The sequence below is a fragment of the Psychrobacillus sp. FSL K6-1464 genome (assembly GCF_038003145.1).
Lineage (GTDB): Bacteria > Bacillota > Bacilli > Bacillales_A > Planococcaceae > Psychrobacillus > Psychrobacillus psychrotolerans.
In genome coordinates this window covers 1-106,297 of the sequence record NZ_JBBOOP010000002.1, presented here as the reverse complement: position 1 = coordinate 106,297, position 106,297 = coordinate 1, and the positions used below count along the sequence as shown (strand labels likewise).

General features: G+C 36.6%; 164 protein-coding genes, 29 tRNA genes and 1 pseudogene (1 of these 194 cut by a window edge). 69 read left to right on the top strand and 125 right to left on the bottom strand.

The genetic code is table 11. The annotated features are described in order from the left end of the window. The 3 genes from MKX39_RS20475 to MKX39_RS20465 all read right to left on the bottom strand — a co-directional run. Positions 1-754, bottom strand: the 5' portion of a protein-coding gene (locus MKX39_RS20475; RefSeq protein ID WP_340771704.1) for an ATP-dependent DNA ligase. 68 nt of this gene lie to the left of the window's left edge; only the first 754 of its 822 coding nucleotides appear in the window; the start codon lies at positions 752-754; its stop codon lies beyond the left edge, outside the window. Positions 755-887: 133 nt separating this feature from the next. Then, a complete protein-coding gene (locus MKX39_RS20470) occupies positions 888-1,631 on the bottom strand; it encodes a hypothetical protein (protein WP_340771702.1) in 744 nt (247 codons plus the stop codon). Positions 1,632-1,650: 19 nt separating this feature from the next. After that, positions 1,651-2,319, bottom strand: coding sequence for a hypothetical protein (locus MKX39_RS20465; protein ID WP_340771700.1), 669 nt, complete (start codon positions 2,317-2,319; stop codon positions 1,651-1,653). A gap of 383 nt (positions 2,320-2,702) precedes the next feature. Here MKX39_RS20465 and MKX39_RS20460 point away from each other — a divergent pair, with 383 nt between their 5' ends. The 9 genes from MKX39_RS20460 (at position 2,703) to MKX39_RS20420 (ending at position 8,888) form a co-directional block, all read left to right on the top strand. Then, a complete protein-coding gene (locus tag MKX39_RS20460; RefSeq protein ID WP_340771697.1) occupies positions 2,703-3,509 on the top strand; it encodes a metallophosphoesterase in 807 nt (268 codons plus the stop codon). Between the two features lie 59 nt (positions 3,510-3,568). After that, the gene (locus MKX39_RS20455; protein WP_340764962.1) at positions 3,569-4,213 is read left to right on the top strand and encodes a Bax inhibitor-1/YccA family protein; all 645 of its coding nucleotides are present in this window, start codon (positions 3,569-3,571) and stop codon (positions 4,211-4,213) included. A gap of 76 nt (positions 4,214-4,289) precedes the next feature. After that, positions 4,290-4,451 (top strand): hypothetical protein, encoded by a 162-nt coding sequence (locus tag MKX39_RS20450; RefSeq protein WP_340764960.1) that lies wholly within the window; start codon positions 4,290-4,292, stop codon positions 4,449-4,451. Positions 4,452-4,582: 131 nt separating this feature from the next. After that, entirely contained in the window at positions 4,583-4,777 is a 195-nt protein-coding gene (locus MKX39_RS20445; protein WP_340764958.1) for a hypothetical protein, read from the top strand. A gap of 49 nt (positions 4,778-4,826) precedes the next feature. Further along, positions 4,827-5,204 (top strand): hypothetical protein, encoded by a 378-nt coding sequence (locus MKX39_RS20440; protein ID WP_340764957.1) that lies wholly within the window; start codon positions 4,827-4,829, stop codon positions 5,202-5,204. A gap of 13 nt (positions 5,205-5,217) precedes the next feature. Further along, positions 5,218-5,637, top strand: coding sequence for a hypothetical protein (locus MKX39_RS20435; protein ID WP_340764956.1), 420 nt, complete (start codon positions 5,218-5,220; stop codon positions 5,635-5,637). Positions 5,638-5,860: 223 nt separating this feature from the next. Further along, complete coding sequence (locus MKX39_RS20430) at positions 5,861-6,064, top strand: hypothetical protein (protein WP_340764954.1); 204 nt, start codon at positions 5,861-5,863, stop codon at positions 6,062-6,064. Between the two features lie 312 nt (positions 6,065-6,376). Beyond that, entirely contained in the window at positions 6,377-7,573 is a 1,197-nt protein-coding gene (locus tag MKX39_RS20425) for an RtcB family protein (RefSeq protein ID WP_340764952.1), read from the top strand. A gap of 244 nt (positions 7,574-7,817) precedes the next feature. Continuing rightward, positions 7,818-8,888 (top strand): hypothetical protein, encoded by a 1,071-nt coding sequence (locus tag MKX39_RS20420; RefSeq protein ID WP_340771695.1) that lies wholly within the window; start codon positions 7,818-7,820, stop codon positions 8,886-8,888. A 268-nt stretch (positions 8,889-9,156) separates the two neighbouring features. Here the strand turns inward: MKX39_RS20420 and MKX39_RS20415 are convergent, their stop codons facing one another. After that, a complete protein-coding gene (locus MKX39_RS20415; RefSeq protein ID WP_340771693.1) occupies positions 9,157-9,543 on the bottom strand; it encodes a hypothetical protein in 387 nt (128 codons plus the stop codon). Positions 9,544-9,726: 183 nt separating this feature from the next. On the opposite strand from MKX39_RS20415, the gene MKX39_RS20410 reads away from it, so the two are divergent. The 38 genes from MKX39_RS20410 (at position 9,727) to MKX39_RS20225 (ending at position 18,640) form a co-directional block, all read left to right on the top strand. Continuing rightward, complete coding sequence (locus MKX39_RS20410) at positions 9,727-10,329, top strand: metallophosphoesterase family protein (protein ID WP_340771691.1); 603 nt, start codon at positions 9,727-9,729, stop codon at positions 10,327-10,329. A gap of 642 nt (positions 10,330-10,971) precedes the next feature. Further along, a complete protein-coding gene (locus MKX39_RS20405; protein WP_340764943.1) occupies positions 10,972-11,268 on the top strand; it encodes a hypothetical protein in 297 nt (98 codons plus the stop codon). Between the two features lie 68 nt (positions 11,269-11,336). After that, positions 11,337-11,413, top strand: a tRNA-Cys gene (locus MKX39_RS20400). A gap of 5 nt (positions 11,414-11,418) precedes the next feature. Further along, a tRNA-Gln gene (locus tag MKX39_RS20395) sits at positions 11,419-11,493 on the top strand. A 7-nt stretch (positions 11,494-11,500) separates the two neighbouring features. Continuing rightward, positions 11,501-11,575: transfer RNA gene (locus tag MKX39_RS20390), tRNA-Asp, on the top strand. A gap of 6 nt (positions 11,576-11,581) precedes the next feature. Next, positions 11,582-11,659, top strand: a tRNA-Pro gene (locus MKX39_RS20385). Positions 11,660-11,664: 5 nt separating this feature from the next. After that, a tRNA-Tyr gene (locus tag MKX39_RS20380) sits at positions 11,665-11,749 on the top strand. 17 nt (positions 11,750-11,766) lie between these two features. Further along, a tRNA-Leu gene (locus MKX39_RS20375) sits at positions 11,767-11,851 on the top strand. Positions 11,852-11,931: 80 nt separating this feature from the next. Then, positions 11,932-12,006 (top strand) — tRNA-Glu (locus MKX39_RS20370). A gap of 6 nt (positions 12,007-12,012) precedes the next feature. Then, positions 12,013-12,097: transfer RNA gene (locus MKX39_RS20365), tRNA-Leu, on the top strand. A gap of 5 nt (positions 12,098-12,102) precedes the next feature. Further along, a tRNA-Thr gene (locus MKX39_RS20360) sits at positions 12,103-12,174 on the top strand. Between the two features lie 85 nt (positions 12,175-12,259). Continuing rightward, positions 12,260-12,331: transfer RNA gene (locus MKX39_RS20355), tRNA-Lys, on the top strand. An 8-nt stretch (positions 12,332-12,339) separates the two neighbouring features. Further along, positions 12,340-12,414 (top strand) — tRNA-Gly (locus MKX39_RS20350). After that, complete coding sequence (locus MKX39_RS20345) at positions 12,385-12,678, top strand: hypothetical protein (protein ID WP_340771689.1); 294 nt, start codon at positions 12,385-12,387, stop codon at positions 12,676-12,678. The genes MKX39_RS20350 and MKX39_RS20345 overlap by 30 nt, the downstream gene beginning before the upstream one ends. 8 nt (positions 12,679-12,686) lie before the next feature. Continuing rightward, positions 12,687-12,760, top strand: a tRNA-Arg gene (locus MKX39_RS20340). Between the two features lie 84 nt (positions 12,761-12,844). Beyond that, a tRNA-Ile gene (locus MKX39_RS20335) sits at positions 12,845-12,919 on the top strand. Between the two features lie 6 nt (positions 12,920-12,925). Further along, positions 12,926-13,003 (top strand) — tRNA-Pro (locus MKX39_RS20330). A 3-nt stretch (positions 13,004-13,006) separates the two neighbouring features. Then, positions 13,007-13,081: transfer RNA gene (locus MKX39_RS20325), tRNA-Ala, on the top strand. A gap of 21 nt (positions 13,082-13,102) precedes the next feature. After that, positions 13,103-13,194 (top strand) — tRNA-Ser (locus tag MKX39_RS20320). 4 nt (positions 13,195-13,198) lie between these two features. After that, positions 13,199-13,290 (top strand) — tRNA-Ser (locus MKX39_RS20315). A gap of 5 nt (positions 13,291-13,295) precedes the next feature. Beyond that, a tRNA-Ser gene (locus MKX39_RS20310) sits at positions 13,296-13,385 on the top strand. 5 nt (positions 13,386-13,390) lie between these two features. Continuing rightward, positions 13,391-13,465: transfer RNA gene (locus MKX39_RS20305), tRNA-Asp, on the top strand. A gap of 17 nt (positions 13,466-13,482) precedes the next feature. After that, positions 13,483-13,568, top strand: a tRNA-Leu gene (locus MKX39_RS20300). 4 nt (positions 13,569-13,572) lie between these two features. Continuing rightward, positions 13,573-13,649: transfer RNA gene (locus MKX39_RS20295), tRNA-Arg, on the top strand. 78 nt (positions 13,650-13,727) lie between these two features. Further along, positions 13,728-13,803: transfer RNA gene (locus MKX39_RS20290), tRNA-Val, on the top strand. 35 nt (positions 13,804-13,838) lie between these two features. Then, positions 13,839-14,654, top strand: a complete 816-nt coding sequence (locus tag MKX39_RS20285; RefSeq protein ID WP_445678055.1) for an ATP-grasp domain-containing protein — start codon at positions 13,839-13,841, stop codon at positions 14,652-14,654. A 36-nt stretch (positions 14,655-14,690) separates the two neighbouring features. Next, positions 14,691-15,122: a GatB/YqeY domain-containing protein gene (locus MKX39_RS20280; protein ID WP_340764937.1), complete on the top strand. Its 432-nt coding sequence runs from the start codon at positions 14,691-14,693 to the stop codon at positions 15,120-15,122. A gap of 30 nt (positions 15,123-15,152) precedes the next feature. Next, positions 15,153-15,228: transfer RNA gene (locus MKX39_RS20275), tRNA-Asn, on the top strand. A gap of 5 nt (positions 15,229-15,233) precedes the next feature. Beyond that, positions 15,234-15,309: transfer RNA gene (locus MKX39_RS20270), tRNA-Asn, on the top strand. Positions 15,310-15,340: 31 nt separating this feature from the next. Beyond that, a tRNA-Gly gene (locus MKX39_RS20265) sits at positions 15,341-15,414 on the top strand. Between the two features lie 3 nt (positions 15,415-15,417). After that, positions 15,418-15,492: transfer RNA gene (locus tag MKX39_RS20260), tRNA-Ile, on the top strand. A gap of 4 nt (positions 15,493-15,496) precedes the next feature. Further along, positions 15,497-15,571 (top strand) — tRNA-Phe (locus tag MKX39_RS20255). 5 nt (positions 15,572-15,576) lie between these two features. Next, positions 15,577-15,653: transfer RNA gene (locus MKX39_RS20250), tRNA-Thr, on the top strand. Positions 15,654-15,665: 12 nt separating this feature from the next. Next, a tRNA-His gene (locus MKX39_RS20245) sits at positions 15,666-15,738 on the top strand. 354 nt (positions 15,739-16,092) lie between these two features. Continuing rightward, positions 16,093-16,692, top strand: a complete 600-nt coding sequence (locus MKX39_RS20240) for a TerD family protein (RefSeq protein WP_340764934.1) — start codon at positions 16,093-16,095, stop codon at positions 16,690-16,692. A gap of 57 nt (positions 16,693-16,749) precedes the next feature. Beyond that, a complete protein-coding gene (locus MKX39_RS20235) occupies positions 16,750-17,337 on the top strand; it encodes a TerD family protein (RefSeq protein ID WP_340764932.1) in 588 nt (195 codons plus the stop codon). Positions 17,338-17,631: 294 nt separating this feature from the next. Continuing rightward, entirely contained in the window at positions 17,632-18,045 is a 414-nt protein-coding gene (locus tag MKX39_RS20230) for a hypothetical protein (protein WP_340764931.1), read from the top strand. A gap of 22 nt (positions 18,046-18,067) precedes the next feature. After that, on the top strand, positions 18,068-18,640 hold the full coding sequence (locus MKX39_RS20225) for a hypothetical protein (RefSeq protein ID WP_340764929.1): 573 nt from the start codon (positions 18,068-18,070) through the stop codon (positions 18,638-18,640). 147 nt (positions 18,641-18,787) lie between these two features. Here MKX39_RS20225 and MKX39_RS20220 read toward each other — a convergent pair whose 3' ends face one another. Beyond that, positions 18,788-19,879, bottom strand: coding sequence for a hypothetical protein (locus tag MKX39_RS20220; protein WP_340764927.1), 1,092 nt, complete (start codon positions 19,877-19,879; stop codon positions 18,788-18,790). A gap of 434 nt (positions 19,880-20,313) precedes the next feature. Between MKX39_RS20220 and MKX39_RS20215 the strand changes: the two genes are divergently transcribed. From MKX39_RS20215 to MKX39_RS20185, 7 genes are all read left to right on the top strand, one after another. Beyond that, positions 20,314-21,186 carry a YitT family protein gene (locus tag MKX39_RS20215; protein WP_340764925.1) on the top strand — a complete coding sequence of 291 codons (873 nt, stop codon included), beginning with the start codon at positions 20,314-20,316 and terminating at the stop codon, positions 21,184-21,186. A gap of 196 nt (positions 21,187-21,382) precedes the next feature. Continuing rightward, entirely contained in the window at positions 21,383-21,838 is a 456-nt protein-coding gene (locus MKX39_RS20210) for a hypothetical protein (RefSeq protein WP_340771688.1), read from the top strand. 140 nt (positions 21,839-21,978) lie between these two features. Then, positions 21,979-22,269 carry a hypothetical protein gene (locus MKX39_RS20205; RefSeq protein ID WP_340764921.1) on the top strand — a complete coding sequence of 97 codons (291 nt, stop codon included), beginning with the start codon at positions 21,979-21,981 and terminating at the stop codon, positions 22,267-22,269. 12 nt (positions 22,270-22,281) lie between these two features. Further along, complete coding sequence (locus MKX39_RS20200) at positions 22,282-22,614, top strand: hypothetical protein (RefSeq protein WP_340764919.1); 333 nt, start codon at positions 22,282-22,284, stop codon at positions 22,612-22,614. A 34-nt stretch (positions 22,615-22,648) separates the two neighbouring features. Continuing rightward, positions 22,649-23,155, top strand: coding sequence for an ADP-ribosyltransferase-containing protein (locus tag MKX39_RS20195; RefSeq protein ID WP_340764918.1), 507 nt, complete (start codon positions 22,649-22,651; stop codon positions 23,153-23,155). A gap of 160 nt (positions 23,156-23,315) precedes the next feature. Then, entirely contained in the window at positions 23,316-23,780 is a 465-nt protein-coding gene (locus MKX39_RS20190) for a hypothetical protein (protein WP_340771686.1), read from the top strand. Between the two features lie 15 nt (positions 23,781-23,795). Next, complete coding sequence (locus tag MKX39_RS20185; RefSeq protein ID WP_340764914.1) at positions 23,796-24,392, top strand: hypothetical protein; 597 nt, start codon at positions 23,796-23,798, stop codon at positions 24,390-24,392. A gap of 120 nt (positions 24,393-24,512) precedes the next feature. Here the strand turns inward: MKX39_RS20185 and MKX39_RS20180 are convergent, their stop codons facing one another. Further along, positions 24,513-24,845, bottom strand: coding sequence for a hypothetical protein (locus MKX39_RS20180; protein ID WP_340764912.1), 333 nt, complete (start codon positions 24,843-24,845; stop codon positions 24,513-24,515). A gap of 191 nt (positions 24,846-25,036) precedes the next feature. Here MKX39_RS20180 and MKX39_RS20175 point away from each other — a divergent pair, with 191 nt between their 5' ends. The 6 genes from MKX39_RS20175 to MKX39_RS20150 all read left to right on the top strand — a co-directional run bounded on the left by MKX39_RS20175 (position 25,037) and on the right by MKX39_RS20150 (position 29,879). Then, a complete protein-coding gene (locus MKX39_RS20175; RefSeq protein ID WP_340771684.1) occupies positions 25,037-26,566 on the top strand; it encodes a hypothetical protein in 1,530 nt (509 codons plus the stop codon). Positions 26,567-26,733: 167 nt separating this feature from the next. Beyond that, positions 26,734-26,922 carry a hypothetical protein gene (locus MKX39_RS20170; RefSeq protein ID WP_340764910.1) on the top strand — a complete coding sequence of 63 codons (189 nt, stop codon included), beginning with the start codon at positions 26,734-26,736 and terminating at the stop codon, positions 26,920-26,922. Positions 26,923-27,194: 272 nt separating this feature from the next. Next, positions 27,195-27,602, top strand: a complete 408-nt coding sequence (locus tag MKX39_RS20165; protein ID WP_340764908.1) for a hypothetical protein — start codon at positions 27,195-27,197, stop codon at positions 27,600-27,602. A gap of 44 nt (positions 27,603-27,646) precedes the next feature. After that, positions 27,647-28,573, top strand: coding sequence for a DNA adenine methylase (locus tag MKX39_RS20160; RefSeq protein ID WP_340771681.1), 927 nt, complete (start codon positions 27,647-27,649; stop codon positions 28,571-28,573). A 413-nt stretch (positions 28,574-28,986) separates the two neighbouring features. After that, on the top strand, positions 28,987-29,262 hold the full coding sequence (locus tag MKX39_RS20155; RefSeq protein ID WP_340771678.1) for a hypothetical protein: 276 nt from the start codon (positions 28,987-28,989) through the stop codon (positions 29,260-29,262). Between the two features lie 47 nt (positions 29,263-29,309). After that, positions 29,310-29,879 (top strand): DUF3267 domain-containing protein, encoded by a 570-nt coding sequence (locus MKX39_RS20150; RefSeq protein WP_340771676.1) that lies wholly within the window; start codon positions 29,310-29,312, stop codon positions 29,877-29,879. Between the two features lie 56 nt (positions 29,880-29,935). On the opposite strand, the gene MKX39_RS20145 is transcribed toward MKX39_RS20150, so the two are convergent. Beyond that, on the bottom strand, positions 29,936-30,199 hold the full coding sequence (locus MKX39_RS20145; protein ID WP_445678054.1) for a hypothetical protein: 264 nt from the start codon (positions 30,197-30,199) through the stop codon (positions 29,936-29,938). A 256-nt stretch (positions 30,200-30,455) separates the two neighbouring features. On the opposite strand from MKX39_RS20145, the gene MKX39_RS20140 reads away from it, so the two are divergent. Together MKX39_RS20140 and MKX39_RS20135 are read left to right on the top strand one after the other, a co-directional pair. Continuing rightward, positions 30,456-31,220 carry a type II toxin-antitoxin system SpoIISA family toxin gene (locus MKX39_RS20140; protein ID WP_340764899.1) on the top strand — a complete coding sequence of 255 codons (765 nt, stop codon included), beginning with the start codon at positions 30,456-30,458 and terminating at the stop codon, positions 31,218-31,220. Positions 31,221-31,266: 46 nt separating this feature from the next. Beyond that, positions 31,267-31,458 carry a hypothetical protein gene (locus tag MKX39_RS20135; protein ID WP_340764897.1) on the top strand — a complete coding sequence of 64 codons (192 nt, stop codon included), beginning with the start codon at positions 31,267-31,269 and terminating at the stop codon, positions 31,456-31,458. A 431-nt stretch (positions 31,459-31,889) separates the two neighbouring features. On the opposite strand, the gene MKX39_RS20130 is transcribed toward MKX39_RS20135, so the two are convergent. The 5 genes from MKX39_RS20130 to MKX39_RS20110 all read right to left on the bottom strand — a co-directional run bounded on the left by MKX39_RS20130 (position 31,890) and on the right by MKX39_RS20110 (position 35,861). Then, positions 31,890-32,450: a hypothetical protein gene (locus tag MKX39_RS20130; protein WP_340764893.1), complete on the bottom strand. Its 561-nt coding sequence runs from the start codon at positions 32,448-32,450 to the stop codon at positions 31,890-31,892. A gap of 790 nt (positions 32,451-33,240) precedes the next feature. Further along, positions 33,241-33,741, bottom strand: coding sequence for a hypothetical protein (locus tag MKX39_RS20125; RefSeq protein ID WP_340764891.1), 501 nt, complete (start codon positions 33,739-33,741; stop codon positions 33,241-33,243). A gap of 571 nt (positions 33,742-34,312) precedes the next feature. Next, positions 34,313-34,720, bottom strand: a complete 408-nt coding sequence (locus MKX39_RS20120; RefSeq protein WP_340764889.1) for a hypothetical protein — start codon at positions 34,718-34,720, stop codon at positions 34,313-34,315. Between the two features lie 130 nt (positions 34,721-34,850). Continuing rightward, positions 34,851-35,240: a hypothetical protein gene (locus tag MKX39_RS20115; protein ID WP_340771674.1), complete on the bottom strand. Its 390-nt coding sequence runs from the start codon at positions 35,238-35,240 to the stop codon at positions 34,851-34,853. 114 nt (positions 35,241-35,354) lie between these two features. Next, positions 35,355-35,861, bottom strand: a complete 507-nt coding sequence (locus tag MKX39_RS20110; protein WP_340771671.1) for a hypothetical protein — start codon at positions 35,859-35,861, stop codon at positions 35,355-35,357. Between the two features lie 159 nt (positions 35,862-36,020). Between MKX39_RS20110 and MKX39_RS20105 the strand changes: the two genes are divergently transcribed. Further along, positions 36,021-37,085, top strand: a complete 1,065-nt coding sequence (locus tag MKX39_RS20105) for a tyrosine-type recombinase/integrase (protein WP_340764885.1) — start codon at positions 36,021-36,023, stop codon at positions 37,083-37,085. A gap of 186 nt (positions 37,086-37,271) precedes the next feature. On the opposite strand, the gene MKX39_RS20100 is transcribed toward MKX39_RS20105, so the two are convergent. The 27 genes and pseudogenes from MKX39_RS20100 to MKX39_RS19975 all read right to left on the bottom strand — a co-directional run bounded on the left by MKX39_RS20100 (position 37,272) and on the right by MKX39_RS19975 (position 54,888). Then, a complete protein-coding gene (locus MKX39_RS20100; RefSeq protein ID WP_340771668.1) occupies positions 37,272-38,165 on the bottom strand; it encodes a hypothetical protein in 894 nt (297 codons plus the stop codon). Between the two features lie 48 nt (positions 38,166-38,213). After that, positions 38,214-38,633: a hypothetical protein gene (locus MKX39_RS20095; RefSeq protein WP_340771665.1), complete on the bottom strand. Its 420-nt coding sequence runs from the start codon at positions 38,631-38,633 to the stop codon at positions 38,214-38,216. Positions 38,634-38,710: 77 nt separating this feature from the next. Further along, complete coding sequence (locus MKX39_RS20090; RefSeq protein WP_340771663.1) at positions 38,711-39,298, bottom strand: hypothetical protein; 588 nt, start codon at positions 39,296-39,298, stop codon at positions 38,711-38,713. A 300-nt stretch (positions 39,299-39,598) separates the two neighbouring features. Beyond that, positions 39,599-39,901 (bottom strand): hypothetical protein, encoded by a 303-nt coding sequence (locus MKX39_RS20085; protein ID WP_340771661.1) that lies wholly within the window; start codon positions 39,899-39,901, stop codon positions 39,599-39,601. 377 nt (positions 39,902-40,278) lie between these two features. Then, positions 40,279-41,355: a zinc-ribbon domain-containing protein gene (locus MKX39_RS20080; protein WP_340771659.1), complete on the bottom strand. Its 1,077-nt coding sequence runs from the start codon at positions 41,353-41,355 to the stop codon at positions 40,279-40,281. Between the two features lie 222 nt (positions 41,356-41,577). Beyond that, positions 41,578-41,976, bottom strand: a pseudogene (locus MKX39_RS22370) (zinc-ribbon domain-containing protein); the annotation flags it as partial. A gap of 212 nt (positions 41,977-42,188) precedes the next feature. Further along, the gene (locus MKX39_RS20075; RefSeq protein ID WP_340764870.1) at positions 42,189-42,419 is read right to left on the bottom strand and encodes a hypothetical protein; all 231 of its coding nucleotides are present in this window, start codon (positions 42,417-42,419) and stop codon (positions 42,189-42,191) included. A gap of 73 nt (positions 42,420-42,492) precedes the next feature. After that, positions 42,493-42,702, bottom strand: a complete 210-nt coding sequence (locus tag MKX39_RS20070) for a hypothetical protein (RefSeq protein WP_340764868.1) — start codon at positions 42,700-42,702, stop codon at positions 42,493-42,495. 63 nt (positions 42,703-42,765) lie between these two features. Continuing rightward, entirely contained in the window at positions 42,766-42,990 is a 225-nt protein-coding gene (locus MKX39_RS20065) for a hypothetical protein (RefSeq protein WP_340764867.1), read from the bottom strand. Positions 42,991-43,048: 58 nt separating this feature from the next. Beyond that, entirely contained in the window at positions 43,049-43,249 is a 201-nt protein-coding gene (locus tag MKX39_RS20060) for a hypothetical protein (protein WP_340764865.1), read from the bottom strand. Between the two features lie 166 nt (positions 43,250-43,415). Beyond that, positions 43,416-43,634, bottom strand: a complete 219-nt coding sequence (locus tag MKX39_RS20055; RefSeq protein ID WP_340764864.1) for a hypothetical protein — start codon at positions 43,632-43,634, stop codon at positions 43,416-43,418. Between the two features lie 163 nt (positions 43,635-43,797). Continuing rightward, positions 43,798-44,502 (bottom strand): RNase H family protein, encoded by a 705-nt coding sequence (locus MKX39_RS20050; RefSeq protein ID WP_340764863.1) that lies wholly within the window; start codon positions 44,500-44,502, stop codon positions 43,798-43,800. A 36-nt stretch (positions 44,503-44,538) separates the two neighbouring features. Then, complete coding sequence (locus tag MKX39_RS20045; RefSeq protein ID WP_340764861.1) at positions 44,539-44,901, bottom strand: hypothetical protein; 363 nt, start codon at positions 44,899-44,901, stop codon at positions 44,539-44,541. Positions 44,902-45,085: 184 nt separating this feature from the next. Then, complete coding sequence (locus tag MKX39_RS20040; protein ID WP_340764858.1) at positions 45,086-45,268, bottom strand: hypothetical protein; 183 nt, start codon at positions 45,266-45,268, stop codon at positions 45,086-45,088. 95 nt (positions 45,269-45,363) lie between these two features. Then, positions 45,364-46,239: a helix-turn-helix domain-containing protein gene (locus MKX39_RS20035; protein ID WP_340772033.1), complete on the bottom strand. Its 876-nt coding sequence runs from the start codon at positions 46,237-46,239 to the stop codon at positions 45,364-45,366. Between the two features lie 302 nt (positions 46,240-46,541). Beyond that, positions 46,542-47,522: a DHHA1 domain-containing protein gene (locus tag MKX39_RS20030; RefSeq protein WP_340771657.1), complete on the bottom strand. Its 981-nt coding sequence runs from the start codon at positions 47,520-47,522 to the stop codon at positions 46,542-46,544. Positions 47,523-47,689: 167 nt separating this feature from the next. Next, entirely contained in the window at positions 47,690-48,274 is a 585-nt protein-coding gene (locus MKX39_RS20025; protein ID WP_340771654.1) for a hypothetical protein, read from the bottom strand. An 83-nt stretch (positions 48,275-48,357) separates the two neighbouring features. After that, positions 48,358-48,807, bottom strand: a complete 450-nt coding sequence (locus MKX39_RS20020; protein ID WP_340764852.1) for a hypothetical protein — start codon at positions 48,805-48,807, stop codon at positions 48,358-48,360. 158 nt (positions 48,808-48,965) lie between these two features. Continuing rightward, positions 48,966-50,267: a sigma-70 family RNA polymerase sigma factor gene (locus tag MKX39_RS20015; RefSeq protein WP_340771652.1), complete on the bottom strand. Its 1,302-nt coding sequence runs from the start codon at positions 50,265-50,267 to the stop codon at positions 48,966-48,968. Positions 50,268-50,554: 287 nt separating this feature from the next. Next, positions 50,555-50,791, bottom strand: a complete 237-nt coding sequence (locus MKX39_RS20010) for a helix-turn-helix domain-containing protein (RefSeq protein WP_340764848.1) — start codon at positions 50,789-50,791, stop codon at positions 50,555-50,557. A 191-nt stretch (positions 50,792-50,982) separates the two neighbouring features. Continuing rightward, entirely contained in the window at positions 50,983-51,198 is a 216-nt protein-coding gene (locus MKX39_RS20005) for a hypothetical protein (RefSeq protein ID WP_340764846.1), read from the bottom strand. Between the two features lie 25 nt (positions 51,199-51,223). After that, positions 51,224-51,964 carry a hypothetical protein gene (locus tag MKX39_RS20000; RefSeq protein WP_340771649.1) on the bottom strand — a complete coding sequence of 247 codons (741 nt, stop codon included), beginning with the start codon at positions 51,962-51,964 and terminating at the stop codon, positions 51,224-51,226. A 32-nt stretch (positions 51,965-51,996) separates the two neighbouring features. Next, entirely contained in the window at positions 51,997-52,578 is a 582-nt protein-coding gene (locus MKX39_RS19995) for an HD-GYP domain-containing protein (RefSeq protein WP_340764843.1), read from the bottom strand. Between the two features lie 264 nt (positions 52,579-52,842). Next, the gene (locus tag MKX39_RS19990; RefSeq protein WP_340764841.1) at positions 52,843-53,319 is read right to left on the bottom strand and encodes a hypothetical protein; all 477 of its coding nucleotides are present in this window, start codon (positions 53,317-53,319) and stop codon (positions 52,843-52,845) included. Between the two features lie 291 nt (positions 53,320-53,610). After that, the gene (locus tag MKX39_RS19985; RefSeq protein ID WP_340764839.1) at positions 53,611-54,144 is read right to left on the bottom strand and encodes a hypothetical protein; all 534 of its coding nucleotides are present in this window, start codon (positions 54,142-54,144) and stop codon (positions 53,611-53,613) included. A 27-nt stretch (positions 54,145-54,171) separates the two neighbouring features. Then, positions 54,172-54,552: a hypothetical protein gene (locus tag MKX39_RS19980; protein ID WP_340764837.1), complete on the bottom strand. Its 381-nt coding sequence runs from the start codon at positions 54,550-54,552 to the stop codon at positions 54,172-54,174. A 120-nt stretch (positions 54,553-54,672) separates the two neighbouring features. Continuing rightward, the gene (locus MKX39_RS19975; RefSeq protein WP_340764836.1) at positions 54,673-54,888 is read right to left on the bottom strand and encodes a hypothetical protein; all 216 of its coding nucleotides are present in this window, start codon (positions 54,886-54,888) and stop codon (positions 54,673-54,675) included. A gap of 215 nt (positions 54,889-55,103) precedes the next feature. Between MKX39_RS19975 and MKX39_RS19970 the strand changes: the two genes are divergently transcribed. From MKX39_RS19970 to MKX39_RS19955, 4 genes are all read left to right on the top strand, one after another. Next, positions 55,104-55,499, top strand: a complete 396-nt coding sequence (locus MKX39_RS19970) for a hypothetical protein (RefSeq protein ID WP_340764834.1) — start codon at positions 55,104-55,106, stop codon at positions 55,497-55,499. 262 nt (positions 55,500-55,761) lie between these two features. Beyond that, complete coding sequence (locus MKX39_RS19965; RefSeq protein WP_340764832.1) at positions 55,762-56,544, top strand: ABC transporter permease; 783 nt, start codon at positions 55,762-55,764, stop codon at positions 56,542-56,544. Between the two features lie 275 nt (positions 56,545-56,819). Beyond that, positions 56,820-58,001 (top strand): hypothetical protein, encoded by a 1,182-nt coding sequence (locus MKX39_RS19960; RefSeq protein ID WP_340771647.1) that lies wholly within the window; start codon positions 56,820-56,822, stop codon positions 57,999-58,001. A gap of 6 nt (positions 58,002-58,007) precedes the next feature. Next, positions 58,008-58,646, top strand: coding sequence for an ABC transporter ATP-binding protein (locus MKX39_RS19955; protein WP_340764828.1), 639 nt, complete (start codon positions 58,008-58,010; stop codon positions 58,644-58,646). Between the two features lie 163 nt (positions 58,647-58,809). Here MKX39_RS19955 and MKX39_RS19950 read toward each other — a convergent pair whose 3' ends face one another. The 18 genes from MKX39_RS19950 to MKX39_RS19870 form a co-directional block, all read right to left on the bottom strand. Beyond that, positions 58,810-59,139, bottom strand: coding sequence for a YolD-like family protein (locus tag MKX39_RS19950; RefSeq protein WP_340771645.1), 330 nt, complete (start codon positions 59,137-59,139; stop codon positions 58,810-58,812). A gap of 12 nt (positions 59,140-59,151) precedes the next feature. Further along, positions 59,152-60,411: a Y-family DNA polymerase gene (locus tag MKX39_RS19945; RefSeq protein ID WP_340771643.1), complete on the bottom strand. Its 1,260-nt coding sequence runs from the start codon at positions 60,409-60,411 to the stop codon at positions 59,152-59,154. Then, positions 60,408-60,611 carry a LexA family protein gene (locus MKX39_RS19940; RefSeq protein ID WP_340764822.1) on the bottom strand — a complete coding sequence of 68 codons (204 nt, stop codon included), beginning with the start codon at positions 60,609-60,611 and terminating at the stop codon, positions 60,408-60,410. Before MKX39_RS19940 ends, MKX39_RS19945 begins: the two co-directional genes overlap by 4 nt. 351 nt (positions 60,612-60,962) lie before the next feature. Beyond that, on the bottom strand, positions 60,963-61,148 hold the full coding sequence (locus tag MKX39_RS19935; RefSeq protein WP_340764820.1) for a sporulation protein Cse60: 186 nt from the start codon (positions 61,146-61,148) through the stop codon (positions 60,963-60,965). 27 nt (positions 61,149-61,175) lie between these two features. After that, the gene (locus tag MKX39_RS19930) at positions 61,176-61,424 is read right to left on the bottom strand and encodes a hypothetical protein (protein WP_340764818.1); all 249 of its coding nucleotides are present in this window, start codon (positions 61,422-61,424) and stop codon (positions 61,176-61,178) included. Between the two features lie 66 nt (positions 61,425-61,490). Further along, positions 61,491-61,679, bottom strand: a complete 189-nt coding sequence (locus tag MKX39_RS19925; RefSeq protein ID WP_340771641.1) for a hypothetical protein — start codon at positions 61,677-61,679, stop codon at positions 61,491-61,493. After that, positions 61,676-62,020 (bottom strand): YopX family protein, encoded by a 345-nt coding sequence (locus MKX39_RS19920; RefSeq protein ID WP_340771639.1) that lies wholly within the window; start codon positions 62,018-62,020, stop codon positions 61,676-61,678. The genes MKX39_RS19925 and MKX39_RS19920 overlap by 4 nt, the downstream gene beginning before the upstream one ends. 11 nt (positions 62,021-62,031) lie before the next feature. Continuing rightward, entirely contained in the window at positions 62,032-62,205 is a 174-nt protein-coding gene (locus tag MKX39_RS19915) for a hypothetical protein (RefSeq protein ID WP_340764811.1), read from the bottom strand. Then, positions 62,198-62,431 (bottom strand): hypothetical protein, encoded by a 234-nt coding sequence (locus tag MKX39_RS19910; RefSeq protein WP_340771637.1) that lies wholly within the window; start codon positions 62,429-62,431, stop codon positions 62,198-62,200. The genes MKX39_RS19915 and MKX39_RS19910 overlap by 8 nt, the downstream gene beginning before the upstream one ends. A gap of 437 nt (positions 62,432-62,868) precedes the next feature. Continuing rightward, positions 62,869-63,261 (bottom strand): hypothetical protein, encoded by a 393-nt coding sequence (locus tag MKX39_RS19905; protein WP_340764805.1) that lies wholly within the window; start codon positions 63,259-63,261, stop codon positions 62,869-62,871. A 190-nt stretch (positions 63,262-63,451) separates the two neighbouring features. Continuing rightward, positions 63,452-63,799, bottom strand: a complete 348-nt coding sequence (locus MKX39_RS22365; protein WP_445678053.1) for a toprim domain-containing protein — start codon at positions 63,797-63,799, stop codon at positions 63,452-63,454. Between the two features lie 23 nt (positions 63,800-63,822). Next, positions 63,823-64,380: a hypothetical protein gene (locus tag MKX39_RS19900; RefSeq protein ID WP_340764804.1), complete on the bottom strand. Its 558-nt coding sequence runs from the start codon at positions 64,378-64,380 to the stop codon at positions 63,823-63,825. Positions 64,381-64,421: 41 nt separating this feature from the next. Beyond that, on the bottom strand, positions 64,422-64,901 hold the full coding sequence (locus MKX39_RS19895) for a macro domain-containing protein (protein ID WP_340771635.1): 480 nt from the start codon (positions 64,899-64,901) through the stop codon (positions 64,422-64,424). Beyond that, positions 64,898-65,209: a hypothetical protein gene (locus MKX39_RS19890; protein ID WP_340764800.1), complete on the bottom strand. Its 312-nt coding sequence runs from the start codon at positions 65,207-65,209 to the stop codon at positions 64,898-64,900. The genes MKX39_RS19895 and MKX39_RS19890 overlap by 4 nt, the downstream gene beginning before the upstream one ends. Beyond that, positions 65,206-65,400, bottom strand: a complete 195-nt coding sequence (locus MKX39_RS19885) for a hypothetical protein (RefSeq protein ID WP_340764798.1) — start codon at positions 65,398-65,400, stop codon at positions 65,206-65,208. The genes MKX39_RS19890 and MKX39_RS19885 overlap by 4 nt, the downstream gene beginning before the upstream one ends. 168 nt (positions 65,401-65,568) lie before the next feature. Continuing rightward, positions 65,569-66,312 carry a hypothetical protein gene (locus tag MKX39_RS19880; RefSeq protein WP_340771632.1) on the bottom strand — a complete coding sequence of 248 codons (744 nt, stop codon included), beginning with the start codon at positions 66,310-66,312 and terminating at the stop codon, positions 65,569-65,571. 130 nt (positions 66,313-66,442) lie between these two features. After that, on the bottom strand, positions 66,443-66,775 hold the full coding sequence (locus MKX39_RS19875) for a hypothetical protein (protein ID WP_340764794.1): 333 nt from the start codon (positions 66,773-66,775) through the stop codon (positions 66,443-66,445). 51 nt (positions 66,776-66,826) lie between these two features. Continuing rightward, positions 66,827-67,000 (bottom strand): hypothetical protein, encoded by a 174-nt coding sequence (locus tag MKX39_RS19870; protein WP_340771630.1) that lies wholly within the window; start codon positions 66,998-67,000, stop codon positions 66,827-66,829. 233 nt (positions 67,001-67,233) lie between these two features. On the opposite strand from MKX39_RS19870, the gene MKX39_RS19865 reads away from it, so the two are divergent. Further along, the gene (locus tag MKX39_RS19865) at positions 67,234-68,082 is read left to right on the top strand and encodes a hypothetical protein (RefSeq protein WP_340771628.1); all 849 of its coding nucleotides are present in this window, start codon (positions 67,234-67,236) and stop codon (positions 68,080-68,082) included. A gap of 66 nt (positions 68,083-68,148) precedes the next feature. Here the strand turns inward: MKX39_RS19865 and MKX39_RS19860 are convergent, their stop codons facing one another. The 50 genes from MKX39_RS19860 to MKX39_RS19615 all read right to left on the bottom strand — a co-directional run bounded on the left by MKX39_RS19860 (position 68,149) and on the right by MKX39_RS19615 (position 89,124). Continuing rightward, complete coding sequence (locus MKX39_RS19860) at positions 68,149-68,439, bottom strand: hypothetical protein (protein WP_340764789.1); 291 nt, start codon at positions 68,437-68,439, stop codon at positions 68,149-68,151. After that, the gene (locus MKX39_RS19855; protein WP_340771626.1) at positions 68,436-68,711 is read right to left on the bottom strand and encodes a hypothetical protein; all 276 of its coding nucleotides are present in this window, start codon (positions 68,709-68,711) and stop codon (positions 68,436-68,438) included. Before MKX39_RS19855 ends, MKX39_RS19860 begins: the two co-directional genes overlap by 4 nt. Before the next feature lie 110 nt (positions 68,712-68,821). Next, the gene (locus MKX39_RS19850; protein ID WP_340771624.1) at positions 68,822-69,037 is read right to left on the bottom strand and encodes a hypothetical protein; all 216 of its coding nucleotides are present in this window, start codon (positions 69,035-69,037) and stop codon (positions 68,822-68,824) included. A 42-nt stretch (positions 69,038-69,079) separates the two neighbouring features. Continuing rightward, a complete protein-coding gene (locus MKX39_RS19845) occupies positions 69,080-69,496 on the bottom strand; it encodes a hypothetical protein (RefSeq protein WP_340764785.1) in 417 nt (138 codons plus the stop codon). A 28-nt stretch (positions 69,497-69,524) separates the two neighbouring features. Continuing rightward, positions 69,525-69,773 carry a hypothetical protein gene (locus MKX39_RS19840; protein WP_340771623.1) on the bottom strand — a complete coding sequence of 83 codons (249 nt, stop codon included), beginning with the start codon at positions 69,771-69,773 and terminating at the stop codon, positions 69,525-69,527. 56 nt (positions 69,774-69,829) lie between these two features. Further along, entirely contained in the window at positions 69,830-70,000 is a 171-nt protein-coding gene (locus MKX39_RS19835; protein WP_340764782.1) for a hypothetical protein, read from the bottom strand. 78 nt (positions 70,001-70,078) lie between these two features. Further along, positions 70,079-70,417, bottom strand: a complete 339-nt coding sequence (locus MKX39_RS19830) for a hypothetical protein (protein WP_340764780.1) — start codon at positions 70,415-70,417, stop codon at positions 70,079-70,081. A 289-nt stretch (positions 70,418-70,706) separates the two neighbouring features. Next, positions 70,707-70,943 (bottom strand): hypothetical protein, encoded by a 237-nt coding sequence (locus MKX39_RS19825; RefSeq protein ID WP_340764778.1) that lies wholly within the window; start codon positions 70,941-70,943, stop codon positions 70,707-70,709. A gap of 93 nt (positions 70,944-71,036) precedes the next feature. After that, positions 71,037-71,462, bottom strand: coding sequence for a hypothetical protein (locus tag MKX39_RS19820; RefSeq protein WP_340764776.1), 426 nt, complete (start codon positions 71,460-71,462; stop codon positions 71,037-71,039). Further along, the gene (locus MKX39_RS19815; protein WP_340771622.1) at positions 71,431-71,790 is read right to left on the bottom strand and encodes a hypothetical protein; all 360 of its coding nucleotides are present in this window, start codon (positions 71,788-71,790) and stop codon (positions 71,431-71,433) included. The genes MKX39_RS19820 and MKX39_RS19815 overlap by 32 nt, the downstream gene beginning before the upstream one ends. Before the next feature lie 47 nt (positions 71,791-71,837). Then, positions 71,838-72,164 (bottom strand): hypothetical protein, encoded by a 327-nt coding sequence (locus MKX39_RS19810; protein WP_340771621.1) that lies wholly within the window; start codon positions 72,162-72,164, stop codon positions 71,838-71,840. 117 nt (positions 72,165-72,281) lie between these two features. Then, positions 72,282-72,545, bottom strand: a complete 264-nt coding sequence (locus MKX39_RS19805; protein ID WP_340764769.1) for a hypothetical protein — start codon at positions 72,543-72,545, stop codon at positions 72,282-72,284. A gap of 130 nt (positions 72,546-72,675) precedes the next feature. Further along, positions 72,676-72,891 carry a hypothetical protein gene (locus MKX39_RS19800; protein WP_340764767.1) on the bottom strand — a complete coding sequence of 72 codons (216 nt, stop codon included), beginning with the start codon at positions 72,889-72,891 and terminating at the stop codon, positions 72,676-72,678. Between the two features lie 467 nt (positions 72,892-73,358). Further along, positions 73,359-73,727: a hypothetical protein gene (locus MKX39_RS19795; RefSeq protein WP_340764764.1), complete on the bottom strand. Its 369-nt coding sequence runs from the start codon at positions 73,725-73,727 to the stop codon at positions 73,359-73,361. Between the two features lie 302 nt (positions 73,728-74,029). After that, the gene (locus tag MKX39_RS19790) at positions 74,030-74,179 is read right to left on the bottom strand and encodes a hypothetical protein (protein WP_340771618.1); all 150 of its coding nucleotides are present in this window, start codon (positions 74,177-74,179) and stop codon (positions 74,030-74,032) included. A gap of 60 nt (positions 74,180-74,239) precedes the next feature. After that, positions 74,240-74,542: a hypothetical protein gene (locus MKX39_RS19785; protein ID WP_340764759.1), complete on the bottom strand. Its 303-nt coding sequence runs from the start codon at positions 74,540-74,542 to the stop codon at positions 74,240-74,242. A gap of 89 nt (positions 74,543-74,631) precedes the next feature. Next, complete coding sequence (locus MKX39_RS19780) at positions 74,632-74,787, bottom strand: hypothetical protein (protein WP_340764757.1); 156 nt, start codon at positions 74,785-74,787, stop codon at positions 74,632-74,634. Between the two features lie 198 nt (positions 74,788-74,985). Next, a complete protein-coding gene (locus MKX39_RS19775) occupies positions 74,986-75,303 on the bottom strand; it encodes a hypothetical protein (RefSeq protein ID WP_340771616.1) in 318 nt (105 codons plus the stop codon). A 69-nt stretch (positions 75,304-75,372) separates the two neighbouring features. Continuing rightward, a complete protein-coding gene (locus tag MKX39_RS19770) occupies positions 75,373-75,729 on the bottom strand; it encodes a hypothetical protein (RefSeq protein WP_340771615.1) in 357 nt (118 codons plus the stop codon). Between the two features lie 113 nt (positions 75,730-75,842). Continuing rightward, positions 75,843-76,118: a hypothetical protein gene (locus MKX39_RS19765; RefSeq protein ID WP_340771613.1), complete on the bottom strand. Its 276-nt coding sequence runs from the start codon at positions 76,116-76,118 to the stop codon at positions 75,843-75,845. A gap of 62 nt (positions 76,119-76,180) precedes the next feature. Continuing rightward, positions 76,181-76,387: a hypothetical protein gene (locus tag MKX39_RS19760; protein ID WP_340764750.1), complete on the bottom strand. Its 207-nt coding sequence runs from the start codon at positions 76,385-76,387 to the stop codon at positions 76,181-76,183. A gap of 19 nt (positions 76,388-76,406) precedes the next feature. Next, positions 76,407-76,640 carry an acetyltransferase gene (locus tag MKX39_RS19755; RefSeq protein WP_340764748.1) on the bottom strand — a complete coding sequence of 78 codons (234 nt, stop codon included), beginning with the start codon at positions 76,638-76,640 and terminating at the stop codon, positions 76,407-76,409. Between the two features lie 149 nt (positions 76,641-76,789). After that, positions 76,790-77,035, bottom strand: coding sequence for a hypothetical protein (locus MKX39_RS19750; RefSeq protein WP_340764746.1), 246 nt, complete (start codon positions 77,033-77,035; stop codon positions 76,790-76,792). 89 nt (positions 77,036-77,124) lie between these two features. Continuing rightward, positions 77,125-77,517: a hypothetical protein gene (locus MKX39_RS19745; RefSeq protein WP_340771611.1), complete on the bottom strand. Its 393-nt coding sequence runs from the start codon at positions 77,515-77,517 to the stop codon at positions 77,125-77,127. A 217-nt stretch (positions 77,518-77,734) separates the two neighbouring features. After that, entirely contained in the window at positions 77,735-77,953 is a 219-nt protein-coding gene (locus MKX39_RS19740; protein ID WP_340764742.1) for a hypothetical protein, read from the bottom strand. 28 nt (positions 77,954-77,981) lie between these two features. Then, positions 77,982-78,218, bottom strand: a complete 237-nt coding sequence (locus MKX39_RS19735; RefSeq protein WP_340764740.1) for a hypothetical protein — start codon at positions 78,216-78,218, stop codon at positions 77,982-77,984. 63 nt (positions 78,219-78,281) lie between these two features. Next, positions 78,282-78,524 carry a hypothetical protein gene (locus tag MKX39_RS19730; RefSeq protein WP_340764739.1) on the bottom strand — a complete coding sequence of 81 codons (243 nt, stop codon included), beginning with the start codon at positions 78,522-78,524 and terminating at the stop codon, positions 78,282-78,284. Positions 78,525-78,640: 116 nt separating this feature from the next. After that, on the bottom strand, positions 78,641-79,153 hold the full coding sequence (locus MKX39_RS19725) for a hypothetical protein (RefSeq protein WP_340764737.1): 513 nt from the start codon (positions 79,151-79,153) through the stop codon (positions 78,641-78,643). A 79-nt stretch (positions 79,154-79,232) separates the two neighbouring features. Next, on the bottom strand, positions 79,233-79,415 hold the full coding sequence (locus tag MKX39_RS19720; RefSeq protein WP_340764735.1) for a hypothetical protein: 183 nt from the start codon (positions 79,413-79,415) through the stop codon (positions 79,233-79,235). 264 nt (positions 79,416-79,679) lie between these two features. Beyond that, positions 79,680-79,853 carry a hypothetical protein gene (locus MKX39_RS19715; RefSeq protein WP_340764732.1) on the bottom strand — a complete coding sequence of 58 codons (174 nt, stop codon included), beginning with the start codon at positions 79,851-79,853 and terminating at the stop codon, positions 79,680-79,682. 125 nt (positions 79,854-79,978) lie between these two features. Next, positions 79,979-80,161, bottom strand: coding sequence for a hypothetical protein (locus tag MKX39_RS19710; protein ID WP_340764730.1), 183 nt, complete (start codon positions 80,159-80,161; stop codon positions 79,979-79,981). A 50-nt stretch (positions 80,162-80,211) separates the two neighbouring features. Continuing rightward, entirely contained in the window at positions 80,212-80,379 is a 168-nt protein-coding gene (locus MKX39_RS19705) for a hypothetical protein (protein ID WP_340764727.1), read from the bottom strand. Positions 80,380-80,408: 29 nt separating this feature from the next. After that, positions 80,409-80,576 (bottom strand): hypothetical protein, encoded by a 168-nt coding sequence (locus MKX39_RS19700; RefSeq protein ID WP_340764726.1) that lies wholly within the window; start codon positions 80,574-80,576, stop codon positions 80,409-80,411. A gap of 54 nt (positions 80,577-80,630) precedes the next feature. Continuing rightward, entirely contained in the window at positions 80,631-80,993 is a 363-nt protein-coding gene (locus MKX39_RS19695) for a hypothetical protein (RefSeq protein ID WP_340764724.1), read from the bottom strand. Between the two features lie 111 nt (positions 80,994-81,104). Next, on the bottom strand, positions 81,105-81,713 hold the full coding sequence (locus MKX39_RS19690) for a hypothetical protein (RefSeq protein WP_340764722.1): 609 nt from the start codon (positions 81,711-81,713) through the stop codon (positions 81,105-81,107). A gap of 131 nt (positions 81,714-81,844) precedes the next feature. Next, positions 81,845-82,255 carry a hypothetical protein gene (locus MKX39_RS19685; RefSeq protein ID WP_340764720.1) on the bottom strand — a complete coding sequence of 137 codons (411 nt, stop codon included), beginning with the start codon at positions 82,253-82,255 and terminating at the stop codon, positions 81,845-81,847. 184 nt (positions 82,256-82,439) lie between these two features. Then, positions 82,440-83,147 (bottom strand): M50 family metallopeptidase, encoded by a 708-nt coding sequence (locus tag MKX39_RS19680; protein ID WP_340771608.1) that lies wholly within the window; start codon positions 83,145-83,147, stop codon positions 82,440-82,442. Then, complete coding sequence (locus MKX39_RS19675) at positions 83,137-83,406, bottom strand: hypothetical protein (RefSeq protein ID WP_340764716.1); 270 nt, start codon at positions 83,404-83,406, stop codon at positions 83,137-83,139. The genes MKX39_RS19680 and MKX39_RS19675 overlap by 11 nt, the downstream gene beginning before the upstream one ends. A gap of 14 nt (positions 83,407-83,420) precedes the next feature. After that, a complete protein-coding gene (locus MKX39_RS19670) occupies positions 83,421-83,912 on the bottom strand; it encodes a hypothetical protein (protein ID WP_340764715.1) in 492 nt (163 codons plus the stop codon). 200 nt (positions 83,913-84,112) lie between these two features. Beyond that, on the bottom strand, positions 84,113-84,358 hold the full coding sequence (locus MKX39_RS19665) for a hypothetical protein (protein WP_340764713.1): 246 nt from the start codon (positions 84,356-84,358) through the stop codon (positions 84,113-84,115). Between the two features lie 19 nt (positions 84,359-84,377). Beyond that, entirely contained in the window at positions 84,378-84,779 is a 402-nt protein-coding gene (locus MKX39_RS19660; RefSeq protein WP_340771607.1) for a hypothetical protein, read from the bottom strand. Positions 84,780-84,784: 5 nt separating this feature from the next. After that, a complete protein-coding gene (locus tag MKX39_RS19655) occupies positions 84,785-85,150 on the bottom strand; it encodes a hypothetical protein (RefSeq protein ID WP_340764709.1) in 366 nt (121 codons plus the stop codon). Continuing rightward, positions 85,147-85,761, bottom strand: coding sequence for a YopX family protein (locus MKX39_RS19650; RefSeq protein ID WP_340771605.1), 615 nt, complete (start codon positions 85,759-85,761; stop codon positions 85,147-85,149). The genes MKX39_RS19655 and MKX39_RS19650 overlap by 4 nt, the downstream gene beginning before the upstream one ends. A gap of 178 nt (positions 85,762-85,939) precedes the next feature. Beyond that, positions 85,940-86,158, bottom strand: coding sequence for a hypothetical protein (locus tag MKX39_RS19645; protein WP_340764705.1), 219 nt, complete (start codon positions 86,156-86,158; stop codon positions 85,940-85,942). Between the two features lie 177 nt (positions 86,159-86,335). Then, entirely contained in the window at positions 86,336-86,647 is a 312-nt protein-coding gene (locus MKX39_RS19640; RefSeq protein ID WP_340771602.1) for a hypothetical protein, read from the bottom strand. A gap of 60 nt (positions 86,648-86,707) precedes the next feature. Further along, complete coding sequence (locus MKX39_RS19635; RefSeq protein WP_340764701.1) at positions 86,708-87,067, bottom strand: beta barrel domain-containing protein; 360 nt, start codon at positions 87,065-87,067, stop codon at positions 86,708-86,710. Between the two features lie 76 nt (positions 87,068-87,143). Then, positions 87,144-87,317: a hypothetical protein gene (locus MKX39_RS19630; RefSeq protein WP_340764699.1), complete on the bottom strand. Its 174-nt coding sequence runs from the start codon at positions 87,315-87,317 to the stop codon at positions 87,144-87,146. 260 nt (positions 87,318-87,577) lie between these two features. Then, complete coding sequence (locus MKX39_RS19625) at positions 87,578-88,090, bottom strand: Panacea domain-containing protein (protein ID WP_340771600.1); 513 nt, start codon at positions 88,088-88,090, stop codon at positions 87,578-87,580. Positions 88,091-88,752: 662 nt separating this feature from the next. Continuing rightward, positions 88,753-88,932 carry a hypothetical protein gene (locus tag MKX39_RS19620; RefSeq protein WP_340764695.1) on the bottom strand — a complete coding sequence of 60 codons (180 nt, stop codon included), beginning with the start codon at positions 88,930-88,932 and terminating at the stop codon, positions 88,753-88,755. A gap of 39 nt (positions 88,933-88,971) precedes the next feature. Further along, positions 88,972-89,124 carry a hypothetical protein gene (locus MKX39_RS19615; protein WP_340764694.1) on the bottom strand — a complete coding sequence of 51 codons (153 nt, stop codon included), beginning with the start codon at positions 89,122-89,124 and terminating at the stop codon, positions 88,972-88,974. Positions 89,125-89,409: 285 nt separating this feature from the next. Here MKX39_RS19615 and MKX39_RS19610 point away from each other — a divergent pair, with 285 nt between their 5' ends. Beyond that, positions 89,410-90,042 (top strand): hypothetical protein, encoded by a 633-nt coding sequence (locus tag MKX39_RS19610; protein WP_340771598.1) that lies wholly within the window; start codon positions 89,410-89,412, stop codon positions 90,040-90,042. A 117-nt stretch (positions 90,043-90,159) separates the two neighbouring features. Here MKX39_RS19610 and MKX39_RS19605 read toward each other — a convergent pair whose 3' ends face one another. The 18 genes from MKX39_RS19605 to MKX39_RS19520 form a co-directional block, all read right to left on the bottom strand. Further along, positions 90,160-90,594 carry a hypothetical protein gene (locus MKX39_RS19605; RefSeq protein WP_340771597.1) on the bottom strand — a complete coding sequence of 145 codons (435 nt, stop codon included), beginning with the start codon at positions 90,592-90,594 and terminating at the stop codon, positions 90,160-90,162. 9 nt (positions 90,595-90,603) lie between these two features. Next, the gene (locus MKX39_RS19600; RefSeq protein WP_340771594.1) at positions 90,604-90,864 is read right to left on the bottom strand and encodes a hypothetical protein; all 261 of its coding nucleotides are present in this window, start codon (positions 90,862-90,864) and stop codon (positions 90,604-90,606) included. A gap of 255 nt (positions 90,865-91,119) precedes the next feature. Next, a complete protein-coding gene (locus MKX39_RS19595) occupies positions 91,120-91,365 on the bottom strand; it encodes a hypothetical protein (RefSeq protein ID WP_340764680.1) in 246 nt (81 codons plus the stop codon). A gap of 80 nt (positions 91,366-91,445) precedes the next feature. Then, entirely contained in the window at positions 91,446-91,865 is a 420-nt protein-coding gene (locus MKX39_RS19590; RefSeq protein WP_340771592.1) for a hypothetical protein, read from the bottom strand. Positions 91,866-92,221: 356 nt separating this feature from the next. After that, positions 92,222-93,199 carry a sigma-70 family RNA polymerase sigma factor gene (locus MKX39_RS19585; protein WP_340764675.1) on the bottom strand — a complete coding sequence of 326 codons (978 nt, stop codon included), beginning with the start codon at positions 93,197-93,199 and terminating at the stop codon, positions 92,222-92,224. 167 nt (positions 93,200-93,366) lie between these two features. Further along, complete coding sequence (locus MKX39_RS19580) at positions 93,367-93,645, bottom strand: hypothetical protein (RefSeq protein ID WP_340764673.1); 279 nt, start codon at positions 93,643-93,645, stop codon at positions 93,367-93,369. Positions 93,646-93,701: 56 nt separating this feature from the next. Beyond that, a complete protein-coding gene (locus MKX39_RS19575) occupies positions 93,702-93,938 on the bottom strand; it encodes a hypothetical protein (RefSeq protein WP_340771590.1) in 237 nt (78 codons plus the stop codon). 140 nt (positions 93,939-94,078) lie between these two features. After that, positions 94,079-94,408, bottom strand: a complete 330-nt coding sequence (locus MKX39_RS19570) for a hypothetical protein (protein ID WP_340771588.1) — start codon at positions 94,406-94,408, stop codon at positions 94,079-94,081. Between the two features lie 45 nt (positions 94,409-94,453). Then, positions 94,454-94,843 (bottom strand): hypothetical protein, encoded by a 390-nt coding sequence (locus MKX39_RS19565; RefSeq protein ID WP_340771587.1) that lies wholly within the window; start codon positions 94,841-94,843, stop codon positions 94,454-94,456. Between the two features lie 340 nt (positions 94,844-95,183). Next, positions 95,184-95,696: a hypothetical protein gene (locus MKX39_RS19560; protein WP_340771585.1), complete on the bottom strand. Its 513-nt coding sequence runs from the start codon at positions 95,694-95,696 to the stop codon at positions 95,184-95,186. A gap of 142 nt (positions 95,697-95,838) precedes the next feature. After that, positions 95,839-98,028, bottom strand: coding sequence for an ATP-dependent helicase (locus tag MKX39_RS19555; protein WP_340771584.1), 2,190 nt, complete (start codon positions 98,026-98,028; stop codon positions 95,839-95,841). A 119-nt stretch (positions 98,029-98,147) separates the two neighbouring features. Beyond that, complete coding sequence (locus MKX39_RS19550; protein WP_340771583.1) at positions 98,148-99,830, bottom strand: hypothetical protein; 1,683 nt, start codon at positions 99,828-99,830, stop codon at positions 98,148-98,150. 250 nt (positions 99,831-100,080) lie between these two features. After that, positions 100,081-100,506 (bottom strand): hypothetical protein, encoded by a 426-nt coding sequence (locus MKX39_RS19545; RefSeq protein WP_340771582.1) that lies wholly within the window; start codon positions 100,504-100,506, stop codon positions 100,081-100,083. 31 nt (positions 100,507-100,537) lie between these two features. Continuing rightward, positions 100,538-100,843, bottom strand: a complete 306-nt coding sequence (locus tag MKX39_RS19540; protein WP_340771580.1) for a hypothetical protein — start codon at positions 100,841-100,843, stop codon at positions 100,538-100,540. A gap of 136 nt (positions 100,844-100,979) precedes the next feature. Further along, positions 100,980-102,608, bottom strand: coding sequence for a PcfJ domain-containing protein (locus MKX39_RS19535; protein ID WP_340771578.1), 1,629 nt, complete (start codon positions 102,606-102,608; stop codon positions 100,980-100,982). A 249-nt stretch (positions 102,609-102,857) separates the two neighbouring features. After that, on the bottom strand, positions 102,858-103,166 hold the full coding sequence (locus MKX39_RS19530) for a hypothetical protein (protein ID WP_340764653.1): 309 nt from the start codon (positions 103,164-103,166) through the stop codon (positions 102,858-102,860). A 61-nt stretch (positions 103,167-103,227) separates the two neighbouring features. Continuing rightward, entirely contained in the window at positions 103,228-103,485 is a 258-nt protein-coding gene (locus MKX39_RS19525; RefSeq protein ID WP_340764651.1) for a BRCT domain-containing protein, read from the bottom strand. A 123-nt stretch (positions 103,486-103,608) separates the two neighbouring features. Then, positions 103,609-106,297: GA-like domain-containing protein (locus MKX39_RS19520; protein ID WP_445678052.1), on the bottom strand; the 2,689-nt coding region annotated here is incomplete at its 5' end.

The following is a 106,297-nucleotide window of genomic DNA, read 5'->3' as shown; positions in this document are numbered from 1 at the left end:
TTGCTCTCATTTTCGGATCTAAATATATATACTTTTCATTTTCTTCTAAAATAAAGTCTTTATAATGTCTGTAGAATTCATGTCTATTCTTGGTTGTCATAAATTCTAATACGCCAGCATATTTGCCGTTTTCAAAATTAAGAAGCAATCCAAATTTATCTTTTCTTAGTCCGGCTATATAAACAGTGTCATACTGATAACTAATAAGTTTTAACCAGTCATCTGAACGTTTGTTGATCTGGTATCGCGAATTAGATTTTTTTTGTACGATCCCTTCAAGTTTGTGCTGCTTGATCAATTCAAAATAAGCAGTCCCGTTTCCTTCCACCCACTGCACTTTGTTTAGAAGGGGACTATCTTCGGTGACGACAGTAGCTAGCGTTTCTTTTCTTTCTAACAGCGGATAACTTGTTATTCGTTTGCCATTGAAATAGAGAATATCAAAGACACTAAAAGATATCGCATGTTCTGAGCTCTTTGACATAAAACGTTCCATCAAGGCTTCAAAATCTGGTTTTCCGAGTTCGTTCGTGACGATGATCTCGCCATCGAGCACAGTTCCATTCGGAAGTGACAAATTTGCTAATTCCGGAAACTTGGAAGTGATTTCGTTGTTGTGCCTTGTATATATTCGTACTCTATTATCAAATTTTGTCCATATTGTTCGAATTCCATCTAGCTTTAGTTCTGTGATATGCGTTATTTCATCAATTGGCTCAGTTGATTTTTGTAGTAACATTGGGGAAACAAACATGATTATCACCTCGTTCCCATTATATCACGACAGCAAACTGATTTTTCGTGGCAAATAGAGTAAGTAAACCATAAATTATGGAGGTTGTTATTATTGAAGGTCCTATAAGAAAAATAAGAAAAAGACCGCATAATTAAGCGGTCAACAGGGGATTCGTATACCATTTGTAATAATTATCTTGCAAGTCCTCTAATGCAACATGCAGGGCGGTTCTATCATCCCTTAGATAACGTTCCGAGAATTCTGAGAACTGATCTAGTAGCATATAGCGATTGTAGTCTATGAATCGAACTTTGAGGTCTTCTCCTACCAAAACATTCGAGCCATTCAAATCAAGAGGTATAACATGATGTTCTAAACACATGTGAATGTAATCCTCAATCTGTTTAAATATGCCTTGCTGAAGAGATGGATATCCACTAGTTTTTAAAAAAGTATCTAAATTAATGCCGGATACCTTTGATACAATTATTGCGAAATCATTTGAAGCCAGTCGTTTCATCAATCGTTCATCATCTGGTAGTCGCGAAAAAATTTCTTCTTCATCAATAGTAGGGAATTCTCCCTCATTAATATCTGAAAAATGTTCATCGTTATATAACTTAAGAATAGAATTAGGAAGTTCTTTGTGGGTAAATGCAGCAGAATAGGAACCGCCATTTATTGGAGTCCACCCAACCTTGTGACAAGCCTCTATCATTAGGTTGAAGTAAAAATCTTCATCTTCCCACTCGTCATCGAATTCATTCCCTTTCGAATTTAATTCTCGCTTTTCATCAAATGTTTTTTGTGCAGTTTCTAAATCCGGTAGATGTTCTTTGGCCCCTTCGAAATCTTCATATACTTTCCATTTACCTATCCAAGAAAATGTCTTCATAGTAACGCTCCTTTTTATTTCATCCTGCGAAAGCTCTGCGTTTTAAGAATACATACTGCCAATCATTCGATACAAAATCTATCCATGTATCTCTGGAGACTCCGTTACGGTTCGCCAAATGGAACCTAGCAACAGGAGTGAATCGGTTGTAATCAATACAATAAGGAATATCTTCCCTTAAAATGATGTTCTCGCCGTGCATGTCGTTTGGAACTAAACCTCGTTCTATACAACTATTGGAAAACTCGAACAAATTTTCCTCGATACTCTTTTGATTTTCTTTCAAGTAGGCAGAACAAGCATGTTCTAGTAAATCGCCTTTGATAAATTCCACGACGCAACCATAGTTAAAGCTGGCAAATAATTTAGGAACGCCAGGAACATCTTTTAATACATCGAGTACTTCATGTTCCTGTACCGTAGCATTTTCTAAGTTGTACAATTCGCTCATGTGCTCTACACCATAAATTTTCAATAAGAGACCTGGTAATGATTCATGTTGAAAAACGCGATTATAATAGCCCTTATCAACCCAAACCCAACCTAATTCGGTAGCTTCTTCTTGCAATTTCATACTTTCGGCAAAGCCGTATTGTTCAAATTTGTGCATCGGTAACAATTCTAATAATTCTGCGGGAGCATCCTCGTACATTGTCCAATTGCAGTTCCTTTTTACTTGTGTATTCAATCTGTCACACCCCTTTTTCTTCATTTGTTACATAATATGCAGGATTCAACAGTCTTATCATTCTTACAGGCTATTAAAATGAAGCGTTTTTCATATAATAGAGGGATAAAATAAAAAAGGAGACATAGAATTGTCTTGTCAGGAAGAGAACGGAGTAATCAAAGAGGTTAAATCTAATACCGGACAGAGAATTTCGTCTAAAAGCAGAAAACAACTTGAATGTTTGGGAGCTAGCTCGCTTTGGAAAAAAGGCGAAACGAAAATCTAAACGACAAATGAATAGATATCAACGTCGTTTGGAGAAAAGAGAAGTCTTAAATGAACGACTCAATGATTAAGAGGGAGGGAAAGTAGTCGTTTCTATAGAGCGATTGCGTATTTGTATGAAAATAGGACACTTATCGGATTTACATTTAGATATTAATCAGGAACACGTAGAAGAAGATATCGTTAAAGTACTGTGTAATACAATCAAGGAGAAAGACTGGGACATCTTGTTGATTTCAGGGGATATTTCCAATCATATGGATGATACCTTGTCCATTTTGCATGAAATAGAAAAACAGACTGGTAGACCAGTTCATTTCGTTCCGGGGAATCACGATTTGGCTAGGACGATTTCAATGGGGAGTGACGACGTGTTAGCTTCCTATCTTGCTGACAAATCAGTACCTATAGGCAAGCCCGCCATTTACGGGGATATAGCTATTGTGGGGGCACTTGGTTGGTATGATTATAGCTATGGCCCTCATACGCATACAGCAGACCTACTAGCACGTTTGAAGGGAAGTCTTTGGTACGATGGTGGTCATATTAATTTCAAGGATGGAGATATTGACATCTCGGAAAGATTCTTGAGACAACTTGCAGACGATCTTGCAAAGGTAAAAGACAAACAGGTATGGGTGATGACACATTTCGTTCCATATGAATCGAACATTCGGTATATAGATACTACTTGGAACATTTGCAACGCCTATATGGGTTCGGAATCTGTTGGAGAATTATTAGACATCCATGAAAACGTTCGATATGTATCTTTTGGACATACGCATACGCGTGCTGGAGTAAAAGAATCAGACCAGAAGACAATTGTGTTGAATCCACTTGGTTATTTTGACGAATGGAAGACAGATTCCTTTGAAAAAGAACTCGAGAATGTATTCGTCATAGTGGAATGGAAGAAGTAGAAATAAGAAGGAACCGTCATGCATAAGATAAAAGGACATAACAATAAAGGGGACAAAAAATGGAAACAAAAGTGAATAAAAATGAAAATGCAATTAGAATTTTACAGAAAGTCATGTTCTTCTTTGGTTTGATGTGGCTAGTTTCGGGAGTGGGACTAATATTTGGTCAATACGTGCCTTCATCTTTACTCATTCCGTTAATCATTGTCGAATTGGGTTTAGTTATAGCCGTTGTGTTTGCACGTAAATCCAAGGCTGTAGGAAAGTTCTTAGCATTGCTTTTTGCCCTCGTCAGTGGGATTGTGTTATATTCATCCATCTCTTATTATGTGGGAGAATTAGGAGGGCAATTAGTGCTCACTGTATTCCTTACAACTGCTATAGTCTTTGCGATATACGGGATAATTGGATTTAATCTGAAGAAAGATTTGGCAGGTTGGGGAAGTTATTTATTCATCGCTCTAATCGTACTTGTCGTCTTAATGGTCGTGAATATGATATTTCCTATGAGAGAGACATGGATGCTTGTAGCTTCAGGGTTTGGCGTCTTATTATTCTCCTTTTACACGATCTACGACTTCAATTCGTTGAGACACCGACAACTTTCAGTTGATGATGTTCCATCACTTGCTCTTAATCTATATCTAGATTTTCTTAATCTATTCCTGGACTTGTTGCGAATCGTTAACTATTTCAAGAACTAATGGGCAGCCTCGGCTGCCTTTTTATATTGTTACATGTCGTATTGCATATAGTAAAAGACAGAGAAAGGAAGATGATATGAGTAACTATGAGAAGAGAATAGAAGATGAAAGAAGAAAACAATTTATAGAGATGTACGAGAAAACATTTGGAGTAGAATGTCAAATAGAAGAAATAGACAGACATAACAAAACAGTACTAGTAATCAATATCTGGGGTATCAAAAGTAATTGGATTTAGAAAACGTAGCCTCTGTAAAAGCAGAAGGCTTTTTTATGTTATTGTAGTCGCTATTTCTATTTTGCATATAATAGACGGATTCTAATAAAAAGGACAGGCAAAGCCTGAATATACAAAGGGAGAGGATTCTTATGAAAGCTAGATGTCCAAGGAACACTAGCCATCAGCAATTTATTGCCATTGCAAATGTAACGCAAAAGTGGGTTGTAGATGAAGACGGCAAGTTTCAGAAAGAAATAAAGATTTTAGAGGTTGTTCATGGGCCAGATACGCATAATGTATGGAATTGTGCCATATGTGATACAAAAGCTATCGTATCTGTATGAAGCATTTAAAGTGAATTTAGAAAAATGATTATATCAGGAGGGAAATGTTATGAAGACAACTTATATTCATCAGTTACCAGAAATATTAAAGGGAAAAATCTATGTTGCTTTGAAGGAAATCATCCAGGATAAAGATTTACTGGATGAAGCGATGAATAGTAGGTTGTCCGATCTGGAAGATACGATCGACATTAGACCTTTTATTGCTGAGATGGAATTCTGGAAAAACCTCGGAAGAGAAGTTGCTCAATTTGAGCTTGGAGATACGCTGTGGGATAAGACAGGGAAATTGTATCTAGTGGTCAAAAACCCCTCGCTTCCAAATCGAATCACAGCAGAGACGGCTATGTCGTTATATGAAGATGATTTGTTAGAAGGTATATCTACACAGGAAGAAGTTGTTAATTTCAATTGGACGAAATCATAAGGAGGAAAAATTTATGCCAACAGCAAAGACTATTCAAGAGATAAAAGATAACATGGTAGTGCCCGAATCCTATGCTATAGTACGGATAAAAGGGGAAGATAGAGAGTATCATGTTTGTGATATTTTCGAGGATGATCACTATCTCTTACCAGAAACATGCATGATGGTGGTAGTGGAACATTTTCAGTTGTTCATGGAATTCATGAAAAACTTGCCAGACATGCAACAATTTGCAGATGGCGATACATTACCGTATTGGAGAGATGATACTGTAGTGGGTCCAGGGGAAACGACAAGAATCTTCTATAAAGATGTGAATACAGAGCGTAAGGTATTGGTTGGCTACGATGACTATCCCGTGATTTGTTTGGAACTAAACAGTAAGCATTACGTGAATGAAAGTGAGAAATGGACTGCGGAAGACAAAAGGTAATCAAGGTATTAATATTGTTTCGTATTTGTAAGCAGTAGATTACTGTAAAGCTTAAAATTAAACTTACAGACCATCAGTTATTTAACTGGTGGTTTTTTATGTAAAGGAGCAGAAGAGATTAATATGGTGGTTCGTTGTTGATTATAGAGTATCTGCATATAGTAGAAGGATTTAACTAATCTGTTCAAGCACTGCTTGCAATTTGAAAAGGAGGAAAAAGAATATGGAACAAAAACAAGTCACTGTAGGTTGTAGGCACTTAGATGCCGTTATTGCTATAAGAGACCATGGATGGAGATTCGAGGGTTCCCCACAAAGACCATTGCTTGTGCCTCCTTTAGAAGACGAAAGAAGGCAATGGACAGCTATGTGGGATGAACATGGATACCCACACTGGCTACCGAGGTGCTCAGAAGGAAAAGTATAGCAGAAAGGTGGAAGATAGAACAGAAAATAGGCACTTGCGAACTTTGCGATGTAGAAGATGTACTTGGTTTGTGCGGCTAAAAGTCGCATGCAGTATGCATAAAATTGAAATACGAAAGAAGCGGGATTTATCCGTTTCTTTTTTTATTTCATACAACTTGGTTGTGAGACCCGTCTTAAGAAAATGTGAACAAAATTATGATAGATGTGTAGTATATTACATTTTAGTTGTGTCTCTACTTATATCTGCATATCATAGGAGGATTAATAAAAAAAGGACAGGTTAGCCTGTATTCAAAAGGAGAGATATTTTATGGCAGAAATTATTCTAAGTGGAAAATATGATAGTGCAAAGGTGTTCACTGAAAACATTGATGATGTAACGATTGGACAGATTATCAATTTCTTAAATCAACCGTTTGTTGAGGGTGCAAATACCAGAATCATGCCTGATACACACGCTGGAAAAGGTGCTGTTATTGGAACAACAATGATAATTACTGACAAAATCGTTCCTAATTTAGTAGGGGTCGATATTGGTTGTGGGATGCTTTGTGTAGAAGTCGAAAAACAATTAGTTGATTTTGCACTTCTGGATACTTTAATCAATAAATTAGTACCTTCAGGACAGACGAACAGAAAAACTGCTCATCAATATGTTAACAAAATACCACTTGATGAAGTTATTGCACCATTCTCGAAAGAAAGAGCTATTCTCTCAGTGGGAAGCCTTGGAGGAGGGAATCACTTTATAGAAATGAACGTTTCAGAGGATGGTAGATTATTTCTTATCATTCATTCTGGTTCTCGTCATTTAGGAGTGAAAGTAGCAAGTTATCATCAAAAGAAAGGTATTGAGGCATTAGCTAAAGACCTGGACGGACTAGAGATGGTTATTGAACAGTTGAAAGCAGAAGGAAGACAAAAAGAAATACAGCAAACAATTCAATCGTACAAGTCTACCAAACCGAAAATTCCAAATGAACTTGCTTATGTGGAAGGAAAGTTAATGGATGATTACCTGCATGATTTGAAAATTGCTCAAGATCTAGCTAAGTGGAATCGTGCTGCTATGATGCAAGTAATTATCCAAGCTATGGGGTTCAAAGAGGTAGGACGAATTGACACTATTCACAACTATGTAGACTTGGAGCAGATGATTCTGCGAAAAGGAGCTATTTCTGCTAAGTCAGGAGAAGAAGTACTGATCCCGATTAATATGAGAGATGGCTCTATTCTTGCGAAAGGAAAAGGCAATACTGATTGGAACCAATCTGCACCTCATGGAGCAGGAAGAATTTACTCTCGCTCAAAAGCGAAAGAAGTTTTGAAAATAGAAGACTTCACCGAAACGATGAGGGGCGTTTACTCTACGAGTGTGCGTCAAGAAACACTGGATGAATCACCGTTTGCCTACAAACCAATGGAAGAAATCATCGAGAACACGAAGGATACAATTGATATTCAGGCTATTTTAAAGCCAATTTATAACTTTAAAGCGACAGAATAAAATTAATACAGAAGTGATATGCAGACGCCTCGGCGTCTTTTTATATATATAAAAACAGATTATCCGACACTTTAATAATAGTAAATAACAAAAGAGGTCATCAAGATGAAAAAAGAACCATAAGAGTAACTGTTTAAGAACAGAATTTTATCTTCGTTGTTACCTTCCTAACAACTGCATATCATAGAACGATTCAAACAAAATAGGACAGGTTCGCCTGTACATAAAAAAGGAGACGGTATGCATGGTAAACGTCAAAGAACATAAAAAGGAAGAAACGACAGAGGAACGTCTGGATTATAGACTAACTAAAAAGTATTTGAATGGGTATTTGAAGTCGAAAGAAGAAATATTGGAAATTGCCAAGAGTGAAGGAAAGGATAAAATTTACCGAGTATTGTCGTTTGGAGGAGGTACACAATCTAGTCATCTATTAGAAGCTCATTTCCAAAATCTTGTAAAATATGATTATATTGTCTTTTCTGACACAGGTGCAGAACCTCAATTTATTCATGAACAAGTGGCTTTCTGGCAAAAAAGACAAATTGAAATGAGTAATAAGACTCCGTTTATTATCACGACCCACAATAGTATGAAAAACGGTCTCGAAGAAATGCTTATGAGGTATATATTTACGGATTATCAACGTTTTCAAATGCCTCTATATTTTAACAAGGTGACTGAGAACGGAGAAATTGTTCCAGGTGGACTGATGCCAAGGCAATGTACCGGAGATTTCAAAATCGTACCCGTGCAACAAGCGGTGCGAAATAGAATTAAAGAGGAGTTGGGATTAAGAAGAAGCCAACCAATGCCTAAAAACATCGGGATAATCATGGATATAGGGTTCTCTTTTGACGAGGTGAACCGAGTAGGTGGTTATGTATCGCATCAATCCAAGTATATATATCTAGCATATCCTTTAATAGAAGAAGGGCTGACAACAAGAGATAGTATCCACTTCTTAGAAGAAAATAACTTTCCGAGCAAGCGATCTAGATGTTATTTCTGTCCATTTAACTGCTCTGGTGACAAAGGGAAGGCAATTGGAATGGAATGGGAAGAAATTATAAGAGAAGAACCTATCAGTTTCTTGAAAGCCTGTTTCTTCGATGATCAACTCCGTAGTGTACAAGCGACAGGTAAGAAGAACATGCGTAGCATCCCTTATTTCCATTCGAGTCGAACTCCACTTAGAGAGTTCTATCAAGCTGAATTCGACAAATTAGAGAAAATGCATGTAGAAGAAATGGAGAGCTGGATATTGCACTGGTATGCTTTTCTTAATCAAAAATATTTGAAAGCCGCTGCATAATATTTTAATAAGACAATAATTATATTATGTTAACTAATTGGGTGAAATGAAATAGACTTCTAGGTAGGAGAGAATAAAATGGAAAACGAATGCAATTGCGAAAAAATGTATGATTGCTGTGATTGTGGTGGAAATGATTGTGGATGTGGCTATTGTTGGTCCTGTAACGCTTGTGAAGAATGTTTAAGCGAATAAGATTATAAGATAGTTGAAGACATGCTACAAATCTACAAGACCAATATCTATTAACAGGAGAAGGCTGCTTGGTTTATTCAAGCAGCTCTTTTTGTTTGTCAAAAATCGTTGGGCTTGATACCGCTTGATATTCAAGGCGAATTAAATGTTTTATGTTCGAAATGTCTCCGGAAAGAAGCGGGCTTGGAAGAAGGTATTTAGATAAAACAGGATGTCCATTAAACTGTATCTTTTTGAAAAAGACCTGTCGAGTTTTATTTAATCCTATTTCATCCTTTCTCCTACATATACAAATATCAGAGGAGTCTATTTCCACAAATTCTAAATCTTCTATAGGTATATCCAATAATTCTCTCAACTGTAGATCAAACATGACTTTCATTTCTACCAAGGTTTTGTTCCACCGTAATGGATAGATACCGTAATTTTGCATTTGATCTATGAGTAACAAGTGAATCATATTATCACCCTTTATTCGTTATTTTTAGTCATCTCCCAGTCAGTTTAGGTAATACATCTGCGGTTGAGACATGGGAATATTAGCCATTAAAACGGAGTGCTTAATATTCTTTAGACCAATTATAGATATACATAATACACTTGAGCATATAATAAAAAAAGAAGTAATCAGGAGGGATATAAGATGAACTGGCTTTTTCTGTCTGATTTACAAGGGGTATATCATGATGAGTGGCAAACCTTTATAAATATGGACAATACAGAATGGGATGGAGTAGTGGTCCTTGGAGACATCGACACTCTCTATTTGAAGAGCATCTCTGAGCGATTCAAGGGGAGACCAATTATTGGCGTTTTAGGAAATCATGACTATCCAGGAGATCTAGAGTATTACAATATCGTCAATATTCACCGAGAACAATCAAAGTTAGGAACTGAACGAGTAACAGGCATCGAAGGCTGCGTGAGATACAAGCAAGGAAAGAGTTTCCCGATGTATACACAAGCAGAAATGATTCGCATTTGTGATGACTTGCCTGCAGCAGATATCATCATTAGTCATAATTCACCATTTGGAATTCACGATAAAACTAATCGTGCCCATCTTGGGTATCTCGGGCTAAAAAACTACATCGAAAAACATCAACCGACTCATGTGTTTCATGGACATCAACACAAACATCAAATTAGCATGGTTGGGAAGACAAAAGTTGTTTGTGTATTTGGAGGATGGGTCTGGAATCAAGAGAAAGACACGCTAAAACAGGTGCTAAAAGTGGCAGAATGAATAATCCCTATTAAATTTAAGCATAGAGAAATCGACGGACAAAAACGTTCGTCATTTTTTATTGTAAATTTTATTTGACAAACTGGATATTGGGTGGTATACTTAGAATATAAAGTTAAAGAAACGAAATAATCATTTTTGTTCGACACGCTAGAAATGTATATACACCAAGGTTTTGAATGGGATAGAACCATTTTTGGTAAAGATTATGGAATAATTGCCGAACTATAGAATATGATGTTACAACAAAACAAAAAAAACGAAAGCAGAGGTGATGGACATGTTGAGAAAAATGACGATAGAAAACTTTTTAAACGTAGCGTCAAAACAGGGGAACAATCCCTTTATTTCAACACGCCTATCATCAGACGCATCACATACAAATTTAGATAGTCGCGAACTAACAGCAGAGGGATGGTATCCTTCTCGCTCATTAGGAAAGCTCCGAAAGAACATGCAGACATACTTGTATTCTTTTTACACACCACTGGTGTCGAATCGAATGTAGATTAGTTGTATATTCTTTTCCCACTCCGAGAGGATTGAGGAAGCTGCTCCTGATGAGATTATCTCACCGGGAGTTTTTTATTGCCTAAAAGGAACAAAAACAAAAAAACTAACACACGAAAGGAGAGGAAAGACATGATGAAAACAATTGCAGATTTAATGAGCAAGCATTGGCAAACACTATCAAGCGAATCAAGAATAGGCGGATTTGATCGCCCTAGTTTCACATGTCCGGAATCTGGACGTGTTGTTGAGTATACGCAAAATACGGCAAATTTACTGGATTTAGCGGGAGAGGTTTCATTACCGAAAGAATGTTTCAAGGAAAAACGTAAGATGGACGACCGACAGCAAAAGGGCAACCCTTATTTTTCAGGGCACCAATATTTGCACAGGCGAACACATCGCATGTTTTGTCATACCTTCGCATAGGAGGATATAGACACCCTTGAAGCACTCGTCGGGAAACCGAACGGGTGCTTTTTTGTAACATTTTTTTCGGACAGGTAGCCAAGAGGCTCAAGGCGAGAGACTGCAAATCTCTTATTCGCCGGTTCAAATCCGGTCCTGTTCTCCAATTATTCCCCTTTAGCCAAATGGTAAGGCATTCGACTTTGAATCGGAAAAGTCCACGTTCGAATCGTGGAAGGGGAACCAATCACACGGTGCTGTAGATCAATGGTAGATCGCTTCCCTGTCACGGAAGAGGTTGCGGGTTCAAATCCCGTCAGCACCGCCAACATTTCAAGATGTAGCTCAGTTTGGTTAGAGTACTTGGTTTGGAACCAAGGGGTCGCAGGTTCGAGTCCTGCCATCTTGACCATATATGAGGTGTTCGCATAGTGGCAATTGCAAGGGACTGTAAATCCCTCCTCGAAAGAGTACGTTGGTTCGAGTCCAACACACCTCACCATACTTTAGAACAACAATGCGGATATGGTGGAACTGGTATACACGTGCGATTCAGAATCGTATGCCTATGGGCGTGGGAGTTCGACTCTCCCTATCTGCACCAAATTTATAAAAAGAAGGAGTGAGCGACATGCTCGAGACAATAGAAGTAGATGAGATAAGGTTCGGAAGGCAACACAATAAGGCCCAGTGGTGAAATGGTTAACACACTAGACTTTCACTCTAGGATTGCGGGTTCAATCCCCGTCTGGGTCACCAAATAATGCGGATATGGTGGAACTGGTATACACGTGCGATTTAGAATCGTATGCCTTCGGGCGTGGGAGTTCGACTCTCCCTATCTGCACCAAACATGCTCGTTTAGTTCAGCGGAAGAATGCCTGTTTTGTAATCAGGATGTCGGGGGTTCAAATCCCTCAACGAGCTTAGCTTCATCAATACAAAAAGAATAGGAAGTGAGAACGATGAAGAGTGATAAGAGTGACAAGAAAATCAGCAAGCAATCAAATCCGCCTTCGTAGCTCAACGGTAGAGCAAGGTACTTTTAATACCGAGGTTGTAGGTTCAAATCCTATCGAGGGCATTTCATTTGTGGTCATGGTCTAATGGCAAAGACGACTGCCTTCCAAGCAGTAGATGTGGGTTCGATTCCCACTGGTTGCACCAATTAAACACAAGAAGGGATCTGATGTAGATGGGAGCAAGACAGAAGTACTACTAATTGACTACAAACAACTAATCGATTTTACAGACTCGATGCAGAAGAACAACTTTAAATTCGTTCACCAGTACATTCAAAAACGAGTGAAGAAACAAAAAGAAGGATGGGAAGAGGAATGTGAAAGCTTCCTGAAGGATGCAATAGAGTTGCAAGAGAGATTGAACCAGTATAGAAAAGATTACCTTAAACGGTTCGGTAGTGAACAATAACCATATTTGCCCTTGTAGCTCAGTAGGATAGAGCAACCGATTTCTAATCGATGAGTCAAGAGTTCGAGTCTCTTCTTGGGCGTTTTATTAATGCGGTAACAGGTGTACATTTGCTCTCATAAGGCAGATTGTGTAGGTTCGATTCCTACTACTGCAACCAATCTATACATCCTTAGCTCAGTGGTAGAGCGTTCGGCTGATAACCGAGAAGTCAGGAGTTCAAATCTCTTAGGATGTACCAATATTTCAAGATGTAGCTCAGTTTGGCCAGAGTACTTGGTTTGGATCCAAGGGGTCGCAGGTTCGAGTCCTGCCATCTTGACCAAATGGGATTATAGCTCAATTGGAAGAGCAACTGCCTTGCACGCAGTAGGAAGGGGTTCGAGTCCCCTTAGTTCCACCATTTTCAAAAAAATAAAGTTACGGGTAGTTGGCTGAGTGGCTGAAGGCACCGCACTGCTAATGCGGAAGAGGGGTAAAATACTCTCACAGGTTCGACTCCTGTACTACCCGCCATAACGGAGATGTGGCAGAGCTTGGTTTATTGCGTCGGTCTCGAAAACCGAAGGGCATGGAAGTGTCCCGTGAGTTCGAATCTCACCATCTCCTCCATATTTGGAAACGTGGCCGAGAGGCTGAAGGCGTCGGTCTTGAAAACCGAAGGGCGTGTAAGCGTTCCAGGGGTTCGAATCCCCTCGTTTCCTCCAATAATGACTCCGTGGTGTAACGGTTGCACGCCCGCCTGTCTAGCGGAAAGTTGCGGGTTCAAATCCCGTCGGGGTCGCCATATTAAGTATTTATTTTGCGGGTGTGATGGAACTGGTAGACATAGCGGACTTAAAATCCGCTGCTCTTGTAGCGTGTGGGTTCGACTCCCGCCATCCGTACCAAAATAACCACGTAGCTCAATGGATGGAGCATCTGACTACGAATCAGAAGGATTGCAGGTTCAAGTCCTGCCGTGGTTGCCATAGGGGTATAGTTTAATGGCAAAATGACGGCCTCCAAAACCGACGATGTAGGTTCGATTCCTGCTATCCCTGCCAAACGTTTGCTTAGCTCAACTGGGAGAGTACCTGTTTTACAAGCAGGTGGTTGGGGGTTCAAGTCCCTCAGCAGACACCATTAAAGTAAATGAAATTTCGAAAAAAAGATAAGGAGTGAGCAAGTTGAAATGGTTAGTACAAGAATTTCTAAACAATAGTTCGAATGTGGAAAGAGTCATAACTGCTTTAGAAATGAGTTCTACTGCTTATTTAATAGTACGACTGAACAAAGATTATAGTTTAACTGTCCTCCATAAAGGTACGAGAATACCTGAAGATAATTCAGCAGATATATTGAAAAAATTTACAAAAAATGAAAACATAATGGTCTACGGTTCAAAACAATTTGCAAACGTTGCACAATCAGAGAATTTTAAGCCAGGTTCTTTCTGGAGCGAAGACTTTGAGTATGAAGTGTTTAAACAAAAAATCGGCAAGGAACTGTTAAACAACGAATTCGTGGTTGGGGAGCTGTCGGGGCTAAAACCTATTTGGGATTCCTTTTTCATCCGACCGACGGGAAACACAAAGTTGTTTACTGGTTTCACCATCACATTAGAAGATTTTCTTTCATGGCAAGAAAGAGAATCTGATGTCAATAGTGCGTATGTGGGACAGACTTTAATGATCTCACCTGTCAAAGAGATAAAAGCCGAATATCGCTTTTTCGTTGTTGAGCAACAAATCGTGACAGCCTCAAGCTATGTAGTCGAGAAGTCTACAAATATTAATCACAAACCATCTGAAGAATTGATGGCTTATACCAAAGAAATGATTGATTTGTTTCCTCTCTCAAAGGCCTTTGTTATTGATGTTGCGGAAACAGATGATGGATTTAAAGTGATTGAATACAATAATATAAACTCTTCAGGACTGTACGGTTGCGATGAGTTAAATATTGTCCAAAAGATAAACGCAATGCAATTATAGATTAAGAAAAAAATACAGAAAGTCGGTGGAAGAACAATGAAAATGAAAGACTTAATCATGAAAGATCTAATCCAAGCAATGAAAGCGAAAGACGCACGGAAAAAAGGCGTGCTACAACTCGTGAAGGCAGGCTTGGAGAATGCTGAGAAAGTAAAACGTTCGCCTTTGGATGAAAAAGAAGAAATCCAGATCGTGCAACGCGAGATCAAGCAGACCAAAGACTATCTGGCAGAAGCCGAAAAGCTTGGTCGGACAGACAGCGTGGAGGATGCGAATGCAAAAATCGACATTTTATACGGTTACCTTCCGAACCAGATGTCAGAAGATGAAGTGCGAGCAGCTCTCATACAGAGTGGTGTCGTAGCTGGAATGAGTATGGGAGATGCAATGAAGATTGCCATGCCTGTACTATCTGGTAAAGCAGAAAACGCAACAATTTCGAAGATGGTGAAACATCTAATATCCTAAAATTCGGGCAGCAACGACTGCCTTTCTTATTCCGATATAACTCAGTTGGTAGAGTATCTGGCTGTTAACCAGGAAGTCACAGGTTCGAGCCCTGTTGTCGGAGCCAATTATTTACCCGTAGCTCAATCGGTAGAGCAACTCCCTGTTAAGGAGAAGGTTACAAGTTCAAGTCTTGTCGGGTAAGCCAACTATTGCAGAGCGATGTAGTTCTGTAACCAGTGGGAGTAGTTTAATGGTATAATGCCAGCTTGCCAAGCTGGAGGTGAGGGTTCGATTCCCTCCTCTCGCACCATATGGATCTTTAGTTCAGCGGTAGAGCGGTCCGCTCATAACGGACATGTCGCAGGTTCGAATCCTGCAAGATCCACCATAACGGATAAATAGCTGAGATGGATTAGCGATGGACTGAAAATCCATAGAGGGTGGATCGTTACCACTTTTGTCCACCATACATGCCGAAGTAGCACAATTGGCTAGTGCACCTGACTTGTAATCAGGGGGCTGCAGGTTCAAGTCCTGTCTTCGGCACCAAATAAAACTGTGGTGATGTTGGTGAAGCGGTTAACACGGGCCACTGTGAATGGTCTATTCGAGGGTTCGACCCCCTCACGTCACATACTAGAAAGAGTTAGAGATAAGCGTCGTCCATAATGGATGGCGTTTTTGTCTCGTTTAGAAGTAAACTAGATGCATTTTAGGTCGAATGGTTTTCAACAGAATCTACATCGAATTTAGATGACGTTACTATTGTGTACTATAGTAACAAATGTGTAATGATTGAAATGCAGTTATAAATGGTTTAATATGTCGATTCTAGTCGATTTTTTCTATGACTTCGATTCAATTAACCAATATTATTTATTGACATTGTTTACTACAGTGTATATAATAAATGGTAGAGATGAGATAACCTCTTATTCCTTCTGTAACCGATTCATCTAAAAAAAAATAAGGGGAGTGGGCTAAGAATATGACAGTGAGCTTACAAAAAGGTCAGCGTATTGACTTAACAAAAGGAAATGCACAACTCGATCGCATTCAAGTCGGTTTGGGATGGGATTCTGCTTCTGCTTCGTCAACAAAAAAGAAAGGTTTTTTAGCAGCTCTTACTCCACAGATTGACTGCGACGCATCTGTCATCATGCTTCAAGATGGAAAGTTCCAATCGAAGAAAGATTTGATTTATTTCATGAATAAAAAAAGTAATTGCAAGTCTGTTATACATTCTGGTGATAATTTAACAGGCAAAGGCAGCGGCGATGATGAAGTAATAACGGTTGATTTGAAGTCTGTTCCTGCTTCTTACGATAAAATCGTCTTCGTAGTAAATATTTACAGCTGCGTTTCTCGAAAACAAGACTTTGGCATGATTTCCAATGCATTCATTCGAATCGTTGATCCAACAACAGGTAACGAGTTGGTTAAATACAATCTCTCGGATGATTATCAAGGCCTTACTTCTCTTATTGTCGGCGAAATCTATCGTCATGGGCAAGAGTGGAAGTTTTCAGCAACTGGTGATGGAACAACAGACAAAACCGTCAACGAAATTTGCCAGAGATTCGCATAAATACACAATACTCGCAATAAAAACGTAAGAATAAACAAAAAAATGGAGGTTTTGTAAATGGGAGTTTCCTTAGCAAAAGGACAAAAGGTAGACTTAACAAAAAATAATCCGGGATTATCACATGCAACGGTTGGTCTTGGATGGGATGTTAATAAATATGATGGAGGACATTCTTTCGATTTAGATGCATCCGTATTTTTATTGGACGCGAACGGTAAAGTGTCAGCAGCAAGTGACTTCGTGTTCTACAATAATCCAACAGGCGGAAATGGTTCTGTGGTTCATATTGGCGATAACCTTACTGGAGAGGGAAACGGCGATGATGAGACGATCAACATTGATATTCAAGCAGTTCCATCTTCGATTGAAAAGATTACCTTTGCCGTGACTATTAATGACGCTGAAACTCGTCACCAAAACTTCGGTATGGTAAGCAACTCGTATATCCGTATCATGGACAAATCATCGGGAGAAGAATTGATTCGTTATGATCTAGGAGAGGATTTCAGTATTGAAACAGCAGTAGTCGTAGGCGAGCTTTACCGTAACAACGGGGAATGGAAATTCAACGCAATCGGAGCTGGTTATCAAGGTGGCCTTGGTTCACTATGTAACGACTTTGGAGTAGAAGTATCTATAAATTAACCATATACGAAGGGGAGGCATTTATGCTTCCTCTTTTTTGGTTGTTAAATACTTTTTTCTAGAGAAAGGCTGTTTTTACTTCCATTCTTATAATAATTAAAGATTAGCAAATTTCAGAAAATTGAATTGACTAAATGTTAAATTTTAGATAAAATTGAATCAGGAGCCCTAATAGATTAGGAGAGGAGAAATTGACTAGAAAAAGAGCGGAGTGATTTTATCAAAAAATACATTTACCTTGGAATTTCAATAACTTTAGTCATTTTCTTAGGTATTATAGCTTCATATTATTTCATGAAAAGTGAAACGACGGAAATAGCAGAAGTTGTCATTGAAAATGACGATTATTTAAACAGCTTGAACAAAATTGACATAAATTTATTAGAGAGTTCTCCTAGTGTATATTCTTTAAAAAATGAGTCTTTGGCTAATGGAGATATTTTTTTGCTGAGAGAGAAAAATGAAGGATTGTCTTTAAAAAAAGGTGATCATGTTTTTATTAATCTCACCTTTGAGCCAGATGGTTCAAGTCAAACAAATGCTGGTTTCATTTTAAATGGAAATTATACAGAACTATTTGCAGAAAAAATTACTGATAAGCTCGTAACTGATTTTACTGTAGAAGAGGATGGAGAATATATATTTTGCGTAATTGGTTTTAATGCAAATTTCATCAATCTTACATACGGTGGTATTCATATCAATTGATAGATAAAACAGGGGGAAATATATGAAGAATTTAAACAAGTTCGCAAAGTCTATCGCTTTCTTAGGAATGATTAGTTTTGCCATTTTCTCGGTTGAAACCGTTGCAAGTGCAGATTCCGTATCTGTATCTATACCAAAACAGGAACAATTGGATTTTGATAAGTTGAACAAAATAGATACCCTTGGTGTCAATGCAGAAGTTTATGTCAATCCAGAACACCAAGACGATGTCTATTTTCTAATAGATAATGAGAAATACATCATAAAAGATAATACTTTTGTAAAAGACATTAACATTCCTAAATATGGTACATATGCTACTGATTCGTGGTATGTTCAATTAGAAAATGGTCATAATACGGGAAAACATTATACCATTTCAAAGGGTACGAGCACGCAGTTTTCTACTTATGGATTACCGGAAACTAGAAGAATGGTGGTCTATGGACCTAATTGGGATGTAATAGCAACAGTGACAGGTAGCAACGAAGGTGTAGCTATGGTACAAAAAGCAAAAGTAACAGGAGATCACGGTTTTTATGTTCAAAACTTCAGTGCAACAAGTCAGTTGTTTAGATGTGAAGTGAAGTTTTAATAAATTAAGAGTACGTTTGTAACTGCTCGCATATTGTACACAAAAAGACATTCAGGGCTAGACTATTCTATTCTGAATGTCTTTCGTCATGCCATATTCTATTGAGTTCTTATTTTTCTTTACTTGAAATGAACATAGATTTTCCGTTTAAGATACCTGAGTAAATATCTCTTCCGCGATACGAATGACACCAGAATAGCCAAGACCCCATTTTGTTTCAAAAGGAATATCATTCTCTCTACACATCTGTTTGATGTGCTCTCCTCCAACATGACCTGAAACAGACAATAAGAAAATGACAAGATCCGCTTTCTTCACGAGTGGTTCGATACGAATTAATTTATCTTTCGCATCTGCCGTCAATAAAGTACCTCCACGCTGATAAATTGGGTCTTCGTAATGATTTCGGTTGGATTCATCACCAATCAATAAGATGGTACGTCCAGTAAGGGTTTGTTCTAAAGGTTCTATCTCTATCTCTTTCATGCTTTTCTTCTTACTTCCTGTATTCTTGTCGTTTGCTTCTGGAATGACTTCTGTTTTATGCACCCACAACACTTTTGCTTTTTGAGGGTTAGTTTTGTAAAAAGCAATATCAATAAGGGATCCTTCTTGAATATGATGCTCATGAATATCTTGTTCATCTAACAAAACGGTATAGAAATCTTCTCCGGAACGAATTGGTTTGCCTGTTTCCTCACTTTTATCTACCGCCAGTCTTCCAGCTACCTTTTTCACCACACAATAATTAAATTGTTGGCGTATTGGATTCTCTTCAGCAACTCCTTTTTCAACTAGCTCATATTGATAGAACTTATGATTGTCATCGAACTCTTTTAGCAACTTGGCACTTACGCTATCACCGTGTTCAAGTCCGAGTTTTCGAACGATGCCTTCTGGAACAAATCCATTAATTTCAGGAATATATCCACCTCTTAATTTTCTCTCAAAAATATAAGTCGGGGTTTCAATTTCCTCAGTATCTATCAATTCTTTCTCAACTAATACTTCCTCTTTCGGTTCAATTATTTGCTCCTCTTCTTTCTTCCAATTTTCCAATACAGAGAGTTCGTTATCTAAATTATGTTTAGTTTTGAACGAAACTACTTCTTCTAATTGTTCGCATAGCTGCCAATAGTGTTTAAAGAGTTTTTTCTGTAACTCGATATTCTCAAAACTGATGGAATCGATACTTTCTTTCATTTGCTCTTTTATCATTTCTAGTAATTGTCTATTCATAATTTTCCTCCTTCTACTTTGGATAATTCTACAAAAATCGTGGCATTCCTGCTAATTATATCCTAAAAAAACTAAATTAGTAAATTTTATTATACAATAATCTTATAATTTCATGAAAAAAAGTCCTCTGAGTCACTCGCGGTCTTATTATCGACATCTCTTCGAGAATGGTTCGACTTCTCATCGAGTTCTGTTTGAAAAAAAACATAAGAAACCAACACATTGAATACCAATATACGTCCTTGCTATAAATATATGATTTCCAGACCTTGTCACGTTTCTAAGCGGACCACGGTAAGTCTTTTTTTTGTTCCTTTTCTTACTTCATCTTTTTTTTATCAACTCGCCTTTTTTTGCATAGAATAGGTGAAAACTTCCAAAAGGAGCAACTTGTTTGCAGATAAAAAGGGAAGCAGTAGAAGGGCGGAAAAGAAATGAAAAAAGAACCAAAAGAAACAGCTAGCTATCTTGAAAAGTTTGTGAGGAATTTGTTTATTATTATCGGAGCAATTATCACAGCAGTCGGTTTAGAAGCTGTACTCATTCCAAATGACGTAATTGATGGGGGTATTACAGGAATATCTATCATGATTGCACATTTATCCGGTTTATCGCTCAGTTTGTTCATCTTTATCCTCAATATTCCATTTGTTTATGTCGGGTATAAGCAATTAGGGAAGACTTTTGCCTTTAGAACGGTGGTTGGAATTGCTAGCCTTGCAATTGCAACTAGTTTACTTCATCATATTCCAACGTTGATAAGAGGAGATTCACTTCTTGTTACAGTTTTAGGAGGAATTATGATTGGTGTGGGTATTGGAATCGTTCTTCGGAACGGTGGGGCTTTAGATGGCACAGAAGTTCTAGCTGTCTTGATTGCTAAAAAGATACCATTTTCTGTTGGGGAAATCATCATGGTATTAAATATCGTTATCTTCTCCGTGGCCAGTTCTATATACGGGTTAGACGGAGCTTTGTATTCAGCTTTAGCCTATTTTATCGCCATCAAGGTGATTGATGTAGTACAGGTTGGATTTGATGAATCCAAATCAGTGACTATAATCAGTAATAACTCAAGAGATGTCGGCGAGGCTATTCAAGCTAGGTTAGGAAGAAGCGTTACCTACATCGCCGGTGAAGGTGGCCATAAAAATGAAAAGGTAGAGATGATTTATTGCGTGATCAATAGGTTGGAAGAATCGAAAATGAAGACTATTATCAAATCGCTAGATACAGAAGCTTTCATCACGATTTCGGATGTAGCAGAAGTAAAAGGTGGAAACTTCAAGAAGCGAAACATTCACTAATACATTTCTAACTAGAATCATATGAGTAAGCACCTCTTATCGAGGTGTTATTTTTGTGATTTTCCTACTTGCATATATCCAACAATGGAATTTTTCTTAAGTAATACAACTATAATGGTAAGTAAATCGAAATCAAGGAGAGCTTTTGGGCTTAGGTAAGGGAAACAATAAGAATGAGAAAAGGGAGATGTTTTAATTGGGCGAGAATGTAAATATGTTAATAGGGTGTATTTATAAATTGGAACAAGTAATCCAAACGCGTTACTTTTATTTGAATCAGGAGACTGGAGCTGTGAAGGATGTTACTCTAGAACTATGCGAGTCAATCGATTCTTTTAATGAGGCAGCTCGGGAAAAGCGAGATAATAATGAGTATGCTTTAATAATTCCATACGAATATAACCTTGGGATGGCTCAGTACAGTTTTGGTTGTGGATTATCTCATTATCTACAAGCAGATCAATTTATCTTAATCGAGAGAAGACATAATGCAGCTGGAAAGACTCTTTCTTTCCCTCTATTTAAATGTCGCATCTCGATGTATGTTCCGTCAGATATAAAAGACATCTTGGAGTGTACAGGAGTTTTTGATCCATCGATTCAAGAAGCACTAAGAGCTAGATATGTAAAACAACTGACAGGTAATAAATAAATACCATACAGTCCGACACCTCATTTCGAGGTGTTTTTTTGAATCTTATTCCTTCTATCAAAAAGACTGCGGCTGCATATCATATAACGGCAAAACAAATACAGGAGCGAGGAATCGCAATTAAAAAGGAGAGAAATAAAATGAGTCAAGAAGTAACTGGTAAAACAATTAACGGAAGTGGAAGGGCGATTTTAATGCAAACAAGAGATGTGTATTTGGCAGAATATAAAGAGGATTTAGGGGAAAGAGAGTTCAAGAGTATGTTTTCTATCATTGATAATGAATACTATGCACTTATAGAAAAAGATATTAAAGAGGGAAGAATTATCACACAAGAGGTATATGCTAGTTTAGCAGAAGGCCAAAGATTTCATTTTAACAAGCATTACAATCATCGAGGAGACAAGGTGAAAACAAACAGTGAATTTTAAAGGAGCTGTAATATGTCAAATTTAATTAGAGTAGCAGACATCTCTGCCAAAAAAGTGTATAGTCTTGGAAAAGCTCGCAATGCAGCGAACATTTTACCTTTGTTATTGAGTCAATTATCGCTAAAATCAACTCAAATAGTCTTATACGGGGATGAGAGCCATGCATTCTTAGAGGATAAGTACGAAGACGAACAAAACTTCGAGCAAAACATGTTGGATTCTTATACAGACGATTGGGTAGATTGGGCAAAATCGAATAAGTGGAGTTTGGAAGAATTTAATGAACTTTTTGAAGTATATGGAGGAAACATTGTAACACCATTAGAATTAATCAAAAGAGCATAAATTCCATTATAATAACTTTTAAAGGATGAGTGATATGAATATACTAACAACTGATTTCACAGATTGGTTCAAGCATTCGAAAGTTGTAGGAACCGATAAGCTCCCGTTAATCGTTTATCATGGTACAAACAATGAATTCTCAGCTTTTGAAACGGAACCATTAAAGGCGAAAAGTTATTATGGAATGGGTGCTTCAGCTATTGGTAGTTGTTTTTCCGAAAGTCTAGAGGTTGCGGCTTCTTATCCAAAGCAATTAAATTTGGAAAACCGCCATGTAAAAGAAGTATATCTGTCCATACAGAACCCGAAAAAGTATAGAACACTCACAGCTTTAACTAATCATTTAATAGAGTTTTGTGAAGAACGAAAGCTTCCCCTTGTCCAAGACCGGTTGCTGCACGTATCCATGTTCAAAGACTATTTAATAGATCAGGGTTATGATGGAATCACTTATAAAGAAGGACCTGTTTATAATCCTAAGCAAAATAAAGCGACTGTGTGGGTGGCGTTTCATCCATATCAGATTAAGATCAGTAAGTAAAGTTGTCAATAAACAAATAAATACCATTCAGGCAGACACCTCATATCGAGGTGTCTTTTTTTAATTTTATTCCTTCTATCAAAAAGACTATGACTGCATATCATAGAGCAGCAAAACAAACACAGGAGCGAGTAATCGCAATTAAAAAGGAGTGTTAGATATGGGAAATATTAAATGGTCTCACTTGGTTAGGTTATGGTTTAGTCATCCAGAAAAGGGAGAATCGGTAAGGAAGTTATACGAAATTAATAAATTGACAGAGAGAATTAGAGAAAAAGGAGGTTTTCAGTTAATTACGCGAAATACACGATTTTTAGCGTTAACCATTAGGCTAAAACAAATTAACAAGCTCTATCACGACCAGCCATCCATGCAAATAGAAGTATTGGATAAATATGAACCAACGCTTTATGTCATTAAGGATGCATTGAAGCTTTCATGGGGTCGAAATATCTCAAGAGATACGCTATTTTGTAAACGGATAGAAAATTTACTGCAGTTTGTTTTAGAAGACATGGAAAAATTGTTGATAGAGGATAGAAATAAAATAGGAACAGATGTGGTAAATCCACTAGAACAAGAACTGTTCATGTTGAAAAGCCTGAAAGGAATGGGAAGTATTTAAAAGGGAGTGAAATACATGACAGTAGAAAAGTTGGGGTTTATCCTCGCTGTGAGCGTACTGGTTATAAGAGGCATAAGTTCTGTCATTCATTTGGTGAAGATGAAGAGAAACAAGGGGAAGATGTTAGAAGAGAAATACGACAGCCTGAAAATACTAGAGGATACAGTATCAACACTGCAAGCTGCTGTTAAAACAATGGAAGAATCGGAAAGTAAAGTTCCTGAAAAGTTAGTGCATGTGTACAAATCGTTGGCTGTATTAAGAAATGTCTGCAAACGAAAGGAAACGATGGCTTACTATAAGCCACTAGTTGACAAATATGACGAATCGTTTTTATTAATAAAGCGTTCGGTAGAAGGTACGATAAAAATCAATTTACTTGGAGAAGAAGTCGTTTGGGAAATGACAGCAAGACTCATTGATTCCATTGTCCTCGAATTTGTAGAAATGGAGAAACTTATAAAGACAAATCAAAAACTGACTAAGCAATCAGAACTTAACTCTATTGTAGAACAATTAAAATGGGAGATAGAATTAATGGAAAAGTTCAGAAGCGGTAAGCAAGAAGGGAAGACGCAACTGGACCAGGTCAGCTTATTTAAAAAATATTAATTCACTAGGCATGTCGTTCGGAAGCTAACAATATGACACCCTTCAAATGTTTCAAGAGACACCTATTTGGGTGTCTTTTTCTATCACAATTAAAAAGACAGACGCTAAGGCCTGTCCAATTCAAGCATGTTCGGTTGTATATACTTGGTAGTCTCCAATTGTTCCCACTAAAGAAAGATACAAGCTAATATGAGCTTCTTCTGCAGCTTCTGCCGCGTTAGTTGTGCCATACATTTCAAAAATTTCTTCCCCTGAATAGATAGCTTCAAACATGCTTTCCAGACGGCCGTGGATCTCATCTTCTTTCAACACATCGTAATAGATGCTCTCACCATTTTCTTCTACATAATATTCATTAGCAACTCCGCTATCTACATCTTCCTTAATAAAACGAGAGGATATCTGCTCCTGATTTATTCCTAACAGTTTTGCTAATGCTTCTATTCGGTTCATTTCCTTATTCCTCCTTAGTAAACTATGACAGTTTCCTGATATTTTTATTCGCTTATTCTATGCAGGTGTGACAAGAACTATAAATCTCTACATGTCTGGAATGATAAATGGAGCGTCTTTTGAATATGATATAGGGATTTGATAACACTGGTGCAGTTTTCGTGCTGCTGACTAAAAAGGAGAGATTGTAGATGAAAAGAAAAGACATGTTTATGAATGAAGTTATTTTAGTAGAGGAAGCCATGGGAAAAGCGTGTGGACTGTCTATTCCGCCTCGATTTGAAGCGTTGGAACTAGATGCTGTGCTTGAATACTTACGTGTGTTCCGCAAGCAAAAAATAAGTGTGCTTGTGAAACATTTGAAGGAAGAAGAAACAGGTACATTCTTAATAGAAACTGCTAAATTGGTATTAGCCATGTGCAAGGATTTAGGAGAGAAGACTTATCAACTCTCTTGGAATGATACTCAAGACAAAGTAGCGACGGATTTATCCAATTCATTTCCTGAGCTATTTCAAGCAGTCAATGCCGAGATAGAAGAAGCTGATGCATATGAGGAGATTCGTTATAATATGAACAAGTCTCATACGAGACAATTAAAAGGGATTACGGCCTTGTTATCAACTCCACAAGAAGTCGTGGAAATCAAACGGGAAATAGGGAGAAAATCGCGTGAAATGCAATACTTAATAGACAACAGTAAGCTCTCTATGGAAAATAAAGAGAAGTTGAACAAGTACAGGAAGACAAAATACGAAGAATCCCTCTTACGAATAAACATTAAATTCGAAGAAGAACCAGTTAAAGTACTGTATTACCGTTCTGGAACAAGTGTATCCGTTAAGGTGAAGTTGAGCAAGACTGGATATAGCTACCGAGAAGGAAGAGGAAAAGAAGTAAGGAGAAACAAAGGAACAGACAAGGCAGAGTATCCACTTATTATATCTTTTTCCTATTTCGAAGATTTCTTATCTGGAAATGGAGTAGCGAATGAGGATATTTTAGTAGATAAACAAAGTCTGGATACATTCTATCAATTTGGAACGAAATTATCTGCCAATCTAACACCGAAGTTTGTGGAAGACTGGTACAATTACGATTGTCCAGATCTTTATCGACTTAGTTCAAATAAAGAACAAGGACTATCTTGGATAGGAGAACCGCTACCTCATTTTTGCACTAAATTAGTAGAGGTATCTTGGAGTTCCACCTATGTAAATGAAGGTGTGTCAGAAGAAGAAGTGAACAAACTAATTAAAGGCCGTGAGCACACTGGGATAGCGACAGAATTAACAACCATGCTTAAATCAAAGGCAATGAGATTAACTGGCGAGGCAGATGCTCTCGAACAAGAAATAAATGAGTATGATGAGAAGATTCAGAAGGTCATTCAAGAGAATTCTTCCACAATCCTAGAAGGGGTAGCAAAAGCTTTTCCAGAACGGATGATTCATTTTTCTAACCAACCAGCTGACTTTAAGATTAACGATGATTTCGGCTTGGATTGTGGATATATCAACATCCGGTCTAAAGATGATGTGTATACAGAGAAACGGAAGATGTTATCGAATGTCTTCTCAGACGTTGCAGATTGGATGAGTATATCGCTGCCATTGTATTCACAGAGTACAACGCTCAATAAAGTGCAGTTTGATGTAGCCGCTCAAGTTGTAAGGAATGAGTTGGGTATTGAACTATTTGCACACACGGTTATGGATTAAATAACCAGGTAGGAGAGAGAGTTCTCTCCTATTTTTATTGACTAAAAACTAGCACTACTTATGAGATTAAGTGGTACCCCGTTGGTTCAACATTCCAAATGGAATAGTTGTAACTAGGTTTATATATAATAGAACATCAAAATGAAAAAATTAAAGGAGAAAGATATATGAACCCATTAATACCCGCTATAGTTCTGTTAGTCGCGTTCGTTATTCTGTTGTGTTTCAACTGGGGAAGAATGAATGGAGCATCTGAGCTAAAAGAAAAGAACGCATTTAAACAAAAAGTGTTTTTATACGCTTTTGCCAGTGTCGTTATTGTGGTCGCTGGAATAGTAATGTTCGTACTAAAATAACAGACAGAACCTGACACCGTCTTCGGTAGATTCAGGTTCTTTTTTTGTCTACTATCTGAAATAAAGAACCTAAGTGAAAATGGTTGAGAATGCATATGATAAACAGCACAAGTGAAATAGGAGCGAACATTCGCGTGTAAAAAGGAGAAAGAAGAATCCATTGGATAACAGGTGAGGAAGAATAAAGGTAGGTATGTATTATATATGTTTTTTTATAAATGGTGTTTTGTTAGAAAGTAAAGGAATGAATAAAAACAGGGAGGGATTTATAAATGGCTAATGAGAGAGAGTTGGAAAAATTAAAAGAAATAGCCCATGATGTAGCAAAGGAGATCCTTGCATTTAAAAAATACGGAAGAATTATTCGTGTACATTATGATGAATCAGATGGAAGAAATCAGGGCCGGTGGAGTCATGATTACGGACTACAGTCTGACTCAAGTGAAAAAGAAGTCCCTTTTGAATGGAATGAAGACGATGATTATTGTGAAAAGCATTACGACGCATATGGTGTTATTGATGATTGTCCATTATTTAAAGAGTGGCAAGAGTTTGCGGAGAGAATAGCTGCAGAAAAGGCAAGTCTATATGGCGTCGAAATATTTACGGAATTAGAGGGTGTAAAATATCAAATTGGCCTTAGAGTAAAGGTAGAAAAGGAAAATCAAGCATGGTGGTAACTTGTTATTTTTGTAGAGAAACCGGGCCATTAGAAGATTTCGAAATGGATACGGTGAATAAACTTGGCTTTTGGTGTGAATGGTGTGATGGATTCACCTATTTTGAGGAAAAGATGAAGGAAAGACACCGCTTTACATTGATTCTGGAGGACAAAGAGGCTGAGAAGCCTAAAGTCGGAGCAATGCCTATCAAACTGAAGAAAAGCCTCTCACCACTTCGTTATCCGGGCGGTAAAACGCGGTTGGTAGACTATCTTTACAAACATTTGCAACAAGAGAATTCAAAGACCCTAATTTCCCCGTTTACCGGTGGCGGATCTTTCGAACTCGCGATGTTGGATGCCGGTGTGGTTGAACAGTTGCACTTAAATGACTTGGATTACGGGGTGTATTCGCTTTGGTGGACAATGTTACATGCACCGTACGCTCTAATAGATAAGCTTCAGCGAATTCAACCAACCCATGCGGATTACTTTAGAGCACAAGCAATGATTAAGCAGGATTATCGAGGATTAGACGCAGTGGATGCTGCTTGGGCAACACTTTTGGTCAATCGGACAGCTTACAGCGGAATAGTGAAAGCTAACCCCCTAGGTGGAAAGAATGGAACGAAAGAAGCGTTGCTCTCCCGTTGGAATCCGAAAGCTCTAATCGAGAAGATTAACCATATTCATTCGCTATCAGATCGGATTCAAATAACGCAAGAGGATGCAGCTGAATTGATTGAAGAGTCCTATTGGTTAAGCAACGCAACCATCTTTATAGACCCTCCATATGTTGAAAAAGGGAAGGATTTGTACCACTGCTATTACACGGAAAGAAATCATGTGGAGTTATCAACATTGTTGGACTCTCTGCATCAAGGGATGCCAGGTGCGGACATTGTCGTCACCTACGACTACAATGAATGGTTACAGGCCATCTATGAGTATCCAGAAACCGTTGTGATAGGAAGAAACTACAGTATATAGAAGTAAAAAAAGAAGGCAGAGTGGGGGATATCCATTCTGTCTTTTTATAGGTTTTGATTGCCTTAGTAAGCTCGGGAAATATATTCATAGCCTATTAAACAGAGATAGAACTGTTTAAAAGAATAATTCGTTTTCATTTGTATATGATGTCTTAGATGCAAAGAGGTTTCGCATTCTTAGGCGTACGGCCTCTAGAAAGCTGATTAATCATTGTAGTGGTATCAAAAACTAGAAGTAGTTAAAAAAGGACGTTCAAACTGCTTAATTTGAAGGTCCTTATTCTGTATACGAAAAAGTCTTGTCTATCTTTCCTTATGAGAGACTTGATATTAGGTGCATCACTGTAAATCCATATCAATATATCTTTAAAAACATATAATGCAAAAACATTAGAGAAGAACGGGGGAAATGAAGTGGACGGTTTATTGATTATTGGAGTTTTTATATTGGTATTTTTCTTTGCTTCTGGTTCCTTTATTGGTTCATATTATTTTAATGCGGCAAAAGATGGTAGTGAATATTTCTTGAAACGCTATAAAATATTTAGAATTATGATTATGCCGATCATTGGGTTTTGTGGCTTGTACATCTTTAGGGAATCCAAAGATGTCGATGGTATTGTATTCATGTTAATTTCTGCTGGTTTTTACACATCAATCCTACTCCTCAAGATATTTAAGAAAAAATAAAAAGAGAATCCCTAAGTATTAAGGGCATGAGAGGAGAGAATATATGTATGGGGGGATCCTTTAAGGAAATAGGAGTCATACAGAGAGAGAATGGTAAGATGTCCATGGCTCTAGCTATCGGAGTCTTTATTACTATCGTTATTTGGTGGGTTACGGCTAGTATTCAACAGGTATCGTTTGGTTCCTATCTACAGCCTGACAAAGTAATTGAAACGATTTTTATCATCCCGACAATGCTGTTTTTATTGTTAGTGCATGAGGGTATACATGTCCTATTTTTCTTGATGTATGGGAAAGGAAAGGCAAAGATAGAGGTGAAACGAGAGCGTAGCGTTGGTGCAATCATTATGCACCAGGTCAATCCCGAGGTCTATTATCGACGGAACGAGATGTTAGTAATTTTACTAGCTCCTCTTGTAATAATAACAGGTGGATTGTTAATGCTTGACCAGATAGTTATGCTCCCATTCTTGCTTATGACGAACATTTTATTGAATTCCATCGGGAGTTCTGTGGACCTATATCTCTCTTATCAATTGTTATTCAGATATAAATCCCAGCATTTCATTAATTTCGATACGAAGGAACCGATACTCTATATTCATCAGAAAATATAACGGACTTAAAAAGCATCTTCCATTTAAAACGGAGGATGCCTTCTTCTATTAGTTTATTAAGCTCCGGCAATTATAATCAATAGCCAAAATCCGAACTTATACATAATGGTAACCGAACCAAGAATGACTCCAGTGATAGCAGCCCCTTTTTTCTCATTACGCATCCACGCAACTGCTCCTAAAATTATGGCTAGAAACCATGTCGGAAGTAAAAACCACCCAACTATTGGTATAAGACCTAACACTAATCCAACAATTCCAAGAATTAAGGCTGCAGTAGCTAATCCACCGACTTTGTTATCGTTATTCTCCAAAAACACTTCCCCCTTTATCAGTAGTAGTTCATTGTATGCATAGAGCACCAATTGCAATCATTTTGGATACTTAACCCCTACGAATGAAGTCTCGTTCGGACTGGAAGTCTAGTCATCTTTGTTTATAAAAATATTTTGTTCGAAAGAATCGAAGAATGATAGAATAGAAAGCATGTAAATGCTTACAATATAGTAGTTCGAAAAGAAAGGAAGCGATAGCTACTTATAAAGGAGAAGGATATGAAGAAGGGAGAGCGATGACATGATTCAGATTTTCGCAGGGGTATTAGCTATATTTGTGCTAGCTAGTTATATAGTGTATTTTTTCATGACTGACAAGTACAATTATAATGTTCGAAAGTGGAGAAAAGGATTGTATACCCTATTTGTACTAGGATTGATGGTTGCCTTGTTTTTTGAAATAGTGGGTATAGAGGATTGGAAAGATCTATTGATTTTGGGGAGTTTTGTATTCTTGGCAGATTTGGGAGTTCTCCTGACTCCAAGTGTGTCTAAATTCTTGAATACCGAGTTTGAATATGAGAGTTATGTGGAAGAAGTAATTAAGAACAACAATCAAATCAGAAACGGAAATATGCAACGTGCCAATTACATGTCTACTATGATACAAAATATAGACGATTATTTTCATGGGTTCGTCCTTACAAATGACCAAGAGCAGTTGGAAGAATACCTAAGAGTTTATACTGAACATTTTGGACTTAAGGTTTCTCTCTTTCTTATAAATTTTGGTTCTAGCAGTTCATTGGCGGATGATATTAAGCTGTCTCTTGACACAATTGAATTAAATTATTTGTTGGATTTGGGAAATAAGAAGGATAGTTTCAAAAAAACGCTTGCGAAATCAGAGATTGTTTCAATTGAGCAACATGGAATTATGATTGTTCCGATATTAACACAGGGTTACGCAATGTTAGCTGTATTAAGATCTGGAAGAGGCGAGGTTTTAGAGATAGATTCCACGCATATTGTAAATCTGACGTATCTCTATTATAATTTTACCTAAATATGCTATAATAGTAGAAAGAGTACAGATGAAGGAGGAGTTTTAGATGACGAAAACAATGCAAAGACCAACAGAAACTGCCCAAGGAAGAAATATCAGTAATGTTACAGTAGCTGAAAAACGTCGGAATTCCGTTAGACCTCTTCAAACGACTCAGTTATCCGAAAAATCAGCTAGTCGATTAACTAGAAAAGTAAATGCTTTAAACGAGAAGATTTTAGAGTATGTAAATAAATAATTTTTGGAAGAAGAGGGTGCACTTCATGCATCTTCTTCTTTTTTTTTGTATAAATTGTGGTTCATTGGTAAATGATGCTAGAAAAAGAAAAAGGAAGATGCCCCATGAGAAAAGCAACGGATAAGAAGAAAGTTACCCCATTAAAGGTGACTCAATTTAAGGGAGAAACAAAGATGGAAAAGGAAAACAATAAGCTCCTTAAGATGTTGAAAGAGCGTAGGGGATAATAAGACCAACAGAAAGTCTACTTAGAAGCAGTATTTTTGTTTTAGTTAATGATACACTACCACTCATAATAGATGATTAATTGGGATTGTTATTAACAATAACGTAAAGTATCCCTATTGTTATGGGGAGAAATACGTCATTCCCAACAAAACAAACAGCACCGGATACATTAGTGCTGTTTGTTTATATCTAATTTTGACTATTTAGATGTTTAAGTCAAAAAGATAAACATCTACCGAGGTAAACATTTTCTCGAAAACAACTAACAACTTATTACCGTTCAGAAGAACTTTTTTTACATGGCTCTTTTTATAATTCTTGAAATCATTGCTTGATGTTCTAGTAGTCGCTTTATTTTCATTTTCAAAAGCGGAAGGCGTGTCTGATTCTATTTTTTCATAGAAGAACCAGATAGACTCATCATAGACACTTACTCGAAAGTTTTCGTTGTCAATAGTAATAATAGCATTACCATATGGTCTTTCTACGGTTTTTCTTCCGTACAGTTCTTTATACTGCATCGTATGTGATGAAAGTAACGGGATATGGTGATATGTCATATGGCTAAACTTTTTCATATCACTGAATGCGTTAGTGTTTAGCAATGCTCTAAATCTTTCATAGGAAAGGGGCGTCCCTTCAAAATTCTCAATCAATTCTAAGATATAGTCAACTTTCTGTTTTCTTGGCAAGTTGTCGGGATTGAATTTCTCCAGCGTATCAAGTTTTTTCTCGTCTTTAAATAAACGTTTTAGCAGACTCATGTTGTTTTGTCCTCTCTGTTTTTCATTAAATGACGCACAAGGTTAAACGCTCCCTATTGTAAAATATATTTTACTATTGTGTTACGCTACTGTCAAGCTTGTTTTTGTTCGTCGGATAAGAAGAATACTTAAAGTTCATATGCATATGATGGGTTAGCTGGCTTGTTGTAAGGACAAATAATCAATATGTCGACCAAACACTTACAAGACATAGCCATGGGAAAGGCACACCTACTCAAATCCATGTCAGAATGGATTTAAAGTGCTAGGTTGTGGAAACCTCATCTGTCCGAAACTCCACATAAAAAAACGACCTCTAATAAGGGTCGTTTTTTTATGGAGTCTAGTTGTGAATATGCTCCAATAAAATATTTAATCGTGGAGTGTGTCGTAGGAATTAGATTTTTGTTCTAAAGGAAAGGAAACGAAACGAAACGCAACAAGAATAACTAAAAGTGTTTTAGATAAAAATACAGAGCTTCGTAACATGACAATTTTGTTCTGAGAATAAGAACGCAATGGAGAAATGGTATTTATTAGGGTGCTTTAAATTGACGTTGAGAGCTCGATATTTGTCGAACGGTGGAGCTACATATACGTAGAGTTGCCTGAGACGATTATTAGTCAAGCTTATAATTGGTCAAAACGTTGCTATTACTAGCGTTAAAGAGGATTTATGCGATATAAAACTTTGCAAATCAGATAAACACATGCAAATTGTGGAAATAGAAATAAAAAGACACCATCAGTCTGAAATCTGAAATGGTGTCTTTTCTAAATTGGAGAGTATTCAAAATAAATCTACATTAAGGTCTATGTCTAGTTGTTCCGGGGCATTAATTTCTGTCGTTATATCCTTGCCAACCTGAATTCTGGCTATTCCGGATGCGATATCGACAGCTATTTCTGCACTATCAGAAAGTTCAACTTTTTTTTCTTTCTTCCAAACCAAAGTGCTCTTGAAAAAGTTCGCATTTTCTTTGATAAACAGGGAGAAGTCAGCGAATGGGGAAGTTAAATAGGATAATGAAGATAAGCTAATCCACAGAATCAAACGCAAAGGCCATGTTATCAACCATGCAGCGGCTAATATAAGCTCCAGGATAAACATAGACAGTGCAGAGACTGCCTCTATCAATGAGTCTAAAAGATCCAAAGCTATTCCTACATATTTATATTTTCTCAACACATCTAAAACATCTTCTATTTTATCAATGCAAATCATGGGTAACATCAGTATGCAAGCGAGTATTTTTACTAATAAATCCATAGCAATAGATACTAGTCTCATGGTTTTCATCTCCTTAAATATACTTACTACATAATACGCAAAACTAAATATTGTATTCATGATATGCAAGGGATAGGATGGTGTTCGGGAAAATTCCCGAAAGTTATATTAGAATAACATTTAGAAAAGATAACATGGTAATATTCCATTGATTTAGCATCGTGATTGCAAAGTCTGGATTTTGGACAACGATTTATCACGAATTTTTCGTCCTGTCTCCGAAAATCTACAAAGCCTTGCGGCATCTATGTTTATTCGTAATTTTTTGGACTAAATTTGTTACTGTGTTTTAGGAATTGCCTGGTTTTTAGCAAGGAACGGATGGAGAAAAGGGGACATTTTGAGCGTCCTTGCAAAATCTTTAACTATTCCAAAAAGATATGTTTTCGGAATAGTTGGGTGTATACTTATTTGACTATGCAAAAAAGACCTGATGATTCTTCAATTGGAGTGCAAGTCCAATGAAAAGTTCAACAGATCTGTTTGTCATAACCGATGTATGGTTGGTGTATCCATGGAAGCGAAGTGTTTGTCGGTTATGTGGTTTCATTATGAGTTATTCTCCAGATTTTTATACTAAGACAAGTTCTCTATCATTAATTAACTTTCGAAATGTTCTAGTGTTTTTTACCGTATATCCTGGAACCACTCGTAAATATAAATTATCCCGAATAAGATGATCGCCATCTTGATCTACTAATGTAATTTCTAATCTGCAAATCTTCTGGGATAATTTGATAATATCCTCCTGAATTGAAATATAACTTTCATTGATGGCACCATTGATTGTTTGCCATTGGTCATTATAGCCGCGAGTGTCTTGCGTCGAATACAACAAATATCGATGCGTTTGCAACTCATTGATTGTTTCCATCAAGAGCATTAAGTCTTCTTGTTCGAAACCTTTTGTTGCGTTAACCAGGATACCAACCGCAACAATTTCTTTTTCTTTCATCGATAAGACTTCCTTTCCATTCATAGTGTCTTATCTTATGCAAAGGTTCTCTACTCAAAACCTTATTTATGGTCTATGAAGTCGCATCATTAGCAAAATATGAATGAAAAGCAAATAAAAAAGACCATTAAAGGTCTTTTTTTAGTCACGTTATTCAAACTATCCCGATATCGCCAGTTCCTATTTTTATGTTATTTAACAAAAGGAAGCGAGTAAGGAAATTAAGAGCATCTTCATGTTCATTGTCTTTATACAGAAGTTTATTTTGTTTAGTTTTTGCTTGAATAATCGCAAGTGTTCCGTTAAATTCTTCAAACTCTAAGCAAACAATCGGCCTATTTTGTTTACTGATTGTTGCCAAAATCAATTTTCCATCTAATGCTTTTTGGTCATAAAAACCTGGTAGACTTAGTGCGTTTTCCATTAATAATCCCAAATATTGAATTTCTCTTGCAGTATTTAACAGTTCGATTTTAAATCCGTCATTTTCCTGTTCTGTAAAGATGGCACGTACTTCTGGCGAATAGTTTATTGTTTTAGACATGTGATAATTATCCCCTTTTATAGTTCGATGTTGGACATCGCCTTTTTATTTTGTAACGGTCCATTATATACATGAATTCGTTATTCAATTACTTATTACTATACAAAAAGAGACCTATTGAGGGTCTCTTTGGATTTTTTCCCATTCAGCAGCTGGCATAAGACTGTCTGTTATGAGCGAAATGTTATTTTTCTGCATGAACTGAGCAATAAATAAAATTAATCTCGAGTCATTTTCACTATTTATGTTTAATCGTTTTGATTTTGTGATGACTCTCGTCAGAGCTAACCTTCCAAATAGAAACTTGAACTCCAAACAGACAATTGGATGTTTACCTATGTCCAAGGTAGCCATGATAACTTTACTTTCTAGAACCTCTTCTTCATAAGGGAAAAGTCCCTCATGCATATATAATTGTAGATATCGAAGTTCTTTTATTGTCTGCAACAGTTCGATACTTAGTCCGCCTACTTTTTCTCCAGTAAAAATAGTACGAATTTCTGTCAAATAGGAAATATTGTTTGACTGTTGATGCTCTTTCATTTTTAGCGATTTGATAACGACATCCCCTTTTAATTTTAAATATGTAGTATTGTATGCAATCTTATGTGCCTCAATCACTTCTAACTAATCTGAAAAACTCGTTTTTTGGATTAGATAGCAAATATTTACTATAAAGTAATATTTTACTTGCATTATTATTTCCAATATATTACAATTAAAACAGGCAGGAGACCCCCTTCCCTGCCCCACTACCCGAATGAAAGTGAGGAATTCATCATGAATCAAGAAATCAACCAAGAAGTTCGGGAAAAAGTTCGGGAAAAATCAGAACTGTTACCAGACTTCGCTGTAGACTGCCTCTTTTCTATAGAAGCAGCCAAGTCCCCTAAAACCCTTTATGAATATACAAAAGACTGGCTTCTCTTTTTCGATTACTTAGTAGACATGAAAAAAGTAACAGCTCCCTCCTCTAAATATATAACTGTAGAAGATTTAGAAAAAGTAAATGAGCGTGATCTTCTTTCTTTCTTTGACCGCCTTACGAAATATGTAAGAAAATTTGAAACAGCAAGCGGGAAACCTACGGAACAGACATTCAAGAATGGTCCTCAAGGAAAAGCACGCAAACTTGCCAGCATTCGGACATTATATCAATACCTAATCCGACGAAAGTTTCTGTCGATAGACCCTTCTGTCTATGTAGAATTCAAGATACCGTCCAAAAGCAAGATCCGCAACAGGCTAAGTCCAAATGAAATACAGTCCTATTTCCAAGCAATACTAGGAGATGTAGAACTCACAAAAGCAGAGCAGAAGTTTCATGGCAAAGTAGTCGAGCGTGATTACATTATTAGTCTTTTCCTTGCCTATATGGGGCTTCGCGTAAGCGAACTTGCTGCTCTAGACATTTCCGACGTCACAATCAACCAACAGGATGATCAGTCACACATCATTGTTACCCGTAAAGGTGGAGACGAGCAATCCATTGCGATGCCTGAGCAAATCATCGGAGATGTTGAGGGGTTTATAGAGGTGAGAAAAAGTATGAAAGACATCCCAAAATCAGAGAACGCCCTCTTCCTTTCATTACAGAAAAAGAGGATGAACAGTCGTACGATACGCCAAATGATTGAAAAATATAGGATGCGTGCAGGGATCCAAAAGACTGTCACACCCCATGTGTTCAGGAGGACGTTTGGAACCAAACACTACAACGATTACGGCGATATGTACTTGACCGCACGTGTACTTGGTCACTCCTCAGCAGAGACGACGAGAAAGCACTACGCGGATCCAGATGAAAGTAGAGAAAGAAAATCAATGACCGGTTTTAAATATTGAAAAAATATAGGAGAAATCGTTCATAATTTGATTGCAAAACACAGCATAATAATTCATACTAAATTTATTCCTTCTGTTTTTATAAAAGCTCGAATCGTTTTAAGCGGTTCGGGTATTTTTATATTTTCGAACTACTGAAACAGAAAAAAAGCCCCCGCATTATCTGCGAGAACCTTATCTATGCATCTATTCGGAAAGTACCGTTAGTTGCTCTGACAATTCCTTATATGATGACCGAGCCGTTTCATAAGTGATTTCCTTTAACAATTTAGAAGAAAGAGTACCTTTATGCTTGTTGATTTCTTTTTGTCCTTCCTCTGTGGTTAACCATTGATTTATCTCTCGATGTTTTCGATAGCTAGGACTTGATTCTTCATCAATCGCTTTATACCTTACATCATATGCAGCCGATTCTGAACGATTTTGTAAACGCTCATCAAATGACCGAATTTGGCTAAGAATGTTCTGTTTCTTTAGTTCAAAGAGACTTGGAACGCCTCTAGTAACGCTAATACTCATGCCAATATCCACTGGTCGATTATCCATAACGCCTAAGTCCGTCCATTTTTGTTCTCGTTCTTTCCAGTCATTTTCCGTTAATCCTTCCAGCCTGTCGACATTGTTCCAATAGCCATATTCCGAAACGCCAGGAGTCTGTTCCCACAGCTTTCTGATCTCATTGTGCTCTGCATACAGGAGTACGTAAATACCTTCTTCTGCAGGGAGTAAGATTAATTCGCAATCGAGGTCAATTGCTGGATCTCGTTGCTGCGTTTCTTGCATACGTTGATACCTGCTTTCGATACGTTGGTAGGATAACCGGAGCGGATTTAGTCCTTCAAAGATACTCTCTCCTTTTCCTTCCATTCCTCTGATGTCTTGAAGATGTTGTGCAATAAACTTCTCTTTGCCAAGTATCGCGAGATTGTCTATGTCGGAAACTACTAGATTTGCGATATATCGCTCATACAAGTCCTTCCTTAATTTCTCTGAAACTGACTTGAAATTAAGAATAAATTGATTTAACTCCTGAAGATTCATTGCTGGTAGCCGATATCCGTTGTATATTTTTGTCGACATGTGTATGTCCCCCTTTTAATTAATTTCCTTAGGTAAAGCGTGAGAGGATTACAAATCCTCTCTACCAAAAATCTCACGAAAGACGCTTTCTACATCAGTTGGATCTTCGATATAAAAGTAAGGTTGTGGGTCGCATGGTCCGATATGACCAGCAAAATAATGATGACCATTTTTATCTTTTATCAGATACGAATATTCAGAGCCTTGTAAATCTTCTTCTATCTGGTCTTTATTAGGAAACTCTAATATTTCATAGCTATATTGATGTTTTTCAATCGTCCTTCCAAATAACTCCGCAATAGCAAATCCTTCTACCATCGAATCTTCTGGCATTAATTTGTACAGCGTTTGAGTCAATTCCTCTTTAGGCTGAAGATTTTTGTCAAAAGCTACAGTAACGTAAATATAGCCTTTCTGTAGTAAAATTCCACCTAGATAAAGTTCGTTTGTTTGTATGATTGCTCCCATTATAATTCCTCCTTGAGTTCTTTGTATTTGATGACCTCATCATAAAATTCGTTCAATACCATTTAGAGTCTATCAACTTAACTCAGCAGGTCTATTCGGAATAGGAAATCCGCATCAACAGAGAAGTGTTGTTGTTTAGGAATCACTTCTACTCCAAACGAATCTTTCTTCTCGCCTACAGTTACTTTGAAGTTGTTGTCAGAAGATAAAAAGAAGCCGATGAATTTCGATAATGAAAATGCTCCTTCACGAAATTGATAAGATTCTTCATTAGAGAACTCACCGTTTGTACAAGAGTCGGATTTTTTAACATACACCCCATAATGCTTATTCGATGAAGCTGCATCATCCACCAATGCTTGCATGGTAACCAGTACGTTTTCAAATTCGAAGAAATCATACATTTTACTTTCTATGTTTTCGATAGAAGCAACCTTCGCTTTGTAAGCTGCTAATTCTTCTTCAATGATAACTAGTGCTTCCTGTGACATGCCGTGTTCCCCCATGATTCCAGTGATATCTTCTGCGATGAAGTCTGCATTAAAAGAGCCTATTTTGTACTCTTTATCTCTCACTGCAAAATCAATTGTGCTAACGACTTCTTTTCTAAATTCCTCTACTGTGCTCTTTACCTCTACTTTAATGTCTGTAATATAATTAATCATTTGAATTCCTCCTGTTTTATCTAGATTTCCTTTTAATAATCCTTCTGTTTCTGTCGCCACTTCACTTTTTATACCAGTCCATTTAGATTCGATATGAATCCCTCCATTTCCAGATGTTCTGAAGAACGCCTATTATTTATTTATGACTTAGCATTATAGTCGTAGCTTGGTAGAATAATTCATGGACGATGAAACGATTTTGTTCTAGTGATATAGACGGATTGATTAATGTTATGAAGTGAACCAGAGAAAAGAAAACGAAAAGAAAAGCCATCTCCTGAAAGATGGCCCATCGTGTTATCAGTCTTTGATGTTTAATCGCTTCTTGAAGTACGCAATCTCTTCTGGAGTGGATCTTCGTAGGTTTTTGAAAGAACCAAAATCTTCAATGGTTCTCGAAGAGCTATAGCCGTCTCCTTTACGCTTCCAATTCACGTACCGAACATTGCCCAGATATTTCTCTCGAACCGTGCCAATCTGCATAATCCAAGACTCATCTCTTGGGTACACATCATTAGGGGGACTGACCATTGTCCAAAAATCACCCTCTCTTACCTCCACGCCATGTTCATTCATAACCGAACATTTAGTTGCTGTTGTCATCTTAACATCTCCCTTTTCATATCATTTGCCTGTCCAACAATAATCCAGCAGTTGCTCCTGTGTAAGCTGCTCGTAAAGCCCCTTTTTGACTGTTGTTGCTCTATCATATGGGGTGCAGCCGGACATTATGCGGTTTGTTTTGTTCTAGGGATGTTCAATCACTTTATTTTGGGACTATTTTCATTTTGGAGGCTTGTTTTAAATTTTAATTTTTTTATATAATCTGTCGGATAATCTGTTGTATGGATAGCGGAGCAGAGAAAGATTATTGCGGGTTCTAGTTCGGACAGCATCTGCATGGAGGAATTCTTCGGGTTAGGAAGTGAACTGCTGTAACCCACGTAAAAAAGCCTGCAGCTGTGTGCAGACCTTGGGTATTAGGATGCTTTTAGTTGTTTGCGTTCTGTTTTGCAGGAGGCACAACCAGCGTGCCCGAGTTTCCCAGAGCTCGTTCTTCGGATGACTGGGGCTTTCCAACTAAACCCGTGCTTACATTGCCACCAAACCATCTTGTTGCTACCAACAGACACTTCGTTTGGTCTCAGTTGACCATTTTTCTCCCGATGCCATTCCTTACTGATTTCTGGATATACGACAGCTAGTGCTCGTTCTGGCACCAACTTAATCCCGGAGCAGTAAGGACAACCGACACCATATGCTCTACTGTACGCATTGGCCTCCCACTCATGCTCTTTCTCACATAGCCACCATACCTTTTTATTGCTTTTGGCGGGCGTCTCCTCTGCTCGCATTGTTCCGTTCTTCACTGGGTGCCATTCTTTAGCTATTGCTGGATATAGAAAAGATAGACTTCTATCTGGGGTTAATCTTTGACCTGCACAATAGGGGCAACCTCTACCACTTGTTCGGTTGCTGATGACCGCGTCCCATTCATGCCCTTGTTCACACTTCCACCAAACTCTTTTTCCATTTCGTGCGGATATTTCGTCTGGTTTCAGCTCTCCATTTTTGGAAGGATGCCACTCGATTGCTACGAGGGGGTACAGGGAGGCTAAGGAATGCTCCGGAGTAAATCTTCGACCGGAACAATACGGACAGCCATCCCCCGCCTGTCGCCTATTAGCCGAAGCTTTCCACTCGTGTCCTTGGCTACATTGCCACCAAACTTTCCGATTGCTTCCAAACGTGATATTTTCCGGGCTTAATTTCCCGTTTTTCGAAGGATGCCATTCTTCAACAAACTGAGGATGTGTGTGCACGATTGAATTAGCTCGAGCCAATTCCTCGATAAGTTCGTAGATGTGTTCTTCATCTGCTGTGACATCTACTTTGGGCACCCATTGACCTTCTATGACCGAGTCATCCATGATCTTGGTGATTGTGTCGGACAGAGTGTTGTTCTCATCCAAACAATACAGCAGTGTGGCTTCTCCAACAGGGTTGTATGTAGGGCAATCCTGTTCCCGCACACGTATCAATTTGGTTGTAGGCATGTGTTTCGCCAGAAGTTCATCCTTTTTCAGATCTCTTTTTAAGTCCTGGTGATAATAACTCCCATCATATTCTATAGCGAGATTTAAGGAAGGGATAAAGATGTCTATACTCATCCGAGAATGAGGTATTGGATACTGACGTTCTGCGTCGGGGTGCAGGCTATGGATGTAATAATAGATACATAGTTCGGGAAAAGATGTTTGCGTCCCCTCGTTGCATTTGGGACAGCCTCTCCCGCGTGTTCTGCTCCCAACTGCAGCCTTCCATTCGTGTCCCTTGTAACATTCCCACCACACTTTTTTATCGTTTCCAAATGACACTTCGTCTGGTGTGAGCTCTCCGTTTTTTGATGGATGCCACTCTTTTAGGAGCTTTGGATAACGGAAAGCCAAGGTGCGTTCAGGAGATAACTTGTGCCCGGAGCAGTAGGGACATCCACGCCCTGACGTTCTTTTTGCAATAGTAGCCTCCCACTCATGCTTCTGTTCGCACTGCCACCAAACCCTCTTTCCGCTTCCATAAGAGAAATCTTCCGGACAACTACCTGCATTGTTGGTCGGGTGCCACTCTTTTACAAGTCTCGGATATTCTGCCAGCGATTTCTTCTTTAAACTTTTCATGTATAAAGCCCTCCCTTGCTTGATGCGTGTTGCATCGTATGCAGGGAGTCATTGGATTACCGTTGTTTTCAGCTCTAACAATTCGAATGATAATTCTTTTGTTCTATGTAAAGAGAATACAAAAAAACCACCCATATATATGGATGGTTACTTTATCTTCAACTACTTAAAACTTTCCTTTTTACATACCTTTTTACTATTGAGTTCCTTTTTTACAGTTTGACAAGCGTTTCCTTCCTAAACTCCAAACCCTTCGCAGCAATGCACATGACTACAAATCCTAAAATTCCTACGACTATTGCTTTTATTGCGAATGGAAATAACCAAGCAAACAAAGCCCAACCTAACGTAACTTTCCCCAATGCTAATGCAACTCCAACCGCAATAGCTGCTGATGAAGCAATTATTACCCAAAACGCAATTTTCATTATAAGATCTTTCATTAAAATCTCTCCCTTTAAATGCCTTTTTACTTTCTGTATGGCTACGTACCTTTTTAATTAATTTCTATTTAGCTCACCATTTTTCTAGGGCTTTCATCGCGATCCATCCTGAAACAAAACCAATAAACCCAAAGATCATCGATTTTATTGCAAATTGAAACGACCATGAAAATATAGCCCAACCTAATGCAACTTTCCCAAAAGCAAGTCCAACTCCAACCGCAATAGCTGCTGATGATGCAATTATTACCCAAAACACAATTTTCATTATAAGATCTTTCATTAAAATCTCTCCCTTTCTATAGCTTTCTATGCCTTTTTACTTTCAATTTACCTTTTTATAAGATTAATTTTCTTTTGCGTCCCAAGGTGCCCAAAATTTCATAGCTACACACGCAAGTACAAAACCTACAATTCCAAATATTATTGACTTTATTGCAAATGGAAATAACCATGAAAGTAAAGCCCAACCTAACGTAACTTTTCCTAAAGCTAATCCACAACCAACCGCAATAGCAGCTGCAGATATAATTAACGACCAAAATATAATCCACATAACCAAATCTCTCATCTAAATCTCTCCTTTTCTATATTCCTACACTTTTTCCGTTTCTATTTGTCCTTTTTTCTTACCAAACACCCATTTGTTTTCCGATTTTACAATACGCAAACAAAAAGCATGCACATAAAAGTAAAATTGCTATTCCATTTTTCAGTAGAAACATACTAGGAAATATAGTGACTATCACAACAATTCCTAATACTACAAAAAATGTAAGCATTGAAAAAACAAAACCAATAAATAACCAGCTGTTGTTCGCTTCTTTCATTTTGAAACCACTCCTTTTTAGATAATTCCTTTTTATTTAGCCTAAGTAGCCGCCATGTTTGTTGAAGATGTTGTATTATATTCAAAACCACCCAGCTTACTACTTGGAAAACCAAGCACAAAAAAACTCCTTAGAGAAGGAGCGTTGATGGACCTATTTATTAAATTTATAAATCGTAGCTAATATCAAATTTTGATGTGATCCAACCGAACAGAATAATATAAAGAGCACCTAATATTGTCATTGGAATAAAAATAAAGAATAAAATTATGGGATAAGAAATGAAAAAATATCCAAAAATCATACTAATGCCAACCCCAAACGCTCCTGTTGCTCCAAATAGCAACAATAGTAACACTTCCTTATCTAATGCCCAGTTTTTCATTTTTACTCTCTCCTTTTCAAGTTTGAATTTTACTTGTTATATTAGTCATCTTATTCAAACGGTTTATTGATTAGAACAAGTTCTTTACTCACAATTAATTAATTGAAGCAAACCAACAAAAAAAACCACCCCCTCTAAGGAGATGGTCAGTATATCATGTTAATTAAGCGATTTGTCCGTGTTTACGCATCATATCAAAGAATATTTTGTCTGGTCTGATATCTAAAGCTTGCTTCGCTAAACCGTCCGCAATCTCGTTGAAATCGTCACCCGTATGAGCATCTACTTTGCAGAATTGGACACGCATCTGAGGATTCTCTCTAAAGAACTTCTGACACCAGTCGTAATAGACTTTAGAAAACTCGTTTGATCTTTCCCATACTCCAAGTGCATGTAAGGCAACTCCTTTGTAATCGAAGAATATGATGATGTCTTGAGCATTTACCGATTTAGCATATGTCATAGCCTTCATTGCTCCAAGTAATTCCCCACCAATTTGTTGCATTGCTGCTGCTTCTTTATTTTTTCCAGCTGTCTTTTCCAAATGTAGGATCTTGCCGTCTAACACATAAACTATGCCACAGCTATAGTTATTCAGTTCAGAAGATGAAGAACCGTCAACATAACAATGAATTGCATCCACGGGAAGTTCATCTTCCCCCTTGACTAAATAATCTTTGGACTTAATATAAGCTAGAGCGTCTTTCTCATTCTTAAACGACTTATATTCTGGGGATACGCCATGTACCGACTTGTTAATACCCACGACCAGTTGTTTGGCAGCTTCCCATTCTGTTTCAATCTTTGCAAATACCGCTTCCTTTTTGTTTAAATCATATCCTTTTCGTATCCCATACCATTTACCCATTCTTATTTCCTCCTCTTGTTAGGTTCTAAACAATACTCATTTGCTTATCAAAATCCGCATGACGGGAATCGATGCGAAACCATCCCGAACATAACTGTGGAATCGATGCCATCCATCAATAAGCCATTCGTAATCATCTTCCACATTTTCAAAAACGGGATATTGTTCTTCGTGACACGGAACATCTCCATTTCGCAAATATTGTTCATGATATTCGTCGAAGTTTTTATAGCTTTCTTTCAGCTCAGCAAACGACATGCATCTTTTTTTTGCTTCTTCTACAGTTATCCATTCTACTTCATACTTCACGTCGTTATAATGCTTCTTTTCCAGATACGGAAAAGCTTCTACGGATTCTATTGCTAGTAGTGGCAATTCTGAGTATCTGTAAATAACCATTAAAGTCTTCCCTCCTTAAATAGAGGTTTTTCGCCTCTCCCTTTCTTATGAAATCCCATCATTATATGCATCAGGCTTGATATTGATAAGGCGAACCCTGCATTACCAAAGGGAATAAACACTCCGCTTTAGACAGAAAAAAAAGCCCAAGGAAGATCCCAAGGACTTTAATCTAGAAAAGAAACTATTCGGAAACGGACTCGAAACTAGCAGATATTGGCATTGTAACAAAGCCTGCATCGTTTAAAATCGAAAAATGTTTCGCATAACGTCCCTCGACCACTTGCTTCACCTCGTAGATTGCTCCCGCGGTTACTTTGTCTAATCTACAGCTACTTTTTGCTCTTAACTTCATTCCTTCTACCATGGAAATCGCTCCTTTTTAAATAGAGATATTTTGTACCTCAACCAATTTGTGTGGTACGCTCTATCATATGCGGAACTCTCTTTTTGATTACTAGACTACTCCAAATAGAATTTCTTATTTTCTTTAATAGATTGAATATAAAAAGGTAGCTCTTGGAATTCAAACATAAACAAAGTTTGTTGATATACATCTTTTATTTCTGCATGTGGAGCACCTTTTTTTTCTAGGCATTGTCCTTTATAGTATAAAAATTGTCCGACCAGAAAGTAAAAGGAAGTTGTTTTTGATTGTTGTATTCCATGATTGGCGGTTTCTAGAGCAGCATCGTAGTCTTGCATGTCATATAGTGTTTTACACTTATTGTATAGTACAGCTATAAGTGTTTCGTGTATTTTGAAATCATTATAGTTTTTATGTGTATGTTCCTTTAAAATCTTATTGTAGTAATACAGGCTCTTCTTCGTCTCACCAATTTCCGAATAAACATTCGCAATGGAATTTTCAATCTTGATTTGTAGAAATCTGAATTGAATCGTTTGCTGATTCGATGTAATTAAGCTTTCTTTTAGCCCCTCAATACATTCTTCTCCAGTAATTCTTCTAAGATTGTAGCTAGCAATTTTTAGCATGTAATTAGAATAGGAATTTAACCAAACATTATCCTTATCCAGACTTTCTTCTTCTATCATTGAAATAACCATTTCATAGTTTTGCTCTTTTAACTGAAGGTCAATATTCTTAATTAGTTCCTCATTATCTAAAACATTTTCATAAAAGAGCATTTCAATAAAGTATTCAACAGGAACTTTTAATTTAGATGCAATTTTTAATAAAGTATCTATAGCCGGAAAAACATCCCCGCCCTCTATCCTGCTGATTGTGGACTGAGTGCAAATTCCTGATGCTAGATCCTTTTGGGACAATCGCATTTCACTTCTGAGCCTAGCGATCTCAACTCCCAGGTATTTCATTTCCAACAAAATCACCCCATATATAGAAGTAGACATGAAAAATCAATAAGTGTTTTATCACAATGGTTTTTGCCTCTATATGGAATTTTTCCCTAATCACAGCGGCCAAAACTGATATTAATTGTTCATCCCTAAGTTATTGATATTATCATATTCTTAATAGAAAAAATAATTATTGGTACTTAATTAATAATTTCAGAATATTCTTCATTAAAACGTATGATATCACTCGTAATTATGTTAATTAATACATATTTTATAGTAAAAAAGACTCCTTTTTATAGGAGTCATTGGTTCAGGTATTATGCTATTAAATTTAATGTATTAAGAGCTGGTTTTACATATTGCTGAATGTTTTCATCGGTAATAGCACATCCTGCAGCATGTGGATGACCTCCACCTCCAAATCTCTTGGCAATGTCTACTACTGGAAGTTTATCATCCTTCGATCGGAACGACAACGTTCCTTTTGTCAGGTTGATGAGGACTACATAGTCTAAATAATCTCGAGTTTCGGCAATAAAGTGTCCAACCTCGGAGTGGTACTGTTCGCAAATCACGACAGCTACATGCTTGCCATCCACTTTAATTTCCTGTGCATAGCGATTTCTTTCTCTTAAATAGTGATAAATACGTTTTTCTTCTATTTTTAGCAATAATTCGAACTCTTTAGTAAAGACAAAACGTTTCTGTTTTATCATATGTCGCACCAATTCGAGATAAGCAGAAAAACCTATAAGATAAAACAGGTTATTTAACCGTTGCGGCTCGACATTTCCTTCTCTTTTCCAATCCCAAGTATCCCAAGAACGAACATTCTCAACGAATTGCTCTAAGGACTGCATAGATAGGTGTGATAAAACTCCAATTTTCATTAAAAAGTCTGCGTATAGGCTTGTTCCACAAGCAAAACGCTGATTTGCCATCACTGCAACTTCAGCCCAATCATAGTTGTTCAACTCGATTGCTGATAGATGATGATCAAACATTAACACATCTAATTTCGCAATTACTGCTACTTCAATGGTTTCAGCTACTTTTGCAGAGGGAGAAATATCGGTAAGAATTAATAAATCATCTTCTTGCATCTTTTCTAATAGAACAATAACTTCTTTATCTACTTCATGATTTCCTACAGCCTTATACTCCACGTTTGGAAATGCCTCTAAGGATAATGCAATTGGAGACAATCCGTCCAAATCGTTGTGAGAAAGGTGATATACCTTTCCTTTTCTCTGTTGTAAAGAATGAACCTTTTTACGAATAGTTGGTGTGATTTTCATATAAATTCCTCCTGTTTATATATTGAGGTACATCGTCCTCATCCTGTTTATTTGTTACCATCTATCGTATGCGATAGAACATTTCTTTATAACGACAAAGAAGCAGGACCACCACTAAGGCGACTCTGCTCCCTTTAACTAACCAAATATTAGTGAAACGGATGAATTTAAATAACTCCTTCCCGAAGCTCTTTCAATTTTTCGAGAATTTCTTTTTCTTTTGTTAAAGAAGAAAGTATTTCGTTTTCCTTCATTCTTCTCGATAAATCTTGATTAGTCTTCACTATTTTAATTAAAGGTTTCCATTCCGCCACTAAATGTTCTAACAAATCATATATATTCGTATACAATTGGTCATTTTCATGCATTTGATGGAGAATTGCTTCTTCTAGACTATTTTCCACAATACGCAATGTCTCCGCATAACTAATGAGAATTTGCCTGAATGCTTCTCTATGACTTTGCCCATTAAAATGCACATAAGTGCAGGCGGTGTTACATAGCCATTCAACCTGTTCTAGCAGGATTTTCACCGACTTGCTGGTGTATTCAAAGCTATTGTTTTCGACGAATTGTCGAATTCTAGAAAGGGTATCGTAGGCTTCTACCCAATCAGGTTTGGGTTTGTGTTTCGGTTTTTTAAACTTCTTTGAGATAAATTTTATTATTCTTACATAATCTTCCGTTATGACAAGGTATAACATCACAAAGAATAGTAATATTCCTAGTATTATTAATAGTACTTCTCCCATTTACAAGTCAGCTCCCTTTGTTCTCATCCTTTTTAGTTGTATATCAAAAGAGAACCACCCGTAAAGGTGGTTGACTCGTATATTTATTGCTGTTTCCCTTCGATTACATACTTAATATCACGTACAAAGTCATCATGGTCATGAGCCATATAGCCACTCCCAAGGATAACAATCGTCTCTCCTGAAGAAGATTCAATACACGACCCATAATAACCATCAGACATCGTATTTATTTTTATATCATTCACTATATAAGAGGCAGTGTCACAGCCCAATTCTTTATCAGTAATCTTTTCACTTTCGGGATAAGTCAATTCGTCTCCCTCTAGTTTTAACTGTTTCGGCTTTCCGCCAGGTACAATATGAATGATGGCAGTTGTCTCATTCTCTTCTTGTTCGAAAATAAGGTCAACTGACACCTGTTTAAATACCTTTTGAATGGTTAAATGCGGATGCAATGAATTCCCTTGCTGATCAAAATAACTTTCGTCTCCGATAACTAATGCTAGATCTCTAACCTTTTGTTTACTCATATTCATTTCTCTCCTTTGATAGCTCGATGCGAACATCGTCCATTTATTTAGGTACCGTCCATTATATGCAACCTTCCCCTAAATCATTAATAATCTAGGAACAATTTTTTCTCGTAATAAAAAAGCCCGCAACAATAGCAGGCTTCTTTCCACTAACTTTAAGCTGTCTTTGCTAAATATCGCTTGGTTATTTCACGAAGAATAGCACGTTCTTCCGTTAGCTCTTTCTGAAGAGAATCTACCTCAGACAATGCAATATTTTTCGCATTCTGGATTTTATCCAATTCATCTCTCATTTTACTCATTTCCTCCGTCAGATTGGCTATCAACTCGTCTTTTTCCTCTATAGTGAACTTTTCTGATGTTTGTTTATTAGCTACTTCATCGGTTACCGCTGACTCATTAATTTTATCATCGCTCATACTCACGCTTTTCTCCTTTTCTTTCGCTTCTACGCTAGGATTAAATCCTGCAGATGTGGGAGCCACATATTCAACGTGCGTTTCGTTTTCTGTTTGGCTGTTTGCTTTTGAATTATCTTCCATTGGCAAATTCAACTCCGGATGCTTATAATTAAGATTCGTTTTTGGGGTTCTTCTCTTCCCAGGATTTTTATGTTTCTTGGTTAAACCGTTCACGCTCTTGAATTGATAGACTGACTCGACCGACATGTTATATTCCAAAGCTATACGTTTGTCTTTCCATCCTCTCTCTCTACATTTCTTATAATTACTTACGGTTAATTTGGACATATCAATAACTTCCTCCTCCATATTTTCTATTTCTTGTTTATCGACGATTCCAATTGCTAAAAGTCTTTTTGCTTTTTCTTCTCGTTGCAAGAAAGCTTTTTTCATCTTTTGCTTGATTCCTTTTCTTGTCCTAGAAATATGGGTTTGTGTATATCCCATTTGTATACCTAATTGTCTTTGGTTTAGACCATCCTTTCCATGAAGCATATTGTGGAAAACTGTTAACTCTACTGGTTTCAATGTGTTTTGAGCAATATCAATCATTTCTTCAACCTCTGCACGATTAACAAGATCCCTTTCTATGTCTACTCTTGCATCTGGAACAAGGTCTTCTACACGAAGTTCGTTCCCGCTGCTATTATCTGAGTGAACGATAGTTTCAAGGCTTACTAGCAGATGTTTGTTCTTATCTTTGCGAAGTTGCATTAATATCTCATTATTAATAACAGTACTGGCATAAGTGGCAAATTTTATTTCCTTATCTAAGTCGAAGCTTCGAATAGCTTTCATCATTCCAAACATGCCTAGCGAATGTTTTTCTTCTATAGTAAGATGGGGTGTTTTGAATTTATTGCAGAGGTAATAAATGAACTTATCATTGTTACGAATAATATCATCTTCGATATACCGCTTATCTTCCTTAGAAGAACACTCCATATATGCTCTTAACATTTTTTCATTGTCCTCGTACGCTCTTAATTTAGTCACTCTTCTCCCCACCTTTCTCCTACTAATACATCTAGACAACCTTAAATCTAATTGATTCTCCATTACTTGTTGGTCTATTTTAGTTAAGAAGCAGAACAACTATAACGATTGCATCGTCGAACCCTGCGGAATAGAAGAAAAAGCAACTTTTGTTCGGAAGAGAACAGCATTCACTAGCTTTCTCTGAAGGGTCCAGAGGTATAATGACTAGGAAAATGGACAAAAAAAAGAAAGCCCTCCTGGAATGGAGGACCTTCTGATGGGCCAATAGTTATTTCTCTGTTTACTTATCTTTCCTTTAACGAAGTAACGAAATAATCGATGGGGTATCCTAGTGCATTTGTAATCTTTCCCATTTGCTTATAATAAGTAGAGGCATTTGGACTGTTCCCTGTTAGTATAAGGTTCAATGTAGGTCGAGAAACTCCCGTAGCAGTTGAAAAAGATGATTTTGAATAACCTTCTGACAGTATATAGGCTAATAAATGTTCCCCAATTTTATCCCTGTATTGATACAATTCCATAAATTTATCCAACCCCTCTCCTTCATATCATTGTTTTAGTTTATTATACAAAACTGCATAAGGGTGCGACAGCACATATTAAAAAAAATCACACCTGCGTCAACAGGAGTGATTTTCTGATATCGATTTATTATTCTTCGTCTGTTAAAAAGATACTTTTAATTCCACAATTGTTCAGCATTTAAAAGAATCTATCCTTCTGTTTCAACCTTGTCGTCTTCGGTTACATCCCAGATATAGACCTCACGACCAGCAATGAGCTCGTCGTATTCGCCGTTTTGGATATTCACTGCGACTAGTTCACTTGCTGCTGGAGCATTCTCTGCCTCTACCACTACAGTCTCTACTTGGATATCTCTCTCTTCCCATGTTTCGGACAGATCGAGTGCGATATTATATTGATTCATTGGACACCTCCTGAGTTATTTTCCTTTATACCTCTAGCTCAGTTTCTAGATCTTTATCTAATTCTAATTCTTCCCCAGGCTCTTTCCTTAAGGCTAGCTCTCGCTCCAACTCTTCTAAATCTACTTCTAACTCAGCCTCCTCTTCTTCCTCTAGTTTCGATGCTTCAATTTGCTGTAGAATATCCGTTACTGTATCTGGTTTAACTTCTGCAAATGTAATTCCGCCGTACACATAAGCATCTTCTGGATGTACATCTTCTTGATATACAGTAAGCAATTCTTCTTCCATCATGCCTTCTGTATCATAGTCTACAATTGTTACGTCTACCTCTTGGTCTGCAATTACACTTTGCACATTTCCGCCTACGATTGTCACAATTACTTTTGCTGGTTGATTTTCCATTGTAATCTCTCCCTTTGATTTCATGTATTTTCCTAATAACTGCAATTGTTTGATTTCTGCTTTCAAGTGCTCCATTTGTTCGGCGATAAAGGAATCTTCCACAATATAAATATTTTCCAACTCGAACAATTCTAGATCCTCCATACCATGTGACGATTCTTTTAATTCTATAGGTACTCGGTACACATCATCTTTTAGCGTAAAACAAGCCATTTGACCAAGCTTCAAGAAAGAACCTTCTAGCAATTCTTCTAAAATAGAAACGTTGTACTTATTCACCCAGTAATTACTTTCCGAGCTCATATCCATATAAGTGGATTCAATCTTTTCTACCAGTTGTTCGTACGTTAAGGAATGTTTCATGTTTTTCTTCCTCCCTTATCCATTTTTATTTTTTAGCTAATCATTTGAGCATATAGCTCATCTTCTACTTGGAAAAATGCGGACACAACTTCTGGACAGAAATGCGTACCGGTATCTTTCTTAATGATGTTAAGTGCCGTTTCCCTTTTTAATGCTGGACGATACGGACGTTCGGAAATAAGTGCATCATATACATCAGCAACAGATATAATTCGTGAAAAAACATCGATTTCTTCTTCTGGTAGTGAATGTGGATATCCTTTCCCATCAACTCGTTCATGATGACTAAGAACTGCCTTGCGAACATTCTCTGGAAACAAATTTTTATCCAACATGTTGTAACCATGAAGTGGATGACCTTTCACTATTTGAAACTCTTCTTCTGTTAGACGACCAGGTTTATTTAAAATCTCTAGTGGTACATAAATCTTTCCTATGTCGTGAAGACGAGCTGCGAAATAAATCATCTCGACGTCTTCTTCTGTAAAGTTCATTTCTCTTGCGATTTCTGTAGCAACATTAGCTACATGATTAGAATGATCAGCTGTGTATCCATCGTATGCTAATAAATGTCTATACATTTGTTCATAACGATCCCTTTTGATTGATTTCATGAGAAACCCCCTTTTTTGTTAAGACATAACATTGTATGCAGGCTCCTTGTCCTTCATAATAATTCCTCTATGTACTGTGTCGTACGTTGTTCGGAAGTAAACGAATAAAGGAATTCCATAAGAAAAAGAGATCCTATAAGGACCTCCCAAAATCATTTGTAAAATTATTGACAGAAAAAACACCTTAGCTCTCTTAGGTAGGAGCTTAGGTGCTTTACTTTAATTTTCTAATAAAGGTAGCAATCCTGGTTCCTCTTGGTAGGTTTAATCTACTTTCTTATCTCTCTTTGCAATAAAATGATAAACACTTCCTGCGTTAGAATCTGATGGAGCTGATGGATTATTAAATTCTTCCCAAGCATGACTAAAGGAACTTGTAACCATATCATGTAATTCAAATAATTCATCATGGTTATCTTTTGTAGAAGCTGATTCCGTATCAAGACTCAATTCTTCAATTAAATTCAGAAAATCCATAGTTTCGTGTTCGTTATAAAGACCGTAAATATCCTTAATCATCCTATACGCTAAGATATTTGGTATACATTCATTAATGTCCATCAGGAAGATGAATGAATCTTTATTATTCTTGTGGTATACCTGCACAAGATCAATTTCATGTTTATGAAAAGCAATCATTATATTATCCCTTAACATATTTTCATTAAAATAAAAGACACAATCCGTTCCTTCTTCCGACAACATGGATAAACCGTTAATAAAGGACTTCTTAATTCCCATTCGACATTCAACTCCTCTTCTTATTTTAGTAGTTTCCTTTTTCACTAGTTTCTAATCATTTTTTTGTTAATTGAAGTGCTTGTAATTTCTTTCGAATGCGAGTAATTCGACCACAGAATTCAAGAAAGGGTGCGGCGTAAAATTACTCAGTGTCGCTTGGGGATATCCATTTTTATCATCCTTCCTAATTATAAATAATCCTGTGTTTCCCTTAAGATTTATTTATGATATGCATTACTTTTATAAAAACATCAAAAAAAAGGCACAACCAAGTGGCAGGCCTTTACTAAATTATTTCGTGTTGTTGTCTTCTTCATCTTCAATCAGAATAATTTCAACGCTCTTGATACGAACGTCTGAATATTCATAGTTCCCATAGTCCTTATAGGTAGCGAAAACATCATATACGCCATCTCCAAAGCCTGAACTAAAAGCTACTGCTAATCCTTCATTCCCCATGCGGTAAGGAAGTGAACCAGCTTGGTTTTCACCTAGCGTAATATCCGAGATCTGATCATAAGTACCTGTTGTTTTAATAAAGCTAACAACTTTTTCTTCAATTGATTCCATCGCATTTTTTAGAACCAATAGAGACAGCTCTTTTGGTGATTTACTCGAGAAGCGAAGGAAATAACTAGATAAATTAGATTCGATAGCAATGCCCTGCTTTGTTAAGATATCGGCTACTTTATCTCCACCTGCTCCCCAAAACTGAATCCCGATTTCTTCTCCATCATTTTCCCACTGTGATTTGATGTAGGAAGGATCCATCACCATTAATTGTCCTGAATCTACCCCTACGCGTCCGATTAATTTTCTTTCCATGTTTAACTCCTCCTCTTTCCTGTTTAGTTATGCATTCGCCATATGTTTAGCAGCTTCTTCATTGCACATATACGAACCTAATCTCTCGATAGCTTGATCCAAGCTAAACATACCCAGTACGTAAAGCTCTCTTATGGTATTAACTGCTGGATGTGGTCCATCAATGTGAAATTGCTCTAACGATTTTTCATCCATCGCATAAAGTTGACCATTCTCTGATACAACCCCACCTTTTGCAAGCCAACGAACCATTCGTTCCTTTTTACTTAGAATGGTCATGCTTTTCCCTCGGAAAACAGCAGCCTCTTCTGGTTCTTGTTCAGAAATGAACAAAGCATTTGGTTGAAGAGAAAATGATGGCATTTCACAACTGACACAATGTAATCCTGCGAATATTGCTTGTTCCATATTTATGCACGCTCCTTTTCATCATCACGCATTTGTGCGTGTCCTTTTGTGTTAGTTCTATGTATGATATGCAGAAACGCTTATACTGAACACAAAAAGGAGACGTCCGAAGAGACATCTCTAATTGCCGATATACTCCATCAAATCTAATTGAAAGAAATTCTCCAGTTTCTCTATAGCATCTTTAGATGCTCGCCCACCTTCCATCAAATTGACCATTTCTCGTTCATCTACAGATATGCTAGCTGCAAGTTCTGCAGGATGTATATTGGCATTTTTGCAGTACTGATAGATGTATTCTCCAATTGGCTCTTTGAATCTAGTTAGTACTTTCATACAATCCCCTCCCTTTTTATGAGCTACTGTAGTTTATGCGAAAATCTGTGTTTTTATAAAAACGCTATTAAAGTAAATGATTCACCAAATTATGGTGTTTTATGACCGTTCACTAACCATTTTTCCTATTTCTTGCATAACATCCTATATACCGAAATAGTAGACTAAGGTACAGTAGGAAAGTAGTAAACTATTTCATGGAGGGAGAGCTTAAGATGAAAATGAACAGAAAAATAATGACTGGAATGCTTGCCGTAGGTCTTTTAACAACTGGGGTATTGGGTGTTCAAGCTGAAGAAGAAGCTCGTGGCATAAATATTACTGTTCCTGGATTAAACGGAACTAACACCGCAGGAAAGCAAACTAAAGTAATTTCGGATATGGATGGATATTTAAACATTTATGAAATTTCTGGCGATAACAAAATGGATGGAAGAGCAGAGACAGCACTTCATACCTCAACAGGTCCTTGGGTACGTTTATCTCATGACAATAAGGGCTATTTATTACCGAATTCAATAAAAAAAGATGCGAAAATAACTGCTAGATTCAGTTCTGATTTAACGACCTACCTACCTATTACGGTTACTGGTTCATTCCAAGGTAATTAAGTCACTGATTCCAAAGACATTATTAAACAGATTTAAAGACCATGAGGATTTTAAATCCACGTGGTCTTTATTTTTACCTTAAGCTTTCTAAAAAGGGCATCTCCCATTTAGGAGAGTAAATTGTAAATTATAATTGACTAATGTTTATATTTCTGGTTTACTTGAGTTGAGGATATAACCAAATGGTGTCCCGTAATTACTAACTGTGAAATTGATACTATTAATTCCAGTGGTTTTAAGTAGCAGAATAGGAGAGTGAGAAATGTTAAAACAACAAATTGGGGTTGAATTCAAGCGGATATTTACGTTTAATAGAGTTTTAATATGGTTTCTAATTATTACTTTGCCTGTGTGGATACAGTTCTTGATAATACAGGATGGCTATTCCTTCACAGACAATATAGACCTTTACGGGCGTTTGCTTAACGGTGTTAGTGCAATGATTTTTCCAATTTTGATATTGTTCGTTTTTGCCGACACAATAATTCATGAAAGAAATAATAATTATTTAACTTACACCAAGATTAGAATAGATTTTAATACATATCTGAACGCTAAAATCATAGTAAATGCACTTCTGTCATTTGGGGTTTCATTCCTATTTGCATTTTTACCGTTCGTATTTGTTCAATATATAAACCCATCTTTTGGATTTATCTCTGATATCGGGGTTAGTGGAAATCTACCTGGCACAGTAACTTTCGACCAATTATTGGTTTTCGGACCTTTTGTGTATGGATTAATATACTCCATCTGGGTGGGACTTAATGGTGTTTTATTTGCTACTTTGCCTATAATCTTATGCCTACTCTTAGATAATTCATTTGTTGCACTATCAATACCATTTGTATGGTATCAAGGGTTGAGTTTTATCTCTGCTGTGTTAGGCATTGCAAAATTTGCACCATTATATACGGTTTTCCCATATTCTATAATCCAACAAGAATTATGGACAGTATTTGTACCATTTTCTATCCTATTAGTAATCGTGATTGTCAGTTATATATATCTAAAGAAAAGGAATTCAACAGAATGGTCATTTTAAGGAGTCTTATTAATGAGCTTTTGCAGTTAAGATGGATTATATTGGGCTTTGTTATCTTTATCTTTTGTTTTGGAATTAGAAAAACAATTATCGAAAGTAGTGCACCTGTAAATGCCTGGGATCTGTTAATAACATTATTAAGCGATGTTAACTTGATTCTTTATTTCATTTTGCCATTTCTGTTGTATTTCAATGTTATTTTTTTAGTAAAGAACTTTGAATATCATTCATTGATTAGATTAGGCTCATATCAAAAGTGGGTAAGAATGGTCACAATGAAAATCCTAATTTATATAATTTTGACGATTTTCGTTTGGTTATTAGTTGCATTCATTATGACTATAGGCTTCTCTTATACAAACGAATGGAGTTTAGGAAGTAATTCATTTGTAACTACTGACATTATGAGTCAGTATTTTACTACTCCAGCTCTAGCTTTAATATATCAAATAGTTATGTTCTTTATTACGACATTAATTATCTTAACTTTTGTAAATACTACATATGTTTTCCTTCAGTCTTGGAAATGGATTAGTTTTGTTGTTACCGCTTTATATATATTTTCTCTTGTATCCTGGAAGCTTTTCCCTGAGAACCTTACGAAAGTATCTCTTTCAAACTATGTGGCTATGTATCAAACATTAAACCTTTGGAAAAGCACATTCACGACACCTATAATGGCAATCATTTCGATTGTATTAATCTACTTAGTCTTGCAATTTAAAGATGGAAAACTTAAAGTAAGCCTCACCTCTTTTCAGATGGGAATCGCCGTATATCTTTCTATAGTCGTACTAGGAACTTATTTTATGACGGATATCCGAAGTAACACTGTTATCGATCTATTTCTCCTTAATTTTTTCGGCACCTCATCGTCGGGTTATACTCTCATGTCTTATTTGTATTATATAGTAGTATTTTTTGGATTTTTATATCTTACCCAAGTCTATCTAACTAGAGAATTTTCAGAATTGAGTTACTACAAAATCATACGATACAGCTCCATGTTTAAGTGGATGGGTGAATGGTTACGAAAGATTTTATTAATGGCTATGTTGTATTTAGCTTTTATATTTTCATTGACTTTGATAGTGGCATATTCTAGAGGGATGGAATTTTCCTTACAGGTAACTGTAGTAGAAGATATGACTTTTGCTTCTCTGTTATATCACTTTTTTATCAATGGCTTACTACAATTAAGCATTTACCTTTTACTAATGATTACGTTGCAAATAGTTTTCAAAAGAAGTTCAACCAATTTACTGACAATAGCCTTTTATATCGCGTTACTATTTCCTGGATATAAATATATTCCAGTGGGTTTAAATGGGTACAGCCATTTGATAAATGGTTCCTCACCAATAGTTATATCATTGTATTTGTTCCTCGTAGCTTTAATTGAAGGGATATGTATATTTTATTTGCTAAAGAAAAAATATGTATTAGAGGGAGTATGATTATATATGAGCCTTATTGAAGTAAGAAATGTCCATAAGTCCTATAAGGGCTTAACTATATTCCAAGATATAGATCTAACTATTGAAAAAGGGAAAATTTACGGGATTGTAGGTCCTAACGGCTCTGGCAAATCTGTATTATTCAAGTTAATCTGTGGATTCGTGAGACCTGACAACGGAGAAATACTAATCGGAGGGGAATACTTACACAAGGATATAACTTTTCCAAAGAATTTTGGTATCATAATTGATAGACCCGGTTATCTAGGGAATAAAACCGGTTTTGAAAATCTTAAATCTCTAGCTATGATACAAAATAAAATTGATGATGAACAAATCATTAATACAATGAACTTAGTTGGACTCCAGTCTACAGCAGAACAGAAGGTTCGTAAGTATTCATTAGGCATGAAGCAGAAGTTAGCTTTGGCACAAGCCTTCATGGAAAATCAGGAAGTATTAATACTGGATGAACCTTTTAATGCTCTAGATTCTGAAAGTGTGGAGAAATTGCGTAGCCTCTTACTTGCTTACAGAGAAGAAGGAAAAACAATTATAATGACTAGTCATAATCAAGAGGATATTGATTTACTCTGTGATGAAGTCTATAGAATTAATAAGTTTAAGTTAGAAAGCTTATACTAGTTATTACTACTACTTCTGTGGATTCTGAAAAACGAATCTATGTAAGATTTAGAATAAATACGATAATAAAATATAATGAGCTAGGAGAACATATCCCAGCTCATTTTTCATGTGTATTCACATCAACTTTTCCACTAATATAGCCTCTATAAAAACAAAACCTTTAATCTATGATTGTAACATCGACAATTTCATCTAGGTTTAGCTTTAATAAATAGAAAGGATCTTGTAATTCAATTTCTCTTCTGCTTAGGTCTACCCCTTCGACAATGCCTCTTCTATATACAAACTCCCCATCTCTCCACATCTTCACTTTCGTGTCTGCTTTACTGATAATTGCAATGTCTAAGATGGTTTGAATCGCATCATAATCCCATTCATCTAATTGTGGCTTTGCTTCCCTTTTTAACCCCTGTTTAAAGCCTTTTAGCATAGACACGTGCTCTGTTAACATCATGCCTTGCCACTTCTTCATGCCACGGTCTACAATCAAAATGTCCACTCCCTATTCCTTATGCCCACCGACCATCTTAGAGCGTTTCACTGTAGTTCCTGCAGCTGTATAGGAAACGGCTCTCAATAATGCAGCAGACCCATATCGATTTCTAATATTATCCATAGCGGTTGCAAGCTTCCGGTTCTTCCAATTATCTTTTTCAAAAAGACTCAGTTGCATTGATTGTTCATCTTCTAACTTTGTAACAGAAATGGATATGTGTCGCACGGGATTTCTATTATAATTTTCTTTTAATAAATCCAAGCACACTTCGTATATTTTCATGGTGTCATTAGTCGCTTCCTGAATGGTTCGAGATCTTTGAAATCCACCGCCAAAAGCATCTTTACTATAACCAATTCCTAATGAAATCGTTCTAGCTGCTTGGTAGGTATCTCTTGCTCTCTTTGCTACATCTTCACACATTTCTAATATAACGGCTTTTACTTCCTCGATTTTATTGTAATCTCGCATTAAGATTTGACTTTTGCCATAACTGATTTGGCCCTCTACTACAGGAGAGCCTAATTCGGACAAATCAACCCCATGAGCATGGTGATATAGTTGGTTGCCCATTACGCCAAATTTTTCTTCTAGTAGTTCTAAAGGGTATCTAGCCAGCTGTCCTATATTAAATATCCCCATATTGTTTAGTGTTTTTTCTACTTGGCGACCAATTCCCCACATTTCTGATAAGGGAGAGACTGTCCATAATTTTGTTTGCACATCAGCATACGTCCATTTCGCAAACCCAGTTTTCTTTGCTTCTAAGTCCAAAGCAAGCTTCGCCATGAGCATATTTGGACCCATCCCAGCGGTCGAATGCAATTGCAAAGTATCTAATATTTCTTTTTGTATTTCTTTAATTGTATTTTCTGGTGGTCCCCATAGCCTTTCAGTACCAGTCAAATCAATAAAACTCTCATCCACACTATATACGTGTATGGCTTCTGGAGGCACATATTTGTGTAGTATTTCCGTAACAGCCATACTCATTTCCAAGAAAAATTGCATTTTAGGCTCAAAAATCTGTATGTCCGGGTGGTTAGGAATTTCAAATAACCGTGTTCCGGTTTTGACACGGAAACGTTTTTTCATTGCAGGAGATGCCGCTAATACCACAGATCCTTTTTGTTCTAAATTACCAACTACTGCAATGGGAACTGTCCTTACATCTAAATCGTGTATAACAGCCATACATGAGGCGTAAAAACTCATCATATCCACACAAGCGATGGAGCGGTTAGGCAATTCGTTATAATTGATCATCGCAATATGTGCAAAGTTCTTGAACGCTGATCTATGAAATCAATATATCCTTTTCTCCTCATGCTTTCCAAATGACCATGAACTGTTGCTGGAGAATTTAGCCCCACACCATAAGCTATCTCTCTTATGGTTGGGGAATAACTATGTTCAGCTAAATACCCTTTTATATACTCGTAAATTAGTTTTTGACGATTACCCATTAGACAACATTCCTTTCTTTTTGAGTTACTGGAACAAATGCGAGCACATTTTCGGTAATAAACGTACGTTTTGCATTCCTATTGAAGCAAAAAACATGAAAAGTATCACCTTGAATCTTTAGGAGTTTTACTAGCCTTTTGCTTATATCTCCTTTGGAATCCAAATACATTAAATCAATCAATTGATTACGTCCCGTACATTTCATTAAATCTCTACGCACATCTGTTCGCCCCTTTTTCTTTCAATTATACGAACGTTCGTTTGATTTTACAAGAAGAAATTTTTTCTATTTATCAAGTTCGTTCTTGTTTTACAAAAAAAGAGACACCCATTAGGACGCCTCGGCTTTTCTATTCTGTTTCGTAGATGACTAATGCGGAATGCATAACACCTTTCTCTGTTTCTTCATAAACAGCAGCATACTTAACATCCACCAATTCCATTTCACTTTCACCTAAGAACTTATTTATTTCTTCCTCCATTCTTTCCAAAACGAACCACTCACTAAACGACTTCACTTTTCTCATCTTCTTCATCCTTTCCTATCCACATCTCGGAACTTTTTACTCCCACTCTTCAACAGATAAGTATTTTACAAAGCCATTGCATTCACCATCAAATTCATCATTGGATTGAATCACATTGTCAATATCAAAATCATTATGGTACTCTTGAAATGCTTCTAATAATGTTTCTTTTTGTGAAGAGTATATCACCGTTCTTACGGACATTAATTCTTCACCATGCTCTTTTTCCATCTCTTCTTCTTTGATGTAATCTACCAAACATAATTCTTTTATTTTAATTTTCATTCTCCTTTTCTATATCGCATAATGTGTCTACGGTTACATAAGTTCGCACAAATTCTTTGTCCCTTACTATACCCATTTGATAAATTCATTTGTTCTGTCCTCGAAATGACACAAGCGTCCATCAATTTTCAACAAAAGAATATCGCCAAGCACCGCATATATTCCAATATACCTAATTTTATAGGTGCCATAATTTGCTGCACATTTTTTCAAATCATTCTCTAGTACTTTCCATGAGTTTTTATATAGTTTCATGTGATCTTCTCCTTTTGAATGAGTTCTGGGTTCAAAAATTGGTCACCCAGCACTTCGTATCGTGTATTGGTGTTCAATCTTCTGTTTCCAGCAAAATAAAACCCTGACCAATCTACTTTAAATTCCACTATTCCAGAGAGTCTTAAATCGATATTGCTATGATAATGAAAAATGAGATCATGCTCGTAAATATCTACCCCTCTACAATCTTTAATTCCGGTAAATCCAGACATGACATAGCGGTCATTTGAGAAATAATAAGATAAGTCTCCTCTTATCATTTCTTCCCAAGCAATCCATAAATTTAATGCCGTGTCCCACGCTCTAAATTTATACTTCACTCTACGCCCTCCTATCTTAGCTTTTCTAAAATCGTAAACCGTCCATCGGAGAGTTCTTTTCCATTTTCAAATGCTTCAATCGACGCGATAATCTCGGAAAGATAGCCTTCCGAAGGGCATCCATTCCCCATCACGCCACTAATTACCTTTGTAGACTTTTCTTTTCCATTATTTAATTCAGACATTTATGACTTCCTCCTTTAATAGTCTCAAATCTTCTACAGCAACAATCGTAAAACCACCACCGTCGAGCCTCACATGATATGCATGTACCGCTACAACTTCTCCTTTTAGAAGCATTCCTCTTCGCCGCACGTCAATATGTCCCATAGAACCTTTATTAAAATGCCTAATTCCTTGCGAATAGTTACCAGTTATTTGAACGCGGTTGCCTTTTTCAAACCCATTCATGATTGATCCTCCTTTTTATATGACGGTCAAGCCGCTCCTTTTTATTTGATACATGTCATTCTATGCAGTTGCCTTCTAAACCATAAGAAAAGACGCCCCTAAGGACGTCGTCTTATTCTTAAGTTATTCAGACTATTTTTAGAGCACCTTTACATCCAGGTAAATGATTACTTGACCAAAGGCAATTTCAATTCTATCTAGTCCTATGATTCTATACTTTTCGTCTAATACTTGGACAATGCTACCAACGCAGAGCATCTTCATTCGGTCACTTTACTCTGCAATGTCAGAACTTTTAATACAGAGCTTATTTTCTCTGACGAACATACACATTCTCCTTTGATAAGACTAATTCATTTTTATATCGCTTTGAAACCACAATAATTCATCGTGTAGTACAATTCTAGTGTTATGAACATTATACGAAATGGCATGTTCTAAAGCAGTTTAATTGCTGCTCTTACTACTTCTTCCTTTGATTCATAGGTATCAAACACACGGAACATATCTACCCCGTCTTCTACAAATTCGAATTTTTCTAGCACATAGAAAGGTGCCTCTTTATAGATCTGGTGTTTCCCCACTTTTACTACTTCATGCTCCCCTGCTGTTAGTAATTTCTGGAGTATCTGATTTTCTTGGTTGGTCGAGATTCTATCTCCCTCTGCAACTGCCATCCACTCACCTGAAAGCTCGTCTAAGGACATTGTGTACAAGTCATTATTGTCAATAAGGAGCTGGTGAAACTTTTCATCTTTGCCGCATTCCTCGGCTATCTCCCCAAACACTTCACCTAGTTTAAACAATAATTCTTTTTGCTTTTCATTCATTAACAATCTCTCCTTTTTTAGTGACAGCATGAAGCTGTTCCTTTTTGTAAAGACCCTCTATCTTATGCAGGAGCAGGCTAACTAATCATTCATTCGACCTTTTTTTGGTGGTAGTTTATGTAATCTAATAGAGATAATTTCCTCTGATTTTCAAAAAAAAAGAACGCCCAGTTGGACGTCCTTAATGATTTCATATTTCTGCTACATGCAAACGCAGTACGCTTTCAAGATACGGCAACTCGCAGTGTTCAACACCTGTCTTCCACCGGTTATTCCGATAACACATACACATTTTAGAATCAAGATGTATCTGTAAGAGACAGGGATACTCCTTCTTAATCATACCTGCCAGAAGTTCTCCCGCTTCATCTGGATCAGTAAGAAGAAAGACTTTCTCACAGGACGAGATAGCCCCGTCTATATCCATCCGAACTCGGTTGTTGAGTCTAGTGCCGTTCGTAACCACTACGTACGCCGTAGGTAGTAGCAGTTTAAGATTATCCTCATCATGAAATCCCTCTACTATAAACCCAAGCATATATATCCGCCTTTCTCTTCTCATCAAACTTTTGTAAGTTTACAATTTTCCTGGTCAAAGAATGCTATTTTCTCATTTTCCCAATTTCTTTCTTCAATGACTATTTCCAAGTCTACATTATGGGTCAGTTCTAAAATTCTCATTAAGAACTCATCGAAAGAGAAGCAGTCACTTGTATTCATCTCTATTAAATAGTGAGACATGCTTTCCCTCTGAGAATTACCATATATGGTGCTGACCCCAGCAAAGTACCTAGCGACTTCTTCTTGGTTCGTGAAAGAAGTCAGATACTTATTTCTCAAGCCATTTGTTTCCACTACAAAGCTTTCTATTTCAACCCCTCTGTATATGGTTCCCTTATAAGGGAATAGGTGTTGGAACGTCTTATACATCGTTTGGAGATGTATGAGAATGTCGTCTAAAACCTCACCATTCAGCCAATAAATAAGGAATTTTTCTACTTTTTGTATACTGTTATGATACGAACAATATTCCACTTTCCCAAGTATTGCTGAAAGGAAGTAATTATATTCCTCTTCGTAGGTTTTGACTGAAACATCATTTGTCTTTAACGTTAGCAAATCAAATGCCCCCTCTTTAAATCATCTATTCATACTAGACCTCAGCGAAACTCATATAAGTCTATTTCCACTGGACTATTTTTAAAAATTTCCTCTATTCCTTGTTTGATCTCCGTCCAATCTCCCCCAGCTAAACCGCATCCAATATAGGTTGGAATCGCGACAGATAGATTAAGTTCTCTCGCTTTTTCCTCTACTTGTTGAATTCCTTTTAACAGAGCTTCTTTTTTGGTGTAGACCGTTTTGTCATAAGTACCTTTTCGGATATTCACTTGGCCAAATACATTAGCGATGATATTCCCATCATAAACATCTACAAAATTAACAAGTCCCAGCAAGTCTTCATCTTTTAGGCCCTTTTGTAGTTCCCTTAGTCGAAACTTTTGATATTCCTTTTTCACATTCGGATAACGCATCATAATAGATTGTGCAAGGCCCTTACCCATAAATCCTTTACAATTAACTTGTTGTACCAAAATATCCTTATCCGACAATAAAATATTTCCCTGTATCGTTTTCATTTTTTATTCTCTCCTCTAGTTTCATTTCCCTCATTACTCCACCTGATAATCAAGCTATAGGTGTCAGTAGGTGAATACTTGGAATTAGTCGTATGATATACATCAAAATTTCGTTTTTTGAGTTCTTGGACGACCTCTATCACCATTTCGAGTGGTATCCCTTTTCCTTGAATCTGGTATTCGAGAAAGTTCTTTTTGTGTTCGTAATGGTGTTCGACAATACGGCAAGCAATTTCAAAGAAAAGATCTTTTGTAACAGCAAATCGACAAGCTGTAGCCTTCCCATTTTCTTCTACACCATTGGTCATTCAGAAAACCTCCAAAATTCGCCTTCGGTTTCCTTTCGCATGAATATATGATGAGTGATACCAGTTGAATTTTCCCAGTTCATATCTATTTGGCCAGCACCATCGTCTAACACCTTGTCGACCAAACCAACATCCCCTTTTTTGCAGTACCTGGAGTTGACGAGCAACTCTATTTTATCTCCTACCTTCATCTTCCAATTCCTCCTTTTTATCATCAGCCAAAAACTGTCCTAAATTGTTTGTTCTGTTTATGATATGCACGTAAGGATGGCCTAACAACGAAATGCGAAAGGTAATCGTTCGGAAGAAAAGAAAAAGACCCTTGGTGCAAACCAAGAGTCTCATCTGTCTATTCTTTTTTAGTTGGCCTCTGGGTAATACTCAAACCCCTGTATTAGATCTCCTTCTACCACGATCGATATTCTTCGATTTCCGCAAGAACATCGGTGTTCTCCCATAATATAGGTAGAACACTCGTAACATTCATGTTTCAGGTATACTTCTGTTCCGAATGGCACTTGTTCCTCTAGATACTTTTCTTTTGCTGACTCTGCGACTGTGGCAATAACCTCCGTTGGCGTCAAATCCTCGATGTCTATTTGATGCTCTGTTGCATAGGCAATGGACTTAATCAATAACTTATCGGTCTTTTTGACTTGATTGATCTTGCTATTAAATTGATTTGTTATCTTCCTGTGCAATTCGACCACATTGGTAGGCGATTGATTATTACTGAGCTCAATCCCTTGGACAACACATGAAGTCATATGTGCCGTCGGAATATGTCTTTGGTAGCTTGGATATTTCTCCGATATTTTGTCAACAACGTTATTTTTGAACCATGCTTGATACCCACTGGGTTTCGGAAAGAATCCTGATTTCTTATACTTAATAACGTCAATACCCTGTGTTTTCAGAAAAGTGACCACTTCATCTATTTTGGTATTCTTTTCTGTTACAAGCCGCTTATATGTTTCCTGGTTCTCCTTTTGTATTTCATGCCAACTCTTATACAGGTCTATTACCTCTTTTTCAGTCAATGCTAATAACTTATCCCATTCTCGGATTACTTCTGCATTTGGAAACTGTTTATATACACTCATGAATTTACCCTCCCGTATTTTCTGGCAGTGCCAGACCTTCTTTTTCTGTCTGCTGCATGATATGCAAGGAATCTTGGTTCCACAACAAACAGAAGGAAGAACAAAAGAGACAGCCGAAGCTGTCTCCTTGTTATATCGCTTTATGAGAGAGTTCTTCTTTTGATATCCATTCTTCGACAAGACGTTTTGCTTCATCCATTCCAGAAAGATCAGATGGATACGTACAAGAAAATGTACCCAAACGTTCAACAGCTAATACATCATCTTTTTCAAATAAACTAATGATCGCTTGATAGAATCGATAAGCAAATTCCATGTCATCTCCAAATGAAAAGTCTCCAATCCCACACTCCGAACCTATAATATCTACTCCGTAGCCTTCTTCGTCATCGCAATAAAATAGTATTTTAATGACATCCTCATTTTTTACAATAATATTGTACTGTTCTTTTACTTTAGCCATTTTCAACATCCTCTCTTTTTTATGTTCCATTCGTCTTGGGTAAATTCGTGCTTATTCTACTCCGAACTGCCCATCACGATATTCATGCTCCTCAATTTGATCTACACTTTCCATTACTGCTTCCGTATTATCTGGATACAGCAGATATACCTCCTGCCCATCATTAAACAATTTTTTAGCTTTTTGGGAACTTATTTTTGTCATACCTTCATCGGTATATGCCATCCATTCTCCTCCTCAATGCAGTCAAGCTGCTCCTTTTTAGTTAATACCTTCTATCATATGCAGTTCTTTTCATAACTATAAGAAAACGCAATTAGATGGACACGTTCAACTTTGAAAAAATCGGTTTTAATTAAGGGGAGAAGGAAGTTTAAAAATAAAGCGATAAATAAACCACATATTTACTAAAAAATGTCGTATTATTAGGTATATTAAGTTAATGGGGGTCGAGAAGTATGTATGATTTATTAATGGTGCTCATCGGAGCAAGTTTTTTGGCAATGTGCCTATTTATATTCTTAGCTATCATTTCTTGGATTAATAAAAAGAGTAGTAAAAGCAAGAATATGATTAAGTTTGCTGGTTTTTCATTAGCAGCAATATTCTTTTTTGGATTTGTCTCGGAATTATTTGAAGAAGACACTCCGGTCAGTAAGAAAAAAACAGAAACTTCTGCACCTGTAGTTGCAAAAGAAACAGAAGAAGAAAAAAGTATAAGAGTAGCAAAAGAGGCTGAAACAAAAGCGAAAGAAGAGGCCGAAAATGCAAAAGCAAAAGAAGAACAAGCAAAAGCTGATGCGGATGCAAAACTTAAAGCAGAAGCAGAAAAAGTGAAAATTGCAGAAGAAAAACGGGTAGCAGAAGTTAAATTTTATAAAGAAGAATTATCCCCTCAAATGCAAACAACATTAAAAGAATACGACGCGATTTGGGAACAACTTTGGGTAGCTACATTCAATGGAGTATCAAATGGCTCAGTAGATGTTTATAATGCATACTCGAATATGAAAGCAATAGATACTCAATATAGAGCTCTGTCTACCAAAATAGATAATATTGAAAAAGGTTCCTTATCCAAAAAGAATCAAAAGGAACTAAAGACGTTCAAATCCAAGTTAAATTCTGCAGTTATGTATCGAAGGATGGCATCTGATGAAGCAGCAGATATGTTTGACGCTGGCACATTCCGACCTTCTGAATTCGAGGATGTAAAAAGAATTGTAAACTCTTCCGATATTGACATGATGCAGGCAGCATTGAGCATGACCGTCATTGAGGATAATCTTGGTCTTTTGGGCGAATAAAGTAAAAAAAACCAAGATTATTTTTTTCTTGGTTTTCTTCTATTTGCCATAGTTTTTTAGCCACTCTCACTCTTTTTCAATCTTTTTATCGAGACCATTGAAACGAATAGCCAACTTCTTTGTAAACAAAACCCCATTATTCATAGAAAACACATAATTCTTTCCTGTTTCTATATCTTGCCATACACTATCTGTCCATATTAAATTCGCTATCGGTTTATTCATAAGAACTAAAGAAAATGCATAAAGTTGCTCCTTCCCAGTAGTCTCAGCATGCGATAAATAAAACCCGAACAATCTTCTATAACCAAAGAATTTTATTTTTTTAGCTCTTACACTACTTTCTTTTTTGTTCATTTCGGTTCCTCTCCTTTCTTTGCCTTCGTCCAATTAAACAAAATCGTGGATACAACAAACCCTAAGACTCCAGTTAAAAATGGGAAAACGGTAATGAATGCCCAATTGCCTATCGGTGAGTCGGGTATAAAGATCATTGCTATAGCTATGCCGTTAGCACCTATCAAACCAATGACAGCAAATATATGCAGAGCGGTCTTAAAAAATTCATTTGCTTTTTTCATAAGTACACGATTTACTTTACTTTGTCTGATGCTTTTCTGTTTCGACACTAAAACACCCTCCCTAACTGCAGCTTCACTGCTCCTTATTAATGGATATAGTTATCTATATATATGCGAATAGCCATCAGAACATAAGAAAAGACGTCCATCAGGACGTCTTATGATTCTTTTAATGCTTCTTGTGCAATTTTCTGTGCTACATACAAAGTAGTCGTATGAATGTTATCAATCTCTTTTAAAGCTTGCTCATACCGCTCTATTAATTTTACTGATTCAAATACCAAAACTTCTGCTTGATTTTCAATTTCGTAATCATCATCACCATAACGACAACTTTCTTTATATGCTTTTAATTCTTCTAATAATTTACTCATTTTCTTCACTCCTTTAGATATCTAAGCCTTATATTAGTTCTATTAGTTAGCCCACCGTTCATATGGATAATCCACTCTATCAATAAAGCCGATTTCTTTTGCCTTGTAACGTACTTTCATTGTGTTTTCGTAAGTCCAACCCCAAATTTCTTTATAATCATTTAGGAAACCTTGTTCACCCTTCATAATAAATCCTGCGAATTGCTGAACTAAATGTCTCATTGTTCCACCTTCACTAAAACCATCCCAACGATAATGATTAATTGGACGGATTCGTTCTTGAGTGTAACTGTCGATGAAATAAAGAAGACCATTTTCAGCAAAGATAAATTTACTTGGTATGAGTTGTTCATCTTTTTTTGTTCCTAAAGTTGGGTTATGGCGTTCTTTGTCTGTTTCAACAATGAATCTTATTAAAAGATTAATTGCATCTAACCTTTCAACTCTTTTAGATTTCATAATGTTCCTCCTATTGTGTGCTTGTCCATTAAACATTTCTCATATACAGCAAGTTTTTGAATTTTTCTAAGTCCCTATGACGATAAAAACGATAATATCCTTCGTAATACGCATCACTATTTATAACCATTTCATTCGCTACTTCTATTGTTAATAAATGCTCTGTATCACTCTCAAAATCAAAATAGTTTCCATATATGAATGGAATTTGAGCGTAAGCAATATTTTCACCCTCAATAATCTTTTCAATATCAGTCTTGACGAAGTGGATAATCATTGACTCACCCTTTCTGCTACGCTTGATGATTCTTTTGCAACATTTGGTCTAACAGTTCATTTCCCATATATCCAACAGTCAGAATGAACGACTATGCGATTTCCACTCTTATCTTCTAGCCCACATGGAAGTAAAATAATTCCGTTTCCTGCGTTGTATCCAATAACTACATACTCGATATCTCCAGTATGACCGTTATAAACTAATTGACCCTTTTCAAACTTCATATAAATCGCCCCTTAATTCGTTACCCATTCACATGCCAACCCCTTTACTTCATATGCTAATTAGAGCTAGAATGGCAACTACTGACCAATATTTTTCAAGGCGTTTTCAATTGCTTCATCAAAACCGCATCCCCCGTTATAATATCGGACTTCAAATGTAATTTCCCCGTTTTCACTAATACTTGCATTGAAAATACCACTATCTGGGTCAACTTCTTCTTTTTCAACTTGATAAACATCCCCGTTCTGAATCGTCATCGTACGATAATGCTTATCTAATAGATATTCTTCGTAGCTATCAAAGTAAGACGGAAGCTCTTTATTTCCTAAAAGTCTTTTGCATTGTTCTTCCAAATTTTCCTTCTCAAATCTTTCGACTCTACTTAAGACGCCTTTGTAATGAACTGTTTCACTCAAACTATTCATCCTCCTTCAATCTGAAATATTTAATTTGTTTTACTTCATTGCTGTTAGTTGTTCAAAGCCTCTTTTAATGCTTCCTCTACCTATCCTCCGTTAACATGATAAGTTATTATTATCTGCGAGAAAAGACGCTCCTTTTTTTCATATTCTCCTCATGATATGCAGATATCTTCTAAACCATAAGAAATCAAATGCCTTATTATTACACCCTCTAACTTCTTGTATTAGATGATTTTTCTCTAACTGGTATGAAATGTATCTACTTTTCTCATAAAATCTAATCTCATGTACTTTTTATGTTAATTCGATTCCAGTTCTTTTCGTAAACAGGTTTGTCTTTACGGAGCATGATAAACATTCCATCTTCATTTTGATACTTCTGAAATCTTCGGAACGGGCTACTATCTTTTTCCAATTCCCATTTAGCAACAAGAGAATAAGCATTTTCCGACTTCACAATAATTGTAGGTTCGTTCCATTTTTCTAACCAATTATTAATATAACCCTTTATTTTAGACATATAATCCCATCACCTTTCTAATATGGATAACATCTGATTCAAAAAAAGATGCTCCGAAGAGCATCCGATTCCTCATGAATAGTGAACTTTAATTTAATGCCACTTAACTTTCCCTCCATTTTCTGCACAATCTTTAAAAATGTGTTTCAAGTCAGAGAACATTGCACAATCTGATCTTCCTGCATATCCATAGCAAATATTATCGTCTTCATCCTTAATCTTTTCGTAAATCAGCTTTGCTTGTCTTTGGTCAATGGAACCTTCACAATCTGATTGATAACAAAAGTTCGCAATTTCGGATGTTATTACATTTCTTTTAATCAGTTCATCCGTTTGTTTATTATATTTCTTATAAAAAGCCTCTCTATCCATATCTGGTAAGCTCATTGCTTTATCTAGCTTGGAGAAGTGATTTCCAAATTCTAAACTAGATAGAGTTGCAATTTTTTTTCGATAGAGATTAAAACCTCCATAACCCATATCCGCACTAAAACTTTTTGATTTTATTGTAACTCCCACTGAAATTCCTCCTTATATTTAGTTCTCCATTTGATTCTAGGGCGTGTTGTTTATTGCATTTTTTTTCCATCCACGTTTCTAAATCTTCTTTTAGGAACGAGCCAGTTAAATAGTTTTGCCTCCCACAATTAGGGCATGTTCTACTTAGTGTTTTTTCAAACTCACCACAACCAGAACACTGATATTTATACTGATCCATTTTTAATTGTTTGATCTCTAATTCCAATTCGTCGATGTAATCAGCACTTTCTGTTAAAGCAGCTGTTATAATAGATGACTGAAATTTACTAGCTAAACTTCTTAGTGCTCGAGTTCTAACTTTCGGCATATTCATTCTCCTTTTCTACTTCTCTATTGCATTACAGTGAGTTCAGCTTAGGCTGAAAGTAGTTTTTTTATTTCCGGCTCTAAATTCTTCAGGCAGTCTTTCATCGTATGACTGACATAAATACCACTTTTAGAATGCTGATAACCAGTTAAAACTTCTGCCACTGTGTAGTTGTACCCTCGTTGTTCTAAGAAAATGACAATGCGAACATACGGCAATTGCTCCAATTTTTCTAGTTTTCCTTTTGCTTCAGTTAACATTTCTACTTTTTCCATTGCTTCATAGGCTAGTTCTATTGCTTCTTTCTGCTCTTTTGTCCAATTAGCCCATGCAAATCCAGCTCGAAGGATCTCTTTTGCTTCTTTTAGTTCCATTTTCATTCTCCTTTATCATTCAGCAGTTAATCTGCCCCTTTTTACTTAGTACTTTCTATTCTATGCAGTTGCTTTCGGAACAATAAGAAAAGACGTCCCCGAAGGACGTCTAATGTATTATTCATCATACTCTATTGGTTTTGGTGGAGACTTGGCCCATAGAAGTATTTCATTTAAAAACCTTTTCTTGGTAACAGTAAATTGAGGATTCTTGTCGTTTATAAAATCATACACACTAACATAACGAGAGCCCTTCTTGAACTTAAAATATTGCCAATCAAAAGGGGTTACTAAGTTGTACCACACGTTATACTCCAAAGATTTTGGCATACTATTTGCAATAGCTTTTTTCTCTCTACCTCGCAATATAATTTTTTTCATTTTCCCTACCCTTTCATCAATTTGTCCTATTTGCTTATTTTTCTATCTTTCGCTCAACTTTTTCCGGTTTGTGTCGTTACCTTCCGAACAATAATAAAAGACGCCCGGAAGGACGCCTAACATAAGGACTCTACCATTTCACCCATTCATAACCTACTTGGGTGATCTTTAATTCGCCTAATCCAGTCACTTGTACTTTACTCACATCACTTAGTCGAACTGGTATTGGATTAGGTCCTCCTTCATCCAGGTAAATTAATCCTTTAGAAATATCTATCTCCACGAATGAATGATGAAATCCGCTTAGTTTGTAAATACAACTCGTTAGATGTTTTTCAAATTTCATATATAAAATCTCCTTTTCCTGAAGAATGGTTTGATGTTGTGTTTATCTGAGAACCACACTCAATACATTCTACGAAAGACATGTCTTTGATATAACTACCTCACTTTGTACATACTGTGACCTTTTTCTCTCACTCATCTTCCTCATATGAAAAGTAAGAGATTTTTTCTGGAGGAATGTCTCTATTGCAAATAAACTCCCAGTGATTCTCGGTCTGTTTCACCCAATCTTTTGGAACACAGACCTTAAAACATGTATTTCCAAAACAATGTTGAGGTGTTAGAGATAAAAATATAGGCTTATCTCCATATATTTCAGAACGTGCATTAGAAAGCAAAAGTCCTTTTGCTAATATGCTAACTAACCACTTAGATGTTGTGCAGTGAAACAAAGTAACTATCTCATTTGGACTATTCATTTTAGCTTCACACCCTCCATTCTAAAGCGAGTACATAAGGCCGAACTGTTTAGGAATAATGTTGCTTCGAATGAGTGCCTATACACTCTTCAGATCCACATAAAGGTATTGAACAAGTAAACGTACCTGCAACTGAGCAACCATGTGTTGCCTGTTTTTCCTTACACTGATAGCATTTAATAGTATGCTCCTTACAAAAATTAGTTCCTTCCACCAATTTACCCATGCAAGGTCCTTGCCACGGTTTATCGTATTGGCATCTCACTTTTCCATCAAGGATTTTGACAGAATTCCAGTCTGCTTTCCATCTAATTCCGTCGTCCCCTTCCACATGGATTAGGTCCCCATCTTCAAAGACAACATTTCCTTCTTGATAACCTTCTTTTGTTCTAAATTTCACTCTAATAGTTTTCTCCATTTTAACTACTCCTTTACCTGACTTTTTTGTCTTCTACTTCGTATAGATAATAGAGATATTTTGAAACTAACTTTCATTATCTTTTTAAATTATCGTTAATATTAAAAGGAACACAGAACATTACTGTTACTAAACCGATTAGACTTAAACTCTTCACATTTATAAGGCAACCAATTAAAACTATTACAAAGCCTATAATTGCTATCCAACTATACAACTTCAATGTTTGTCACCCTTTCTTAACACGAATAATTCAATTGGGACGCATTATCTACTAACTACGTGCAATATCTACCAGTGTTTTATAATGTCTCAACAATTTGATTTCTTAAATAGCATAAAAGCGATAGTCGAGATTCATTATCAAATCCCGTTTCTTCTATTAGTTTCTCTAGCTGATCCACTTCATCCCCACGTAAAACAAGTGTCACTTCTTTATCCGTATAGTCCATTTTCGCGTCTCCTTTGCTGCACATGAGTCTAGTACGTCGCAATATATTTCGAACTGCGTACTATTCTAAAGCACCACAAAGCACCTTATACTTTGTTCTATTATCTCGTTTTACTTTTTTGATCCCTTGATAATGAGGACAAGTTGGTAACTGTAAACCACCAAAAGAACCGCTAAAGCGAATACATGAACATTCTTTTAGAATAGGATTTTCAGTACCTTCTGGAACGGAAAGATATTTTGTTCGCTCTCTATAGCCATTCGTACTTTTGATAGGACATTGATGTTGTTCAACCATTACATCCTCAGTTCCATCGCTCCCAAAAGCACAGCAACTTGATAATATCTCATTCTTTTTTGACATTAGTTTTCTCCCTTTCTTATTACGCTTTTTGTGTCTAGTACGTCGCTATATCTACGTACTTAGGTCTGTTACCAATATTTAAAAATACATTATGACTTCAATCTTTGCTCCATCTTTTTCAACTTCTTTTGGTTGTCACGCTTGGCTTTTCGCTTAGCTTCCCTCGTGCTATATCCTTCTGAAGTTAATTCCAAGACTTGCTTCTCAAAGTAATAGTCCCTATTACGACCGATCTCTGGATTCATTTGTATACCTCTCTCATTCTGCAGGTGAACTGCTCCTTTTTATTTTGTACATTCTATACTATGCGTCCTCGGTCTAATCCATAAGAAGACAAGCCCAGAAGAACGCTGAACAAACACTTTTTTGTTAAGTTCATACCAAATAATTCTGCAAAAAAAACACACCCTTTGACTATGGATGTGCTTCTGTTAAATAGTTTGTTAGGATGATACCTCTTTAATAACAACTGGCACAATTGCTCCTTCACCTGCTTGGATGTTTGATTTAAATCCATCAGGTGAACACATCTCGACGATTTTCTTCATTTGGTAAAGGAACTGATATTTTTCCTCTTCTTCATCTTCTTCAATTGACAAATCCTTATATGCCCAATGAGTACAATCCTCTTCCGTAGATTCAATAACTAAAACCTCTACAATGTCACTTTTCTTTGCCCCACACATAGAAACAGCAATCTTATTTGAATAGAAATGCTGGTATTCTCCGGTTTCTCTGTCTTTTTCACAATATAGATTCATTCGTAACTTACCCCTTCCGTATTTTACATTTTAAATCCAATCTTTTAATGTACACTGTAATGATAGCTTTTAGTTACATGGTATATGGAAACTATAAACCCCTTCATCTTTGAACGTGCGGTGATTGAAAACAGCCTTCATCTTTTCCCAAAAACCATAAGCTTCCGCGGTACTTTGTCCAGTTATACGTTCTACTTGCTTTTGATGCTTTAAGTATTTAACAAGCATTTCTCCATATCCTTTACCTTTTTCTATTGCTTCTACGTTATCCATGTATATATCAGAATAATCAAATCTCAATTGACCTGTGGCTCTTATCTTGTGGTCTACTAAGAATATAAAATTAGTTTCCAGATTGTTGAATTTTTTTATATGTACACTTTCAAAATTAATCCAGTTTTCATCGACTTTTATTTGTAATTTCATGTACTTTCCTCCGATTCTCCTTAAATGCAGCAAGACTGCTCCTGTTTATGAGTACATACTATTCTATGCAGAGAACAATTAATCATAAGAAAAGACGTCCAAAAGGACGCCTTTCAATTTTCTTCATCATCTTCTAATACCTGAATCTCTCTTTCCAAAGCTGCTAATTCTTTGTGTTTTCTCTTTATTTTTTCCAACCTTTGAACCTCTAACTCTTCTGCAGTAATCACTGGTATGACAGTGGCATTTTGCGACATGTTAGCACGCCCATCTTTATCGATAAGAACCCCACCACATTTTTCACAAGCCACATCTTTTGAATCCTTACTAAAATCTTTTATTGGATAAGTCTGTTGACATTTACTCTTTTGACATACTAAATACCCCATATATCGCACTCCTTTTCCAATTCTATTTTTTCTCACCGTTTCACAATTCTCATTGGTTTGGGTTAGATGTTCATATCATGGATTTCACTAATGACCTGGAAATAATGGAGTTCTTCTATATCCACTGTCCTCGGGCTTTCATACCCACTGGAGAATAACTTTCCATACTCTTTCCCATAGCGTGTGCCCTCAGAATGAAAAATTGCTTTATGTCTAAAATTACCTTTGAAAAACTCTAATTCGACTACATAGTATTTTCTTCTTTCCAAAACTATCAGTCCTTCCTTTTCAGTCTATTTGAACGTTTTCTGACTGTTCTTTTAACACTAATGTCCATTCTTCCCATTCCTCATAACAGTTGCATTCCACAAAACTTAGCATTCCTGTAGGCTCACAATCACATTCTGTCATAGCGACCATTAAATCACTTTCACCACAATAGTCATCTAGTAATTGTTTAGCTGAATAGGATTTCATTATTACTCTTCCAGTTTTATTACTGGTGATTGTTGCCTGTATCATTCGCTTCCCTCCTTCATTATTTGCAGCGTTCCAGCACCTTTTTAATTAACACACCCTATTCTATGCAGTTTCTTCCAATATATAAGAAAGACGCCTCGAAAGACGTCTAAAGTTCGACCTATAAATTAAAACAATTGGTCCTATTTCATTTACTGCTCTTCTTCCTCAACCTTAAAGTATTCACTGTACTGTTCATTACTTATGATAAAATCGTTTAGATACTCCATAACTTCTAATGTATGTTCTGCATATGTTTCATTTGGATTCTGCTCTGCTAGCACTTCGAACGTTCTTTCTAGTTCTTCAGGTATCTCTATATTTTCCTTTTTAGCTACATAGTGTAAAGCTTTAAAGATAATATCTGCTTGTAGAATATGTATTAGTTTGCCATTCATTTTATTCCCACTCCTATCTATTAGGCTTTCCACTCTCTAATTTGCTTTCAAATCATAAGAATAGACGCCCCGAGGACGTCTAAATTATGCTAAATAGAAATTTTACCTCCGAAAAGAGAGGGTGCTATTCTTGTTAAACTCTTAGTTACTGGGTTTATTCCAATTATTTTTCCATTTTTAATCGTGTCAAATTGATATAATATAGCCTCTCCTTTAAGACTTATATAAAAATAATCGTCTTTAACGAGTTTCATAAATTCTTCTTGGAGTTCTCTATTTTTTGCCTCAATATCTATTTTCTCTAATACTTCAACAAACGATTCTACAGATATGTTATAAGAAGTACCTTCAATTAAACCAATAAAATTCTTTTGTTTGAGTCTTACAAATTCAGCAATACTACCGTCATGCAGTTTCACTTTGTCTCCGCTATTTAATTTGCTTAATTGAGTTAATTTTTCCATGCTCGGCATTGGTCTCATTTAAATCAATCTCCATTCCTTTTTAGTTTTTCGTTCCTAGATTAATAACATCTATCCCTCATAACTACAATTTGTACCGAGTATCCTCCTTATATGCAGTCATACTGCACCAGTTTAATTACTACGCTCTATTATATGCAGTTAGCTTTCCAACTATAAGAAAGGAAATATCCTAGAAATACAGGTTCTGTTCTTCCAGAATATTAATTTCATTTAATTAAACAGTATCCCTCTGGATAATATATCCTTTTGGCACTTCATATACATAATCAATAGGTAACAAATTAGAATCAAATGCAAATATCGCTTCCTCTGAAACCCTTGATATTATACCGTCCACTTCGAATTGTTCAGAACTGCAGAAGTCCTCGAATATCCCTATTTTCTTTATTTCTCCAAGTGATAGAATCAACCTTCTCGGTAATGGTCTATTCATTAAGCCATTCCTTTCTTTATAGCAACAGCTACATAATTTGATAGTTTAAGACAATGACACAATTTGCACCAAGTTCCTCTTTTATCTGTTTTTCTATCTTCCTCAATTCTTCATTAGAAATACCATCATTTGTTGTAGTGAAACTTGTATTGTTTCCGAATGACCAAGGCTTTCCTTCCCCTTTGGAGAAATAGAAAGATACAAATATCGTTTTAGGCATTCTTTTTGCTTTTGCTAATTTTTTGTAAAAACCTCTATTTGGCATATGTTTTCTCCTTTTCATTTAACTTAATACCAATAATAAACGGGTATGCCAGCTTACTTCGTTTTAAGAAGCTGTGAAATCGATTCCCCATGAATACAAATAATGCTTGATGTCAGCGTCTAGAAATAACGTTTTAGCATCTTTTATAGTTAGATGTTCCAACTCGACGGTGATGCACTTAATTTCATGCACATCATGCTCCGCAAATGCTTTTTGTAATTTCTCTTTGGTAACATCCAAGACATAAAACACATCTGGATTCTTCTCGTTTTTCTGGTAATACACTACTGATACATGCTGGCCCATTTGCAACCTCTCCTTTCAATTTGCAGCAGAACTGCTCCTATTTATCTATCTCGTCCTATTCTATGCAGTTCACTTCCTAACCATAATAAAAGACGCCTCGAAGGACGTCTTGTAATTTACTCTTTGAACTTGGCCTTATCAGTTTCGTAAGCATATAGCACGTCATCGCCTTCAAATTGGTAATAGACTTTTTCAATATGTTTCTTTTTGGACTTGGTTCTGCAGTTCGATATGAACAGGCAATAATCAATGTGTTTCCTTTTTTTGGTGTCGTCATATTTTATTTTAGATACACCCGTTGCATATTCGTACACCGCTGTTTTGAATGTCTTATTCAAGAAGTTGTTAATTTCACTTAGTTTTAACGGTTTCCCATTATGACTTTTCAAGGTAGCGATTTTCAAAAAGTCTACATGGATACTGATGTAGGTTAGGTTCGATAAATCGATCGTATACTTTTCATTCCAATGATAAATTCGACTTGGTTTTCTTTTATAATCGATTATCTTTTCTAACTTGAACTTTTTCTCATACCTTTGAATAATGTCCCAGGTGGAACTTCCGCCCCTTGTCCTATTTAATTCAACCAGTTGGCATTTTGCTAGTTTCACTTTTTGCCTTAAGTTCATCTGCACGACTCCTTTAATTTATCAGTAAGTACCAAACATAAAAATAATGGCCAATTATAAGCCCAGATTCCGAAGAGGATTATGCCTCTTTGAAATTTATTAAAATAGCTTCCTTTAACATGATTACATAAGCAACTTGAGCTTCGTTTGAAGTTATTTGAAACTTCGTTGCAGTTTCCGTTACCTCGTAGTCCAAACCTTTCGTCCAAGAGTTATTTTCGGCTTCTAGATTTTCTAATGCGATTACTTTATATTTCTTCATCTTTTCCTCTCCTTATCCGCAGGTGAACTGCTCCTGTTTATTTAATACACGCTATTCTATGCAAGTACCTTTGGAACCATAAGAAAAGACGCCTCGAAGGACGTCTAATCGTTTCTATTTTTTAAACTTTCATTTCTGTAAACCTAATCTTACTCACGCTCTTTCATTATTTTTAAGAAGTCTTTCCCTTTCTTAATACCTTCATTACGACTAACAGCACCCATAACCCCATAAGGTGAATCATCATCTTTAACAGTCAATTTCCTATCGTTCCTTTAGACCATTGGGTTGAAAGGTCGATTTTTCATGATCGTTAAGATAATGCGTGAATCCTCCCTTATAATAGAGACAAATATTACCTGCTTTCGTTTTGCTATAAGCAATCGGGATCAGTTCATCTTTTTTCGCATGATATTCTGCTCCTTGTAGTCGCTTCATGAAAAGCACTCCTTTAAATCTCCACCATTTCCCTTACAATCGGGACACTCAATTAATTGATTCAAACCTATTCTCCTCCTTATTGTTTTGATTCTATTGAGTCACTTGTTCCAACGTCCATATCCTTACTCACTGATATTGTTTAACTTCATGATTTCTGAGATGCCATGTACAGCACCTTCCATATTTAGCGTTAATTCACTATGTCCGTTTCGCTTTATTTCCTTATTCATTTCTCTCCAGAGAGAGTCAGATATCTGTTTTAAGCTCCCTAATTCCTTATGTTTTAATACAAGTGGTTTCTCCATTTTCTTTTGCTCCTTTTTTTTCTGTTTATTTATATGACTTCCCATATACTTCATATTGCCTTCACTTTCCCTTCTTCAATAAGATCGTCATACTTTCTTATTGAAAGAGTGGTTGTAATGGTATCTCCTTTTGCATAATCCATTAAGAAAGTTCCTAATCTTGTCTTACGAGTCATACAAAAATTTTCCAATACTTCTAATTTGAAAATGGAATACATAAAACATTCCTCCAGTTTAGTTTTTTCTTTTAAACAATTGGTTTTATACAAGTTACGATTACTAAGAGCTCTATAGCCATATAGGTATAATATCTTTTCGAACTAATAATATCTTTACTAACTGCATAGTAAGAGCCCAAACCTAATAACAATCCCATTACTATCAATACTATATTAAGATCAATCCAATGAAACATTCGTTCATCCCCTTTTTAATATTCTCAATTCATATCTTTTCGTTCCATTCATATTCACTTATAGCTTTTATTAGCAATGAGCGAAAATTCATTACTTAACGCTAGGTTGAAAAATCTTACTCCCTTTAGGAACCCTTTCACCATAAATTCAATGTCACGTTCGTGTGAGCGTAAACCTTTTTCTTTTGCACGTCTACTCATTTTTAACATGCCTTCAAGCTGTTTTCTCAAATCGTTTTCCGTTAGCACCATCTCATAATATAAAGTATTCGATGGTTTCTTAAGCTCGGTCCACGAGATTCCGAAGGTCTGCATGAGGATAGTGTATTCCGCTCGATTTATTGCATTTACGTCATCAAACATGTGATTTGATTGTGTTAATTCTCTTATCCTTTTTATCAATTGATATTTTTCCACTTTCCCATTCCTCCGATTCAATTAGTTTCCTAATGTAAACAACTTTTATAAATACAACCTTATTCTTATTAAGAAAGATAGACGTCCTTAAGACGCCTATACATTTCAAGGTTAAGCAGTTGCTTGTTCTTCCTTATTCAGACTCTGTCCAATTGTTAGGAGCATCTCGCGAAACTCTGGCAGATCTCCTCTGTTACTGTAGCCTAAGCTATGCGTATATACTCGAGGAGCATGCAAGTTGTGTCGTTGGTACTCTATATAACGTTTAGCCTCATCTCTAATGAAGAACCAGGCAACATCTTTCCACTCATCGATAATCCACGTCTTGCCAGTCATGGTAATTCCATAAGCAGCCAGATAGTCTTTCTCTGAACATATCTCCTGTTCCTGGCCCATCACATCAATCATGGTCCCATGCTCTACAGCCTCATATGAAACATATGGAATAGGCGGTTCATCTTCAAAGAAGTCCATTATTAGATCTTCTAAGCTCTCAAACCAGATCTCATACGAATCACAAGCAGAGTACTTAATCTTTTCTCCCCCGAAATAGTCCATTAAATCCTCGTGATAGGGGATGTACCGTTCTACCTTCGACTGTACCGTATGAATTGGCGTTTCCGTAAATACATTATCCTTTGCTCCGTCATACTGCTTTTTCGCAAACTCCTTCAAAAAATTTTCCTGTCTTTCAGTCAACGCTAATGTGATCTCTTTCATTCACAATTCCTCCTTATTATGCAGACGAGCTGCTCCTTTTTAATGTGTTCCGTATATTGTATGCAGGTATAATAGAACTCATAAAAAAAGACACCTCAAGGGCGTCAACTTACTTCTTATTTTGCATATTATTAACGTCCTTCTTCATCTGGAAGTCCGGAGATTATCTCTATCAATCGCTCCATGTCTTTCTTGCCTTGTCCTAGTATTTCTAACACCTTTCTCCTTTTATTTTCATCAATTAGTTCATGACTCAACATGTGCAATACCTTTTCTAATGGCTTTTGCGAATAAGAAAATTGAAGCACTGCTGCAACCGAAGGATAAACGATTGCCTCAATTGGAATCGGACATTCGGAAACAATATTTGCTATATAGTCCTCTTCTACAGTCTGAATAGTTCCGCCTTCCATTATCAACCTAGGAAAACCATTTTTCTTACATAACGTCGCTTTCCAAAACCCATTAACAACCTCAAATGTTGTCCCATCATCTAGTTTTGTCACATATACCTCAGTTCCTCCGTATCCATTCTTGCCCATATACTCCATCTCCCTTTTTATTAGCAGGCTAGCTGCTCCTTTTTGTAAGTGCATATCATTCTATGCAGCAGGAGATTAATTCATAAGAACAGAGCCGTCAAAGAAGCAAACAATCTAGTTCGCTTCCAAACATCAAAACAGACGCCCTTTGGACGCCTGTTGGTTCGTGAGTGTTTTTCAACATCTACAATAAATATTCGACCGCAATATAAATAGTAGCTAGGATCGATTGTACAAAAAACAAGGCCCCCCAGAATATAGCCGGAACAAATGTTGACTTCGCTAGGTTCGTCGCATCTCCAGCATTTCTCCTATCCGTTACACTATATTTTAAAATGACTAATGCACTGACAATTGATTGCACGAGCACCATACAAGTTAAAAGAATACTGATATGCAACAATAATACTTCAAAGTGTTTGTACAAGAAGAAAATCATCATACCGATAAAAGCCGTCAACCAAATAAATCCAAAGAGATTTCTAACCCAGAACAACCAATTAATAGTTGATAACAAAACAAAAAAGTAGATGATCCATTCGTATTTTCCGAGATGGAGCAGATAGAACAATCCTACAGCAACCAAGGAGGAACCTGTATAGCCTGCATAAGAAACTAGTATCCTAGCAATCCTCGAGCTAGATGTCGTCTCTGCAAGTCCAGACGAATCTGCAGATATAGAAACACCTCTAATACGACCTCCGGTGACTATCGCCATACATGCATGACAGGTTTCGTGAATCATCGTGTTTGCAATTGCTACGCTCATTCCGATGGCGTGAATCACTTTCGATAGCCTAGCATTTCCTTTTATAAATGAATTAACCAAAGGAACGTTCGACAATACGAAAGCTATCAACAAATAGAGGTACACTAAATTACTATTCAGCATCTGCAATTCCTTCAGTTTTGTTCTCGTCCTTTGTATCTAGGTCTTTCCAAATATTTTTCCAAACCTGTCCTGGCTTTCCTGCACCTGATAATAAATGGATGTCTTGGTTGATAACTGTGATACACTTGCTAGATTTAGTAGATAGCAAGATTATCTTCTTCATAGATTTTGCAGTAATTCTCATCGCATCTTCATGCGTTAAGATAATTCGTCGTTCTTTGTGAATTCTTAACCATTTTCTAGTTCTGAATGATTTCATATCTTTCTTCCTTTCTATTTAACTGTCTTTTGATTTTTCGTAAAGGGGATAGGAATATCCTCTTTTATACTTAATGACCTACCATACTTCTCTTCATAATTTGGAATACTCTCTGGTAGAACTCGATACCAAGCTGGAAGCGAAAACTTGAACAAGTAGTGCCGACATGCTTTATATTCTTTTCTAACCAACGAAGAAGGATATTTACTCACATTATACGCATGACAATTGTGCACATCCTCCAAAAAAGTTAAATGTCTATTAAATAATCGATTGACCACTTCCAAGCTTGGCTTCACGGTGGTTTTCTTGGAAGAAATCCCTAACTGGCAAGCTATTAAATAGCGAAGTACTTCCAACTCTTCTAATATGAGTTCTTCTTCCTCGGGTTTTATTCCCCAGGTCTCCAATAAACCGTGGCCATACCTTTCATCTTGCATCGCTCGCAATATCTCCTTGTAATGATTTTCAATGTCGGCGATTGCTTGAAAATACTTCATATGCATTGCCCATTCTCCTTTCTACTTCTTCTCCAGATCTTATGCAGCTTACTGCTCCTTTTTGTATTTGTCCTATCGCATCATACGCTTCCTGTTGGCATATCATCACTTTTTCAAGACACAAACAAGAAGAATACATAAACTTTGGTTTACTTCCAAACAGAAAGAAGCGAATTGCCTATATTACAGGGCAATCCGCTTCTTTATTATACTTTCATTTTTCTTTCAAGTCGGAGTAATAATTCCGCCATCGTATTACCAACTGCATGAATAGGTTGGAATCTATCCAAATAAGCATAGGGACTTTTCTCCAAGTCTTGCATCTCTACAAATACCTTGGTGGCAGTAGCTTCAAAAGACATTTCATAACTACGACCTTTTCCTTTACACTCAATATGAATGTTCCACCCGGCTTCCATCAGTTGTTGCAGTTTTTCTATTTCATTCATCATTAATTCTCCCTTGTTTGCATTAGTTTTCCGTTTCAACAAGATGACGATTCTTCACTCTTTCCACACACTCAATATAGTGGATATCTCCATTCGCTCTTCCGTAAACCTTTAAAACACGTTCGATTTCTGCTAGTGTTTGTTCATACGCAAGGAGCATATCGCACAACTGACCATATCCAGCCGTGTTCTCAAGTGGAAACAAGTGTTTTACTTTTTTCGCTTCTTTACTCACGGATATCTTGTATAGTATTTCTTGATCTTCTCGATACTCTATCTGCTTCTGCAGGACTGCAATGTCTTCTATCGCTTCGTTCACATGCCGTAGATCATTGCTATCCACTTGAATGCTAGATTCTTCACTCTCGATCACGTGTTTCATATCTTCCCTTAAGTCTTTCAAATACGCTAAAGTTCTTTCCAATGCCTTTATACCTCCTTTAAATATCTAAGTTGCTTAACGATTTCTCCATCAGTTAATACATCATAATTAACCATACGCTCTCCATATCTATCCAACTCTAACGCTATGCATAGCCTAATATTTTCTTCCCTTGTGGATGTTTCCTCCTGTTTACGAGCATAATCTCCATTACTCATTACGTAACCTCTCCCTGTGCGATCATTTATAGCTGCTTTCCAATCCATCAGGGATAACTGTGTAGCCACAACCGTAAAAGTATCATTCTCTTGATTTTCACTTTGGATTAATAAGCTAGGATTAGCGATTACAGCTTTTTCCCCAATGATAAAACTCTCAACCGGAAGTCCTGTACGTTCCACTAATTTTATCATTTTACTTCCTCCTTTTTGTCAGCTAAACGAGCCAATATGATATAAGCCCCGTTGGGTACATTGTATTGAAAGGACTTTTCTCCAACTTTATTGGAAAGGGTGACTTCTTCTTCTGTGAGTACACCGTCATACAAGTTGTTACTTTTGTAAACTTGCAGTACCGTTCCGGTCGGAATTTCTATCATTCCGTAAGCAGTTCCGTAAGAAACATCTTTCACCAACTTAATAGTGTCACCACGGGATGCTCTCCAAAGGATAAGATCGGGATTTCTATAAATATCCCCGATTACTTCACCATCCTCTATATATGAAAGATTCAAACCCATAAGACACTCATTGCCTCGAAACAATTGGAACATGCCCCCGTAAAATTCCACGTTTAGATTTTCTGGTAACGGAGCAGAACTCTCAAAAGTTAATTGCTTTATACATAAAATATCTCCTTGATAAATAGGTGTGCCTTTTGTGTCTGTCTCACCAGAGAATCTTTTGACATAAAATCGATTTGTAACGTTTTCTCCATTCGAATAAACTTCTCCATTCGGTGCTAAAGCGACTCCTTCTTCGGTGACGATTCTTTTCGTTTCCTTATCTACTAGCTGATACATCATTTTTCATTTCCCCCTTTTGATTGAATTTCCAAATTGGTAGTGTCTGTAGGTATAAAGTGGATACAACTTGGACGTTCCCAGCCATAATGCACACACCCTACCCACCTGCAGGTTTTACAAGTCTGCAAATTCGATTCATTACTTTTTACCATGTATTTCTCTCCCTTTTTCTTGCTTCCTACCTTTTTACAACTATCCCATGTGACATAAAGCTATTTTTGTCTTCGTAATAGACACGTATTTTCGCGTGTTTCCCGACAACTACTTTAACTAGGGCAACTGCTTCTTTCTCATTGCGTGCACCCACCTTGTACCGCCCTAGAACCATACATCCACCGCTATCTGTTCTTCCTCTGTGGTGTAAGATATATGCCTTTTCCTTTGGTTTACTTGCCATACTGCACCTCTCCTTTTGTAAAACTCTTCTCTGCACCAAGAACACATATTTCTTAAACTTTGAAAATACAGGTTTCTGCTCCTGTTTATTGATTACATGCCATTGTATGCAGGAATGTCCGATGGCATAAGAAAAGACGCCAACAATGACGTCTTAATGAATAGCTATTTCTTTAATTTACGAGAGTTTCTCAATTTTTGCTTCTACAGTGCCAGTGCCATTAAATTCAAAGCTGACACTTGCTTTTTCTCCGTTCGGACTAACTGGAAATTCTCCTGAAGTGACCTTAGAATTCACATCTTCCATCATGGCAATAATACTTTGTACTTGGTCATAATCCGCTTGCGTTAATAAAGAAGAACCACATGCGGGACATGGTGCATTGATATAACTTTCATATTGTTCCAATTTGATCGATTTGTCCTTGTAATCACATGCTGAGTTGTCACATTTTAATCCACTGATATTTGCTGTTATTCCGTATTCCATATTAAAAACCTCCACTTTTTTATTTGAGCAATTATGAATCTGTGTTTACTTTTAGTCTCACTATGCAGTTACAAATGACCGCAAATCATCTAAAGACATGCTATCAATCTTCCCACGAGCCAGTACTAACAATTCTTTCATTTCCTTTTCATAGGCTACGTTTAACTCATATTCTTCTTTGGATAACCATAAGCGATAGGAGCGTCCATCTGGTATTGAGTATTTAACTTGATGCGTTTTTTGATTAACTTTATAACGCACTTTGGATTTATCATTGTGCCAAATATAAACACTTGTTTTATTTGCTTCCAATACTACCATTTCACACGGTTCATTTTCGTAGCGAACATCGCACCCATGTCTATTTGTAGTTTCTAACCAAACTTTTTGACCAACAACTAAGGGTTCTTTTTTAGCCATATTACGTCACTCCTTTTTTGGATTCTGTATAGTGAATGGTTAACTCATTTACTGTCGCCGCCCTTCGCTTCATGAGTCAATCGGTCACTATCGCCATTACCTTTTGACTACCTTCATGGTCCATTTCAAAGTAAGCAGTATGAACTTCATTTTTAGTACAGTGATTGGATAAAAACTCAATTAAAGATTCTTTGAAGTTTTCATCAGTACTTTGCAAAACAAATGTGTTTTTAGCATTTTCTAATTCCAATATTGTTCCTCCCTTTTTCGAATTATTTTATTTAAGCTTTAGCTACAGTAATAACTGCTCCTATTTAGTTGATACGTTCCATTCTATGCAGTTGAATTCCTAATCATAAGAAAAGACGTCAATTATGACGTCCGATGGCTGTAGCATAAAAAGAATTTTGTAACTAGATGAAGAAGTCTCTGTAAAATTGTATAGCAATCGCTCCGATGAAGGCTGCTACAAAAGTAATCCACACGATAACCGAAAATACTTCTATAAGCTTATTTGCTTTTTCCATGTTCTTCCCCCAAATACGAAATTTCATTGAAATAGGCATGAATCGAATCTGGTGTAATAAAAACGGTTCCTTTTTCATTTGCTAGTTTCCATGGGTCCTCCAGCAACGTGGCATTAACCAGAGCGAAAACGTTATAATTCCCCAAATCATCCCATACATGTTCAATAATTTTCTTTTCCTCATCTGTTAAGTAGGGTAAATCTACTTCCCCTTCGCTAGAATGTATATCATTCTGGCCATATTTACTGAATCTGCGATGGATCCGGGGAATAGATGGTCCATATGGCCAAGCCTCAAAATAGTCCCGAAATAAAGGTTTCTGATTCATATAATAAGAATACCCTTGACAATAGTAGAGGAGCTTTTGCATTTTTACATTTTGCAACGTTCGATAATGACCACTTTTTTCATCCTTATTACACAAATGTACGATGAAACTGGCCACGTCAGCAGCAGTTGTTTTCTTTAATCCTTTTTTATCAAATAACCAACGCACTTTAACTCACCATCCATTCAGAAATTCTCCTGTTTTCTTTTCTAACGTTTATCGTATCTATGGCAAACTTGTACCTGTTTTGCATAATTAAAGTCGTCCACAAAGCATTTTTAAACTTCACTGTTTAGATGTGAACAGAGCTCCATACACCCATTTTCCATGTCGCATTCATGTATATTCAAAATGCTTATAACTATCACAAATACTTCCGTCGTTTATTCGCAATTTGAATACCTCCAATAGTAATAGATGACTTACAGCTTGAAGTCAAATTCTTATTCCAGCTCTCGTCTATGCTTTATCCAATCCTCATCTAACCAGTTTTTCTTTATAATCGAGGTGTGTCTCCATCCAAGTATCCTTCTCTTCCCACACCAAGAACACTCTTGAAACCACCAAAGATTTTCTCCTTTGAATAAGTGCACTTTCACATTTTTGTATCAATGAATAAACATAGAATCACTCTTCTTTCTTTCAGGTCTTTACCTTTTAATTTCTGCAAATCCTCCTTATAAGCAGCTGGACTGCTCCTGATTAGTTCATACACTCTATTCTATGCAGTACTATTCCAAACCATAAGAAAAAGACGTCCATAAGGACGCCTAAAGTGAATCATTTGCCGTGAGCAAACAATCTACTATTATTATGTTAAAATTCGTTCATTATTCTCCCAGTTCTTCTGTCAATAATCCATATAGCTCCGTGATCGACATGCGTTTCTCTCCCCAAATACGAATATATTCAATCGACTTGGTTTGATTTTGATAAGATAATTTTGCAATCAGTTCTGGTATTGCCATACGTTTTCTCAATAAGATCGGATCAATTGGTAGTTCATTCATCTAATTCATCTCCCTTGTCATCTCATAGTGAAAATACCTTTATGATTCTCCCAGTTCTTCTATCAATAAACTATAAAGTTTAGTAATTGCCATGCGTTTCTCTCCCCAAATACGAATAAACTCAATCGCCTTAGTCTGATCTTGATAAGATAGTCGAGCAATTAGTTCTGGTATTGCGATAGCCTTTTGCAATATGATCGGATCAATTGGTAAATTTCCTATCTAATCCAACTCCCTTTTTATTTTGTCTCTTAGTCTTATTAACTCATATTTAATATATTCTGTACATTTATTAGTGAACAACTGCACCATAAGAAAAGACGCACAGAAGGACGTCTGAGTTGAAATAATAAGAGGGGGTGGTCTAGCCTTTCCTTTCATCCAGAATGGCAGAAACTGCTACTACTCCTTCATCTTTTTATAATTTTGCCGATATTTAAAGAACATTGCGTTAATAAAAAGGAGTACGACAGCCCAATGGCTATATATTTGATTGTAAATATTTATGTTTTCCTAGTAATAGTTAGCTATATAGAAAAAAGAAATGAAGAAGATAGGGTTTGGAACACTGTTTTTAATACCCTTATATTTACTCCTGTCGCATTCCTTTTCGAAGTTTTATTTAGGATTATGCAAGTATCATTTTTTTCCTTAACAAGAATATTTTTACCGATTTCATACGGATTCGCTCTCCTCATTATCTTAATGTTGCTACCTAAACTATTTAATGTGGATAGTTTTGTAAATATAGATATCTTTGGTTATTTAATATTGATAGTTTGGTCCAGTATCTATGCACATGCCACCGTATTCAAAAAGTTATACATAGGGATATTAAAAGTTGTCAAAAAAATATTTAACACACAGTACACGAATGAAGAAATTGATAAAGAAAAAAACAAAGTAGAAAATAACCTACTTAGCCTTCATATGTATATACTCTTATTTATTATTTATTTTACGTTTAATATGCTTAATTTTTCAGGAGCTTTTAAAACCGATACGCTCGACTTCATTAGCGAATCCTTTTTGACATTCGTAATGATTGACACCGTCATCAACCTTCGTAAGAAAATAAATGAAAAGACGCGTTCGGTTAAGGATATCTAATATTCTTCGAATTCTTTCCAAATGAAAAGACGTCTCTAGGGACGTCTAATTTTAGTATTTTTATCTATCAAATGTAATCTTGTTTGCAAAACATAATCACTTCAGAATCACAAACTCTCACTTTAGCAGAGATAAATCAAAACCTGATTCAACAAACTGCATACTTAATGTTCTGTTTGTATCTTCTCCAAAGTTTGTATAAAGTTTCCTCATGTCAGATTTCGTGAAGTTTGTTCCCAGCACCTCGTTAAAGCTATTCAGCATTTTCAAACTCCAATACTCATTCAACCCCTTGCTTATGGGTCTTGACATCCAAGCGATCAGCTTACACTTAAATTCTAGTTCATTTTGGACACCAGTCAAGATAAAATATAGATTGTTTTTGGGTTCCAAGATCAATTCATTTTTCAGTGTAATATTAGCATTAGGGAATGCCTTTTTGGTTTTGTTTAGGATTAATTTTAGTCCATCGACATTTTTTTGATTGTTTGTGTAATGCTCAAAGTCTTTTGCTGTGTGTAAAACATGCATCATCATGACCACACTCTCCATTCCTCCTTATTAACCATTCAGAAATATTTTCATTACCTCATCAATTTGTTCTGCTACATCAGCACACCTTTTAACTTCTTTTGTATTTTTTTGTTTCGCCCAGTCCATCATGTCCTCTTCAAAATACAGCTTTCTTGCTGATAACTGATTATAGATAAGTTCTTTCTGTTCTTCTGTAAATTCCATTTCCTCATTCTCCATTCTTATTTGCAGCAAAGCCGCTCCTATTTTTGTAGTCTTCTCATGATATGCAGTTAGCTTCTGAACCATAAGAAAATGACGACCCGAAGGACGCCAAAAGTAATATACTATTCTATTTTTTGTTATTCTTAACATTATGGATAATGAGAGCAATGAGCACAGTCCACATGAGGGATTGAAAAATTATACTATACCACCCTACCAAAAATTCTCTTGCTAGAACTCCCACTAATATACCAGACAAGATTGATAACAAACGAATCGCTGTCATGATTAATCACTCCTAATTCTTCGGCTGCGAATACGTATGGTCGAACTTTGGGGCTATTCCATTTTCAAACGGTAACTTGGTGCTTCATTTTCTTTTCCTTGTAATGCACGATTTAAAAACTCGTGAATATCATCATCTTCGGTATGCTTCATTGCAAATGCTATTATTTTTTCATAGCGTTCAGCCTTTTCTGTTCGTTTGATAAGCCATTCATAATCCTCATATGGAATTACTGTAATAAAATCATGTTGTTTAGTTGTAACAGCATTATCTTTTACTTTTTGTAATCTATTAGGCATTTATTATCCCTCCTTTTCATTCACCGTATGTGTCTACTGAAACGTTTGGTCTCAATGTGCAATGATCGCACAAAAATCTCTTAAAGCCACTCAACCTTAGTTCCATCTGAAAAAATCTTTTTCAAATCAGCCATTGTTGCACAATCTACTCTTCCAGAGTATCCAAAACTAATGTTGTCATCGCACTCTTTAATTAATTCATATATCTGTTTAGCTTGTTTTCTGTCTACCTTTCCACCACCATCGCTCTGAAATAGAAAGTTAGCAACTTCTACTGTTACGATGCCTTCCCCAACATACTCATTAGTAATAGCGTCATATTTTTTGAAATATTCGTTCCTTTCTTCCCCAAACAAAAACATGACTGACTTATCTGAGAGCAACAAGTAATGTCTATGAAACTCTGTACTTACCTTTTCTGCTACCGCTTTCCTAAATCTACCGAAGCCACCATAACCCAAATCACAACTTTGCCTTTTCGAACTTATTGTTATCCCCATAAACTTTGATCCCTCCTGCAATAATGATTCTAAAATCCAGTTAATTATAATTAGTTAATGTTAGCTGCGGACTAATCGCTCCTAAATCTGTAATCTCCTTATGATGTGCATTTGGCTTCTAAAGCATAAGGGCCCTGATGGTCATCTAAAGACATCCACGATAATACTAAATTGAAGCATCACTATTTCTATTTCTCACCCTTTTGCATCCCTTATTAGTCGACTCATCTCATATTATTGACTAGAACTATTCTTTGCCTTCTAATTCATTTTTAGCGATTTCTCCTTGAAAGGATCTTTCTGAATGATTAACAATCTCTTTTAAAGCCTTCTCATTTCAGCAAATACGTATTTTTTCAAGAACTAATCATTTGAGCCTGTTTTAACTTCCTCTTATATACCTTTAGGGTATTTCTATTCGTTCCAGTCATTTCGGCAATTTCAAGAACACTTAAATTCCCTTCTATTAACAACTCTTTTGCACGAAGCACATCACCCATGGGTTTTTTTCCATTAATTTTTATTTTCCCTACTTTATCCTGCTTCTTTTTTTCTTTGACCTCTTTAGGTTTCTTGCTCTTTATCTTCTCTAAAATCTCGGTCTCATGCTGTTGAATAATCTCATTAATTGTCAGCTTATCTATTAACTTTTCTTTATAAAATTCCTCATGCTTTTTTCTAACATTAAAAATTAATATTTTAGATACCGTAGCTTGGTTTATCCCGAGCACTCTACCTATCTCATGTTGACTTTTGCCCAGCATTACTTCTTGCACCACATATTTCTCTCTCGAACTCAGCGTTTTTAAAAACTCTTCTGCAAGCATTTTCGTCTGATCATCATTCTTTCCCAAGAAGTGAAATTCTTCTAAATCAGAGGAATCTATTTCATCCAGAGATTCCAAATACTCATTCTGGTGCAAATGAAGTGCTTCAGCAACTTCTTTTCTATCTCTTGCTAACTTTTTAGTTATTATTTCAATGGATTGAAATTCAAGTTCCTTTTTAAATATTTCTTTACGCAATTCTTTTACAGCCGGTGTGTATCTGAACCCTGGATTCGTACTTCTAAAAAAAGAGTTAACCTCATTTCGTATAGAAGTATATGCATAGGTCGAAAACTTAACTGAGTGGTTATCTCCATCAAAACGGTCAAAGGCATTCAATAATCCAATATTTCCTATTGACACCATATCTTCGTAGTCATATCCTAATCGATATCCCCAATTGAGATCTCGCTTAATAACCAAATGTACAAGCCCTTTATAACGTTCATACATGGTGGTTTTGGTATGCCACTCCTCATTAATCCATTTTTTATTTTCTGATTCCATCTATATCATCGCCCCTCATTAAATTGTCTACAATATTTATATATCGTTTTCTATAGTGTACATTAAAGGGGCATGAAAAACAACTAGCCATCAAAAAAGACGCCCTATTGGAAGGACGTCTAACACTTTTATGCGGTATTCTTTTGTTTGGTATAGCTTACCTCACTTTATTCACAATAAGGAACAGACACACCGTGTTCTTGAATAAACATTTGTGTAATATTTTGTGAAACACTACTGCCGTTATATTTAGAGTCAGAAAGAATGAAATAACAACCAGTCACCTGATCTTTTATTTTATAAATGGTAGCTTCTCCAATCCCATCTTTACTCACACTTGTAAAGCTTTCTGGTAAACTAGCATGAGTTGTTTCTGATGATCCCTGACACCCTATTAAACCTATTGACACGATAAAAATAATTCCTATAAAAACACGCATCTTCATCAAAATCCTCCACTCCCTAAGTTTGATTTTATATATGAAATGGTAACCATATTTCCTTAAAACGGATATATAGATGGACCATTGTCGCCATGAGTGATGTACAGCTTCTCTCCGTTAGGCATCTCCAAGTATTCCTCGTCTAGCACTTGTACTTCATCCCCCTCTTCATCAATTCCCTCTACCACTTCTATTTCCATAAGAAGACCTGTTTGTTCATCAATTTTTGCCTTACTTCGAATCTCGAATCCTCCATCCCATACAGACACATATGTTACCTCAGTCAATTTTTCCATTTATACCTCATCCTCTCCATTGTTATCTAAACCGATTTAGCTGCTCCTATTTGTTTGTTCGAATTATGATATGCCGTTCGCTTCAAAACGATAACAAAAAAAGAGCACCCTATTAAGGCACCCTTCCTTTTACTATAAATTCATTTGGGTAAAGATCCCGCGTAAAAATCTTGACCCAAGCGTCTCTTAATAGCTTTTCTGTGCGATTTATAGATATTGTTCTGAAAAGTTTCCCACTTTGCATGATCGTGTACCCGGATATTACGGTCATTTTCAAAAGGACTATATCTAGAGGAAAATACTTTTTTTCCTTTGTGAAAAACATGTTCTATGAATGCATACTGGTTACCGTTCGGATACCGTTCTTCTACTATCTTCCAATCCTCTAACCACTTTTCCTCCGAAGTTACAGAAGGGAATCCCCAACCCGTTAAACATTCTTTGATTCGTCCTGCAGTCAATTTTTCCATATGAACCATTCTCCTTCTAAACGAAATATACCTCTTTTTAATTTCCTATCGATTCATGACATTATATTTTTTCACTTCCACAAAGGAAGGACTACCTGTATAGTCTTCATGCACTTTCCAGTTGTTCATCCATTCTCTTACTAATACATCAAACGCATGATTGTTCTCTTTCGTATTATTTACGGTAAAAGTCTTGTGTTTAACTAGGACCTGTGAAAATTTAGTATGTGATATTTCTTTATCCCAAGTTATATCTGTATAATCAGACCAATAAGTTCCGTTTGCTGTGATTTGATAATTGACGATCTTATTGTCTAATAGAGCAATACTGACAGATACTAAAGATGGATATTCACTTAACGGTTCTCTTTCATAGTTTTCTTTGTTTAATCCCATCCATGAAAACAAATTTCCCATTATAGTAGACGATTTCAAATAAACAACTCCCTTTAAAGTTTGTTACGGTTCACTTACTTTTTCTACCCGTTTTTTTGTAGGTCAACAAAATAGAGTCCTCGGTTTCAATAATGTTTACGAAAACAATTTCGACAGCAGGGTTTGTTGCGTTCAATTTCTGGTAACTTGCCACTGCATCTAACACGCCTACCCTGAAAAAGCTTCGTCTCCAATGGATTTTCCCCTTTTAATATTGGCTCCGGCCTAACACATTCTCTCCTCTCTACCTGCAGCAAGGATGGTGCTCCTTATTATTCGATTCTTCCTATCATATGCAGTTCGTTTCCGAACAATAAGAAAAAGACGCCTCGAAGGACGTCTAATTTTTATTCTGTCTGGTTCTTATTCTTAATTCGCTAGCTTTGTTTACAAGATTAATTTGTTCTTGATAAATTCGTTGGGCTCTACCAATCGTCATTTCGACAATAATTGGAGCAGTTTCTTTCAGAAGAGGAATTTTCTTATCCAAATACTCATACAGGTATTTTATTTCTTCTGAACTAGGAATAGTAGGTACTAGTGGCAAAGGTAATGGGCCTTTACGTTCAGCTAATGACTCAGGTGTCGCACAAAAGAAACTGTAATCGAATGACTGAGTTTTATTTTCTTTATTCCTTTCGTCGTATGCTCCATCAGTGCCTAGTGTAATTCGGTCAAATTGAATTAGTTGAAGATGTGATGGTTTCCGTTCGGTAGTTTGATAGTAAAGCAACGCTCTTAAAACCTCTTGTTGTGCTAGTTCTTTAATTGCTTTAAATTTTGAATCTTTTGGCTGAGATACATGAATTACTTTGCCTTCAGTTGTAATATATAACCACTTAACACCTGTCATGATTTTTCCTCCAATATACTATTTGTTTGTTGTTCCATGATATGCCTGAGTTTTTGAATTATAAGTAAACGGGCTACGAAGGATGTCGGATGTAGTTGTTCTTTTTGCCATAAGAAAAGACGCCCCCGAGGGACGCCGATTTCTACGCCCTTTTTAAATGGGACGTTAGTATTTTCTTTGGACCTGTCTTAAACTTGCAGACAGCTACATCTTTTCCGTGGAACGCAATAATTGTTCCTTCTTTCTGTCCATGTTTAACGGTATCGCCTACGACGAAATCACCTTGATGTAAAGCAATCTTTGTTGACTCTTTTGCTTTGCTTTTCGGACCTGTTACAGCCAAAGATGGTACTGGTTTTATTGGTTTCGACTCCCATGCCGGTGCTGACTTTTTCTCAGGATTGAGAAGTGCATAAACTTCTGACAAGAAACCACTTGGTCGTACAGTGTCTTCAAATCGCTTGGTATAGCTCATCATGGTTAAATTCTTTTTTGCTCGCGTCATCCCGACATAAAACAAGCGTGTTGCCTCTTCCATATCAGAAACATCTCCTTCTGCCTCTTTCTTTTGGTCTGAACGAGATGGAATAATGCCATCGAGCAAGTCAATCATAAATACATCTTCGAATTCCAATCCTTTGGAAGAATGGAAAGTAGTTAATGTTACTGCATCTTTTCCTTTATTAAGCTTTGACTGTTTCATTGTTTCTTGTAAGTGATCCAATCTAGCAATAAAAGATGGTAAATCTTTTTCTTTCTCCGCAATGATTTCACACATTTCCAAAACTCCAAACAATGATTCTTTTTTCATGCCGAGACGATCACACATTAAACTAATATGATGGTCATATGCAATTGCTTTGCTAGTGCGAATCATTCGTATGGCTTTTTTAGGCTTCACAAACTTCAATCTTTTCGTTTCCTTGTGAAGTGTGTCAACAAGATTCCTTTTCCATGCAGGGGCTTTTTTATTTGCCGCCAGTGCTTCCCACAAATCATCCTCTGGACCGTACTCGTCCAGTGCAGTGAAATCATCTTTCGTCATGTACAATTTCGTCTTTCTTGATATAGCCTCAAATACTTTACGATGCTTGACCTTCGTCACGTATGACAATCGGAAAAAGTTCTTGAGGTCCTTTAAGATGAAATGGTTGAAAAATGAATGAGTTGATTCCTTCTGATAAAATGGGATACCTGCCTTCTCCAAAGCATCCACAATTGCTATAGAGCTCTCATTGTTTCTGTATAGAACAGCTGTCTCTTTGAAATTTTTGTTCTGCTTTATGGCTTTCGTCAATTTCTCAATCTGCTCTTCATACGTCAAGGTAACCTCGATTAATGGTTTTTTATTATGCCCATTATTCGTAAACATTTCTTTCGGATAACGCTTGGTATTTCGCTTGATAAATCGATTAGAAACTTCTACGACTTCTTTTGAAGAACGGTAATTCTGCTGCATGAATAAGATAACTGCCCCAGGATATGCTTGTTCAAAAGCTAACAAGTATTCTGGATCTGCTCCACGCCAAGAATAAATTGACTGATCATCGTCCGCGACTACGCATACATTTCGATGAACACTAACTAGGTGTTCAATGATTCTATGTTGAACTAAAGAAGTATCCTGCGATTCATCCGTCATTACATATTCAAATCGAGTTTGATAAGCTGCTCGCAATTCGGCATCTTCTCGAAGTATTCTCTCCGCATGTGTCAACATGTCATCATAATCGAATAACAGCTGGTCTTGGGACGCCTTATACTTCTCGTAAGCCAAATATATATCTTTCGCATGAGCAGGCTCTACCTGGTCTAGTTCTTTTCCGGACAGCATCCTGTTTTTTACAAACGTAATGTATGTCATGATGCCTTCGATTTCTTCATCTGTAGAGTCCTCGCCATTTGCTTTTTCATAAAGTTCCTTAAGGAGATTCCTCTTGTTAGGATATCCCTGCACACTCTTCTCGTTTGTCTCAATTAAAATAGCCTTTTGACCTGTCTTCTTAAGATGTGCTCGAAAGATTTCATAAGCGAGACTATGAATTGTGGAGAAATGGATACAACCAAGTGGTTGATTAGAAAAAAACTTTTTGAATCGTTCATCCATGTCTTTTGCTGATTCATTCGAGAAGGTAACTGCTAATATCTTCGATGGATCTATCCCTTTTTCTTCTATCAAATACCCAATCCGCATGATGGTGACCGTTGTTTTCCCTGAACCAGGTGATGCTAGTAGAAGTACAGGTCCTTCCGTTGTCACAACAGCTTCGTGCTGTACATCATTTAGATTTACACCTATTTCCCTATTTTTACGTTTGAAAAAATCATCCATTATCCATTTTCCTCCTTACACATTCACCTTTTTAAATTGACTGTTCGTCTCCTTTCTTTCGTTGTCCGTCTATCTTATGCGATTACAAGTCTTTTCATTAGTACAGAAAAGAGGCTGCCCTAGGCAACCCCTTGTTGGTTCTCTTCCAGTTTACGTAAGTCATGTGTTTTAACTATTGCTCCCGATTCTCCCAAATATTCAAGTATAGACGCTACTCCTTCATCTTGAGGATTAGGTAGCTGATTAAATCTCATTTTTACTTCTTCAATCTCTCTCATTCCTGATGAAAACCGAATACACACATATGGCTCATTGTTTTTGTATCCAGTTACCAGATAACAACTCTTCTTAAAAGCTGATTCTCCATATGATGATATGCAATTTGACATATATGTCCCTACATCTACTAACGAATGTGTATCTGGAGCTGCAGTAAAGTAAATATCTCCATACACTCCTGATAATTTATCCTGTTCTGCTTTCGTATAAACAATCTCCTTGTTTTTCACACGCAGTTTACGGTGGGTAGACGCAAGTAAATCATGCACCTCTACAATAGAATAACCTTCCACCTTTGGCAGTAGCAAATCGGTTTCTTTTACCCCAATCTCTCGAATAATTTGCTTATACATTCCCAAAGAATCATTTACCTCGCGTGCAATAAAATTGATTGAACGAGACTTGCTTAACAGAGTTACTTTTCTATCGAAATCTTCTTGACTACGGAAGAACTGTTTTACAAATCGCATTCTTAACCTTTTTGAATACGACGGTGCTACTAACATCACCTGAGCATTTCTATCCGAATATCTGCTCGATTCTTTTTGTAGCGATTCACATATCGTTCGGAACTGATCCTTATTGGATATCATTGTCAAAATGTCCGTTTCAGTGTCTAAGTTCGTATGATTAACGGACTCCAGTATACTTAGTGACCGTCCTGTCAGAGCTGGAAACAATGCTTGCATCAATTTTATACGATTTCCACCTTCTGCAATATCTCTTTTCTCTTTACTAAACTTAGAGGCAGGAATCAATCTCCCTGTGTTAATCAAGTGTGGGTTTGCTAGCAGTAAAAAACATTGGGCTAGCTTTTCCGATATGTTATTCCAACTGCCCTTTGGAAATGGTGCCAGTTCTTCTAGAGCACGTTCCTTCAGTGCATAGTCTGGTAAAAGACTTGTTAATCTCTCCATCCATTTGCCAAATTCCTGGTGGATATCCTCTTGTTGCAACGTTAAGCTTTTTTGTTTAAGTCTTTTTGCAAATTCTATTAAATGTACCATTGCCTCATATCCTGGTTTCCCTACATACCTTACCTGTTTATTCTTCTGATCACCTTTTACATAATAAGTTTTCCCAGTTGCTAAGTTCGTCGTAATCCTAAATTTTTCACTCGTGCTATAAAGATGTGACGGTTTATACTGATTTGTCACCTTATCCTTGAAGTGTCTCACTTGAAACGAATTAATGATTAACACAAGAGCAAACTTATGGTCGTCGTTAAAGTATTTGATGGATGCTAACGTTTCTATAAAGTTTTGTTGTATATTATTGCATCCACATGCCATACACCCTTTATCCTGAAAGATTTTTATTATTTGATGCTCTTCTTTAGTCAATGTTAACGAAGTGACCGCACCGCAATCACAATAGTTTGTCCCCTTGTTACTCCATTCCTTATTTCTAAAGTGTCCAAAAAGATCGTGGTCATGTAATTTCCCAGGCACATGCTCTACTTCCAGTATTCCAAACAATCCCTTTTTATCTTTTTTTGCCGGTTTTTCTAGTACGAATTCCATTATTTTTCCTCCTTTTTATTTGCGAATATTTCGCTCCTTATTACTCGATTCGACTATTATATGCAGAAACAATACAGAACATAAGAAGAAACATGATTGCCCCTCCTTTTGTCATTTCTAGGTCTTTCTTCATTTTATTTCGTGATTTTAGAACTTTAAAATTTATAGAAAAGTGTCGGATAATCTGTCTTTCTTGTTAGCAACGAGGAAGATTCACCAACTAAAAAAGACGCCGAAGCGTCTCTGTCAATTAATCATCTGTAGTAAGTTCAAAAGATTCCTCTTCAGTTATTATTCCTTTTTCGACTGCTGCTTTTCTTATTGCTTGTTCTAATGAAATATAGACAAAATCTGTTCTCGTAATAATCCAAGCATCGCCTCCGACATAACGGTATCCTTCTTGACCCGCTGCAGTAACGATAATTTTCTCTTCTTGTATCATATGTTTTTGGAGAATACTAACCATTGATTCTTCGACTTCATCAATAATGTCCCCATCTAGGTTATAAATATCTCGACTCACATACATAAAGTGACCACCAAATAGAATGAATTTACCATCCTTTTCTTCTACTCTTAAATCTTCAGTATTAACTTCTTTTATTTCTTTCAAAAAAGCTTCCCTGTCTTTTACTTGGAAGTATGATGTTTTTGACCATATATTTAGATTTGCCATTAAATATCCATCTCCATTTCTATTATTTATCCTATATTAAATTGTTTTCTTTATGTTCTTCCTCTACTTTAGTAATGAAAGCATCCACATTCTGTTTCAAATCATCAAAAGCAACTGCCCATGCGTCAACTTGTTCTGTCTCTTGGTTTCCCTCGAACTCTACAATGCTATTACGTTCTGCCGTTTCCAAGCGAATAAACGCAGTTTCTCCATAAACATCTGTTTCTTCATACGTGAATTTCCCATCAGCAAAACAAAGTGTTTGTGTCGCCATGGAATCTACCTCCACATGAAATTCCTTAAAAAAGTTTTCCAATTGTTCTACCGTTGCCTTCATCAAGACCACTCCTTTTAATAGAATTATTCCTTTTTCAATGACAGTAAAATACTGTTCCTTTTTTGCCATTTGTCTATTCTATTCATTTAAGTCTGCTTTGATAATTAATAACAAAAAAAACACCCGAATGGGTGCCTTATGCGGAAATAGCTACGGTCGTACTTAATAACCGCAAATCATGACAATCAGTGTTGTATCCGGCATTCGTTAAATAATCAAGGTATTCTTTTAATATTACAGCTTCCACATCTTCATTTTGAACTATGCGATTAAATGATTTTTTCACTTGTACTACTTTTCGCATAGCTGGAACTATTTCAATGCAAACGATTGGCTTATCTCCCTCATATGCTGTTGCAATAATAACCTGCTTATTCACAGCCATTTGTCCATAACTTCCTACACAAATATTCATTCTACTGCCAATATCCACTAGTTCATGAGTATCTAATGCGAGACGAATATCCAGATTGCCAATACTTACTTCTAGTTTTTTCTCCGATTCCTTGTACTCGATAACCTTGTTCTCCGTTTGGATTTTCCTTATCATTGAGGACAACCGATCATGTACGTCTTTTAAATTTTCACCTTTTTTAGGAACTAACATTTCTTTACGTTCTTCTTTGTTAAAGCCTTTATATAACATATCGAACATTCTCAATGAGTCTATCAAATTGCTATTAGCGGTGGAATAAGAACGCTCGATGGAGCTTTCCAAAACCCTTTCAAATTGTTCTCTCTTAGCAAACATATAACGAACAAATCTCTCTTTTAAAGTTGGAGAATATTCCATTTTGTAAGTTGGCGTGATTGTCTCTCTCCAGTCATAAGTTTTGTTTTCATTAATGACCACATTCAAAACTCTCTTAAAGATATCTTTGTTGTGGAACATTGTAAGTGTTTCCATGGTTATCATTTTCCCTTGTGAAAGCAATTCGTCTAACTTCTTTATAGATTGTTTTCCACTTCCAGGAAACATCCCTTTTAAAATTCCCTTTTTTCCTTTTGCCTCCTGTAGCATTTTACGCGTACGTTGGCTTTCCGGAATGAACATATATTGTTCTGTATGTTGATGATATTTATTTGCGACAAACGCTAATTTTTTGATGACTAAGTTAAAGTCATCTCCTATAGAGGTGAATTGCACAGGAAGCAAAACTTGTATATAGTCCGACCATTTTTTTAGTTCTTCCTCATTCGAACGTACAAGCATTGACATATATTCAAGTCTAATATTTAAACCTACAGATGCTTGCCCTGCATAGAACACGCGATTTTTTGATACATCTACGAAATAACTCTTACCTGTTTTTTTATTCGTGTTCAGTACGTAGTTATGAAAGATTGCTACTACCCGACTATTTATTGGGTTGATTCCATCATAAGGAGCTTTCACAAAACCATAAAAGTGACCAGTTACTACAAGTCGTACATTTTCTTCGTTGTCATATGCATGAACCCCGTGCGTGATATGAGACATCTCTTCAAAGAAACGACGGTTTCCGCATTCTGGACATTCTGTTTCTTTAATAATGTCATATGCCTCATTCAATTCTCTAATATTCTTCTGAAGCCCTACTTTGGGAATATGGGTCAGCTGAATTTTGTTTACAAGACGGTAAGTAGCTCCGCATCCACAGTAGTACGTGGCTTCTAGTGAACTATACATATCCTCGTTCACATTTTCCCACTGTATATCCCCTCTATATACACCAAAAGAACCTACTTTCTCCTTATCTCTTTTTCTAACAACCGTGTATTCCATTCCATTCTCCTCCTTAAATGAGCTTGTGGCTCTCCTTTTTAATTGATTCTGTACATCTTATGCTCGAACTCTTCTATATATCACTGGATATACTTACAATCTTTTTCTTGGAACAACAAGGAGACATATGCTAAAATAAAGAAGAAGATAGTTTTAATCCAAATGTCTCCATTTTGGGGGCATTACTAGACTTTTATCCTTAAATCAAGAAGAGAGAAGCTATTTGCTCCTCCCTTCTTTTTTTAGTTCTTATTCGTAATGAAATACAACTTCTTCTTTATCGAGCTTGATGACTCGTTTATCCACTAAACTCTCCAACGGTTCACCTTCCCGTAACATCGTAATTAATGTATCTTTGTCGATATCCTCCAATTGCCACTCTATATACGCTGCTTCGTTTGGAAATAACACCAGATTTCCCTCTTTTAGCTCTACTTTCGCTTTTTCTAAGCTCCAGTTGTACTTTTTCGCCATTACTTCCAATTCTTCTTCTTTTAAATCCCATATTGTCCGTAAAGCAGATTCATTTTTCAAGACCTCTTCTGTTCTTTGTTCCATCAATAAATCACTCCTTTTTAATATTAGTATTCAATTCTTTATCTAAATAATATTGATTAAATTACCAGTATTGTCCCATCATCTGTTGATAGTCTCCCTCACTGAGAATCGTTATGCCCATTTCTAATGCCGATTTATGCTTCACAGTACCGAACACTGCTGGTCCCATAATTAAATAATCGGTATTTCTATTTACCTTATTGTTCACAATGCCACCAAGCGATTGGATTTCTTCTTCAAAGTACATACGTTGTCGAGAAAGCTTTCCGGTAATCACAAAGACCTTTCCTGCAATTAACGAGCTGTCATTTCTACTCATACAATTTCCTCCTTAATGGATGAACAAGTCATCTCCTTTTTGTGTAATCACTTATCTTATGCAGTAGGAGTAGACTTCATAATGAAAAAGACCACTCCTGGAGGAATGGTCAAAGTGTGTTGTTTAGTTCATAACCGCATCGAGTCTTGCTTGAAGTTCCGTTCTTTCTTTGCTATTAGGAAGTTTATTGATAGCCTCCTGTGCACGCGTGAAGTACGGGTCACGCTTGTAGCGTTCTGCGAAAGTAACTTGTTGCTCGGCAGCCTTTAGAAGTGCTGGATCCACGACTGGTGCTTCAGGTCCCGTAGCGATTGCATCTTCAACCGATTGGATCCTTGCTTCAAGAGCCGTTTTATCTGGACCATCTTTCAGCTTGGAAACCTTCTCCTTAGCATCTGTTAGGTATGGTTCTCGCTGATGCAATTCCGCAAGTACTACAAGCGATGTTGCTTCCGTCAGAAGTGCTTTTTCTGCTTCAATCTCTATTGCGTCTTTGACTGCTTGTAAACGTCCCATAAGCTGAGTCTTCTTCAGACCATCTTTGAGTTTATTCACACTTACGTAAGCCTCTGTGAGATACGGTTCGCGTTTAGTTGTTTCAGCCGAAACCACTTTACTTTCCGCTTCCAGCGTAAGTTTTAGCTCTGTGATTCTTTCCGCAAGCTCGGTTTTCTTCAGACCGTCTGGTAACAGCAGAATTGATTTTTCCGCAAGCGAAATATTGTAGTTCGTTTGCATGCGTTCAGCCTGTTCCACTGAGCTAATTGCTTTTTGAACCAATTCAATATTTGTGATTCTGTCGATTAATTTATTTTTTTCTATACTGTCTGGAAGCAGAGAAACAAGCTCTTTTGCTGAATCAACTTCTGCTTTTGTAGAGTTATCATCTAAATTCTCCACAGCTTCTTTCGCATTTTTCAAAAGTACCTCTTCGTTGTTTGCCTTTTCTACTACTGCTATTCTGTCGAGCAGCTCAGTCTTCACTTGACTATTTGGCAACGCCTCTGTAAAATGACGTGCTGTTTGTATATCCACATCCAGTTTTGTTTCTTCAGCCTTGATAACAGCTGCTGTTGCTAGTGCGATTCGTTCAGCCAAAGCTTTCGCATCTTCGATTGCTTTTTGAACGACATCCAATCGATTATTCAGGTTGGTTTTCTCGGTACCATCAGGAAGGTTGTTCACTAGTGAACGGGATGCATTAACATCTGCTTGTGTTTTAGAATCTTCTGCTTTTGTTACCGATGCAGTTGCTGTTACAATCTTCTCAGTAAGTGTAATTTCCGCTTGTACAGTATCTAAACGATTTGTCAGATTCGTTTTATCTGTTCCAGTAGGAAGTGCATTTACAAGGGTTTTAGCTGAATTTACATCTGCTTGTAACTTCGAACCTTCTGCTTTTAAGACTGCTGTAGTAGCAACTGCGATTTGAGTAGCTAATGCTTTCGCATCGTCAATTGCTTTTTGCACGACATTCAAGCGATTTGTTAAGTTCGTTTTCTCCGTACCTGTTGGTAGAGAATTGACGAGTAAAAGAGATGCGTCTAGGTCGGCTTGCAACTTAGATCCTTCTGCTTTCACGACAGAAGTTGTTGCTGTAGCTATTTTATCCGCAAGTGTAATTGCCCCTTGCACAGTGTCTAAGCGAGTTGTTAAGTTTGTCTTCTCTGCTCCCGTTGGCAATGCATTAACAAGCGTACGTGCCGCAGTTACATCAGCTTGTAGTTTAGATCCTTCCGCTTTTACTACTGATGCCGTTGCTGTTGCAATTTGTTCTGCTAAAGCTTTTGCGTCATCAATTGCTTTTTGTACTGTATCCAAGCGAGTGATTAAGCTATTTTTTTCCTTGCTTGATTTTAATGCACTTACTAGCGTACGTGCAGCTGTTAAATCTGCTTGCAGTTTAGATTTCTCCGCTTTCACAACTGAAGATGTTGCTACGGTTAAGTTAGCAAGGTCAATTTCTGATTGTGTAACATCTATTCGAGAAGAAAGCCTATTCCGGTCTGTTTCTTTGGCCAATTCATTCACAAGTAAGCGAGCATTGTTCACATTAACTTGTTGTTTTGTACTTTCCGCCAGTTCAACCGCTTTTGTTGCTTCTTCTAATTGATACTCATATGCAATGGCGTCTGAAAGATTTTCTTCTGTATCATTTTTCAAATCTGACTCTGGTAATTGTTCAACTAGGTCAGTAACACCAGCAAGTTCACCACTCTCAATCTTTTCCCATATTGTTTCAAGGAGTTCAATGATGTCTAGTACATCTTGTACATATTGGGCAACATTTGCACGGTGTGCCCCATTTAACAGAGTTGTCGAATCATCAAAGATGCTATTCAGTGCATCTCTCATTGCTAGTACATCTTCTTTCGTTCCTTCTCCAGTGAGCAAGTAATCTTTCATATTTGCAAGCTCAGTCATCATATCGGTATACACCCCATTGGATGCATCGATCTCTGTTTGCACGGTATTCAAACGATTCGTCAAGTTGGTTTTCTCCGTACTAGCCGACAAAGCGTTGACTAGTGAACGAGAATCGTCTACATCCACTTGTTGTTTCGTTCCTTCTGCTTTGATTACCGATGTCGTAGCTGTTGCAATCTGCTTCGCTAAATCAATAGCTTCTTGAACTGTATATAAACGAGCTGTTAAGTTCGTTTTTTCTGTGCTAGTAGGCAATGCATATACGAGCGTAAGTGCCGATGTCACGTCTACTTGCATCATTGAACTTTCTGCTTTCAATACGGATGCCGTTGCTGTTGCAATTTGGTTGGCTAATGCTTGTCCATCGTCAATTGCTTTTTGTACT

Bases quoted from the DNA above. Each gene is read 5' to 3' on its own strand.
- MKX39_RS20225 (WP_340764929.1), top strand. From the start codon at position 18,068: ATGAAGAATTTAAACAAGTTCGCAAAGTCTATCGCTTTCTTAGGAATG.
- MKX39_RS19725 (WP_340764737.1), bottom strand. From the start codon at position 79,153: ATGAACTTAAGGCAAAAAGTGAAACTAGCAAAATGCCAACTGGTTGAA.
- MKX39_RS19715 (WP_340764732.1), bottom strand. From the start codon at position 79,853: ATGAAGCGACTACAAGGAGCAGAATATCATGCGAAAAAAGATGAACTG.
- MKX39_RS20000 (WP_340771649.1), bottom strand. From the start codon at position 51,964: ATGAAACATTCCTTAACGTACGAACAACTGGTAGAAAAGATTGAATCC.
- MKX39_RS19780 (WP_340764757.1), bottom strand. From the start codon at position 74,787: ATGAATCCAGAGATCGGTCGTAATAGGGACTATTACTTTGAGAAGCAA.
- MKX39_RS20195 (WP_340764918.1), top strand. From the start codon at position 22,649: ATGAATATACTAACAACTGATTTCACAGATTGGTTCAAGCATTCGAAA.
- MKX39_RS20205 (WP_340764921.1), top strand. From the start codon at position 21,979: ATGAGTCAAGAAGTAACTGGTAAAACAATTAACGGAAGTGGAAGGGCG.
- MKX39_RS19810 (WP_340771621.1), bottom strand. From the start codon at position 72,164: ATGGAACTAAAAGAAGCAAAAGAGATCCTTCGAGCTGGATTTGCATGG.
- MKX39_RS20455 (WP_340764962.1), top strand. From the start codon at position 3,569: ATGGAAACAAAAGTGAATAAAAATGAAAATGCAATTAGAATTTTACAG.
- MKX39_RS19580 (WP_340764673.1), bottom strand. From the start codon at position 93,645: ATGAAGATGCGTGTTTTTATAGGAATTATTTTTATCGTGTCAATAGGT.
- MKX39_RS20005 (WP_340764846.1), bottom strand. From the start codon at position 51,198: ATGAATCAATATAATATCGCACTCGATCTGTCCGAAACATGGGAAGAG.
- MKX39_RS19675 (WP_340764716.1), bottom strand. From the start codon at position 83,406: ATGAAATCATTCAGAACTAGAAAATGGTTAAGAATTCACAAAGAACGA.
- MKX39_RS19745 (WP_340771611.1), bottom strand. From the start codon at position 77,517: ATGAGACCAATGCCGAGCATGGAAAAATTAACTCAATTAAGCAAATTA.
- MKX39_RS19805 (WP_340764769.1), bottom strand. From the start codon at position 72,545: ATGAAAAAAATTATATTGCGAGGTAGAGAGAAAAAAGCTATTGCAAAT.
- MKX39_RS19935 (WP_340764820.1), bottom strand. From the start codon at position 61,148: ATGAAGAAGATGAGAAAAGTGAAGTCGTTTAGTGAGTGGTTCGTTTTG.
- MKX39_RS19835 (WP_340764782.1), bottom strand. From the start codon at position 70,000: ATGAAGTTTGAAAAGGGTCAATTAGTTTATAACGGTCATACTGGAGAT.
- MKX39_RS20010 (WP_340764848.1), bottom strand. From the start codon at position 50,791: ATGGAATTGTATCAATACAGGGATAAAATTGGGGAACATTTATTAGCC.
- MKX39_RS20030 (WP_340771657.1), bottom strand. From the start codon at position 47,522: ATGAAAATCACACCAACTATTCGTAAAAAGGTTCATTCTTTACAACAG.
- MKX39_RS20420 (WP_340771695.1), top strand. From the start codon at position 7,818: ATGGTAAACGTCAAAGAACATAAAAAGGAAGAAACGACAGAGGAACGT.
- MKX39_RS19530 (WP_340764653.1), bottom strand. From the start codon at position 103,166: ATGGAACAAAGAACAGAAGAGGTCTTGAAAAATGAATCTGCTTTACGG.
- MKX39_RS20405 (WP_340764943.1), top strand. From the start codon at position 10,972: ATGATGAAAACAATTGCAGATTTAATGAGCAAGCATTGGCAAACACTA.
- MKX39_RS20150 (WP_340771676.1), top strand. From the start codon at position 29,310: ATGGGGGGATCCTTTAAGGAAATAGGAGTCATACAGAGAGAGAATGGT.
- MKX39_RS20075 (WP_340764870.1), bottom strand. From the start codon at position 42,419: ATGAAAGATCTTATAATGAAAATTGCGTTTTGGGTAATAATTGCTTCA.
- MKX39_RS19685 (WP_340764720.1), bottom strand. From the start codon at position 82,255: ATGGGCAAGAATGGATACGGAGGAACTGAGGTATATGTGACAAAACTA.
- MKX39_RS20460 (WP_340771697.1), top strand. From the start codon at position 2,703: ATGAAAATAGGACACTTATCGGATTTACATTTAGATATTAATCAGGAA.
- MKX39_RS20035 (WP_340772033.1), bottom strand. From the start codon at position 46,239: ATGAAATACCTGGGAGTTGAGATCGCTAGGCTCAGAAGTGAAATGCGA.
- MKX39_RS19575 (WP_340771590.1), bottom strand. From the start codon at position 93,938: ATGGAAAAATTGACTGAGGTAACATATGTGTCTGTATGGGATGGAGGA.
- MKX39_RS19895 (WP_340771635.1), bottom strand. From the start codon at position 64,901: ATGAAAACGATACAGGGAAATATTTTATTGTCGGATAAGGATATTTTG.
- MKX39_RS20200 (WP_340764919.1), top strand. From the start codon at position 22,282: ATGTCAAATTTAATTAGAGTAGCAGACATCTCTGCCAAAAAAGTGTAT.
- MKX39_RS20215 (WP_340764925.1), top strand. From the start codon at position 20,314: ATGAAAAAAGAACCAAAAGAAACAGCTAGCTATCTTGAAAAGTTTGTG.
- MKX39_RS20450 (WP_340764960.1), top strand. From the start codon at position 4,290: ATGAGTAACTATGAGAAGAGAATAGAAGATGAAAGAAGAAAACAATTT.
- MKX39_RS19955 (WP_340764828.1), top strand. From the start codon at position 58,008: ATGAGCCTTATTGAAGTAAGAAATGTCCATAAGTCCTATAAGGGCTTA.
- MKX39_RS20410 (WP_340771691.1), top strand. From the start codon at position 9,727: ATGAACTGGCTTTTTCTGTCTGATTTACAAGGGGTATATCATGATGAG.
- MKX39_RS19800 (WP_340764767.1), bottom strand. From the start codon at position 72,891: ATGAAATTTGAAAAACATCTAACGAGTTGTATTTACAAACTAAGCGGA.
- MKX39_RS20415 (WP_340771693.1), bottom strand. From the start codon at position 9,543: ATGATTCACTTGTTACTCATAGATCAAATGCAAAATTACGGTATCTAT.
- MKX39_RS20190 (WP_340771686.1), top strand. From the start codon at position 23,316: ATGGGAAATATTAAATGGTCTCACTTGGTTAGGTTATGGTTTAGTCAT.
- MKX39_RS20175 (WP_340771684.1), top strand. From the start codon at position 25,037: ATGAAAAGAAAAGACATGTTTATGAATGAAGTTATTTTAGTAGAGGAA.
- MKX39_RS19925 (WP_340771641.1), bottom strand. From the start codon at position 61,679: ATGAAACTATATAAAAACTCATGGAAAGTACTAGAGAATGATTTGAAA.
- MKX39_RS20050 (WP_340764863.1), bottom strand. From the start codon at position 44,502: ATGGGTAAATGGTATGGGATACGAAAAGGATATGATTTAAACAAAAAG.
- MKX39_RS19980 (WP_340764837.1), bottom strand. From the start codon at position 54,552: ATGGAACAAGCAATATTCGCAGGATTACATTGTGTCAGTTGTGAAATG.
- MKX39_RS19525 (WP_340764651.1), bottom strand. From the start codon at position 103,485: ATGAGTAGAAATGACAGCTCGTTAATTGCAGGAAAGGTCTTTGTGATT.
- MKX39_RS20115 (WP_340771674.1), bottom strand. From the start codon at position 35,240: ATGTCTAAAACAATAAACTATTCGCCAGAAGTACGTGCCATCTTTACA.
- MKX39_RS19940 (WP_340764822.1), bottom strand. From the start codon at position 60,611: ATGGGTAATCGTCAAAAACTAATTTACGAGTATATAAAAGGGTATTTA.
- MKX39_RS19860 (WP_340764789.1), bottom strand. From the start codon at position 68,439: ATGAACAAAAAAGAAAGTAGTGTAAGAGCTAAAAAAATAAAATTCTTT.
- MKX39_RS19670 (WP_340764715.1), bottom strand. From the start codon at position 83,912: ATGCATATGAAGTATTTTCAAGCAATCGCCGACATTGAAAATCATTAC.
- MKX39_RS20055 (WP_340764864.1), bottom strand. From the start codon at position 43,634: ATGAAAAACTGGGCATTAGATAAGGAAGTGTTACTATTGTTGCTATTT.
- MKX39_RS19985 (WP_340764839.1), bottom strand. From the start codon at position 54,144: ATGGAAAGAAAATTAATCGGACGCGTAGGGGTAGATTCAGGACAATTA.
- MKX39_RS20105 (WP_340764885.1), top strand. From the start codon at position 36,021: ATGAATCAAGAAATCAACCAAGAAGTTCGGGAAAAAGTTCGGGAAAAA.
- MKX39_RS19550 (WP_340771583.1), bottom strand. From the start codon at position 99,830: ATGGAATTCGTACTAGAAAAACCGGCAAAAAAAGATAAAAAGGGATTG.
- MKX39_RS19770 (WP_340771615.1), bottom strand. From the start codon at position 75,729: ATGAAATTACAAATAAAAGTCGATGAAAACTGGATTAATTTTGAAAGT.
- MKX39_RS20135 (WP_340764897.1), top strand. From the start codon at position 31,267: ATGACGAAAACAATGCAAAGACCAACAGAAACTGCCCAAGGAAGAAAT.
- MKX39_RS20080 (WP_340771659.1), bottom strand. From the start codon at position 41,355: ATGCCTACAACCAAATTGATACGTGTGCGGGAACAGGATTGCCCTACA.
- MKX39_RS19795 (WP_340764764.1), bottom strand. From the start codon at position 73,727: ATGGAGAAAACTATTAGAGTGAAATTTAGAACAAAAGAAGGTTATCAA.
- MKX39_RS20060 (WP_340764865.1), bottom strand. From the start codon at position 43,249: ATGAAAGAAGCGAACAACAGCTGGTTATTTATTGGTTTTGTTTTTTCA.
- MKX39_RS20425 (WP_340764952.1), top strand. From the start codon at position 6,377: ATGGCAGAAATTATTCTAAGTGGAAAATATGATAGTGCAAAGGTGTTC.
- MKX39_RS19600 (WP_340771594.1), bottom strand. From the start codon at position 90,864: ATGGTTCAGAAGCTAACTGCATATCATGAGAAGACTACAAAAATAGGA.
- MKX39_RS20470 (WP_340771702.1), bottom strand. From the start codon at position 1,631: ATGAAGACATTTTCTTGGATAGGTAAATGGAAAGTATATGAAGATTTC.
- MKX39_RS19960 (WP_340771647.1), top strand. From the start codon at position 56,820: ATGAAAATCCTAATTTATATAATTTTGACGATTTTCGTTTGGTTATTA.
- MKX39_RS19690 (WP_340764722.1), bottom strand. From the start codon at position 81,713: ATGAAAGAGATCACATTAGCGTTGACTGAAAGACAGGAAAATTTTTTG.
- MKX39_RS22365 (WP_445678053.1), bottom strand. From the start codon at position 63,799: ATGCTTGGGTTTATAGTAGAGGGATTTCATGATGAGGATAATCTTAAA.
- MKX39_RS19650 (WP_340771605.1), bottom strand. From the start codon at position 85,761: ATGATGTATCAGCTAGTAGATAAGGAAACGAAAAGAATCGTCACCGAA.
- MKX39_RS19730 (WP_340764739.1), bottom strand. From the start codon at position 78,524: ATGGGCCAGCATGTATCAGTAGTGTATTACCAGAAAAACGAGAAGAAT.
- MKX39_RS19705 (WP_340764727.1), bottom strand. From the start codon at position 80,379: ATGTATTCCATTTTCAAATTAGAAGTATTGGAAAATTTTTGTATGACT.
- MKX39_RS20065 (WP_340764867.1), bottom strand. From the start codon at position 42,990: ATGAGAGATTTGGTTATGTGGATTATATTTTGGTCGTTAATTATATCT.
- MKX39_RS19605 (WP_340771597.1), bottom strand. From the start codon at position 90,594: ATGGAGAGTGTGGTCATGATGATGCATGTTTTACACACAGCAAAAGAC.
- MKX39_RS20130 (WP_340764893.1), bottom strand. From the start codon at position 32,450: ATGAGTCTGCTAAAACGTTTATTTAAAGACGAGAAAAAACTTGATACG.
- MKX39_RS20180 (WP_340764912.1), bottom strand. From the start codon at position 24,845: ATGAACCGAATAGAAGCATTAGCAAAACTGTTAGGAATAAATCAGGAG.
- MKX39_RS19775 (WP_340771616.1), bottom strand. From the start codon at position 75,303: ATGAATCTATATTGTGAAAAAGACAGAGAAACCGGAGAATACCAGCAT.
- MKX39_RS19915 (WP_340764811.1), bottom strand. From the start codon at position 62,205: ATGTCTGAATTAAATAATGGAAAAGAAAAGTCTACAAAGGTAATTAGT.
- MKX39_RS20025 (WP_340771654.1), bottom strand. From the start codon at position 48,274: ATGGGAGAAGTACTATTAATAATACTAGGAATATTACTATTCTTTGTG.
- MKX39_RS19640 (WP_340771602.1), bottom strand. From the start codon at position 86,647: ATGGAATACGGAATAACAGCAAATATCAGTGGATTAAAATGTGACAAC.
- MKX39_RS19635 (WP_340764701.1), bottom strand. From the start codon at position 87,067: ATGGCTAAAAAAGAACCCTTAGTTGTTGGTCAAAAAGTTTGGTTAGAA.
- MKX39_RS20095 (WP_340771665.1), bottom strand. From the start codon at position 38,633: ATGGGAGCAATCATACAAACAAACGAACTTTATCTAGGTGGAATTTTA.
- MKX39_RS19815 (WP_340771622.1), bottom strand. From the start codon at position 71,790: ATGCCGAAAGTTAGAACTCGAGCACTAAGAAGTTTAGCTAGTAAATTT.
- MKX39_RS20185 (WP_340764914.1), top strand. From the start codon at position 23,796: ATGACAGTAGAAAAGTTGGGGTTTATCCTCGCTGTGAGCGTACTGGTT.
- MKX39_RS19825 (WP_340764778.1), bottom strand. From the start codon at position 70,943: ATGTCTAAAATAAAGGGTTATATTAATAATTGGTTAGAAAAATGGAAC.
- MKX39_RS20100 (WP_340771668.1), bottom strand. From the start codon at position 38,165: ATGTCGACAAAAATATACAACGGATATCGGCTACCAGCAATGAATCTT.
- MKX39_RS20435 (WP_340764956.1), top strand. From the start codon at position 5,218: ATGCCAACAGCAAAGACTATTCAAGAGATAAAAGATAACATGGTAGTG.
- MKX39_RS19910 (WP_340771637.1), bottom strand. From the start codon at position 62,431: ATGAATGGGTTTGAAAAAGGCAACCGCGTTCAAATAACTGGTAACTAT.
- MKX39_RS19880 (WP_340771632.1), bottom strand. From the start codon at position 66,312: ATGAGTGTATATAAACAGTTTCCAAATGCAGAAGTAATCCGAGAATGG.
- MKX39_RS19610 (WP_340771598.1), top strand. From the start codon at position 89,410: ATGGCTATATATTTGATTGTAAATATTTATGTTTTCCTAGTAATAGTT.
- MKX39_RS19850 (WP_340771624.1), bottom strand. From the start codon at position 69,037: ATGAGTAAATTATTAGAAGAATTAAAAGCATATAAAGAAAGTTGTCGT.
- MKX39_RS19840 (WP_340771623.1), bottom strand. From the start codon at position 69,773: ATGATTATCCACTTCGTCAAGACTGATATTGAAAAGATTATTGAGGGT.
- MKX39_RS19990 (WP_340764841.1), bottom strand. From the start codon at position 53,319: ATGGGAATTAAGAAGTCCTTTATTAACGGTTTATCCATGTTGTCGGAA.
- MKX39_RS19905 (WP_340764805.1), bottom strand. From the start codon at position 63,261: ATGAATGAAAAGCAAAAAGAATTATTGTTTAAACTAGGTGAAGTGTTT.
- MKX39_RS20220 (WP_340764927.1), bottom strand. From the start codon at position 19,879: ATGAATAGACAATTACTAGAAATGATAAAAGAGCAAATGAAAGAAAGT.
- MKX39_RS19870 (WP_340771630.1), bottom strand. From the start codon at position 67,000: ATGGCATATACCGATGAAGGTATGACAAAAATAAGTTCCCAAAAAGCT.
- MKX39_RS19995 (WP_340764843.1), bottom strand. From the start codon at position 52,578: ATGAAATCAATCAAAAGGGATCGTTATGAACAAATGTATAGACATTTA.
- MKX39_RS20280 (WP_340764937.1), top strand. From the start codon at position 14,691: ATGAAAATGAAAGACTTAATCATGAAAGATCTAATCCAAGCAATGAAA.
- MKX39_RS19885 (WP_340764798.1), bottom strand. From the start codon at position 65,400: ATGAAGGTAGGAGATAAAATAGAGTTGCTCGTCAACTCCAGGTACTGC.
- MKX39_RS20240 (WP_340764934.1), top strand. From the start codon at position 16,093: ATGACAGTGAGCTTACAAAAAGGTCAGCGTATTGACTTAACAAAAGGA.
- MKX39_RS20120 (WP_340764889.1), bottom strand. From the start codon at position 34,720: ATGAATGGAAAGGAAGTCTTATCGATGAAAGAAAAAGAAATTGTTGCG.
- MKX39_RS19735 (WP_340764740.1), bottom strand. From the start codon at position 78,218: ATGCCAAATAGAGGTTTTTACAAAAAATTAGCAAAAGCAAAAAGAATG.
- MKX39_RS19875 (WP_340764794.1), bottom strand. From the start codon at position 66,775: ATGGCTAAAGTAAAAGAACAGTACAATATTATTGTAAAAAATGAGGAT.
- MKX39_RS19655 (WP_340764709.1), bottom strand. From the start codon at position 85,150: ATGATAAAATTAGTGGAACGTACAGGACTTCCGGTTGAGAGTTTTATC.
- MKX39_RS20140 (WP_340764899.1), top strand. From the start codon at position 30,456: ATGATTCAGATTTTCGCAGGGGTATTAGCTATATTTGTGCTAGCTAGT.
- MKX39_RS20345 (WP_340771689.1), top strand. From the start codon at position 12,385: ATGTGGGTTCGATTCCCACTGGTTGCACCAATTAAACACAAGAAGGGA.
- MKX39_RS20445 (WP_340764958.1), top strand. From the start codon at position 4,583: ATGAAAGCTAGATGTCCAAGGAACACTAGCCATCAGCAATTTATTGCC.
- MKX39_RS19930 (WP_340764818.1), bottom strand. From the start codon at position 61,424: ATGAAAATTAAAATAAAAGAATTATGTTTGGTAGATTACATCAAAGAA.
- MKX39_RS19590 (WP_340771592.1), bottom strand. From the start codon at position 91,865: ATGGGGATAACAATAAGTTCGAAAAGGCAAAGTTGTGATTTGGGTTAT.
- MKX39_RS19620 (WP_340764695.1), bottom strand. From the start codon at position 88,932: ATGAATGAACTACCAATTGATCCGATCTTATTGAGAAAACGTATGGCA.
- MKX39_RS20040 (WP_340764858.1), bottom strand. From the start codon at position 45,268: ATGGTAGAAGGAATGAAGTTAAGAGCAAAAAGTAGCTGTAGATTAGAC.
- MKX39_RS20085 (WP_340771661.1), bottom strand. From the start codon at position 39,901: ATGACAACAGCAACTAAATGTTCGGTTATGAATGAACATGGCGTGGAG.
- MKX39_RS19545 (WP_340771582.1), bottom strand. From the start codon at position 100,506: ATGGCAAATCTAAATATATGGTCAAAAACATCATACTTCCAAGTAAAA.
- MKX39_RS19755 (WP_340764748.1), bottom strand. From the start codon at position 76,640: ATGATACAGGCAACAATCACCAGTAATAAAACTGGAAGAGTAATAATG.
- MKX39_RS19570 (WP_340771588.1), bottom strand. From the start codon at position 94,408: ATGGAAAAATTGACTGCAGGACGAATCAAAGAATGTTTAACGGGTTGG.
- MKX39_RS19720 (WP_340764735.1), bottom strand. From the start codon at position 79,415: ATGAAGAAATATAAAGTAATCGCATTAGAAAATCTAGAAGCCGAAAAT.
- MKX39_RS19790 (WP_340771618.1), bottom strand. From the start codon at position 74,179: ATGGACTATACGGATAAAGAAGTGACACTTGTTTTACGTGGGGATGAA.
- MKX39_RS19560 (WP_340771585.1), bottom strand. From the start codon at position 95,696: ATGACAGGTGTTAAGTGGTTATATATTACAACTGAAGGCAAAGTAATT.
- MKX39_RS20090 (WP_340771663.1), bottom strand. From the start codon at position 39,298: ATGATTAATTATATTACAGACATTAAAGTAGAGGTAAAGAGCACAGTA.
- MKX39_RS20170 (WP_340764910.1), top strand. From the start codon at position 26,734: ATGAACCCATTAATACCCGCTATAGTTCTGTTAGTCGCGTTCGTTATT.
- MKX39_RS19700 (WP_340764726.1), bottom strand. From the start codon at position 80,576: ATGTTTCATTGGATTGATCTTAATATAGTATTGATAGTAATGGGATTG.
- MKX39_RS20165 (WP_340764908.1), top strand. From the start codon at position 27,195: ATGGCTAATGAGAGAGAGTTGGAAAAATTAAAAGAAATAGCCCATGAT.
- MKX39_RS19890 (WP_340764800.1), bottom strand. From the start codon at position 65,209: ATGACCAATGGTGTAGAAGAAAATGGGAAGGCTACAGCTTGTCGATTT.
- MKX39_RS19750 (WP_340764746.1), bottom strand. From the start codon at position 77,035: ATGAATGGCAAACTAATACATATTCTACAAGCAGATATTATCTTTAAA.
- MKX39_RS20440 (WP_340764957.1), top strand. From the start codon at position 4,827: ATGAAGACAACTTATATTCATCAGTTACCAGAAATATTAAAGGGAAAA.
- MKX39_RS19595 (WP_340764680.1), bottom strand. From the start codon at position 91,365: ATGCCTAATAGATTACAAAAAGTAAAAGATAATGCTGTTACAACTAAA.
- MKX39_RS19865 (WP_340771628.1), top strand. From the start codon at position 67,234: ATGTATGATTTATTAATGGTGCTCATCGGAGCAAGTTTTTTGGCAATG.
- MKX39_RS19540 (WP_340771580.1), bottom strand. From the start codon at position 100,843: ATGAAGGCAACGGTAGAACAATTGGAAAACTTTTTTAAGGAATTTCAT.
- MKX39_RS19845 (WP_340764785.1), bottom strand. From the start codon at position 69,496: ATGAAATCTAAAAGAGTTGAAAGGTTAGATGCAATTAATCTTTTAATA.
- MKX39_RS19970 (WP_340764834.1), top strand. From the start codon at position 55,104: ATGAAAATGAACAGAAAAATAATGACTGGAATGCTTGCCGTAGGTCTT.
- MKX39_RS19680 (WP_340771608.1), bottom strand. From the start codon at position 83,147: ATGCTGAATAGTAATTTAGTGTACCTCTATTTGTTGATAGCTTTCGTA.
- MKX39_RS19785 (WP_340764759.1), bottom strand. From the start codon at position 74,542: ATGTCAAAAAAGAATGAGATATTATCAAGTTGCTGTGCTTTTGGGAGC.
- MKX39_RS19535 (WP_340771578.1), bottom strand. From the start codon at position 102,608: ATGGAATACACGGTTGTTAGAAAAAGAGATAAGGAGAAAGTAGGTTCT.
- MKX39_RS20160 (WP_340771681.1), top strand. From the start codon at position 27,647: ATGGATACGGTGAATAAACTTGGCTTTTGGTGTGAATGGTGTGATGGA.
- MKX39_RS19965 (WP_340764832.1), top strand. From the start codon at position 55,762: ATGTTAAAACAACAAATTGGGGTTGAATTCAAGCGGATATTTACGTTT.
- MKX39_RS19765 (WP_340771613.1), bottom strand. From the start codon at position 76,118: ATGGGGTATTTAGTATGTCAAAAGAGTAAATGTCAACAGACTTATCCA.
- MKX39_RS19665 (WP_340764713.1), bottom strand. From the start codon at position 84,358: ATGATGAATGAAATAGAAAAACTGCAACAACTGATGGAAGCCGGGTGG.
- MKX39_RS20230 (WP_340764931.1), top strand. From the start codon at position 17,632: ATGAAAAGTGAAACGACGGAAATAGCAGAAGTTGTCATTGAAAATGAC.
- MKX39_RS19645 (WP_340764705.1), bottom strand. From the start codon at position 86,158: ATGGCAAGTAAACCAAAGGAAAAGGCATATATCTTACACCACAGAGGA.
- MKX39_RS19945 (WP_340771643.1), bottom strand. From the start codon at position 60,411: ATGATCAATTATAACGAATTGCCTAACCGCTCCATCGCTTGTGTGGAT.
- MKX39_RS20070 (WP_340764868.1), bottom strand. From the start codon at position 42,702: ATGAAAGATCTTATAATGAAAATTGTGTTTTGGGTAATAATTGCATCA.
- MKX39_RS20235 (WP_340764932.1), top strand. From the start codon at position 16,750: ATGGGAGTTTCCTTAGCAAAAGGACAAAAGGTAGACTTAACAAAAAAT.
- MKX39_RS20020 (WP_340764852.1), bottom strand. From the start codon at position 48,807: ATGAGTAAACAAAAGGTTAGAGATCTAGCATTAGTTATCGGAGACGAA.
- MKX39_RS19585 (WP_340764675.1), bottom strand. From the start codon at position 93,199: ATGGAATCAGAAAATAAAAAATGGATTAATGAGGAGTGGCATACCAAA.
- MKX39_RS20045 (WP_340764861.1), bottom strand. From the start codon at position 44,901: ATGGTTATTTACAGATACTCAGAATTGCCACTACTAGCAATAGAATCC.
- MKX39_RS19710 (WP_340764730.1), bottom strand. From the start codon at position 80,161: ATGGAGAAACCACTTGTATTAAAACATAAGGAATTAGGGAGCTTAAAA.
- MKX39_RS19740 (WP_340764742.1), bottom strand. From the start codon at position 77,953: ATGAATAGACCATTACCGAGAAGGTTGATTCTATCACTTGGAGAAATA.
- MKX39_RS20430 (WP_340764954.1), top strand. From the start codon at position 5,861: ATGGAACAAAAACAAGTCACTGTAGGTTGTAGGCACTTAGATGCCGTT.
- MKX39_RS19555 (WP_340771584.1), bottom strand. From the start codon at position 98,028: ATGGATGATTTTTTCAAACGTAAAAATAGGGAAATAGGTGTAAATCTA.
- MKX39_RS20125 (WP_340764891.1), bottom strand. From the start codon at position 33,741: ATGAGACTAGTATCTATTGCTATGGATTTATTAGTAAAAATACTCGCT.
- MKX39_RS19975 (WP_340764836.1), bottom strand. From the start codon at position 54,888: ATGAAAGTACTAACTAGATTCAAAGAGCCAATTGGAGAATACATCTAT.